Consider the following 113,644-nt stretch of genomic DNA (forward strand, 5'->3'; position numbering starts at 1 on the left):
AGATGTGTATAAGAGACAGGTGATGATCGCGGCCGTTTTGTTTGGAGCGGGCTTTATTTGAACGGTTCGAGCAGGTCGCCTTCGGCAGCCAGTAGCGCTGCTCCTTTCTTAGTCACGATCTCATTCAGGGAGGCCATGCCTGCACTCCTCGGGCGAAACCGCAAAACCAAAGCCCGGCAAAAAAGCGTCAGGCTGCAAACGAATCAGTCATGTTTGCGCTTGTGTTTGCTGCCACTGGCCATGTCATTGGCAATGGCGCCACCTGCTGCGCCGCCCAGGCCTGCGCCAACGGTTGAGCCGGTAGTACCGCCCAGTTTGCCGCCGATCAGCGAGCCGCCTGCTGATCCGAGGCCGCCACCGAGTGCTGCGGAGGTCTTGTGACCTTTGGGTGCAGAGATCGCGCCTCCTGCTGCGCCGCCGACACCGGCACCCAGTGCTGCACCGGTGCTGCCGCCCATTTTCTGGCCGACGACGTTACCCAGTGCGCCGCCGATGCCCCCGCCAAGTGCGGCGTTGAGATCGCCCCCGGCCATGGCGCTTTGGGCGGCCAGAAGTCCTAGGGCGAGGGTAAGGGCAGAAAGTGTTGTACGCATGTTACTAACCTCAAAAAAAGACGATGCAAAGGTGGGGGACGGCAGACTCCTGGAGCCTGTCCGGTGGATCAGTCTCGGCGAGACAGGGTTTTGTTTTTTTCCTGCAGAATCCGTGATGCCTCGTTGTAGTCGGCCTGGAACACAGGGCCTTCCATCCATACAACGGCAGCGTCTTCGTCTTCGTCGTAGAACATCGCCCGGTACGCGATGAGCAGGCTCATCAAGAAGTCGGTGGCGTCCTCTTCTTCCTCTTCGGCAATGACCAGTTCCAGCACCGGGTATTGAAGAAAGACCACGCACATTGCCAGTTGGCTAATCGCTTCGGCGGCTTTCATGGTCTGGAACAGGTCGTCGAAGTCGGCCGGATCGAAGCCGTTTTCAAGGATGTCCTTGAAGTCGAACGTGCTCAGGTCAATGTCGACGTCATCGAAAGGCTGGTTGATCAGGGGTGACGCGAGAACCGGGTGGACGACGCTCTGCGCGGGTTTGCTCACGCGGTTCTGCCTGGCCTTGGTCTTCGCCCGTTTGGCGCGTTTCTGCTGTTTGTCTGACGAGGCCATGGGCTTGAGTCCTTTTGCAGGCAGGGGGGGCGTTGGGGCGCCATTGAAGCGCATACCTTTCGAATAGCCAAGGGGGGCGTCGGCCGCTGTGCGAGCGAACGATAAATGGCGCCCAATAAAAAACCCCTGAATCTTTCGATGCAGGGGTTTTTCGGTATTTATGGTGCCAGAGACGGAATCGAACTTTTCTCTACAGGGCACGTTTTGTATGGTGTTGTTGAGTGGTTGTTTATAAATCTACTCACAAATCTACTCACTTTTCGAAATGTTGCCCCACTTCCGCCGCTTTTCTCTCTGCTCAGGATGACCCAAAACCGGGGCATATCCGCATCATCAAAATAATGTCGGATTTTTCGATATTTTCGCCGCCTAGACTCCAGCCCTGGTCTGATGACCGTCTCCCCAAACTCCACGCGGTGGCATTCCCGCCACCCTGTATTTAGGTTCGGGCCTGACCTCCCGTTTCGGTATGGCAGGTGTGCGTGGGGTAGATAGCAAACGGCCATCAATCCAGTACAATCATTTTTGTTCTGCGCAACGCAGCTCATGCCAATGAAGGCAGCTATGTTTCCCAAGGAGTTACTTTGAAAGCCATCCATAAGACCATCTGCGTTGCCGCCGCAATAGGCGCCACGCTGATCTCTGGCTGCGCCAGCATCGTTAGTGAAAGCAAGCCGAAGGTTGGAATCTACAGCATGCCTACTGGTGCCAAATACGACGTATTGAACAGCAGCGGCCAAGTTGTAGCGTCAGGAGTTACGCCGGGCGGCGCGATCCTTAAATCGAGCCGCGGTTACTTCAAGAGCGAGAGCTATAGCGTAGCTTTCCACAAGGAAGGGCATGCGGACACGGTGACGCCATTGAAGTCGTCAGTGAATGGCTGGTATTGGGGGAATATCGCGTTCGGCGGCCTGATCGGCATGCTGATCGTTGATCCGCTGACCGGCGCGATGTACACGCTACCCGATGATGTCACTGGGAATCTTCCAAGTCTGGCGAAAGCACAAGCTCCAGCACCTGTACAGACGAAGCCAATCGAGCAGCTATCTCAGCAGTAGGTTGCGACGAAGGGTGCGGCGCAAGGGCGGTCTTGATCTGCCTATCAGTGGGGCTGCCTACCGGGGAGCAATCGCAGTGATTCAGCTTCCCGGTTTCAAACAGGAGAACTACCCGGATTTTGGGTAGTTTGTCCGCGACACAATCCGCGCATAACGAAAACGTGTCGCGCACTAGATGCCGGAAAGCTTGCCGCTATCTACAGCCGCATTTCCCTGATGATCCTTCGCGGCTCCGTACCCTGCGAGAGCGCACGCCGGGCATCCCTGGTTAGTTGGTCGAGTGCCTGGCTCTCGAACTCTTCGGCCATGGCTGCGGCCTTCCTCACGATCAGCAATGCCAACTCGGGTGGAAACACCACCTTGTCGGTGGGCAGGTAGTCGCAGTCGATAACGGACAAGGGGTGTCCCTCGGTGGGTGCGGTCATACTCAACAGGCGTTGAGCGGGCGTTCGATTATCTTATAACTGCCGAGATCCCGGTAGTTTGATGGCTCAGATTTGAGCCATCAGGGTAACGACCGCCACCGTGCTGGATTCAATACTCTGTTTAGAAAACAACACGCTGTAGCGTTTTCACCACGCACGTAAAAAAACGTCATTAGGCTGGCTTTGATATGGTGCCGGATTAGAGCTTCGATGCGCCGTCGATAGCCTTAGCTGCTTTTTTGTTAGCGGCTGATGCGGCAACATCATTGTTCGATACAGACGCCCCGAACGTGTTGATATCGTCAGAGTAGCGCGTGAGCGAAATTGTGACCTTCTGACCCTTCCAGATTAGAACGTCATTACCAAAGGACGCCCCTGCCTTTGTCTTTACCGGCTGGACAGTGCTTGTGGATGGCCGGCCATATTTTGAGATGAACATCTCTTTTGCCTTTTCGAAATCATTCGTGCTTCCAGAGAGGTATAGGTACTCGATCCTCCCATCCATAAGCATTGCGTTAAGACTGTAAAAGTAGGTGAGCCCAAGCTGCGGAAGTCCTTTAATTCCATAGAAATTGGTAATGTATGATTTTTCTCGGCACAAGTTTTTCGGGTCTTGCCCTGGTGACAGCTGAGGGCACTCAGGAAGATCGTAAATAATATCCCCGCCAAGCTTGATCCCCATAAAGCTATCCGGCTCTTGTGCCCACACCTCAGGCTTATCTGGCTTCTTAGCGCCAAATGCGGTTGTGGCAATACAGCTAGCCATTACGAACGCCATAAACTTCGATGACATAACACCCTCCATAGTTGAACCTCGACTCTATCATGTCGGGATGCCACCACCCGGTGGACGATTTCTAATCCAGAAGGGTCAGATCTCAAATCGAACCCTTGCCCAAATCTCAAATCCAGCCGAGTCAGATTTCAAATCCGCCTGGCGCACCGTGTCGATCCCTACACAGCGTGTAGATTTCAACACGCCGCCAACCATAACAATTGATAACAGCCGAAGGCGGCAGCTACCCATCAAAACTTAACATTCTGTTGGTGCGAAAACCTGACAAAACCTGTCATTGGAACGGCTGGCGCAGGTCATTCATGGGATGTTTCCGCAACGGGGTCATTCGACCTCGCTGGAGCGTGTTTCGACCTCATTCATGGGGTTATTTCACAACACGTCGTTCGACCTCGATTTGGCGTGTTTTTGCTTCATTCATGGGGTTCGGTTTTCGCAGAACTGGTTTCATTCATGGGGTTGGTTTTCACAACGCTCATTCAACGTCGTATTCGCGTCATTCCGCCTCATTCATGGGGTTTGTTTCGCAAGTCGGAGTTCGACCAGTGAAAAGCACTGCGATACCGTGGAAACCTCAGTGGAAACCAGCGCTTTATGGACTGCGCAAAGTGTCGGCTTTCGGTGGCAACCATCTCTGGCAACCTCACGTTTGGCAACCGCCCGAACTGGTAACCATTGGTGGTAACCAGCGTGGTAACCGGCTGCTTGGTAACCTTGGAAAGTGGCATCAATGATCCTGTGATCTGAAACAGCGCGTTTTGCTGTTACATCCTCTGTTACAGCCTGCCTTGTTACATTTCTCAACAGGCGCCGCCCGCTTTCCGTGTTAACCGCCCAGGTTCGCGCCAGCCTCGCGTAAGAGGGTGCGAACCAAAGGTGCGAACCTCGCTGCGAACTTGCTGCCGGTACGCCCTCGGCAATGCGTACCGTAGGTGCGCACCAGTCTGCGTACCAATGCCGAACAATTCTGTCTCAGGGACAGTTTTGCGCACTCCAGGATGCGTGAAATGTGTGCGTGAAACACTGCGTGAAAACATGCCAATCGGCACTTGACGCGGCTCATTCATGGGGTCGTGTTTCCCCAAACGGGGTTTGATGGTTTTGTGACCAAATAAAGGTGGTCACTGATGGTGGTCACTCGGCTGGTCACTGGCCCTGGTATCCGGCTCGCAATGCCTTCAAACCGTGGATACCAGAGTGGATACCGCCCGATCTGGTCAGCACCAACGACCTAACAAAACTTAACCTTTTTTCAGCGCGAAACCTGTCATTGGCTGAAGCTCAAAACCTTATAAAACCTGATGTTGAAATGCTACGGGAATAGCAGTTTAGGGCGAGCGATGGTGCTTCGGTCAGCTTGCCAGCCTGTTGACAAATGTTGACATTGAATCCGACCTTAAGCGCCCAGCCTGTTAGTAAATGTTAGTGGCCAGGCCGAGGTGTGGCCCGCCAAGCTGTTAACAATTGTTAAGGTTTTTTGGCATCGGTAACCACTTCCGACTGGTTACTTTTGGTGGTTACCGGAGTGGTTACCCGAGAACGAAAAACCGCCCGAAGACGGCTGCCCTGTGAGGTTGAGTTTCCGGCTTGGCTACTGCTTATCCTCGGCAACGATGCCAACCGACACGCAAGCAGACCCCACGGTCATCTCGCCGTAGCAGAGCGGAACCGGGTTGCCTTGGGTGGTGGTGTTCTTGATGCCGGAGAAGTTATAGCTGGGTGTGTTGTTGGCTGATTCGGAAGAACTAAGGCCCTTCTGCGTGCCCGCCATCATCTGGGCTACGCCGCCAAGCGCCAGCGAGACACCAATGGCTCCGGCCACGCCCCAAGCTGCGGTGCCAGCAGCAGTACCGAACAGGGTGCCAGAGCCTGCCGCGCCAGCCGCAAGCCCGCCAGTGAAGTAGGAGGCAGCTACAACGAGGGCAATGCCGACGATGGTTTGCAGTCCTCCGCTGTTCTTGCTGCCCTCTACGACTGGCGTGATGCGCATGACGCAATCCCCTGGCGGGTCGCGCAGCTCGCTTTCGCCGATGTTGCGATCCCCGCACCAGAGAGCAAACACGATGCCCTTATCTCTGGCTTCGTTCATGTAACGGGTGAACCCTGGCTGTAGAACCCCGAGCGCTCTCATTGCTTCGGCCCAATTGGCTACCGCCAACTTGTGATCCCTGCCAAAGCGCTTACCTAGCGCTCCGTCCAGGCGGATTTCTCGAATTCGCTCACTCATACCTGATCCTCAGCATAAATCCCCGCACTGATGATCGCGCCTCCCACCCTCCGCTTGCCGTAGCACAGCGGAACCGGGTTCCCGGATGCCGTGGTGTTCTTCGCGCTACCGAATGCGTAGCCCGGTGTGTTCTCGGGCGCAGCGCTGGTTTTTAGGCCGCCAGCTTGAGGGCTGAGCATTTGGATCACGCCGCCAATCGCCATGGCCCAACCAGTAGCAGCCATCGCACTTGTAAGCGGTGTGGCCGTGCCGCCTGATGCGGCGGTGATGAATGCAGCCGCGACGATCAGCACCGCTCCTACGACGGTTTGCATGATGCCTGCGCGCTTGCTGCCGCATATCACCGGAACGATGCGGATCTCCCTGGCGCCCCCAAGCTTTAGCTCATCCTCACCGACGTTTTTCCCGTTCCGGAAGATGGCGAACACCAGGCCCATCGCCTTAGCGTTTGCGAGGTACTTCATGAAACCCGGATGGTTTACATCGATTGCCTTCGCAACCTCATGCACGCTGCCGGTTGAAAGTTCGTAAATGTGTTCCCGACCGAACAGCTTCGCGGCTGAGCCGCCGAGTAGGATTCTGGTCATTGGTCTGTATTCGATTGCTGATGCGCTCATGTTGGCTCCTATCTGTTGGCAGTGTTGTGGGTTGGAACTTCGACGCCGATCTGCATAGCCAGCATCATTCGGGATGCCATGGCATCGTCACGGATTGCCTTTTCGCGGCCAAAATCCGGGTTCCAGGCCCAGCAGTGAGTGGCCTGATAGGCTCGAGCCCCACGGAACGTTCCGCGTAGTAGGTCGGCTGAGATTCTGGCCTCATCCTCTGTGAAGTAGGGGCCGTCGATAACCACTTTCTGGCCCTCCTGAACATACTGAACATCCCAGACTAAGTAGCCGCCAACCATGCGAATGTCGCTGGCAAAGTCAGCGGCCTTGCACGCCTCGGCAAATCTCTCTTTGTGGGTGGGCGGTTGCTGGGCGGTATTGCTGTGTTGGTTTGTCATGCGTACCTCTGATGCGCCGCTGGCGCTGGTAATGGGCTGATACCCGGTATTGCTCTGGTGGTGTGCGACACGTTTTGCGTTTGAAGAAAACGTGTCGCGACACGGGAATGGTTTATTTGCCGACGATGCGCAGGTCGGGCGGTAACTTCGGCCCGAACAGCTCACCAGGCGCGAACGGATCTGGCAGCAGGTCTTCCGGGCATTCCTTGATGAAATGGATCATTGCGGCATGGCAGGCGCGATACAGCGGGCCACCGGCACCCCATTCGCCGCCGTACCCGGTGGCGCTGTCCTCCAGTTGGGATAGGTAGGCCACTCCGCGAAGACTGGTGTCACCGTCCTTGTGAGCTTGCTGGCGATGAACCGGGTTGACGCTCATCAGGTCGCACATACGGTCGAAGCCCAGCGCATCGGCCAACCCTTCGCGGTCGAACATCAGTGATTGTCCAAACCCAGCCAGTACAAAGCGCGCCCCACTGCGCTCATCCTCTCGGTGTGCCTGCGCTCGCTGCTCCAGGTCTGCAATGGCTTGCCGGGTGAATGGCATAAACGCTTTTAATTTGCCCGCTTCACGGCGCATGGCACGGCGTTCGCTGTGGATTGAGTCGAGCTGATGAGCAATGGCACGACAAATTCGCCGGTGGGTGATGAGTTTCGTGGTGGCACTGGTGATTGGCTTCAATCCGATCTTGCACAGGGCAAGGATGAGGTTCGGCGTCATTGGTGCGACTCCATAGGTGTGCGGTCATAAGTGGCGCGCAGGTCAGCGCCAGCAGCGCAGTGGCGGCCGGTGGGCGCGCAGCAGGAACGACACGCCATAAGGTGGTTGATGTATTGGTCGCGGGTATGGCGCCACTCAGGCGTTGCCATGGCGGCATTGGTGTACATGGCGGCCGGTAATTGGACGGGGCGCTCAACACGACTGATCAGCACCGGGCGCGGACGATCCGGGGCGCGACTCGCCATGGTCTGTTTATCGGCGCCAGCGATGGTCGGCGGTATGTGATCGAGCAGGCTGGAAAGGAGGCTCATGGCGTCACCTGCCCCGAATTGCGCCATTGCCCATATGTGTGACTAGAAAAAAAACGGGGGAACGGGGGAACAGGGGGAACGTCCAGTATTTCCGGGGCCTCCAGAGGAGGTTTCTGTTCCCCATGTTTTTTTGTGGGGAACAGTGATAACCAAATGTTCAGAAAAGCTGACGCTCTTATATTGAAAAACATGTTTGTGTTCCCCCTGTTCCCCATACATCTAATAAGGGGGAACGGCTACAGGCCACGTTTTTAAAGGCCGTTCCCCCGTTCCCCCTGTTCCCCACAAAAATAGGTTCCTGTGAACTCGGGCATTGGTTCTTGGTGGTAATAGGGGTCATACGCTGCCACCTTCGCCGTCCATGACCTCGGGATCGATCACGTACAGTCGGGGCGAACCGCCACCGGGAATGCGGTATTTCTTGGTCTTGCGGCTATCCCGGTCGGTGTCGCGTTTAGCCAGGGCGCCGCCTACCTCAAGCGCTTTGATGACGCGGGTAAGGCCGAACCCATGAGCCGCCTCAATCAGCGCCGACTTGTTGAACAGGTACAGGCGCTTCTGGCCCACGGTCTCCCAGTACCCGGCGCGGTTGAACACCTTGGCGTCGACGGTTTGGTCATCTACGTTCGAGAATCGGCTGCTGCCGTGCTTGTCGATGAAGTCCAGGATTCCGGCGAGGATCTGCCGGTCTTCGGCGTTGCCGCCGCCTACACGGCTCAACCATTCGCCATACAACAACTGGCAGTCAGCAAGGGCGCTACCAGGCGTCCAGGGCAACAGTCCGTAGGCGATAGCCATTTCCCCAGCCAGTGCAATGACGGCAAAGCGATCCGCTACCCGTCCGGCTTGGGCGTTGTCCTCAACGAAACTGGCGCGTATACCGGCGAAGTCTTTCAGCAGGCCGGGCCGGTCATCGCTGGCGAGCAGTTTTTCCACGAATGCCGATCCAATGTGCCCGTGGTGTGCGGCGACAGCGACGGTCAGCAGGCGGTGAAAGTCGGCGCCCGCCAAGCCATGCAATTCATCGAAGGCGCGGTGGGTGCGCGTACCGGCGTTCACGTCCACCATGCGCAGCTCAGCACCAGCGTGGGCCGCATTGCCGCCGATGGCCGCGTGTTCGGACAGGGAGCGTTCGCCACTGGAGAGCGTCAGCAGGCGCCAACTCAGCTTGGCCCGACCTTCACGCTCACGGGTCATGGTGCCCTTGCCTTGACCGTTGGCCAGGGAATAGGCCATTTCCTGTACGCGCTTGGGGTCGGCTCGTTTGATTTCGTCCAGGGGCAACAGGGTGTCATTGCGGCCCGAGGCTTCAATCTCCAGCCCGCCCTTGGTCATGTCCCACGACGCGGCAAAGATTCCGGGATCACCCCACACGGATGAACCGATCAGTTGCGCCAGTGACTTGCCGCTGGAGCTGTCGCCCACCAGGTGAACACCGCCACCCAATACGCCCACCAGACTCAGCAGCGGGCCAGCCAGCGCGCAGCCAATCGCCAGCGTCAGTACCGGATTGCCTTCGCACTTGGCCGCGACCTCGGTTTTCCACCGTTCCAGATCGCCACGGACGCTGAATAGGTTCTGTCCCTTGCCGCTGGCCTGATAACGCACCTTGTCACTGCCGATGGTGCGGCCCGGCAACACGAACGCGCCCGACTCATGCCAGCCGGGGCGGCAAGTGGTGGCAAACACTTGGTCTGGGCGCTGGTCTAGCAGGTACTCCATAAACGAGCCACGTTTCTTGAGCGCGATTATCACGCCCATGCCGAACAGTTGGCGCCTGGCGTCCTCACCGCTGCCGCCGAACACCTCCATGGGGATGATCCATTCCTTGATGCCGTTCTCCGTCACCAGGCGCAGGAAACGGCCCTCGCTGCCGTCGTCGCTATTGGTCGTCCGGGCCGCCACGGTCACGGGGCTGGCGATCCATTCGTCAGTGATAGGGCGGTCGCCGGTATCGCTCTCGGCGTCGTCCTCATCTTGGCCCGCCACTCGCTTGAAGCCGTGCCGGTACACGCCGGGGCGCAGCCTGCGGCCCTTCTCGTTCGTCACCCAGTATTCGTACACGGCCCAGCAAGGGCGTTCAGGCTTAACCATGGGGGCTTCAGGGCGCAGGTTGATGACGTTGTTTTCAGGCGATGCCATGGGCTTTGCTCCATACGGCCAAATCATTGAAGTCGGTCAGCGTGTCGGGCGCGTCGGCGGGCCATTCGGGGAAGGTCACCAGACAGCCAGCAAGAGCGGCGGCGGCATTGGCGGCGGTGCGTCCGGGGTTACCGTCGGTACGCCTGTCGTCGTCACCAGCGATGATGATTTCGACGCTGTGGTATTCGGCTCTAAGCGCCAGCGCTACCGGCTTGAGATTCCCGGAATTCATGCCGCAGGCGACGGTGTAGCCGCTTTCGTGAAGCGTTGCCCCCGTGGCCCAGCCCTCGCAAATACAAAGTGGCTTGCCTGGCGCGATCCGGCCCATCGGTGAATAACAGCCCCTCACCCGACCACCGAACAAGAAGCGCTTCCCGCCGTCTAGGGCGATTCGTTGCAGGTTGACCAGCACGCCACCTGAGTACAGCGGCACCAGTAATTCGTCACCACGCTGGCGCAGGCCATAAGGCCGAACGCCTTTGGCAATCAGGTATGGGTGATCGGGATCGGCGCGGCGCGCATCACGCCACCAGCGTTGGCCAAGGGTTGCCGTCTCTAGCTGGCGCTGGCGCTGCTCGGCTTCACGTTGCTGGCGCGCTTGGTCGATGCGTTGGCGTACCTGCTCGGCTTCGCGGGCGTCGACCGGCTCACGGCTACACCAGGTGGAGGCGCCACCAGTCTTCCAGCTGCCGAACGCGGCCGAGGCAATGCCGTCCAGATACAGGACATACCAGCCATTGAGCGTTCCGGGCTTGTCGTCTGGCACGCGGAACCGGTGGATGTTGCCGTCCGGCTCGGGGAGGAAGTCGAGCGACCCAAATACCGACTGGAGCGCGTCACGGAATAGGATCGTCACGTCACTCATGATTCACCCCTTGGCGATCAGCGCCAGCAAAGGCCCGGACTACCTGCCCGTTATTCACGGCGTGCCAGTAAGTCAGGTCGTCCAGCGAATCAATGAGGCAGGCCGTCACTACGGCGTCGGCACTGCGCATCACGACACGCCCACACTCTGCGTCGGCCTGGCTCAAGAACGGCCCCAGCAAAGCCTTGGGCGCTTTCGGATGCGTGACGTAAAACAGTTCGGCGACTTTCTTCGGGCAAGCCGGTAGCGCGCCCGCTGTGTTGCAGGTTTGGTTGTTCATGGTTGGTTAAGCCTCTACGGTGTCAGGGCTATCGAACTGCAATGTGGCCCACAGCGCATCAATGACCGCCTTTGCGCTTTCCAGGGAATGGAGAACCATCCAGGCCTGATTTCCTTCAAGCGGTGTACCCATGCCGGCCAGCTCTATGCTGCCTGTGATGGTAGACAGGAGGTTGGACGCTTTGGTTAGCGCGGTCTCAGCATCGATGCCGGGGGTAACGCTGAAAATGCTTTGATCGCCAATCTCTGAGAATCTTTCCTCGGTAGTAATCAGCGGCTTAATCACAGATCACCCCCGTTCGACTCAATCATGCCTTCGAGCAGTTCGGCCCAGGCCATAGCGGTGTGCTGAGCGACGGTCGCCAGAACCTTCGATACAAGCGGTTGTGTGGTTGGTGCGGCAATCACTGAGAGAGCCAGTGCGAGCATGACAAGGATTTCTTGCACGCCGCGCAGATCGTCGTCCGGGGTATGGATAGGGGCGGTCATGCGGTAACCCCCACATCCATTCCGGGGCGCTCACTTTCGTCGACGTACGAGGCTCCCAGATAGCGGTGCTCCCAGCAGAAGTTACGAGAGAACGTGCGGACCTGCTCGATGTGCCTGGCGATGTCACAAGCCAGTTTGTTGTCATAGCCACCCATAGCGGGGATCACGAACGTCAGCAGGATTTTCTCCAGCTTTATGCATTCCTCCCGGGCGAAGTTCATGTAGTGCATATCCCGAACGCTCAGAACGGCATCGGACAAAATCTCGCCTTCGAGGAAGGTGCAAGCGATCTGGGTGCGGGTCTGCAGATTCATTGCACACCGCCGACTGTTTCCAGCGAACGTGCTTGTTCCATGTGGGCGTTGTAGCGTTTGAGGCGAACGGACAGGGATGAGTCGGCACGGAGAGCGCTCAAGGCCATACGGCGGTGAGCAAAGGCGCGGATTTTGGATGGAGTGAGGGCGTGCATAGGTGGAGCTCCCGTATCAAATTGAGAGCTGCCACGTTTGCGACCAAGCAAGAGGGTGGCAGCCGTGTGCGGATTGGTCGACCGGAGATACAGGAACCCGGCAGGGCCTAAGCCCTTCCACACACAGCCACCATAAAACGAAATTGGGGACGAAAAAATAGCGCCAGCAATCGTAATGGAGGCGCCTATGCGCCCGTATCTGTTCGGGCGACCAAGCCCGGTCGCTGATTTTGCAGCGACGGGCGCACCATACCGCCGATGTGCGAACTTGGCAACACTCGGGAATGATTGAGTGGGCGTCATGCGGCTTTGCTCCCGATCAGTTTCATCTGCAGATCACCGACGTAGCCCAGCAGGTGTTTCTTCCGGGTCGCAAAGTCCTTGCCCTGGCCGATCAACAGCACGTCGCGATTTTCCACCAGCATGATCAGCTCAAGTTCAGCTTGGGTCAGTTGGTCACGGTTGCGGCCCTTGAAGGCGCCCGTGATGACCTCGTTGATAAGCCTGGCCTCGTTCATGTAGTGGTGCGGCTTCGTGGTTTTGCCGATGGCCTCGTAGGTCAGTGACAGAGCGTCACACAAGCTCCTGTAGCCGACGGCGGCCTGACGACGGGCCATCGACCGCGAGTTGAGTTCACCGCGTATCAGGGCGTCTACCTGCTCGTCACACCAAATCTCAAAGTCGACTGACAGCCACCGGGCAAACTTCACTGCCAGCTTTGGATGGAGCCAGGTACCGCCACCACGATCGGCGCGGGCACGGCTGGTTTTTACATATGTGATTTCCCCATATGTACGCTGCAAACCGTCCAGGTAGCGGATTGCGTCGGGCAGCCTGAGCCATTGCGCAGGCTCTTTGTCGAACCGTGCCGCCGCCTCCGTCGCATTGATCCAGCCGTCAGCATTGAAGCGCACGGCCTGGCCTTCGTAGTCGAATGGGATGATGCGGGCGGTCATACGGCACCTCCCGGCAGCAGGTCGCTAGCACTCGTCACGTCATGCGTGATGCAGATAAAGCGCGGGTCAGGGGCACAAGTGAATGAGGCTGCAACAGCTACGCCTTTGCCGACTCCGTAGTACTCGATATACCGCGCAAGCTGCCTGGCACTGGCTTTCGTAAAGGCGTCACGCTTCACCTCCACCGGAAGAATTTCACCTGAGAGCTTCACCCACCCATCTGGGATATGAAGCGGGTCTGATTTTTTGATGAGGCGGACGGCGCCCGGCAAGTAGGCGTCGAGATTGGTGAAGAATTTACGATGAATATCAAACTCAGTGAACTTTGGCGCCAGAAGGCTAGATGCTGCTTGATCGAAAACCGCAAGCCGAAGAAACAGAAGCGAGTCATGCGTTTCGCCGGGGGAAAGATCATTGGCGAGCATCCCCATTGCCTCATCCGGGGCGGTAAGGGCTAGTTCGGCAATCCTCCCAAGCAATAGCGCCTGCTCGGCCAGCAAGCGGCTATCTATGCGGGGCTCACCCTTGTATTGGATCAGGGTAATGTCAGATTTACCGATATTACTTTCGCCCATCGGCTTGATGATTTTGGTCGTCATGCCGCCACCTTCTGGCGTTTCGCCGCACGCTCAAACATCAGCGCCAGCACCTTGTCTGCTTGGGCGTATGAGCTTTCCAACAGGCGGTAACGGGTACAGTCGCAAGGGGTGCCCCAGTTGTTAGGCGACTTTTCGAGGATGTGTTCAAACGTCAGGCCGTAGCTGTTTTCGAGCACGGGAATGGTCGAGTTCAGGCAGGTGTCGCCAACCCACTTCGGTGCCTCGAAACGGTTGAGCGTTCCAACGTGGCGGACGTATACCAGTGCGCGTGCAATCTTGGTGGGGGCTGTTTCCAGCAGTACGGCGGGGCTGGCGCTGGTGATAGTATTGCCGTGCGACAGGCTGTGTTTCTCTTCGGGGATCATGGCCTTTTTCATTTAGGCCACCGCTCGGCTTTCGGCGATGCGGTCATTCATCCAGCCGTAAATTTCAGCCTCGACCCATACGACTGACTTCGGCCCCAGCATGACTTGCTTCGGGAAGTTGTCTGCGGCAATGCGGCGGTAAATCTCAGTACAGGAAATGCCGGTGATGCTTTCCACGGCCTGGCGCTTGATGAAGCGGATCGCTGGCTTGTCGCCGGGGACAAGTACGGCCTGATGGGATTGCTTGCGGATGGGGTGGGTAGTGGCTGTCATCGTCTAGTCGCTCCAGGGCGGTTTGGGTAATCGACGATGAGGATGGTGATGCGTATCCCTCTATTTGAGAGGTAACGGCTTATCAGAAAAGGGGTAACGGCTTAGCTATTCTGTCTGCGGATATGATCCTGCAGGTCTTGAAAATAAAGGCGTTGAAAGGGGTTACCCCTTTTCTTCACGGTCTAGCTACTGCTCCCCCTTTTTTTCTATCTTCAGAGTTCAGCGCGGTAGCAAAACGACTTAGCTTTTTTCCGGTTACATCTTCACCTTGGGCTTTGAACCAGTCACGGCAAAGCACGTCCATACCTTTGCTCGTCGCCTTCACGGGCTCCCTTTCGTTGTCCTTTGTTAGGCAGATCCAGCACTGGAACATTTCCCGAATCTCTGGTGGGGACAGCGGGTTGTCAGGGTTTAGAAATTCAATCGCGAGCATGTGCGGCTCTAACAGTTCCTCGATACGGATTAGCTCATCTTCAGCTTTCAGCCTTGCGCGCCGCTCGCTGCTTGTATCTCTCCGCGATTGCTCGGCCTCGTCCATGAATTGTTGCGACTGCGCTTTATCAATGGCTGACTGGGCGAGAAGTTCCATTACCCGCTGCTCAAGGGTTCTACTTTTTTCGCGCTCGGCGAATATATCCCTAGCTGCGGTTTTCTCTCCCTCTTGGCGCTGAGTGGTTTGGCGCATTTTAAGGTAGCCTTCTTCGCTGCCTGATGGCGTTTCCGCTGGCGCGAAGTGGCTGCGTGAAGGATGTCCGCCCACGATCAGGGCTGAGCTTTGAGTGTCGTTAGCTGGCATTGCATAACCGGCTACCATCAAGGCGCGGCTGGTGGCCTCGATTGTTATTGTTCCAATCCACTGCCGCCAAATGACTACAGCGGCAGTCTGGACAGGCCCGGCGCTGGTGCTAATTGTCTCGGCGGGCTGACCTAGGCTTGCGCTCTCGAAGTAGTCAGCAAGGGCTCCGTAGGTTATGGATCTGTCGCCAGTTGTTGAGGCGCTAAGTGTGACCGATGCGTGAAGGCTATGTATCAGGTGGTCTACCGGCATCAGTGTGCGCAGAACATCGGCAACTTCCCCGGCCAGCATACGGGGGTTGATTGGCTGCTCATCGTCCCATTCTGGAACTATCCTGCTTAGCTGAATACGCCCGAAGCGTTGTTGCATATCTGCCCCCAGGCGCACTTATACATTTGACTGGATAAAACCACAGGGTCAATGCTACCAACAAAGCCCCACGACAACCAACCAATGGTCAGCACTTGCGGATATCTTGCGCTTAGGTGCTAAGCCTTTCGCTTGATGCTCACCACGTTGGCGCCAACGCACACGGCGTCGATTGAGTCAGCCCAGGCTTGCATCATTTCACTGCGCTGCGCCACGTAGGCTGCGTGGTTGTAGGTGCCGCGAATCTCGTCAGTGTCGCCGTGGGCGAGCTGGCGCTCGATCCAATCCTTATTATACCCGCGCCCGTTCAACTCGGTGCTTAGCAGGTGGCGGAACCCGTGCCCGGTCTGCCGACCCTCGTACCCCATCTGGCGCAGAGCCTTGTTTACAGTGTTCTCGCTCATCGGCCTTTCAGGATTGGCGCCAGCAAATACCAGTGAGTAATGCCCGGTCACCTCATGGAGCTGGCGCAAGATAGTGACGGCCTGGCGGGGGAGTGGCACAACATGGGGGCGACGGGCTTTCATGCGGGCGGCAGGAATCGTCCAGAGCGCGGCATCTAAATCGAACTCCGACCACGGCGCTTGGCGAAGCTCACCAGGGCGAACGGCGGTCAGCACCAGAAGTTTGATGGCATGGCGAGTCAGGATATGAATTTTGGCGGCGTCAGACTTACCAAGCAGCTCGGGCAATTCGGCAAAGCTGACGTGCGGATGGTGGCGGGCGGCTTTGGCCTGCGCCGCTACTACGCTCAGGTCGGTGGCCGGGTTGGCGTCTACGACGCCCTTGGCCAGCCCGTACCGAAATATCTGATGCAGCCATTGGCGGATTTTGCCAGCGGCATTCAGAGTGCCCCTTGCTTCGACCTTGCGCACCAGTTCCACCAGATCGGGGCGTGTGATCGCTTTTACCGGGCGGTCGCCGATGCCGGGTATCAAATCGTTTTCAAGGTACAGCTTGGCCTTGTAGGTGGTGCTCTCTGCCCAGCGAGGGGAGTTATAGGCAAACCACTCTCGCGCCAGCGCCTCGAACGTAACGCCGTCGACAGCCTGTGCTTGTTTGGCGGCTTTCTTGTATTGACCAGGGTCGACGCCATCAACGATCAACTGGCGCGCGTCGTCGCGTAACTGACGAGCCTTTGCCAGCGTGATTGCGGGGTATGAGCCAAGCGCCAGCATCTTTGCGAGGCCGTTGAAGCGATAGCGGTATCGCCACAGCTTGGAGCCGGTCTGCGTGACTTCCAGGCAAAGCCCGTTGGCATCACTGAGACGATACAGCTTCTCTTTTGGTTTGGCAGTGCGGATGGTGGTGTCTGAGAGTGACAAAGCAGCCTCCTGCGGGCCGCACCGGGCGGGCGTTTCGCCGCGGGGTGTGAGTAGATTTCTAGACCGAACTGAATCTACTCACGAATCTACTCACAATCGTCTGGGCTTACAAGGGAGCCCTTGGGAACGCTAGACAACAAAAAGCCCGCACTAGGCGGGCTTTTCGTATGTTTTCAGGTGTTGTTGGAACCACCTGAAAACGAAAGGTGGTGCCCAGAGACGGAATCGAACCGCCGACACGGGGATTTTCAATCCCCTGCTCTACCGACTGAGCTATCTGGGCAACGGGGCGCATTAGACTTGTTTTTCAGGGGGTCGTCAAGCGTGTTGTTAAAAAAATTTCAGTTATTACCGTCGCTTACGACCCTTACCTGCTGGAAACGCTTATTTCTCTGGGGGAACGTAGCCTTCGGCCTGGGCGTATTCTTCGCCGGACAGGTACTTGTCCATCTCGCCCTGGATGAATTTGCGGTCGTCGATGTTCATCATGTTCAGGCGACGTTCGTTGATCAGTAGCGTCTGGTGTTTCTGCCAGTCGCCCCAGGCTTTTAGTGAGACGTGGTTGAAGATATCTTCGCCTTTGGCACCTGGGTACGGAGGGCGCTCAAGGCCTGGCAGTTCTTCTTTGTACTTGCGGCACATTACGGTGCGGGTCATGACAACTCTCCTGCGTTCAATACGTCGGCTGCGCGTTTCAACAGCTTCTTCACCGGGGCAGCAAGGCCCAGGCGCGGTGGGGTGGCGAGGTTATACCAGAGCCAGTCGGCCTCGGCCACGTGGTGGCTGGACTCTTCGACCTGTATCAGCCACGGCTCGATGCTCAGTTGGAAGTGGCTGAAGGTGTGGATCAGGCCTGGCAGTTCGTGGTGGTTGCCCAGTTCCAGGGCATGTTGATTCGCCAGATGCTCCAGATCGCTGAAGTGATCCAGCTCCGGCAGGCTCCACAAGCCGCCCCAGAGCCCCGTGGACGGGCGCCGGTAAAGCAGAATGGCGCCGTCGCGGTTGGCGAGCATCGGCATCAGCGTGCGCTTCTGTGGGATGGTTTTACGCGGCTTGGGGATCGGGTAGCGAGTCTCCAGCCCGAGCAGGTGCGCTTCACAGCCTTTTTCCAGGGGGCAGAGCAGGCAGCTCGGTTTGCTCCGGGTGCACAGGGTCGCGCCCAGGTCCATCATCGCCTGGGTGTAGTGATTGACCCGTGACTGCGGGGTAAAACACTCAGCCGTGGCCCATAGCTGTTTGGCGACCTTCGGCTCGCCGGGGTAGCCCTCCTGGGCGGTGTAGCGCGCCAGAACGCGTTTGACGTTGCCGTCGAGGATCGGCGCACGCAGGCCCATGCTCAGGCTGGCGATTGCACCGGCGGTAGAAAGACCGATCCCCGGCAGTTCTGTGAGCTGTTCGACATTGCGGGGAAACTCGCTGCCGTGGTCTGCCACGACGATTTTTGCAGTCTTCTGCAAGTTGCGTGCGCGGGTGTAGTAGCCCAGCCCGGTCCACAGGTGAAGTACTTCGTCCTCCGGCGCGTCGGCCAGGGCCTGGACCGTCGGCAGCGCATCCATGAACCGGTCAAAGTAATTGAGCACGGTACTGACTTGGGTCTGCTGCAACATGATCTCCGAAACCCACACCCGGTACGGCGTGATGCCCTGTTGCCAAGGCAAGTCATGCCGACCGTGACGCTCATACCATTCCAGTACGGCCGCTGAAAACTGCTCGGGTTTCATCGATTGAACAGACCTTTGAGGGCGTCTTTGAGTTGTGGGCTGACTTTATCGCCGAGCTTGTCTTCGATTTTCTGCTGGAGCTTGTCGCCGGCCAGTTTCGCCGCGACTTGGCCCAGTTTTTCGTTGTCCAGGCGGCAGGCTTTGGCGCCCAGTTCCAAAGGACCACGGCAGCGCACGGGCCATTCGATGCCGGCGTAGCGTTCGTTGACCTGACACGCTGGGTCGGGCATGTCGCTCTTGTCGCCTTCGATGATGATGGCGATGCGGTAATCCATGCCCAGAACGCGCAGGTCTACGTCACCATCGCCTTTGACCGTGAGCCCCGGAATGCCCACTTTGAGGTCCGGGTTACTGGCGACACCGTTATGAAAGACCAGATTGCCGTTGAGCTGCTGGAACGGGGTGTCCTTGCCGCGCGGTTCGCTGTCGAGGGTTTTGCGGTTGAGCTTGGCAATGCCCTGGCAAAGCTGTTGTTCCAGGTTGGCGTTGACCAGCACGCCGTCGTTGAGCATGAAGCTGGCAGTGCCGTTGAGTCCGTCGATCAGGACTTTTTCGCTGTTGCCTTTGCTGGTCAGGTCGCTGCTCAAGGTCAGCAGGCCTTTGACCGGCGGCGTTTGGTCCTTGCTCTGGATGAAGCGTTCGACCGGCACTTTGGCGATGTGGGTTTGCACGCGCATCAGCGGAATGTCCGGGCGCACGTCAAGGTTGCCTTTGACTTCGAAATTGCCGTTGTAGAGATCGCCACGCAGGCTTTCGAGGGTGATCTGCCCGGCCTGGGCCTGGGTTTTGAGTACGGCATTCTGGATCGGCAGCTTGTTGAGGGTCAGCGTGCCGAAGTTGAGATCAGCCTGGACATCGAGTGTGCGCATGCGCTCCAGCGGCAGTAGCTGGGTGTTGCTCCATGCGCCTTGCGTCGGCGCGTTCGGCAGCGGGGTTGTGCCGCCACTCGCTGCAAAGGCCTGGCTTTGGGTGCTCTCAACTTCGGATTTACGTGCTGCGCCAGCGCTTTTGGCGGCTTCGGACTTGCCCGGGCGATAGCGATCAGCGTCGAAGGTGTCACCCTTGAGCTGGACGCGTAGCGCCTGTTTGGCGAAGTCGTCGACGGCAAGGCGTCCGGTGAAGGTGCTGTCGTCGACCTTCAGGTTGAGGTCTTCGAAGGCCACGCTGGTCGGGTTACCGGTGAGGCGGCTGACCATTTCGAACTTGTTCAGGCTGCCTGCGGCCATCTCGGGTACCGGTTGACCGATACCTTCGAGGAAATCGTGCAGGTTGAACTGCGCGATGGACAGGCCGCCACTGAGCTGTGGTGTCTTGTCCAGGTCGCGAAGGTGCAGTTCGCCCAAGGCGCGCAGTTGGTTGGCTGAGAGCTTCAAGCCGTTCCACTCCGCGACGTTGGCTGCCAGGTCCACCAGCAGTTGCCCTTGTGCAGCAAAGGTCAGGGTTTTCCCGTCCAGCGGTTCGCCCGATGCTTCGCCGGACAGGCGCATGTCTTCGAATTGGTAGCGTTTGAGCACACGATCGAAGCGCAGTTGCCCGGCCAGTTCGGTCTTGGCGCGGATCACCGGCTGGTTAGTGCTGAAGAAGGCGGTGAGTTTGACCGGGATGTTGGTCCCTTCATGCACTGCGCCGGTACTCAGTTGAATGCTTTCGGCACTGAATTGCCGACCATTCTTGGCATCGTTGAAGTCGATGCGCGCGTTGTTGACGGTCAGGCTGTCGATGTCCAGTTTGATCGGTTGCGAGGTTTTTTCCGGCGTTGTTGCCGTGCCTTGTGCAGTCTGACCGGCTGCGCCTGGTTCAACCGGGGGCGGCGTTGCGGGCTGTGCCGGACGCCCAATGTCCTCCCAGTTGCCATGGCCATTTTCGTCGCGGTTCAGCGTCAGGTTGAGGCCTTCGACGCGGACATCGCTCATCTGCACTTCGCGGCGCAATAGCGGCAGGACGCGCACGGAGAGCCCGAGCATCTGCAGGTCGGCAAAGGGTTTGGTGGGGGCGGTCAGGGTCGCCACGCTGGCGTCATGCAACTCCAACCCAAGCCAGGGGAACAGGCTCCAGCCGATGTCGCCGTTGAGTGTCAGCTCTAGGTGGGCCTTGTCGCGTGCCAGCTGGCGAATCTCGTCTTTATAGTCGTTGGGATCAAACAGATGGCTCAGAGCAAAGCCCAGAGCCACGATGATCAGCAACAGCCCGAGAATAACCAGACCCAGGATTTTGCCGAACGCTTTCATGGGCGAGTCCTTGTAATTGAATCATTCAAAATTTAGCCCGCGAGTATAGCCTCCACAAACAGTAACCGGGCTGCCGATGCCTCCGGGTGTGACTTACCCTTGGTTCAGGGCCTGTTGCGTGTCCAGTTGCAAGTCGAGTTTAGCCGCCAGCGCCTGAGCCTCCAGGTGTCCGACAGGCGCCTGCAGGCGCAGTTCACAGCCATCCTCATGAGCCATTCTTTGCGCCTCGACCAGCAAGCGTTCGGCCACACCCCTGCGCCGGGTGAGCTTGCGTACGCACAGCTGCGACAGGTGCCAGACATTGCCTTGGCGTTGTACGCGAGCGGCACCCAGCAGGCGGTCATTGAACCGTGCAGCCAGCAAGCTGCCGTTGCTCAGGCCGGCGGCGATCAACGCCTGACTATCGCCAAACGGTGCAAGCAGCCACTCCGGTGCATCGCGGTAAATCTTCTGCAGATCTTCCTGATCCTGATAGGAGGCTGAATGTACGGACTCAATGACGATGGGCATTACGTTTCCTCGATCAAGCGTGAGTGGTGTAGAGCGTAGTGGCATTAGGGCCAGACAGCGCGAATAAAGGTGATGGCATATAGCCTTCGATGGTGGCTGCGATGGTAACCTCTGGCCCATCGTCAGTCCTCCTGCGTCTTTTTGTCACGTATGGGGGATCTCTGCCGATAAGACAAGCGTTGCCTGCGTGCATGGAAGGTTGTGGGTGAAACACGTAATTGCCTTGCGAGCTACATCCAATCCGGGGAAATAATAATGAACACACACGCTACGCTGAGCGGCATTGTCGCGCAGCCCGCGTTCTTGTCCAAAGAACGCATTATCGCCAAGCCCGGTTTCAACCGTTGGCTGGTACCCCCAGCAGCATTGGCCATCCATCTGTGCATTGGCATGGCGTATGGTTTTTCGGTGTTCTGGTTGCCGCTGTCCAAAGCCATTGGCATGACCGCGCCGGTTGCTTGCGCGCCGAACATGAGCTTCCTGGCCCAGGTGTTTGCATCGGATTGCGACTGGCCGATTTCGATGCTGAGCTGGATTTTTACCCTGTTTTTCATCTTCCTGGGCTGTTCCGCAGCCATTTGGGGCGGCTGGCTGGAGCATTCCGGTCCGCGTAAGGCGGGCGTCGTTTCGGCGTTGTGCTGGTGCGGCGGGCTGGTGATTTCCGCGCTGGGTATTTATACCCACCAGATCTGGCTGATGTGGCTGGGCTCCGGTGTGATCGGCGGTATCGGCCTGGGGTTGGGCTATATCTCGCCAGTCTCGACGCTGATCAAGTGGTTCCCGGACAAGCGCGGCATGGCGACCGGCATGGCAATCATGGGTTTCGGTGGCGGGGCAATGGTTGGCGCACCGTTGGCTGCAGCCTTGATGGGCCATTTTGCTTCGCCCGCTGGTGCGGGTGTGTGGCAGAGCTTTCTGGTGATGGCGGCGATCTATTTTGTCTTCATGATCGGCGGTGCCCTGGGTTACCGCGTTCCACCGACCGGCTGGAAGCCTGAGGGTTGGACTGCTCCGGCAAAGAAAGCCAGCAACGCGATGATTACTCACCGCCATGTGCACGTTAGCGTGGCGTGGAAAACTCCGCAGTTCGCTCTGGTGTGGCTGGTGCTGTGCCTGAACGTGTCGGCGGGCATCGGCATCCTCGGCATGGCCTCGCCACTGCTGCAGGAAGTGTTCGCCGGTAAATTGCTCGGCAACGGTTTGGCGTATGGCCAACTGGACGCCGTTCAACTGGGGCAGATCGCTGCCATCGCTGCGGGCTTTACCGGTTTGCTGAGCCTGTTCAACATCGGTGGACGTTTCTTCTGGGCGACTTTTTCCGATTACATCGGCCGTAAAGCCACGTACTTCGTGTTCTTTTTTCTGGGCTTTTTGCTCTACGCGTCAGTGCCTTCGTTGAGTCACTTGGGCAGCATTGCACTGTTTGTGGCAGCGTTCTGCGTGGTTCTGTCGATGTACGGTGGTGGCTTTGCGACTGTTCCGGCTTATCTGGCGGATCTGTTTGGCACGCAAATGGTCGGCGCGATTCATGGTCGTCTGCTGACCGCCTGGGCTGCAGCGGGCGTATTGGGTCCGGTGTTGGTCACCTACTTGCGTGAGTATCAGTTGAGCATCGGCGTTGCACGCGCTGACGCCTACGACATCACCCTGTACATCCTCGCAGGTCTGCTGGTGCTGGGCTTTATCTGCAACCTGCTGATTCGTCCGGTGGCCGATAAGCATTTCATGACTGACGAAGCGTTGGCTGTGGAGCAATCTTACGGTCACGATGCCGGTGCGGATCACACCACCGTGCTGGAGTGGAAAGCTTCGCCTGCCAGCATGCCTCTGGTCGTCGCGGCTTGGTTGGCAGTAGGCATTCCGCTGGCGTGGGGCGTGTGGGTTACCCTGCAAAAAACGGCCGTGTTGTTTCACTGACAGCCGACTGTAAACGCGCGTTTGTGTGGCACGGGTGTTGATTTAAGTGCCACATGAACGTCTGGGGGATGATGCAGGCGTTGGTTTCAGAGTAACCATAATTACGCGCTGCGCTTCCCCGACTTCTCGGCGCGATAAACCTCGGCGAAAATATCGGTGATCGGGCGCTGTGGATGACGTGTGTGCAGCGCGCGGACCTGAGCGCTCATCCGCAGCAACTCGGGGCTGGGCTTGGCCCATTGTTCTTTGGGCAGCGGTTCCGACCAGTCGCGCATCGCCTCTGGCAGCGCTTGACGAGCCATGCGTTTGACCCGGCCAACCTCCCACTCAGTCAGGTAAAACGGCAGAGTCCAGAAGGTCATGACGTGGAACAGGTACCAGAAAAAGCCATAGACCCAACCGCGCTGCTTGTCGCGGATCTCTTGGTGCAGGCGAGCGCGGGCGTTGCGGAAGGTGTGCAGGCCTTCGTGCGGCGGGTCATCGGGACCTTGTAGATCGAGCGGGTCGGTGATCTCTTTCAGGGTGTGGACTTCGTACTCCATGTAGGCGCGGATGGCTTCCCAGTTGCTGATGGCGATGGGCAGTGCGGGGCAGACGAACTCCAAGGTAAAACGCTCGCCGCTGGCCTCATGGTAAAAACCCACGCCCATGCCGTATTGACGTTGGACGCCGTATTGATTGGCGCCCTGGGCTTGAATCACCCAGGCGGTGACCGATTCCCAAGGCACGATCACGGGTTCGCTTTCGTCGTTGGGGACGAAACAGACTTCACGGCGTTGACGGTTGAAACGGGTTGGGATGATTTCCTCGTATTTGTTGTGCATGTAGAACCAGATGAGGAGGTACATGGCGAGTGTCAAAAGGCTAACGCCTACAGTCAGTCCCCAGCTAACTCGGTGCGTTCCAACGACCACGTCCCAAGCCTCGGACAAGCCGGCGCCGACCAACATAGCAATCAACCCAAGAATCAGCGGCAACACAAAACTGGCCGCGACAAAACAATTAAAAGGGCCTCCCAAGGTGACCTGCCATGAAAACACCTGCGGAGAGCCCAATCCGAAGTCCAAATAAACATCATTGAGTTCCCCAACAGCAGGGCAGTTCGGCGGCAACTGCGTAGGAAGCGGCAAAGGAGCCAAGTAAGTAGTGCGACCGCTGGGAAACGGCTCCACATCACCCGCCTGTTTGGGTTGCTGAAGCTGCGGTTCTTGCAGGGTAATTTCAGGGGCCTTACTCATCAGCGCCCTCCAGTGTCAGCGGGTCGGTACGACTGCCCATCATGCGCTGCGCTTCCCCGATTTCTCGGCGCGATAGACCTCGGCAAAAATATCGGTGATCAGGCGTTGCGGATTGCGTTTATGCACCGCCCGGACTTGCGCGCTCATGCGCAGTAACTCGGGGCTGGGCTTGGCCCATTGTTCTTTGGGCAGCGGTTCCGACCAGTCGCGCATGACCTCTGGTAGCGCTTGGCGGGCCATGCGTTTGACTCGGCCAACCTCCCACTCAGTCAGGTAAAACGGCAGAGTCCAGAAGGTCATGACGTGGAACAGGTACCAGAAAAAGCCATAGACCCAACCGCGCTGCTTGTCGCGGATCTCTTGGTGCAGGCGAGCGCGGGCGTTGCGGAAGGTGTGCAGGCCTTCGTGCGGCGGGTCATCGGGGCCTTGCAGGTCTAGGGGGTCGGTGATCTCTTTCAGGGTGTGGACTTCGTACTCCATGTACGCGCGGATGGCTTCCCAGTTGCTGATGGCGATGGGCAGTGCGGGGCAGACGAACTCCAAGGTAAAACGCTCGCCGCTGGCCTCATGGTAAAAACCCACGCCCATGCCGTATTGACGTTGGACACCGTATTGATTGGCGCCCTGGGCTTGAATCACCCAGGCGGTGACCGATTCCCAAGGCACGATCACGGGTTCGCTTTCGTCGTTGGGGACGAAACAGACTTCACGGCGTTGACGGTTGAAGCGCGTGGGGATGACTTCTTCGTATTTGTTGTGCATGTAGAACCAGATGAGGAGAGCCATGGCGAGAGTAAAAAGGGTGACCCCCACAGTCATTCCCCAGCCAGCTCGGTGCGTACCAGCGATCACCTCCCAAACCTCTGGCAACTCCGCGCCCATCAACATAACCATCAACCCCAAAATCAGCGGCAACAAAAAACCGGTCATGACAAAGCCGTTGAATGGAAGGCCTAAGGTGACCTGCCATGAAAACACCTGCGGCGAACCCAATCCAAAGTCCAAATAAACGTCGTTAAGCTCCCCCACATAGGGACATTGCGGCGGCAGCTGTGTAGGTAAAGGCAATGGGGCCAAGTAGGTGATGCGACCGCTGGGAAACGGCTCCACATCACCCGCCTGCTTGGGTTGCTGAAGCTGCGGTTCGGGCAGGGTAACTTCAGGCGCCTTACTCATCAGCGCCCTCCAGTGTCAGCGGATCGACCGTGAACAACTTCGCCGTATCGTATCGGGGCTCAAAGGGCGCCACCGGGAAAACACCTCCGCCATTAGGGTCCAGCCGCAAATGGTAGAGATGCGTCTGGGCCTCACCCTCGCTGTCGTAGGTTTGCACGGCGACAGCCAGGACCAGTGCGGCCTTGGCCACGGTCGAGGGTCTCTCCCATTCATCCGGGTAATCCAGCCTAAGTATCAATGGCGCGGACTGCACCACCCGCAAACTGGCAATCACCCGCTCACTGACGATGGCCCATTGGTCGCTGTCGAAGCCTCGGTCCCATTGAGCGGTGATGATCCGATACGCGGCGATGCTCAGGCGGTGAGAGGGCGTATCCGACAGAGGTGTTCGCAAGTTGGCGAGACTGAGGCCGGGCAGTGTTAGATGGATCGCGCCGCGCGGCGCTTGGCGCAGCATGTCTTGCCAGCGGTCGCTGTGGAGTTTAGGGCCGACCTGTACCTGTGGCGCCTGCAATAGCCACTTCAGGTTTCGTTGATATTCAACGAGGCTCAGGAATTGACGCTTGTCGCCATCCAGGCTCCAGGGAGTGCTTTCCAGCCATTGATCATGAGGCGAGGTGTTGTGGCGGTTGTAGAGCCAGGTGCCACCCAGTTCAATGACAGTGAAGAACGCGCCCGCCAGATTGACGCGAAAGAACACGGTCGACATCCGTACTCCGGCGGCGGCCCAAGCGGCGATGCGCGCGGCTCGATTGGGCGCGAATATAACTTTGTAAGCAGAGTACAACACGCTGCTGAAATCATAGGTATGACTGATCAGTTGCCCCCCAGCACCCACCATGGCCAACGTCGCGCTGTTTTGAAGTGTACGGTTGCCGCTACGCACAGCCTGCTGCCAATTGCTATGGTGTGCGTTAAGGCTAGCGCCGGTTGCGAAAATTCCAGCGAATGAACCTAGCCCCCCAAGCCCTAAGTGCATCTTGCCCAACTGCACGTGTACATTATTCAAAGCATGCCGCTGAAAAACGCTCGCAAGCGCGGCAGCCCTCGCCGTCAAGGCCGTGTCAAAAATCCCACGAACCGCCGTAAACCCAGAAGCCGCCGTGGCAGTACCGGCAACAACGAATGAACGAAACGCCTCATCGTTCCACGTCTGCGCCTTGGCCTCCCTCCCCACCACCACCAAATTCACCATCTGCGCCACAAACAGCAGCACCCCCACCCCATCGCCCAGCACATTCAGCTTCGGCGCAGTCTGTATCCCCTGGCGCACGTTCCCCATCAAATGTCCCAACTCCTGCTGTTGCGCAGGCGGGAACAGCAAGGTCACGCCCGCCTTGCCCTGCGCGGCGCCGTAGAGTCTGACGGATTCATGGGGCAGCTCGGGGATGGGGCTGATGGCTTTGGCCAGGCGCGCCTCTATCGTGTCCAGTGTCCCGCGAATTTGGTAGATTTCGGCCTGCAATTTTTTCGCTTCGGGCTCTTTGTGGTCCCAGCGACGGATGATCTGGTTGCGCTCATGGGTCACCCGCTTGAGCGCTCGACGCTGCTCAAGCACTTCTTTGAGGTCGTTCTGCAAGGCGGTTTGTTCGGCCGGGGTGGCGAAGGTGAAGGTCGCGCCTTCGCGTTTTGCGGCTTCGAGAATTCGCCCCGGCAGGGCTTTGGGCAGGTTGCGGAACAGTTGGTCCAGGTCTGGCATCTGTTCGCGTTGAATGCCCTGGATGAATGCGCTTTGTATCCGTTCCATTCCGCGACTCAGGGCTGGCGCCAAGGTATCGCGCGCGCCTTCTGCGACCACGCGAACGTTGTCGGGCAATTGATCGAGGGCCGGGAGTCTGCCCTGAGTGATCCGTTGCCACTCGCTGATCCAGTGCGGCAGATTGTTGAGCAACGCATAACCGACGTTGACCAGCGTGGCGTACTGGGTGGTCAGTTGGCTTTGTTCGCTCAACGGCAAGGTATGCAGGAGCGGCAGGCTGAACTGCGGATTTTTCTCCAGCCACTCGAGCATCGCTTGGCTGGACGTGTCGCTGCGGCAGATGTCTTTCAGGCAGGCGTATTCGGCGCTGAACGCCGCCAGTTGCTGCGCGGCCTGTTGTGCATCGAAATACCAGGCGGCACGATGGAAGCGGCCGGCAGCGACCAACGCCACCCGGTCTTCGCTGATGAGGTCGAGCAAGGGATTCCAGCGCGCCAGATTTGCCCTGTGCTCAGCCAGCACGTGATCCATGGCGGCACGGTCGATCAGTTCATTGACGCCGCGCTGCCCGATTTTTGCACCCGCGAGCACGTCCTTGATGCGTTGGTTCTGCTCTTTGCCCAACTGGACCAGCGCCTTGAGGTGGCGCTCGACAAAGTCGTCCGGCGCTGGCCGCATGAACTGGCGAGTGTGATAGCGCCAGTCAACATCCTGAAGGATCACGACCTTTATCGACCCCAAGGCGAGGCTGCCGAAAAAGCCTTGCTCCTTGCGAAACTGATCAAGCGCTTCCTGACGCTCCTCCAGCAAGGCCTCGGGGGGATCGGTTTTTTGACTGGAAACGGCCTGACCGCTGTTATTCAAATGATCGAGTAATGCGCGCCCGGCATGGTTGCGCTGTGGTGACGGCAGGTCATCCAGGTCCTGAAGCATGGCCTTGATCGCCGGATCATCGCTGGCATTGGCCAGTCCCGTCAGGTTGCTTTCATTGAGCAGGGTCAGGGATTCGATGTAACAGGCCAGCAAGTAATCGCGCTCGTTGGCGTTCTCCTGCGCGCCACCCTCGGCCCACCCCTCGATCCAGCCGACCACCGCGTCTTGATAGTTGGCCAGATCGGTCAATACGCCGATGTCGTCGTGCACCACCAGACACAGCGTGTCGTGTTGGTAAAGCGGCAGCACGCGCGTTAGCAGTTCGCCGACATGCGCCTCGCGAAAGCGTTTGGGGGTCTCCCACAGATAAGGCATGCGCTCCTTCGCTGGCAGGTCGGCGTCGGGCAGCAGCGCATCATCTTCGGCCAATTCAGCCAGCCAGCGCTCAGTCTGTTGCAATGTGAGCAGGTCCTTGCCACCGGTTTCGCAATTGACGTTGGCAAGCGCGACAGCTTGCATGAAGTGCGCGCGCTCGTCGGCGCTATTCAGCATCCGGTTGCATTGGTCGGCGGTCCATTGCACGTCGGCAAAACTGACATGCAGGGTGCTGCTCCTGGCAAATACCAAGGCCGGTTCCGCACTTTGCGGTTCACGCTGGTCGTTGCTGACCTCGGCACCTTGCCAGAGCAACGCGCTGATGACGCCTTCGAGAACGCGGTATTCGTGCAGCTCACGGGTCGCGCTGTCGATGATGTACAGCCAGCCGTCACGCAACAGGCGCACGCCCAGCGGCCGGCTTTTCAGCGCATAAGGCAGCGCCAATTCGGTCGACGGATCAGCGCGCTCGACCAGACCGTACCGTAACGGAAGTAACTGCACCTTGGGCTGGCGCAGGGGGCACATGCCGTAGCCGAGGACATCGCCTTTGGATTCGGCGGCGGCAGCGAGGTTGGGGTCTTTGCGGCGATTTTGGGTCATGGGCGGTCCTTGTCTGCCGAGTGGGCCGAGGCCGAGGCCCAGGCGCTTGCCAGTTGGGCGGCTGCGGCGATGCGAGCACTGGGTGTCTGAGCCGACGGGGTGCTCAGCAGCCGCGCAATCTGTGGGTGTTGCTCCAGAGGCGACGAACCCAGCCACGCGAAAATGTTGGCGTAATACGTCAAGTCGGACTGGCTAGTAAAACCCTGCGCGTAGGCGGTGCGGACCTGTCGGTCGAGCGCAGGCCAGCGCTCCGGCAATGGCCTGACGCGGTCGTCGGGAAAATACGCCAGCAGGTGCGCATCGAGTTTCAGTGTGGCTCGACGCAGGTCGACGGCATCCAGCGCAGCATTCTGTTCGGTGCTCAACTCATAACGCTTTGGCAGGTCGGCAGGCGTTGTCAACGCACGTGTGTGCCGATGCCAACCGCCCGTGACACTGTCAGGGATGACCCAGGTATGAATCGGCCCGAACAATCGCTCGTCGCGGGTTTGCGTACTGATCAAAGCGTGCGCCACCGCTGGATCAGCCAGACGTAACATCACCTCGGGCCCCTCACTGACGTGTACCGTCAGCAGTTTGCGCAGATGTTTCGTTAGTTGATTAAGCGGTTCGCGGGTGAACAGCAACGAGCCCCACTCTTGCGCGGCATGTTCGAGGTAGAACTGAAACGCCGGATCGTCGGGCGGCCCGATGGCCACCAACAAGGGGGAAATATCGCGGAGGGCGTTGAAACGCGTTTCCTTGTACAGCGGGATTTTTAGGATGCCGGGCGCACACGCCGTGAGCCTGAGGGGTAAGTCGGGTACCGCTGCGCCATCGAGCAGCAGCACGGCCTGCCCCTGATCCCAAGGCAGGTCCTGAGGAAGTGCAGTGAGCGTATTCATGCTTTCACGGCCTCCTCACAGAGCACGCAGCGTGATCGATGCTCAACGACCAGGTTATGTTTCTGATCGCCCGGTAGAACATCGCGCACCCACACAGGCACCTCGCCGGGTGCCAGCGGCATGGCCGGCGTCCCCGGTACCGGTGCGCCGCCGACCTGGATCGGTGTACTGCTGAAAATCCCTGCCGGATTGATGACGATGTGCTGACCATTAACCGACAACGTCAGGCTGAGGCCACCGTTAATGACGATGTCGCTGCCAGTGATGTGCACTTCTTGGCCGGCAGATATCAACAGGTCGCCACCGACGCGGGTGTGACTGCTGCCAGCGACGTCGAGGTGATCGTCGGCCAACAACTGCACTTTGCGGGCGCCGGTGACGGTGACGTTTTCCTCGGCCTTGAGCACGGTGGTGCTGTTGCCTTGGATGGTTTCCAGACGTTCGTTGCCGATTTCGATGCGGCTGTCGTTCTGGATCAACTGCTCCATGTCGCGCTGGGCGCGGAGGTAGATCAGCTCTGCCCCGCTCCTGTCTTCCAGGCTCAGCTCATTGAAACCAGACGTTTTTCCGGTGCTTTTACTGCGCAACACGGTTTTGGTTTTGTTGTCCGGCAGGTTGTAAGGCACTTGATGGGTGTTGTTGCTCAGGCATCCGACCACAATCGGCTTGCAGGCGTGCCCTTCTTCAAAGGCGACCAACACTTCCATGCCCACGCGCGGGATGGTGACCGCGCCGTATCCGGCGCCGGCCCAGCTGGAGGCCACCCGCACCCAGCAGCTGGTGCTTTCGTTTTCTTCACTGCGGTCCCAGTGAAAACGGACTTTTACCCGCCCGTATTGATCGCAGTGGATTTCTTCTTCGGCAGGGCCGGTCACCACGGCGGTTTGCATGCCTTGAATCTTCGGAACTGGATGCTTGAGGGCCGGCCGAAACTGCACGGTCTCGCGGATAGCGATGAACTCATTGCGATAACCCTGAGTGATTCGACCGGACTCCACCGGCTCGTCACTGACCGCGTACTCCTCTAATACAGCAGGCTGGCGACCGTCATGAAACACCCAAGTCGGTAGCCAGGCCATGTTCCAACCCGGCTCCGGGTGTTCTTCTACCTTTAACGGCGTGCCACTGCGCAGCAAAGGCTGGTCGCTCTGACCTTGAGCGAGTTCAGCATCGCCGCGAAGCCGCTCCAGCGCCCGGCGCGTTCGCACCCGCCCTTGGTGCGCGGTATCAAACTCTCCGGGGTAGATGTACGTCTCAAGGTTCGGAAATACCTTGGAGTCCCGGTCCGCTTCCAGCGAGAGGTGTGCGTTTTTGAAGTCGTAATCGCGGTGGGTGACGCGGCTGGCGCGGGTGCTCAGGCCTACGCCGAACGCCTGGATCACCGGATGCTCTGCCGCCATGCCGTTGATCGGCCGAAACGGCATCACCACGGTGGGATTGCCCGCGTGATAGAACTCGGTTTCCTGATCGGCGAAGATCAGTTGGTGCCCATCGGGGGTGTGCTTGAAGTAATAGAAGTAGCCTTCGGCCTCGCACAAACGGCTGACGAAATGCAGGTCAGATTCATCGTACTGAACGCAATATTCGTGCGGGACCGGTTTTTCCGGGCCGATGTTGAACAGCACGTGCAAACCGTTCAGCAAACCATGTCCCTTGAGCACGTCGCGGAGGATGGCTTCAGTGGTCAGGTTCTGGAAAATCCGCCGATTACTGGCGTGCTGCAAATAGCGCAGAAACGGCACCATTACCAGTTGGTAGTGGCTCAGCCGGGTGCCCACTTTGCCTTTCCGGATGGAGTAGATATGGCCGTGCAGGCCCCGATCGCCAAAAGCCAGATAGGCTTCTTTGTGCAGCAGGCTTTCCAGCTCGCGCGGCGGTCGGTCGGTGACCACATCGACGGTGATGTCGAAGCACTCGCTGATGGCCTCTTCGCCGGAAAAGGCTAGAACGAGCAGCTCGTGGTCCTGGTTTCCTTTGATGCTGAGCATGAACGTTGGGGTGTTGGACATCGGCCGGTTTCCATATCTGAAGGACTCGGCAAGTGTCCAGCAGCAAATCATAGATATATAGATTCCATGGCTGACAGGGTGGGTAGGACGATTCCCATTGTTCAGTGGGGATTTGCTTAAGCACCCTTCGACAGCGCCTGTACGTACTCATTTCTCTGGGCTGAACACGCTCCAATCGGGTGCATCCGACCGGTTGCACCCGTGATATTCCTTTCCCTGCTTCTGTTTGCTTCATGCCAGCCGGTTCTGGGCCTATAATGCTCGCCTTTTTCGCCCAATGATTTTGCGGAGTTGGTGATGGCCGAACGTAAGGCGTCCGTCGAGCGCGACACTCTGGAAACCCAGATCAAAGCCTCGATCAACCTGGATGGCACCGGAAAGGCCCGATTCGATATCGGTGTTCCCTTCCTTGAGCACATGCTCGACCAGATCGCCCGACACGGGCTGATCGACCTGGATATCGAATGCAAAGGCGACCTCGCTATTGACGACCACCACACGGTGGAAGACGTTGGTATCACCTTGGGTCAGGCCTTTAGCAAGGCGATTGGCGACAAAAAAGGCATTCGTCGTTACGGCCACGCTTACGTGCCGCTCGATGAAGCACTGTCGCGCGTGGTCATCGACTTCTCCGGCCGCCCTGGCTTGCAGATGCATGTGCCGTATACCCGCGCCACCGTGGGTGGCTTCGATGTGGACTTGTTCCAGGAATTCTTCCAGGGCTTCGTCAATCACGCCAACGTCACTCTGCACATCGACAATCTGCGTGGGCACAACACCCACCACCAGATCGAGACCGTGTTCAAAGCCTTTGGTCGTGCCCTGCGCATGGCGATAGAGCTTGATGACCGTATGGCCGGGCAAATGCCTTCGACCAAGGGCGTGCTCTGATGCAGACGGTCGCGGTTATCGATTACGGCATGGGTAACCTGCACTCGGTTGCCAAGGCACTGGAACACGTCGGCGCCGGCCGGGTACTGATTACCAGCGATGCCACGGTGATTCGCGAAGCCGACCGGGTGGTATTCCCCGGCGTCGGCGCGATCCGCGATTGCATGGCGGAAATTCGTCGCTTGGGCTTCGATGAGCTGGTGCGTGAAGTCAGTCAGGATCGGCCATTCCTCGGCATCTGCGTCGGCATGCAAGCCTTGCTTGATCGCAGCGAAGAGAACGGCGGCGTTGATTGCATCGGTCTGTTTCCAGGTCAGGTGCGTTTCTTCGGCAAGGATCTGCATGAAGACGGCGAGCACCTGAAAGTGCCGCATATGGGCTGGAACGAAGTGTCTCAGTCGGTGAATCATCCGCTGTGGCATGACATCCCGGACCTGGCGCGTTTCTATTTCGTGCACAGCTACTACATCGATGCCGCCAACCAGCGGCAAGTCGTTGGGCGCGGGCACTACGGCGTCGACTTCGCTGCCGCGCTGGCGGACGGTTCGCGCTTTGCCGTGCAGTTCCATCCAGAGAAGAGCCATACCCATGGCCTGCAACTGTTGCAGAACTTCGCCGCATGGGATGGTCGCTGGTAATGAGCAAGAAGACCAAGCCGCCGATCTTGACCCTCACGCCCGAACAGGAGCGTGAGGCGAATCACAAGATCAAGCGCTTCATGGAGGAGCGCTTCGAGCTGGATCTTGGTTCGTTCGAGGCCGGTGAAATCCTCGAACTGTTTACCCGCGAAATTGCTCCGCATTATTACAACAGGGCGATTTTCGATGTGCAGACGCACCTCAAAGAGAGGTTCGAGAGCATCGAAAGCGACGTGTGGGCGCTCGAGAAAAACTGATTTCCGAGCGATGCTGAACTACTGAATTTGAAGGTTTTCCAGATGCTGATTATCCCCGCTATCGATCTTAAAGACGGTGCCTGTGTGCGTCTGCGCCAAGGCCGCATGGAGGACTCCACGGTGTTCTCCGATGACCCGGTGAGCATGGCTGCCAAGTGGGTGGAAGGTGGCTGCCGCCGTTTGCATCTGGTCGATCTGAACGGTGCGTTCGAAGGCCAGCCAGTCAATGGCGAGGTGGTCACTGCGATCGCCAAGCGCTACCCGCGTTTGCCGATCCAGATTGGCGGCGGTATTCGCTCGCTGGAAACCATCGAGCATTACATCAAGGCTGGCGTCAGCTACGTGATCATCGGCACCAAGGCAGTCAAAGAGCCTGAGTTCGTCGCTGAAGCCTGCCGCGCATTCCCCGGCAAAGTCATCGTCGGTCTGGATGCCAAAGACGGCTTCGTCGCCACCGACGGCTGGGCTGAAATCAGCACCATTCAGGTGATCGATCTGGCCAAGCGCTTTGAAGCGGACGGCGTGGCTGCCATTGTTTATACCGACATCGCCAAAGACGGCATGATGCAGGGCTGCAACGTAACCTTCACGGCGGCGCTGGCTGCGGCGACGCGGATTCCGGTGATCGCTTCGGGCGGTATCCATAATCTGGGCGATATCAAGACTCTGCTCAACGCCAGAGCCCCGGGCATTATCGGTGCGATCACCGGGCGGGCGATCTACGAAGGCACACTCGACGTGGCAGAGGCGCAAGCCTTCTGCGACAGCTACCAAGGCTAAGGAGCAACTCATGGCGCTGGCGAAACGCATCATCCCTTGCCTAGATGTCGACAACGGTCGAGTGGTCAAAGGCGTCAAGTTCGAAAACATCCGCGACGCCGGTGACCCGGTGGAAATTGCCCGTCTTTACGATGAGCAGGGCGCGGACGAAATCACTTTTCTCGATATCACCGCCAGTGTCGACGGGCGTGATACCACGCTACACACCGTCGAACGCATGGCCAGTCAGGTGTTCATCCCGCTAACCGTCGGCGGCGGCGTGCGCACCGTGCAGGACATTCGTAACCTGCTGAATGCCGGTGCGGACAAGGTCTCGATCAACACCGCTGCGGTGTTCAACCCGGATTTCGTCGGTGAAGCGGCGGCGCACTTCGGTTCGCAATGCATTGTGGTTGCCATCGACGCCAAAAAAGTCTCTTTGCCGGGCGAAACGCCGCGCTGGGAAATCTTCACTCACGGCGGGCGCAAGCCGACGGGCCTGGATGCCGTGCTGTGGGCGAAGAAGATGGAAGACCTTGGTGCCGGCGAGATCCTGCTGACCAGCATGGATCAGGACGGTATGAAAAACGGTTTCGACCTGGGTGTGACGCGGGCGATCAGCGACGCGCTGGGTATTCCAGTGATCGCGTCTGGCGGTGTCGGCAATCTGGAGCACTTGGCAGCTGGTGTATTGGACGGGCACGCCAGCGCGGTGTTGGCGGCGAGCATCTTTCACTTCGGTGAATACACTATTCCAGAAGCCAAGGCCTATATGGCCAAGCGCGGCATTGTGGTCCGCTAAGCCCGCCGGCTGATGTCCACTGGACATCAGTCGCGACGCACTGCACTCTGGGCATTGCCATGGATAGGGGTGATGCACGTGTTGAAACGTCTTCTCGTTGCACTCGCAAGTGCGGGTGTTCTGCTGACAGGTCTTGCCCACGGTGAGGCCGCCCCGGCTCAAGGCGCTTCTGGTGGAGATCCCCCCGCCTATTCAGTGGTCTTGCTGACCGAAAATTTTCCGCCTTACAACATGGCGGTCGATGGCAAGAACTTCGCTCCCGAAGACAGGATAAAGGGCATTGCCGCAGAGATCCTGCGCGAAACCTTCAAGCGCGCGGGGGTTGGCTACAGCATGACCCTGCGCTTCCCGTGGGACCGTATCTACAAGCTTGCGATGGTAAAACCCGGTTACGGCGTGTTCGTCACCGCGCGCCTGCCCGAGCGTGAAAAGCTCTTCAAGTGGGTTGGCCCCATCGGCCCGGACGACTGGATCATGCTCGCTCGCGCCGACAGCTCGATTGAGCTGACGACACTGCAGCAAGCGAAGCGGTACCGGATCGGCGCCTACAAGGGCGACGCGATTGCCGAGCAGCTAACCGCTGAGGGCATGAATCCGATCATGGTGTTGCGCGATCAGGACAACGCGAAGAAGCTGGTCGACGGGCAGATCGACCTGTGGGCCACGGGCGATCCTGCGGGTCGTTATCTGGCTCGGGAGGAAGGCGTTATCGGTCTCAAAACCGTGCTGCGCTTCAACAGCGCCGAGTTGTTCCTGGCGCTGAACAAAGACGTCCCCGATGAAATCGTCGCCAAGCTGCAGAAAGCGCTGGATCAAATGCGCGCCGAAGGACGGATTGACGAGATTCTTGGGCGTTACTTGTAACGGCCGCTATCGTGAGGGACTTGGTGCGGTCTCAGCGATAGATCCCATTCTTGCCGTGCGCGGCCATCGCCTGATTGCCACGTACGCTGATCATCCGCCGTAGATCGATCCATTGGATGCCTTGCGCCTTCAGGCGTGGCAGCTCGCGTTCCAGGACGTCGAGAGTCATCGGGTAGGGGTGACCAATCATCACCACGGAACCTTGTTTGTGCGCCAGCTTGATCGCAGCCTCGAACTGAGCGGTGATGGCTGCTGCCGTGCGTTCATCATCGAGAAAAATATCCCGCGAAAGACTGGCCAGACCGATGCGTTGTGCCTCGGCGGCGGCCACGGTGCTGGCGCTGGTGCGGCTGTCGAGCAGAAACAGATGACGGCGTTGCAGTTCAGCCACCAGCCACGTCATGGCCTCTGGCTCGGCGGTCATGCGGCTGCCCATATGGTTGTTGATCCCCACCGCGTAAGGCACGGCAAGGAGCGCCGCGTTCAGGCGCTTTTCCAGCTCGGCAAGCGGGAGTTCGGGATGCCAGGCAAAGGGCCCGGTCGCCGGGTCCATGGGCATATGCAAGATGACCGTTTTGCCCGCGCGATGGGCCTCGCGAGCAAAATCGGCAGCGTGGGGTGTGTCTGGCATCACGGCCAGCGTGACCGGGCCTGGAAGCGTCAGGGCTCGATAGTCGCGGGCCGGGTTTTGCCCGAGGTCATCGATGATCAGGCTGAGGTAGGCAACACGCGGTGGGCCGGTTGTCTTTTCAGGCTCAACCGGCGTTGCATGGGCAACGCCGATCAGGCTGCATGAAAGCGTCAGTAGCAGCCATAAGCGCATGACACTAGTTGCCGCGAGTGACACTCAGGCCCTTAAGCAGGCTCAGTGCCTGGTTCAGCTGGAAGTCATCGTCTTGTGGACGCGCTTTCTTCCCGGCCGATGCCTTGGTGGTCGGTTTGTCCGCGCCGCCATTGCCGTTACCCAAGTGCCCCGCCAGATCGGCTTCCTTGTAGTTCTCGGAATCCACTTCGCTGGTCAATTTGCCACGACGCACTTCGATGTCCGGCAAAATACCCTGAGCCTGAATTGAACGACCATTGGGCGTGTAATACAGCGCGGTGGTGATTTTAATCGCGCGGTCATTGGCCAGCGGCAGAACGGTTTGCACCGAACCTTTACCGAAGCTTTCGGTACCCATCAGTACGGCGCGTTTCTGATCCTGCAAAGCACCCGCAACAATTTCAGCGGCTGAAGCACTGCCCCCGTTGATCAACACCACCAGCGGTACGCCTTCACTGGCGTCGGCCGGGTCGGCGTAAAAGCGCAGTTCGGAGTTGGCGATACGACCCTTGGTGTAAACGATAAGGCCCTTGGTCAAGAACTGGTCGGCCGTTTCAACGGCGGCTTGCAGCACGCCGCCGGGGTTGTTACGCAAGTCAAGGATCAGCCCGCTCATTTTCTTGCCGTTGTCTTTGCGCAGCTTGACCAGCGCCTTGCCGACTTCTTCACCGGTCTTGACTTGGAACTGAGTGATGCGGAGATAGCCATAACCATTTTCCAGCATCTGCGACTTGACGCTCTTGACCTGGATGGTTGCCCGCGCGAGCGTCACGTCGAATGGGGTGCCGCCTTCGCGAATCAGGGTCAGGGTGATTTTTTCACCGATCTTGCCGCGCATCTTGTCGACGGCTTCTTGCATGGTCTGACCACGGGTCGGCGCGCCATTGATCTTGACGATCAGGTCGCCAGCCTCGATGCCAGCCTTGGAGGCGGGCGTGTCGTCGATAGGCGAGACCACTTTGATAAAGCCGTCTTCGATGCCGACTTCGATACCCAACCCGCCGAATTCGCCGCTGGTGCTTTCCTGCAGTTCAAGGAAGTCTTCCGGGCCGAGATAAGCAGAGTGCGGATCAAGGTTGCTGAGCATGCCTTTGATGGCGTTCTCCAGCAGCGTCTTATCGTCTACTGGTTCGACATAGGCGGCTTTGACCCGATCCATGACCTCAGCGAAGGTGCGCAGCTCTTCGAGCGGCAACGGTGCCTTGGCGCCTGCCGAAGTGGCGGCGGCTGCGGGCTTGACGGCCTCGGCGGCTTGCGCCAGAGGAGCACCGATAACGATGGCAATAGCCAGGGCCAGCGAGGTGAGGCGGGACAAATGCAGCATGTCTAACGAACTCCTAAACCTAAAGTAGTGCTTACCCTTGAGCATGGCACCATTGCGCTGGATCACTTGGGCGACCCTGCTGACGAATAGCGAAATACAACGCCGGAGTGTCCTGACCCCCACTGCTGCCCACAGTGGAAATCGCTTCGCCGGCTTTAACAATGTCGCCAGCGTCTTTGAGCAGACTCTGGTTGTGGCCGTACAAACTCAAAAAGCCGTTGCCGTGATCGAGAATGACCAGAAGCCCTGCACCGCGCAACCAGTCGGCGAACACCACACGGCCACCATGCACAGCATGCACCTGGCTGCCCGCAGCGGCGCTGATCATTACGCCATCCCACTTGGTACGAGCGTCATCGCCGCGGGTTTCGCCGAAGCGCGCCAACAGTCGACCATCGACAGGCCATGGAAGTTTGCCGCGTGCCTCGGCAAAAGGTCCGCCATAGGAAACGCCAGCACTGGAAACCAGCACGCCCGGAGCTTTGACCGGGCGTTTTACTGGGGCCTCGTCATCGTCCTCAGCGCTTTTTTTGCTGCTGCTGTTTTTCGCCAGGGCGCGGGCCTGCTCTTCACGTTTGCGCTGTTTTTCTGCTTCCTGCTGGGCGATCAAGGCTTTCTGTCGGGCTTCTTCAGCCTCGCGCGCTTGTCGGGCCAGGGTTTCTTCAATCGTTTTCAGGACATTGGCCAGATCGGCCTGTTCTTGTTGGCGAGTCTGCAGTTTCTGATCGCGGGCTTTCACGTCCTGATTGAGTTTGGCCAGCGCCTGTTGGCGTTCCTGGCGAACTTTGTCCAGTTCTTCGCGCTGACTATCGAGCGTGCTTCTTTGCACCAGTAACTGTGCCTGTTGCAGATCAATGTCTTTTTCGACGCCGGCCAGCTGGCTCAGGGTTTCATTGAAACCGTGCAGTTGAGCCAGGCGCGCCTGGCTCAAGTAATCGTAGTAGGTCAGGGTGCGCGCGAATTTTTCCGGGTTCTGCTGATTGAGCAGCAGTTTGAGGTATTCCTCGCGGCCACTTTGATAAGCAGCCCGGGCCTGGATCGCGATCAATCGTTGTTGTTCAACGCGTGCGCTTTGGAGTTTTTTTTTCTCTTGGTCGAGCCGTTGCAGCTCGCTTTCAGTCTTTTTTTGTTCTTTTTGCAGGGCCTCCACCTGCTTTTCCAGCTTGCCCATCTCGGTTTCTGTACCGCGCAGATCTTTCTGCACGCCGGATTTTTCCTGCTGCAATTCACCGAGGCGCTTTTTCAGCTCGGTAACATCCTTGCGTGCAGCATCCAGCTGTTGTTGGGTTTGCGCGCGCTCATCGGCAAACGCCGGATTGAGCAAACACGTGAGAGCAAGGACGATCAGGGCGCGAAGCATGGGGCGGGCGACACCAAGGAAAGAGGATGAACAAAGCCTAGTATGCCCGCCGCGAGCCGCAAAAAAAACGCCTCAAGACGACTGCTTTGAGGCGTTTCGGACAATTAACCGGCGCGATGGTTTTTAAATGTGCCGGTTTAGAGCCTTTTTGTGCTGTTTATCGGGGAACAAGGATCGAATGACCGGTCATCTCTTCCGGTTTTTCCAGGCTCATCAACTGCAACAGAGTCGGCGCGACATCGGCCAGAACCCCGCCGTCACGCACTTTAAAGTCGCGTTTGCCCACATAAATGAACGGCACGGGTTCGGTGGTATGAGCGGTGTGCGCTTGACCTGTGGATTCGTCCGACATTTGTTCGACGTTGCCGTGATCAGCGGTAATCAATGCTTCACCCCCGACCTTCTCCAGCGCGGTCACGATCCGGCCAACGCACACGTCTAGGCATTCCACGGCCTTGATCGCTGCGGCCATGATCCCGCTATGGCCGACCATGTCGCCGTTGGCGTAGTTGACCACGATCACGTCGAAGCGCTGGTTTTCGATAGCCTCGACGATCCTGTCGGTGACTTCCGGTGCGCTCATTTCTGGCTGCAAGTCATACGTGGCAACCTGTGGCGACGGGATCAGGATGCGCTCTTCGCCAGGAAACGGTTCTTCGCGGCCGCCCGAGAAGAAGAAGGTGACGTGGGCGTATTTCTCGGTTTCGGCAATACGTAGCTGGGTTTTGCCGTTTTTTGCCAGGTATTCGCCCAGCACGTTATTCAGGCTGCCGGGTGCAAAGGCTGAGGGCGCCGGAATATTCGCTGCGTATTGGGTCAGCATGACGAAGTCAGCCAGTTTCGGTTGGCGGGCCCGCTCGAAGTCCTTGAAGTCATCTTCGACGAAGACCCGGGTCAGTTCACGGGCGCGGTCGGAGCGGAAGTTCATGAAAATCACGGCGTCGCCGTCTTCGACCCTGACCTGCTCGCCAATGCGGGTGGCTTTGACGAACTCATCGTTTTCGCCACGCTCGTATGCGGCTTCAAGCCCAGCCTGGCTGTTCGCGGCCTGGAATTCGGATTGGCCGTCGACGATCAGGTTGTAGGCGGAGGCTACGCGGTCCCAGCGATTGTCGCGGTCCATGGCGAAGTAGCGGCCAATGATCGTAGCGATGCGGCCTTTGCCCAGGCGGGTGAAGGTTGAATCCAGTAGCTCCAGCGATGACTTGGCGCTGCGCGGTGGCGTGTCGCGACCGTCGAGGAAGGCGTGCAGGTAGATTTTTTCAGCGCCGCGCTGGGCCGCCAATTCGGCCATGGCAACCAGATGGTCCTGATGGCTGTGTACGCCGCCGTCGGACAGCAGGCCCAGGATGTGCACGGCTTTGCCCGCGCTGACGGCTTTGTCCACCGCGCCACAAAGGGTCGGGTTCTCGAAAAACTCGCCGTCGCGGATCGCTTTGGTCACGCGAGTGAAGTCCTGATACACCACTCGGCCAGCGCCGAGGTTCATGTGCCCGACTTCAGAGTTGCCCATCTGGCCGTCCGGCAGGCCGACATCCATCCCGGAGCCTGAAATCAAGCCATGGGGCTGGGTGGCGTACAAGTGGTCCATAACCGGCATCTTCGCCGCATAGATGGCGTTGCCCTCGTGACTCTCGCTGTGACCGAAGCCGTCCAGGATGATCAGGACCAAAGGTTTTGGTGTGGCAGTCATAAGAACCCACTCGTGGCTAGTGAAGTAACTTGAAAAAGATCGGCATTTTAAGGACAAGTTCAAACGGCGTCACTGCTTTACGGGCTTTGGCCGACCTTGGGTGCTGTGTATACTGGCCGACATTTTAACGCCCTGGAACCTACTGATGGTTGCTCACCTGATTGAATTTGCCACTAACCACTATTTGCTCGCTGGCGCTTTCGTCGTTCTGTTGGCTCTGCTGATTGCATACGAGCTGAGCAAAGGCGGCCGCAGCCTCAGTACCCGTGAGCTGACGTCGCTGGTCAACAGCGATCAGGGCGTGGTTATCGATGTGCGTAACGCCAAGGATTTCGCGGCAGGCCATATCGTCGGCGCACTGAACTTCCCGCAGGACAAGGTGATCGCTCGTATCGCCGAGCTGGAAAAACACAAGGCCAAGACCCTGATCATTGTTGATGCCATGGGCCAGCACGCTGGCGCCACTGCGCGTGAATTGCTCAAGTCCGGCTTCACCGCAGCCAAGCTGTCGGGTGGCATTTCCTCCTGGCGCGCCGATAATCTTCCTTTGGTGAAATAAAATGGCTGACGTCATCGTCTATTCAAGCGACTGGTGCCCTTACTGTATGCGCGCCAAGCAGTTGCTGCAGAGCAAAGGGGTGGCCTTCGAAGAAATCAAAGTCGATGGCCAGCCTCAAGTTCGTGCCGACATGACCAAGAAAGCCGGGCGCACGTCAGTCCCGCAAATCTGGATTGGCGCCTTGCATGTGGGCGGTTGCGATGACCTGTTTGCCCTGGAGCGCGCCGGTAAGCTGGATGCGCTGCTTCAGGCTTGAATCCGAAACCCTACAAGACCTTAAAAGTAAGAAGGATCTAAGATGACTGACCAACCGACCAACGGCGGTGTAGCAACCGAAGATGAAGCACCGCAGTTTTCCCTGCAGCGCATCTATGTTCGTGACTTGTCGTTCGAAGCCCCAAAAAGCCCGGCGATTTTTCGCAAGGAATGGACTCCAAGCGTCAGCCTGGATCTGAACACCCGTCAAAACGCTCTGGAAGGCGACTTCCATGAAGTGGTCCTGACGCTGTCGGTCACCGTTAATAACGGCGACGAAGTAGCCTTCATCGTTGAAGTGCAGCAGGCCGGGATCTTCCTGATCAAGGGTCTGGACGCAGCCGCCATGAGCCACACGCTCGGCGCGTTCTGCCCGAACATCCTGTTCCCGTATGCTCGCGAAACGATCGACAGCCTTGTCGTGCGTGGTTCGTTCCCTGCGCTGATGCTGGCGCCGGTCAACTTCGACGCGTTGTATGCGCAAGAGCTGGCCCGTATGCAAGAGTCGGGTGAAGGCCAGACTGTGCAATAAGCGACACGCTGGGATTGAAAAAAGCGCCTCTCGGGGCGCTTTTTTATGGCGCGTACTTAGGCGAAATCCAGCTGACGCCAGGCTTCATACACGGCTACGGCTACGGTGTTGGACAGGTTCAGGCTGCGGCAGCCTTCACGCATAGGCAGGCGCAGGCGGTGATCGCTCGGCAGGGCGTCGAGTATGTCCGCTGGCAGGCCACGGCTTTCCGGGCCGAAAAGAAAGGCGTCGCCTTTTTCGAAGGCCGCCTGGTGGAAAGGCCGTGAGCCTTTTGTGGTAAAAGCAAACAGCCGTGGGTGCCCGAGGCTTTCCAGGCAGCTGGGCAGGTCGGGATGGCGATGCAGAGTGGCGTACTCGTGATAATCGAGTCCGGCCCGGCGCAGGCGCTTGTCGTCGAGTTCGAAGCCCAACGGCTCGATCAAATGCAGGGTGCAGCCACTATTGGCGCACAGCCTGATGATGTTGCCGGTATTCGGCGGAATTTCTGGTTGAAAAAGGATGACGTGAAACATGCACGGCTCCGAACTGAAAGACGGGCTGCATTCTACTCCTGAAGAGGACCCGCGACCGAAGCTCTGGCCGCGAGTTCTTGGTTCTATGGCAATTGTCGGGGTCATGGTGGGTCTGATGATCGGCCGTTTGACCGCTCCCGACCCGCTGGAGCTGCAACAAATCGAGGCGCTGCCCAACGGGCTGGCAGTGTGGTTCAACCACGAGCCGCAAGTGCATGGCGAGGAGATTGAAGGCGCGGTGGCATTGCTGTTCAACGTGCACGGGGTGGCGCAGCGCGGAGCGTTCAAGCTAAACGGGAAGGATGTTCGCTGGAGGGTACAACGCAGTGACAAGGGGTTGTTGCTTAACCTGATGGCGGCCCGTCCATTGCACGGCGACTGGCGCGGTGCAAAGGTGGACGGGCGCTGGAGACTGGAGATTAGCCTCCGGGAGGAATAAAAGAGGGGAATCCCCGGCCTGCCTGTACCAAGGTCCCCAAAACTGGTGTTAATTAACCTATTGCAGGTGGCGTGCCAGTTTGAGTGGAAATGCTTATTTTCGTTGCTCAGGCCTTTAAAAGCGGGCTTTTCGCGATTTTCGAATGAAGGTACGAAACGTTTCGGTCGGTTTCTTGATCCGTATTCCTGCACATAATGTGCGCACCCAGGCACGCCAGGTTCCCAAAGTGATGCATTTCTCGCCCTTCGCGAATGACATCACGCAGTATTCCTGCCTTAAACGGTTTATCCCCTATGGGGTGATGATCCCGTGAGCTAGTCAGTGGGTCTGGCCGTGCCATGGCACCAGTTTACGTTGCAGGGCGCGTAGACCCATTTCCATGGCGAAAGCGATCAGCGCGATCACCAGAATGCCCAGCACCACGACGTCGGTGACCAAAAACTGCGCCGCCGACTGGACCATAAAGCCCAGGCCACTGGTGGCGGCGATCAGTTCAGCAGCAACCAGCGTTGACCAGCCCACTCCCAGACCGATGCGCACGCCAGTCAAGATGTCCGGCAGGGCGCTGGGCAGGATCACATGACGAATCAGCTGCCAGCGCGTTGCACCCAGCGATTGCGCGGCGCGGATTTTTGCCGGGTCTACGGTGCGCACACCGGTAGCGGTGGAGATCGCAATCGGCGCAAAAATCGCAAGGTAGATCAGCAGCACTTTGGACAGCTCGCCAATGCCGCACCAAATCACGATCAATGGCAGGTACGCCAGCGGTGGAATGGGCCGGTAGAACTCGATAAGCGGATCGAAGATGCCCCGGGCGATCCGGTTATGACCGATCGCGATGCCGATTGGAATGGCCGTCAGCACAGCGAAACCCAGACCCAGGCCGATACGTTGCAGGCTGGCGCCTAGATGCTGCCAGAGCGTGGAATCCATATAGCCCTTGGTTGCCAGCAGCCAGCCTTTTTCCAGCACCGCCGCCGGTGGCGGTAGGAACAGGGGTTCAATCCATTCGGCCGCCGTGACTGCCCACCAGATGGCCAGCAGGGTCACCAGAGTCAGAACGCTGATCCATCGGGTGCTCAGGCTGCGGCGCAGGGGTACGAGGGTGGACGGGCTATTGCTGGCCTTCACGGTGACCGGTAATTCGTAGCTGCTCATGCGCGCTGCTCCCATGTCGGGATACTGCGTTGAGAAAAGACCCTGGACAGGACGTGCTCGCGGGTCTCGATAAATCGCGGGTCGGATTTGAGTGCGCGCGCCGATTCGCCCGCCGCGTAACGCTGACCGAAGTCCAGTTGCAGACGCTCGACGATCTGCCCCGGATGGGGGGCCAGCAGGATCAAATCGGTGGCGAGAAATACCGCTTCTTCAATGTCATGCGTGATCAGGAACACCGGTTTGGCGGTGCGTTGCCAGACGTGCAGGAGCAACTCCTGCATCTGCTCGCGGGTAAACGCATCAAGGGCGCCGAAGGGTTCATCCATCAGCAATACTCGCGGGTCGGCGGCCAAGGCACGGGCCAGGCCGACGCGTTGTTTTTGCCCGCCGGACAGCTGCCAGACACGCCGCTGCTCGAACCCGGCGAGATCCACCAGCGCCAGCATTTCCCGCGCTTTGGATTCACGTTGGGTGCGTGGTACTCCCGCCAGTTGCAGACCGAAGGCAACGTTGGCCAGAACATCCTGCCAAGGCAGCAGGGCATCGTCCTGAAACACCACGCCGCGCTCGGCACTTGGGCCTCTGACGGCAACGCCATCAAGGGTAATGCGCCCGGCGCTGGGCTCGACGAAACCAGCGATCAAATTCAACAGCGAAGTCTTGCCACTGCCGGACGGACCGAGTGCGACCAGCAACTGCTGCGGGCCCAGGCTCAGGGAAATATCCGCCAGTACCGGCTCGACTGCGCCGGGGTACTGTGCGCTGATGCGCTCCAGCTGTAATAAGGCCATGACAAGAACCCCTGACTGATTATTGAGTGATGAACTTGGCGCTTACGTAGGGGGAATAATCGGCCAGTACTGCATCGACCTTGCCTTGCTCCTTGAGGAACGCAGCCGTCTTGGTCACCGCGTCGATGGTCGGTGCGCCCAGCGCGACAACCTGATCGGCGGCCAGCGGGTACGCATTGCCTTGCAGCAGCACGGGAATGTCAGCAGGTTTTGCACCTGACAATTTCACCAGCTTGTCGACATTGCCGCTGTTGGCGAGCCAGGCGGTCGGGTCTTTGCGGTAGTCGGCGTAGGCGTCGAGGGTGACCTTGGCGAATGCGCTGACGATTTCCGGGTGCTTGGCGGCGAAGTCTTTGCGCACGATCCACGCATCGAACGTCGGGGCGCCGAGCTTGGCCAGGTCGCCAGAAGTGATCAGCACTTTGCCGGTTTCTTTGGCAACACCCAGCGCCGGGTCCCAAACGTAGGTGGCGTCAATGTCGCCGCGCTTCCAGGCGGCCGCTATCGCAGGTGGAGCAAGGTTGAGGATCTGCACTTTGGACGGGTCGATATTCCAGTGTTTCAACGCCGCCAGCAGGCTGTAGTGGCCGGTGGAAACGAACGGTACAGCGACTTTTTTGCCGATCAGGTCCTGGGGCGAATTGATGCCCGAACCGTTGCGCACGACCAGCGCTTCCGAGGCGCCAATCTGGGTAGCGATCAAAAAGGTTTCGATCGGTAATTTACGTGTAGCCGCAGCGGTCAGCGGACTTGAGCCGAGGTAACCGATCTGTACGTCGCCCGAGGCGATGGCGGTGATGACGTCGGCACCGTTGTCGAATTTGCGCCAGTCGACCTTGGCGTGGGTGGCCTTTTCATAAGCCCCGTCGGCCTGCGCAACTTTGGCCGGGTCGACGGTGGTTTGGTACGCGACGGTAAAATCTGCGGCGTGCGCGAGAAGAGTTGTGGTGACCAGGGATAGGGCCGCCAACACGCGTAAGGGGGTGTGTAGTTTCATTTGAAAGCTCCAGATCAGGCGGTCGAGGTTCGGCTGAAATAGAGACTAAATGATCTAAGAAACATTAAGTAAATAACTTATTGGTATTAGCTTATGAGGGGAATTTCTCTGGGAGCGATGGCTGAGTGGCCAATTGTCATCGTCCAGTCATAAAAGTGTGACTATATGTGTGGCCGGTATCGACGACGGGTAGGGAAGCAAAAACGCCTTATCCTTTAGTATTACTGGGCGATTACGTGACCGGTCGGTCTGAACGTCGGCAATTTGGTGGGAGAAAATAGACTCCCTGCTGAAAAACGCGCCGAAATATTTTTGGGAATTAAGTCATGAGGTCGATACACTCCGGCTCGACGAACAGAAACAGTTTGTCACTTATAACTCGATGATCTAAAAAATATTAAGTAATACCTTTTAGGTTGAGGAATTTTTGATTACCGTGCAGCGACCCGCACGCGCGGTCTAATCAATTAGTCTCGAAGCGACCAGTAACCATTGACTCAACAGGTCGGGTCTGGCGCTAATCGCGCATCTGCGGGCTTGAGCTTTTGCCTCAAGACCCGTGGAAATACAAAAATTAGATACACGAGGAGCGAAACAATGAACAAGTCCACCTTGGCTTTGGCCATCGCAGTAGGGGTTTTGGCCCAACAAGCCGGTGCTGCTGGTTTCATCGAAGACAGCAAGCTGAACCTGAGTTCCCGTACGTTTTTCTTCGACAATGACAACCATTCCGGCAAAGCAGATCAGCGCGAAACGGCTGAGGTTCTGAAACTCGATTACCTTTCCGGTTTCACCCAAGGCGTCATTGGCGTCGGTGTTGACGCACAGCTGATTTACGGGCTGCACCTTGATGGTGGCCGTGGTAACCATCCAGATCCAAACACATTCTGGCCAAGCGATCACGACAACTCTGCCGTACATGACCTTGCTCGTGGCGACGCGAACGTCAAGTTCCGTTACTCCAAAACAGAATTGCACGTGGGTGGCGCCTTGGCCCCACAACTGCCGATTCTGACGGCTAACGACAGCCGCACCATGCCGGCGAACTACGACGGTGGCATCATCACCTCCAAAGACCTCGACAACGTAACATTTGTCGGTGGTCAACTGGAGCACTCCACCGGCCGTGCAACCACCAACAGCACTGGCCTGTCGGTTAACGGCGCCACGATGGACAGCAACCAGTTCCGTTTCGCCGGTGCTGACTGGAAGGTTACTAAAGACCTGACCTTGCAGTACTACTACGCGAATCTGGAAGACTTCTACAAACAGCACTTCCTCGGCTTGGTACACGTTCTGCCAATCGGCGACAATCAGTCGTTCAAAACCGATGTGCGCTATTTCAACAGCAGTTCCGATGGCAAGAGCAGCGCCGGTGATGCTGGGTACGCGTTCAACAACAACGGTGGTTACGCCAAGAAACCAGGAGAGGTTGATAACACCACCTGGAGTGCGATGTTCACCTACCAACTGGGTGGCAACTCGTTCTTGCTGGGTCACCAGCGTGTCAGCAACGACGGCGGTTTCGTCTACCTGAACCAGGGTAATGTCACTACAAATGGTAAGGCATCTGGTGCAAACGAAGGCAACGGCGGCCCGAGCTTCTACCTGTTCACTGACTCCATGATCAATGGTTTCGTTCGTGCCGGTGAGAACACCACGTTCGGTAAGTACACCTATGACTTCGCAGGGCTTGGCGTTCCGGGCCTGAAAGCCTCGATCGCTTACTTGAGTGGCGATAACATCAAAGACAAGACTCTCGCGGGTGTAGATCACTCCGAGTGGGAACGTGACATGCGTGTGGATTACGTGATCCAGACCGGTTACCTCAAAGGCTTCGGCACCACCCTGAGCAACGGCGCTTACCGTGGCGACGGTACTGGTATTGATTCCCAAAACCAGACTCGTCTGATCTTCAACTACACCTACTCTTTCCTGTAAGTGTATTGAGTACAAGAAGCCCCGCTTGCGGGGCTTTTTGTTGTCTGGGTTTTCATGGTCCAGACGGTGCAACACTATTTGCTATCAGCTGAATTCAATTGGCCAGGACTTTCGGCCAATCGTTCGCGTTGATAAAACCGAGCAAATGGGGTTGCTGTTGATCATCAACCGTGATGAACAGCGACGATCCGTAGTCGGGCGTCGGTGAGTCACGAAACTTCATGGTTTTCGCCAGCGCGTTCATGCATTCGCTGTGGGTCACCAGAACAAGATTGCGGTTCTTCGCTTTGTGTTGAAGCGAGTCGCTGAGCATGGTTTGCCGACAATTGGACAGCCACTCCTGACCCGCGCCCGTGTAGTTGAACATGAAGGCTGCGGTTTGTGCCGTTCGGGTCATAGGGCTGCTGTAAATGTCGGCCTTCCCCAGACCGAGCGTTTGAAAGTGTTGCCCTACGGCTTCGGCGACACTTTTGCCCGGCAGGGTGATGCCGTCTGCGGGGCCCAGGCAAGGCGCAGAGGAGTGATCGCAGCGCTCGACGTGGCGCACGAGGACGATCATGTCACCTTGAGCCCAGCGTGATTTGAAGTCGGTGATCGTGACGTTGTTGCCTTTTGCAAGGTCAGGAACCGCAGCGGGTTTCAACAGGAAAAATGTCACGCTTGCCAAAGCGGCTACACAGACTAACGCGGCCAGTTTTGTTTTGTTTTTTGCGAAGTTACTTGGATGGAACAAACGTCGGGTTCCGCTCAGCAAAGTCTGTACTCCATGTTTAAACCGCTCCCACGGCAATTCTCAGCGTTGTAACGCGTCATCAGATAAACAACAAAATACGTTCCAACGGGTGAAGGTTCTGAACCCGACGCCCAATAGCACCAGTAGGAGGTTAGTGTGCAGGTCCATACGTCAATGAACGGTGAAATAGGCGTGAAAATTTAACTGTTCCGGGCGTCCTGGGTGAGAGCCTTGCTGAGTTGAAGGGGGCAGAGGAAGGCAGTGAGGTTCTTTAGATTCAAAATGAATAAACAAATTAAAATTCATTCTTTTTTATTTCTTTTGGATCGGTGCAAAGTAGGGCGCTTCATAGTCAACCAGGAGCCGCACCATGAGCCTACGACTCGGCGATATCGCCCCCGACTTCGAGCAGGAATCAAGTGAGGGGAAAATCCATTTCCATGAGTGGCTTGGGAGCAGCTGGGGTGTATTGTTTTCCCACCCGGCCGACTTCACGCCGGTGTGCACCACTGAGCTGGGTTTTACGGCCAAGCTCAAGGATGAATTTGCCAAACGCGGGGTTAAAGCGATTGCGCTGTCGGTGGATTCGGTCGATTCCCACATCAAGTGGATTGACGACATCAATACCACCCAGAACACGATCGTTAATTTCCCTATCCTGGCCGACGCCGACCACAAGGTGTCGGACCTGTACGACCTGATCCACCCCAATGCCAGCGACACCCTGACGGTGCGTTCGCTGTTCGTGATCGATCCGAACAAAAAAATTCGCCTGACCATCACCTACCCAGCCAGCACCGGGCGTAATTTCCATGAAATCCTGCGGGTCATCGACTCGCTGCAACTGACCGATAACTACAAAGTCGCAACGCCGGCCAATTGGCAGGACGGGGATGACGTGGTCATCGTGCCGTCGATCAAGGACGAAGACGAAATCAAGAAACGCTTCCCCAAAGGCTATAAGGCCGTCACGCCTTACTTGCGTCTGACGCCGCAACCTAACCGATAAGCCTCGCTGTCTGGTGAGGTTGTTTTTTGTTGAAAAGAGGGCCGTTGAATCGGCCCTTTTTTTCATCTGCGATTTGGAGGCCTGCTAATTTCATGCGCTTAAATTGCATATGCAATTTAAGAATAAACAAATGAAAAAATAAGATTTATAGATATAAAAAACACCTGTTAATGTCTGTTCACTTAGCGAAATCGCTAACCCCACCTTACTCACCCGCCAACGGGCAAGCAGGTGCAACTTCATAGCTACAGCAAAGGAGAGCGCCATGCGCACTGTCATTTTGCGTCGAAGCTTGGTCGCTCTGTTTGCTGCGGCTGTCACCTTCGGCGCTATTACTCAAGCTCAGGCAGAAACCCTGCGCATCGGTTATCAGAAGTACGGCACGTTGGTTTTGTTGAGGGCCAAAGGCACGCTGGAGAAGCGCCTCGCCGAGCAAAACGTGCAAGTGCAATGGACCGAGTTTCCGGGTGGTCCGCAGTTGCTGGAAGGGCTGAACGTGGGTTCCATCGATTTTGGCGTGACCGGCGAAACACCGCCCGTGTTCGCTCAAGCGGCCGGTGCCGACCTGCTGTATGTCGCGTATGAGCCGCCGGCCCCGACCAGTGAAGCGATTCTGGTCCCCAAAGATTCACCGATCACGTCGATAAAGGACCTCAAAGGCAAAAAAGTCGTACTGAATAAAGGCTCCAACGTGCATTACCTGCTGGTGCGTGCGCTTGAAGATGCTGGTCTGAAGTACAGCGATATCCAGACCGTATTCTTGCCGCCGGCCGATGCGCGTGCCGCTTTCGAGCGCGGCAGTGTGGATGCCTGGGTTATCTGGGACCCCTACCAAGCGGCCGCCGAGCAACAACTGCAAGCGCGCACTCTTCGTGACGGCACCGGCATCGTCGACAACCATCAGTTTTATCTGGCAACCAAGCCGTACGCTGAAAAACATCCGCAAGTGATTCAGGCATTGGTCGAGGAAGTTCGCGCCGTCGGCGAGTGGTCCAAGGCCAACCCCGATGAAGTGACCCAACAGGTCGCGCCATTGCTCGGCCTGACGCCGGACATCACCCGCACCGCCGTCAAACGCCAAGGTTACGGGGCACTGTTCATCAGCCCAGACGTGGTCGCGGCGCAGCAGAAAATCGCTGACACCTTTTACCAGCTCAAGTTGATTCCCAAGCCGCTGAGCATCAAAGACGTGATCTGGACGCCCCCGGCCAAAGTAGCCACGGCTCAGTAATCAACAGGCCCCTAGAGGAGACAACTCCATGAGCCTCAGTGCTTCGCAAAAAATCATTCACAGGCTGGCGCCTTGGGCACTTCCAGTCTTGTTGTTGGCGGTCTGGCAACTCTCGGTCAGCGCGGGCTGGCTTTCGACTCGCATCCTGCCGGCGCCGAGCGCCGTCATCGAAGCGGGCATAAGCCTGGTGCGCAGCGGCGAAATCTGGAAGCACCTGGCAATCAGTGGCTGGCGTGCCGGGATCGGATTCGCCATTGGCGGTGGTCTCGGCCTGGCGCTGGGCTTTATCACAGGCCTGTCGAAATGGGGTGAACGCCTGCTCGACAGCTCGGTGCAGATGATTCGCAACGTGCCGCATCTGGCGCTTATTCCGTTGGTGATCCTGTGGTTTGGCATTGACGAGTCTGCGAAGATTTTTCTGGTGGCGTTGGGCACCGTGTTTCCGATTTACCTGAACACCTATCACGGGATTCGCAACGTTGATCCGGCGCTGGTGGAAATGGCACGCAGCTATGGCCTGTCCGGTTTCGCATTGTTCCGGCAGGTGATTTTACCGGGCGCATTGCCCTCGATTCTGGTGGGGGTGCGCTTCGCTCTGGGCTTTATGTGGTTGACCCTGATCGTGGCTGAAACCATTTCCGCCAGTTCAGGAATCGGTTACCTGGCAATGAATGCCCGGGAGTTTCTGCAGACCGATGTGGTGGTCCTGGCGATTCTTCTTTACGCGGTGCTCGGCAAGCTGGCGGACCTTGCGGCGCGCGGTCTGGAGCGTGTCTGGCTGCGCTGGCATCCGGCGTATCAAACGGTAAAAGGCGGTGCGGTATGAGCAGTCTTAAGCAGCAACAGCCGCCCCACCTGCTGCGCGGTATTCCGCTGGCGGTACGCAAGCTGCGCAAAACCTTCGGTCAGCGCGAGGTGCTTCGCGATATCGATCTGCATATCCCGGCGGGGCAATTCGTCGCGGTGGTTGGTCGTAGCGGTTGTGGCAAAAGCACCCTGCTTCGCTTGTTGGCCGGTCTTGATAAACCGACTGGCGGTGAACTGCTGGCGGGGTCAGCACCGCTCAGTGATGCGCTGGAAGATACCCGTTTGATGTTTCAGGAAGCGCGGTTGCTGCCCTGGAAAAAAGTTATCGATAACGTGGGTCTTGGCTTACAGGGCAACTGGCGCCCACGCGCTTTGGACGCATTGGATGCTGTGGGCCTGGCGGAGCGCGCCGATGAATGGCCGGCAGCCTTGTCCGGCGGGCAAAAGCAGCGCGTGGCCCTGGCTCGGGCATTGATTCACCAACCGCGACTGCTGCTGCTCGATGAGCCCCTAGGTGCGCTGGATGCACTGACCCGTATCGAGATGCAGCAACTGATCGAACGCCTTTGGCAACAGCATGGCTTCACCGTGTTGCTGGTCACCCATGATGTCAGCGAAGCCGTGGCGATTGCTGATCGGGTGATCCTGATTGAAGAGGGCCAGGTCGGCCTCGACGTGATGATAGACCTGCCTCGTCCAAGGGTACGTGGCTCTCATCGCCTGGCTGCGCTTGAAACCCAAGTACTGAACCGGGTGCTGCAGATACCCGGCTCGCCGCCTGAACCGGAGCCCGTATCACCGTTGCCCACGCAGTTGCGTTGGGCCCAATAACCGAACCGTACCGATACCGTTTGAACCCCCAACTCTTACAGGAAATACATCATGACTATTAAAGCTATCAACGTTCGTAACCAGTTCAAAGGCACCATCAAAGAAATCCTCGAAGGCCCGGTGTTGTCGGAAATCGACGTACAAACAGCGTCAGGTGTCGTCACTTCCGTGATCACTACCCGCTCGGTCAAAGAGTTGGAGCTGGTGGTTGGCAGCGAAGTGATCGCCTTCGTCAAATCCACTGAGGTATCGATCGCCAAGCTGTGATCGATGCGTTGCAGACAACCCCGGACGGCCAAAGCCCTTCGGGGTTTTTTATGTGAAAAACGCAATCCATGTAAGCGCCCTTGCCCCGTCTTATCGCGGGCAAGCGCGCTCCTACAGGGGGGCGATGTGTTTCTTGGGCAGATACGGCGGTAAATACAATCCAAGGTACGCATCGAACACCCGCATGCCTTCTTCGGCCAGGCGCGGGGTGATCTGGTCGTGGAGCTGCACCGAACGGGCGTAAACCCGGTCGCCGAGTTCCATCGCCAACGCAAACACGTCGACATCGTCCGGCAGGGCAGGGAGCTGGAAGTGCCGGGCGAACAGCGCGTGCATCAGATTGCCGAGCTCGATATCGTGCTGCCGGTCGGCCTGGGTGACTTCGGTCAGGCCGTGTTGTGCGAGGATCAGTTGGCGGGCGGCGGCATCGGCGCTGTAGATACTCAACATCCGTTGCTCGACCAGTCGTGACAGGTCGCGCCAGCTCGTCAGCTGTTCGTGTTCTATGGGCGCTTGCAGGCAGGCGCGAAAGGCAGCGTGGACGTCTGCGGTCAAGGCTTCGAGCAGGGCCGGGACGCCGGCAAAGAAGTGATAAACCGAAGACGGTGGTATTTGCGCACGTTCGGCAACGCTGTAGATCGACAGACTGGCCACCCCTTCGGCGGCAAGCAGCGTGCGGGCGGCATCGAGAATCGAGTCGATCCGGGCCTGGCTGCGTGCGCGGGGTTTACGGGGCGCGGCGAGTCGCGTCATGGGTGATTTCCTGTTTTGGGCAGTGGGCATTGTACGGGTTGCAGTGCAGCGGCCACAAAAAAACGCCGCCAACCTTGCGGCCGACGGCGTTCTTTTTATCGCACAGCGTTAGACGGTGTGCAGGTACCAGTTGTATTCGAGGTCGGAGATGGAGTGTTCGAACTCTTCCAGCTCACTTTCCTTACAGGCGACGAAGATATCGATGTATTTCGGGTCGATATAGCGCGCCATGATTTCACTGTCGTCCAGCTCGCGCAGGGCATCACGCAAGTTGTTGGGCAGGCTTTGTTCGTTCTGCTCGTAGGAGTTGCCTTCTACGGGGGCGCCTGGCTCGATCTTGTTGGTCAAGCCGTGGTGCACGCCCGCCAGCACAGAGGCCAGCAGCAAGTACGGGTTGGCATCGGCACCGGCTACGCGGTGTTCGATACGCACGGCATCGGGAGCGTCGGTCGGAACGCGCAACGCGACCGTCCGGTTGTCCAGGCCCCAGCACGGCGAGTTCGGCACGTAGAACTGTGCGCCGAAACGACGATAGGAGTTAACGTTCGGGCACAAGAACGCCATTGATGCCGGTAGGGTCTCGAGCACACCGCCGATCGCGTGACGTAATGCGGCGTTCTGCTCGGGATCCTCACTGGTGAAGATGTTTTTACCATCGCGATCAAGGATCGAGATGTGGACGTGAAGACCGTTACCCGCCTGACCCGGATAGGGTTTGGCCATAAAGGTCGAATCCATTTCGTGGTCGTAAGCGATGTTCTTGATCAGGCGCTTGAGCAGTACCGCGTAGTCGCATGCCTTGATCGGGTCGGCAACGTGGTGCAGGTTCACTTCGAACTGCGCCGGGGCACTTTCCTTGACGATGGCGTCAGCCGGGATGCCTTGTTCCTTGGCACCTTCCAGAACGTCCTGGAGGCAGTCGACGTATTCGTCCAGGTCATCGATCAGGTAAACCTGAGTCGAGTGAGGGCGTTTGCCGGAAATCGGCGAGCGCGGAGGTTGTGGGCGACCGTTCACGTTCTCCTGATCGATCAGGTAGAACTCAAGTTCGAATGCGGCGCAGATAGTCAGGCCCATTTCGTCGAACTTGCTGACGACCTGACGCAGTACTTCGCGGGGGTCGGCAAAGAAGGGTTCGCCTTCGATTTCGTGCATGGTCATCAGCAGTTGCGCGGTTGGGCGCTTTTGCCACGGCTCATTGCACAGGGTGCCCGGGATCGGATAACAGATTCGGTCAGCATCACCGATATCCAGACCCAGACCGGTGCTTTCCACCGTTGAGCCATTGATATCCAAGGCAAATAAAGAGGCAGGCAAGTTAATGCCTTTCTCGTAAACCTTATGGAGGCTGGTGCGTTCTATGCGCTTACCACGCACCACACCATTCATATCTGCAATCAGAAGGTCAACGTACAGAACCTCAGGATGTTCCTTAAGGAACGCGTTCGCTTCGTTAAGCTGAACGGCACGCGGGGGTACCGACATGATGCAACACCTTTGTTGTTAAAAATATCAATCATCGAGCTTCGTGGGATTCAGTCAATCCGAAAGCCATCATGAAGTCAATAGAGCTCTTTTTTGCACTCAAAAAGCGCTCAGAGGCCGTTTTTGCCGCAAATTAGGGCAAGTATTGCGTTTTGACAGCCTTGGAATCTGCGGGCTTGAGCGGGCTGTGTTCTATTTTTTACGGGGGTGTTGTGAAAAAAAATGAACAAGGCTAAGCTCGATTGCAACCCATAACAGCAATAATACTCGGGGGTTCCATGTCTCGCCTGCCGTTAATCGGCGTGACCGCCTGCACCAAGCAGATCGGTCTGCACAGTTATCACATCAGTGGCGACAAGTACGTCCGCGCAGTCGCAATCGCTGCCAAGGGCTTGCCGCTGATATTGCCGTCACTGGCTGAATTATTTAACACGGCCCAGATACTCGCCAGCGTCGATGGACTCCTGTTCACCGGCTCGCCCTCCAATGTCGACCCCTCCTATTACGACGGTCCAGCCAGCGCGCCGGGCACCGCTCATGATCCTGATCGTGACCGCACTACTCTACCCCTGATTCGTGCTGCTGTGGCGGCGGGCGTACCGGTGTTGGGAATTTGCCGGGGGTTTCAGGAGATGAACGTGGCCTTCGGTGGCAGCCTGCATCAGCGTGTTCATGAAGTTGGAACATTCATGGACCACCGTGAACAGGATAACGAGCCGCTCGAAGTCCAGTACGGGCCAAGCCATATCCTGCATATCCAGCCGGGCGGCGTGCTCGCGGGCCTTGGCCTGCCAAGCGACATTCAAGTCAATTCGATTCATGGTCAGGGCGTTGAGCGTCTGGCGCCGGGCTTGCGCGTCGAGGCTCTGGCGCCTGACGGGTTGATCGAGGCGGTCTCGGTCGCGGCAGGCTCGGGTTTTGCTTTAGGTGTGCAATGGCACCCCGAGTGGCAAGTGACCTCGAATCCGCATTATCTTGCGATTTTCCAGGCATTTGGCGATGCCTGTAGAAAGCGGGCAATACAACGCGACGCAGCCGCGTCAGAAAGTGCCTGACCCCTTCGGGGCCAAGGTGTCTACCTCCTGAGGTATTTATGAGTACCAATCTCGACCAGCTCACCGATTGGTTGAAAGAGCACAAGATCACTGAGGTCGAATGCATGATTGCCGACCTCACTGGGATTACTCGCGGGAAGATCTCACCGACCAATAAGTTCATCGCCGAAAAAGGCATGCGCTTGCCCGAGAGTGTGTTGCTGCAAACGGTCACCGGCGATTATGTCGAAGATGACATCTATTACGAACTGCTGGACCCGGCGGACATCGACATGATCTGCCGCCCGGACCAGAACGCGGTGTTCCTGGTGCCATGGGCCATCGAACCGACGGCTCAGGTGATTCACGACACCTACGACAAGCAAGGCAACCCGATCGAGCTGTCGCCGCGCAACGTATTGAAGAAAGTCCTGAAACTCTATACCGACAAGGGCTGGCAGCCGATTGTGGCCCCGGAAATGGAGTTTTACCTGACCAAGCGTTGCGAAGACCCGGACTTCCCGTTGCAGCCGCCGATTGGTCGCTCCGGTCGCCCGGAAACCGGTCGTCAATCGTTCTCTATAGAAGCTGCCAACGAATTCGACCCGTTGTTCGAGGATGTTTACGACTGGTGCGAACTGCAGAATCTGGACCTGGACACACTGATCCACGAAGACGGCACGGCGCAGATGGAAATCAACTTCCGTCACGGTGATGCGTTGTCGCTGGCCGACCAGATTCTGGTGTTCAAGCGGACCATGCGTGAAGCCGCGCTGAAGCACGACGTGGCGGCAACCTTCATGGCCAAGCCGATGACCGGCGAACCAGGCAGCGCCATGCACTTGCACCAGAGCGTGATCGATATCGCCACCGGCAAAAACATCTTCTCCAACGAAGACGGTTCGATGAGTGAGTTGTTCCTGTGCCACATCGGTGGCCTGCAAAAATTCATCCCCGAGCTGTTGCCGTTGTTCGCGCCGAACGTCAATTCGTTCCGCCGCTTCCTGCCTGATACTTCGGCACCGGTGAACGTGGAGTGGGGTGAAGAGAACCGGACCGTGGGCCTTCGGGTGCCAGATGCGGGTCCGCAAAACCGTCGGGTGGAAAACCGCCTGCCGGGTGCCGACGCCAACCCGTATCTGGCCATCGCGGCGAGCCTGCTGTGCGGCTACATCGGGATGGTCGAAGCAATCAATCCGAGTGCGCCGGTCGTGGGGCGTGGTTATGAACGACGCAATCTGCGTCTGCCGTTGACCATCGAAGACGCGCTGGAGCGAATGGAAAACAGCAAGACAATCGAAAAATACCTCGGTAAGAAATTCATTGTCGGTTACGTCGCGGTCAAGCGTGCCGAGCATGAGAATTTCAAGCGCGTGATCAGCTCTTGGGAACGTGAGTTCCTGCTGTTCGCGGTCTGATTATGATGGGCGCGGCTATGGTCGGCCGCGCCACTTTGAATACGGAGAGAGCGGCATGAGTAATAACAATCCACAAACGCGCGTCTGGCAGGCCTTGAGCAATGATCACCATCTGGCGCCGTTCAGCGACTTCAAACAATTGAAAGAAAAAGGCCCGCGCATCATCACTCGCGCCAAGGGCGTTTATCTGTGGGACAGCGAAGGCAACAAGATTCTCGACGGCATGGCCGGTCTCTGGTGCGTGGCCATCGGTTACGGCCGTGACGAACTGGCCGATGCCGCCAGCAAGCAAATGCGCGAGCTGCCGTATTACAACCTGTTCTTCCAGACCGCTCACCCGCCGGTCCTGGAGTTGGCCAAAGTCATTTCCGATATTGCGCCGGAAGGCATGAACCATGTGTTCTTCACTGGTTCGGGCTCTGAAGGCAACGACACCGTGCTGCGCATGGTGCGTCACTACTGGTCGATCAAAGGCCAGCCGAACAAGAAAATAATCATCAGCCGAATCAACGGCTATCACGGTTCGACCGTTGCTGGCGCCAGCTTGGGTGGCATGGTTGGCATGCATGAACAGGGCGACTTGCCGATCCCCGGCATCGTCCACATCGCACAGCCGTATTGGTTCGGCGAAGGCGGCGACATGAGCCCGGATGAATTCGGGGTCTGGGCGGCCGAGCAACTGGAGAAGAAAATTCTCGAGTTGGGCGTCGACAACGTGGGCGCCTTTATTGCCGAGCCGATCCAGGGCGCGGGCGGTGTGATCGTTCCACCCGACACCTACTGGCCGAAGATCAAAGAGATCCTCGCCAAGTACGACATCCTGTTTATCGCTGATGAAGTGATCTGCGGGTTTGGTCGCACCGGCGAATGGTTCGGCAGCGATTTCTACGGCCTGAAACCGGACATGATGACCATCGCCAAAGGCCTGACCTCGGGTTACATCCCGATGGGTGGTTTGATCGTGCGCGATGAAGTGGTCGACGTGCTTAACGAAGGCGGCGATTTCAACCACGGATTCACTTACTCCGGTCACCCGGTTGCCGCTGCGGTGGCCCTGGAAAACATCCGTATTTTGCGCGATGAAAAAATTATCGAGCACGTCCGGGAAGAAACGGCACCCTATTTGCAAAAGCGTTTACGTGAGCTGAATGATCACCCATTGGTAGGTGAAGTTCGGGGCGTAGGGCTGCTGGGTGCAATCGAGCTGGTGAAAGATAAATCCACTCGTGAGCGTTATACCGGCAAGGGCGTCGGGATGATTTGCCGACAGTTCTGCTTCGATAACGGCCTGATCATGCGCGCCGTGGGCGACACCATGATCATTGCGCCGCCGCTGGTGATCAGTTTTGCTGAGATTGATGAGCTGGTGACCAAGGCTCGTACGTGCCTGGACCTGACCTTACGTGCCATACAAGGCTAAGTGCTGGGATCGGGTGGAAAAGTGCTTGATTGAGGTGAGTGAAACCGTAGCAAGTTCAACGATTTTCACTCACTTTAAACAGGGCTGGTTTTTGATGTATGCAGTGGACAGGTATTAAGGCGGGCCATGTGGTCTTGAAAGCCCGCCCGGAATCTTGCCAGACTCATGGCGGATTCAGTTGCCGCTACCCAACGGTTAGTGTTCAAACAACGGAGCTGTACGCATGAAGATATTTGGCAAGACCCTCCTCGCCTTGTCCCTTATGGGCGTAGTGGCCGCTGCTGCTCAGGCCGATGACAAAGTTCTGCACGTCTATAACTGGTCCGACTACATCGCACCGGATACCGTCGCGAAATTTGAAAAAGAGTCGGGCATCAAGGTCGTTTACGACGTCTTTGACAGTAACGAAACCCTCGAAGCCAAGTTGTTGGCCGGCAAGTCCGGTTACGACATTGTGGTGCCGTCCAACAACTTCCTGGCCAAGCAAATCAAAGCCGGCGTTTATCAGGAACTGGACCGCTCCAAGCTGCCTAACTGGAAAAACCTGAACGAGAATCTGCTCAAAACCGTGGGCGCAGCCAGCGACCCAGGTAACAAGCATGCCTTCCCGTACATGTGGGGTTCGATCGGCATTGGTTACAACGCCGAAAAAGTTAAAGCAGCCTTGGGCGCTGATGCGCCGGTCAATTCCTGGGACTTGCTGTTCAAGCCAGAGAACGCAGCCAAGCTGAAGGGCTGTGGCGTCAGCTTCCTCGACTCGCCAACCGAGATGATTCCGGTGGCCCTGCATTACTTAGGTTATCCAACCGACACCAAGGACAAAAAGCAGCTGAAAGAAGCTGAAGACTTGTTCCTGAAAATCCGCCCATCGATCACCTATTTCCACTCTTCCAAGTACATCGGTGACTTGGCCAACGGCAACATCTGTGTGGCGGTCGGTTACTCGGGTGACGTTTACCAGGCCAAAGCCCGTGCTGAAGAAGCCGGTGGCAAGGTCAAGGTCAGCTACAGCATTCCTAAGGAAGGGGCCGGTAGCTTCTACGACATGGTTGCGATTCCCAAGGATGCCGAGAACGTCGAAGGTGCTTACAAATTCATGACCTTCCTGCAGAAACCGGAAATCATGGCTGAAATCACCAACAGCGTGCACTTCCCTAACGGCAACGCCGCAGCAACACCGTTGGTCAACGAAGATATCCGTACCGACCCAGGCGTTTATCCGTCGACCGAAGTGCAGGCAAAACTGTACGCCATCAGCGATTTGGATGCCGCAACACAGCGACTTCTGACGCGCAGCTGGACCAAGATCAAATCGGGCAAGTAATGCTCGTGTAAGACCAGCGTGGATCACTTGCAGGGGCTGATGTGTTGGCGAAGAACGCAACGCGGTGTGATGGATACGCCGCCTTCGCCAATACATGGGTTCTTGCAGGGGATCGCACCCATGCTATTGAAGTGTTTTTGGCTGGATGGGTTTATCGAAGGTCAGTTACGCGCCGATTTTGTTGTTCGGCAGGTACCGTGCTGTCTGACACGGGCAAAAGGCCCGCAATAGAAGAGGACCACCCCATTGTCTATTTCTTATTTTCACAACGCATTGTTGGTCGGTGCGAGCTTGACCTTGGCGGTCAGTGTTCAAGCCGCTTCCACGGTGCATATTTATAACTGGTCTGATTATATCGGCGAGACCACCTTGGTGGACTTTGAAGCGGCCACCCACATCAAACCGTTGTATGACGTATTCGATTCCAACGAAACGCTTGAAGGCAAGCTGCTCGCCGGGCATACCGGTTATGACGTGGTCGTTCCGTCCAACCACTTCCTGGGCAAGCAGATCAAAGCCGGGGCGTTCCAGAAACTCGACAAGGCCCAGTTGCCCAATTGGCAGAACCTCGACCCGGCGCTGCTCAAGCGTCTGCAGAAGAATGATCCGGGCAATCAGTACGCCGTGCCGTATCTATGGGGCACCAATGGTATTGGTTACAACGTCGATAAAATCAAGGCGGTACTGGGTGTCGACAAGATCGACTCCTGGGCAATGTTGTTCGAGCCCGAGAACATCAAAAAGCTTTCTAAATGCGGCGTAGCGTTTCTCGACTCTGGCGATGAAATGATTCCCGCCATGCTCAATTACATGGGCCTGAAACCCAACAGTGAAGACCCGGAAGATTACAAAAAAGCGGAAGCGAAGTTACTGGCCATCCGGCCCTACGTGACGTACTTCAACTCGTCCAAATACATCACCGACCTGGCCAACGGCGACATCTGCGTGGCCGCCGGATTTTCCGGTGATGTGTTCCAGGCAAGAGCCCGCGCGGCAGAAGCCGGCAAGGGCGTGAAGGTGGCTTACGTCATCCCCAAGGAAGGCGGCAACCTGTGGTTTGACATGCTGGCGATCCCCCGTGATGCGAGCAACGTCAAAGAGGCCCATGCCTTCATTAACTATCTGCTCAAGCCGGAGGTGATTGCTCAGGTCAGCGACACCGTCGGCTATGCCAACCCGAACTTAAAGGCTGACGCGTTGATGGATCAGAAAGTACGCACCGATGCCGCGGTTTATCCACCGCAAGAGGTCCTGGACAAGCTTTACGTCAATGCTGAGTTGCCCCCGAAGGTGCAACGTTTAATGACCCGCAGCTGGACTAAGGTCAAGTCGGGTAAATAAGAAAAATCCAGGCCCGGCTGTACTGGTCGGGCTGCAAATTTTGTTGGGAGTTTCACCAAATGGCAGTTGCCTCCGGCGCCTATAAGAAAGCCCTCGAAGGTGGTCAGCAACCTAAACAGGTTCTGGTCAAAATCGACCGGGTCACGAAGAAGTTCGACGAGACGATTGCCGTGGACGACGTGTCCCTGCAAATCAATAAAGGCGAGATTTTTGCCTTGCTCGGCGGCTCTGGTTCAGGAAAGTCCACGCTTCTGCGCATGCTCGCAGGCTTTGAGCGGCCGACCGAGGGGCGTATCTACCTTGATGGCGTGGACATCACCGATATGCCGCCCTACGAGCGGCCGATCAACATGATGTTCCAGTCCTACGCGCTGTTCCCGCATATGACCGTCGCGCAGAACATCGCCTTCGGTTTAAAGCAGGACAAGATTTCCGCTCAGGAGATCGATGCCCGCGTGGCTGAGATGCTCAAGCTGGTGCAGATGAGCCAGTACGCCAAGCGCAAGCCGCATCAGTTGTCCGGCGGTCAGCGCCAGCGTGTGGCCCTGGCGCGCTCGCTGGCGAAAAAGCCGAAGCTGTTGCTGCTCGACGAACCCATGGGTGCGCTGGACAAAAAACTGCGCTCGCAAATGCAGCTGGAATTGGTCGAGATCATCGAGCGCGTTGGCGTGACCTGCATCATGGTGACCCACGATCAGGAAGAGGCCATGACCATGGCCCAGCGCATCGCAATTATGCACCTGGGCTGGATCGCACAGATTGGCAGCCCGATTGATATTTATGAAACCCCGACCAGCCGGCTGGTCTGCGAATTCATCGGCAACGTCAACCTGTTCGAAGGCGAAGTCGTCGATGACGCCGAAGGTCACGCGCTGATCGCAAGCCCGGAACTGGAACGCAATATCTTCGTCGGCCACGGTATTAGTACGTCGGTTGAAGACAAGCACATTACCTATGCGATTCGTCCGGAAAAGCTTTTGGTTACCACGATGATGCCAAGCTGCGAGTACAACTGGTCGCGCGGCAAAGTACACGACATCGCTTACCTGGGGGGCCACTCGGTGTTTTATGTCGAGTTGCCGTGCGGCAAGATGGTCCAGTCGTTCGTTGCCAACGCTGAACGCCGTGGTGCACGTCCGACCTGGGACGATGAAGTCTACGTATGGTGGGAAGACGACAGCGGCGTGGTATTACGCTCATGAAAATGCGAAAAATAACACGCACGCTCAGCCGAATAATTCCCGGTGGCCGGCAGTTGGTCATCGGGGTCCCTTTCCTCTGGATGTTCCTGTTCTTCATGCTGCCGTTCATCATCGTGCTGAAAATCAGCTTCGCTGAGGCAGACGTTGCGATTCCGCCGTACACCGAAATTTTCAACGTTATCGAACAGAAACTGCAGCTGATTCTCAACCTCGGCAATTACGCGATGCTCGGCGATGATGAGCTGTACATCGCTGCTTACCTGGGCTCGCTGAAGATGGCGTTTTTCAGCACGCTGCTGTGCTTGCTGATCGGCTATCCCATGGCCTACGGCATCGCCACGGCGCGCAAAGAAAGCCAGACGGTCTTGCTGCTATTGATCATGATGCCAACCTGGACCGCGATCCTGATTCGCGTTTACGCGTGGATGGGCATCCTTAGCAACAACGGCCTGCTCAACAGCTTCCTGATGTGGCTGGGGGTCATCAACGAGCCCTTGCAGATACTCAATACCAACCTGGCGGTCTATATCGGCGTGGTGTATTCCTACCTGCCGTTCATGATCCTGCCGCTGTACGCCAACTTGGTGAAACATGATCAAAGCCTGCTTGAAGCCGCTTCGGACCTGGGTTCGAGCACCTTCAACAGCTTCTGGAAAATCACCGTGCCGTTGTCCAAAAACGGCATTATCGCCGGCTGCATGCTGGTCTTCATTCCGGTAGTGGGCGAGTTCGTGATCCCGGAACTGCTGGGCGGTCCCGAGACGTTGATGATTGGTAAAGTGCTGTGGCAAGAGTTCTTCAATAACCGTGACTGGCCGGTAGCGTCTGCTCTGGCGGTGGTGATGCTGGCGATCCTGATCGTGCCGATCATCCTCTTCAACCGTAGCCAGGCCAAAGAACTGGAGGCTAAAGCATGAAGCGCTTCAGATTCTCGAACATGATGCTGATATTGGGCCTGGTATTTATCTACGCCCCCATGGTCATCCTGGTTATCTACTCGTTCAACGCCTCCAAGCTGGTGACGGTCTGGGGTGGCTGGTCGATCAAGTGGTACGTTGGCCTGCTGGATAACACCCAACTGATGGGTTCTGTCATGCGTTCGCTGGAGATCGCGTGCTATACGTCGATCGCCGCCGTGGCGCTGGGGACCATGGCTGCGTTTGTGTTGACGCGTATCGCTCACTTCAAAGGCCGGACGCTGTTCGGTGGGTTGGCGACGGCCCCTCTGGTGATGCCTGAAGTGATCACCGGTCTGTCGCTGTTGCTGCTGTTCGTGGCCATGGCGCAGATGATCGGCTGGCCGCAGGAACGCGGCATCGTCACCATCTGGATCGCTCACACAACGTTCTGTGCGGCGTACGTGTCGGTGGTGGTTTCGGCTCGCTTGCGTGAGTTGGACCTGTCCATTGAAGAAGCGGCCATGGACCTGGGGGCGCGGCCGTGGAAGGTGTTTTTCCAGATCACCATCCCGATGATTGCGCCGTCACTGGCTGCGGGCGCGATGATGTCTTTCGCCCTGTCGCTGGACGATCTGGTCCTCGCCAGTTTCGTGTCGGGCCCTGGCTCGACGACCTTACCGATGGAAGTGTTCTCCGCCGTGCGCCTGGGCGTTAAACCGGAAATCAACGCCATCGCCAGCTTGATCCTGTTGGCCGTTTCGATAGCGACCTTCATGGTCTGGTTCTTCAGCCGTCGGGCTGAAGATCAGCGCAAGCGCGCTATCCAGCTCGCCATCGACGAAGCTGCTGCCGAGACCTGGTCACAACCCGATCCACGTCGGGCGCAGGTATCTGAAGTCGCGTGATTGATTGTGCCGGACGTCGTTATAAACGGCGTCTGGCACTTGGCTTTTGCCGAGAGACCGGCAGCGCCAGCGAACTCTATCTGGCTGGCACCAGCTTCAACGTCCCCCGCATATTTGCCGCTACATCCCCTTCATCGAAATGCTCCTGCACATAGCCGCCTTCGATGTAGGTCTTGGCTTGATCCGAATAATGCTCATCGAACAACACGCCACTTTGCCCAACCGGGTTGATGCCCAGGCTGTGGGCCGGGTCTGCAAAGTCGATCAAGCGTCGGGTCGAGGGGCCATAGGTCACTGGCCACGGCGCTGAACTGATACGGGCAGACTGGTTGTTCGGCACTTCATGGGTGCCCGGCGCGGGAAACGGGCCGACGTTGAACAGCCCGTCCAACGGTTTCTGCATACCCAGCGGGTGACCATGGGTCAAGGTATGCGCCTTGCCCCAGCGCCATTCATCAGGGTTAGCGCCATACAGGGATTTGAGGTGCAAGACGCTGGCGTGCCACGCGGCTTTGACCACGTCTGCCCGGTTCTTTTCGGCGGGTGAATTGCGGTTGTTCCACCACGGTGAGTCGGCATCGGCCACCAATCGCGGCAGCGCCGCGTCGATCACACGGCTCGAGAGCAAGGTGTCGAAAAAGCCATCGCCCAGTTCATCGTGCATCGCTTCCCGGATCAGGTCCGAGACGAACTGATTGAACAGCGTCGCCCCGACTGAATCCAGTGAGTAGTCGCCTTTCCAGTTGGCCAGGCGCTCGACCATTGCCCGTTCTTCGGGGTCGTCCACGGCGCTGCGCAAGACCGGAATCAGTGGCTTCAACACCCGTGGCGCGTAGTCGGTCTGGGTGCCCAGTTGCAGTTTTTTGCTGCTTTCCAGATCCCACTTCACGGCCGGGTCGCTCAGTTGCCTGTTCAGTTGTTGACCGCGGTCTGCGAGGTTGTAGTAACCGGGAATTTCCATGCCTGTCGGCGACACGGGCTGGAAGTTGGCCGAGACGATGTAGCCGCGTGCCGGGTTCTCTTCCTGCGGGTTGGCGCTGAAGGGGTAGAAGCCTGCCTTGTCTGCCTGCGCGGTGCTGCCGTCGAGGATGAAAGTGGGGTTCACGCCCTCGGGCCTGATGGGCAGTTGTGCCGCGGCCCACCAGCCGATGTCGCCTTTGGCGTTGGCCCAGACCACATTCAGCCCTGGCGATTGAATTTTTTCGGCCGCCGCGCGCATTTTGCTCAGGGTGTCGGCGCGATTAGCTTCGTAGAAGCCTTGCAGAATCGGGTTCTCGGACGCCAGAAACGACCACCACATCGCGACCGGTGCGGTGCCGGCTGTCGCACCCAACGCATCGTTGATGATCGGGCCGTGAGGCGATTGGCGCAGGTGCAGGGTGACGGCAGGCGCGTCCTTGACCAGGATTTGCTGCTCGCTTTGGATCATGTCGACCCAGGCCCCGTGATACCAGACCTGATTGGGGTTGTCCGGGTTGGTCTTCTCGGCGATCAGGTCCAGATCGTCGTTCTGGAACATGGTCAGGCTCCAGCCGAAGTCGCGGTTGTGCCCCAGCGACGCGAATGGGTTGAGCGCCTGGTGATGGCCATACAGCTCGAATCCCGGCGCCGACAATTGCGCTTCGTACCACACCGACGGCACGGCAAACCGAATATGCGGGTCGCCGGCCAGCAGCGGCTTACCGCTTTGGGTGCGGCTGCCGGAGATCGCCCAGGCGTTACTGCCTTCGAATTGCGGCAAGCCGGCCTCTTCCAGCGCGCGCAGGCTCAGGCGAGACAGGTCGTTCAAACCTTTCCAGTCGGCACTGGCGAGCGCGGGTGCCTGGCCCAGCGCGCCTTGTGGCTGCCAGGCGAGGTCAAAGACTTTCAGGTAGTCGGCCCCCAACTGGTCGCGCACATAGGTCAGCAAGGGTTCGGTGCGAAAGGCTGCGGCAAAGCTGTACGCCATGTAGCCGCCGACGCTCAGGGTGTCTTCGGCGGTAAACGGACGCTTCTTGATGCCCAGCAGGTCGAACTCGATGGGTTTGGCGTGGGTGTCCTGATATTGGTTAATACCGTCCAGATACGCTTCCAGGGCCTTCCAGGCAGGCGTTTGTTTGTCCTGTTGGGCGACGTAGGTGTCGGCATGCTCACGAATGCGCAGGCTGCGGAACAGTTTGTCGGTGTCCAGCAGCTTGGGGCCCAGCACCTCGGCCAGTTCGCCACGCGCCAGCCGCCGCAGCATCTCCATCTGAAACAGCCGGTCCTGCGCGTGGACATAACCCAGGGTGCGATACAGATCCGCCTCGTTTTCGGCGCGGATGTGCGGCACGCCGCGCTCGTCGTAACGTACGGTGACTGGCGCCTGCAGGTGGGCCAGGGTCATTTCGCCCTGACGCACGGGCTGCTTGCTGTGGATATACCAGGCGCCACCGCCCGTGATGAGGGTGATAACGAGGGTGACGGCGGTCAGGCTGCGCTTCATCTGCGTTCTCGTGAATGATTCAGGCCGGGGTTTGCAGGCTACAGAGTTGCTTTAGGCCTGTGTAGCGGCGTCGGGGGCTTGATCAGTGTCCGGAATGTCGGATCACAGCCCGACCCGCCAAGGGCAATAGCAACCGACAGCCATGGTGTGCGTGGCATTGACTGCGCGACCGGCGCTCAGGGCCTTGAGAATCGGCTCGATAAAGCTGTTGCCGGAATTGCAGGTGGCGCCTTCGCTGTAGGGACCGAAGTAGGCCAGGCGACCTTCACGGTCCCAGATCGCGACAGCGGGGCTGGCGGTGATGCGTTCCGCACCGGGCAGGCTGGCCAGCGGTTTGATCGCGTCCAGGGTGCTGGGTAATTGGCCGTGGGTTCCCGGTTTCTGCACCGAGTAGAAGTCCACGCCCTGTGCGCCGCCGTAGTGCTCGACCAGTTCGCTCAAGTGCTGCTGATTGCCGACGTTGCACGGGCAGGCCGGGTCCCAGAAATGCACCAGGCGAATTCGCCCCGGTCCCGCCAGTTCGGCAGGCAGACTCAGTACGTCACCGGCGAACAGCGCCGTCTGGTCGCTGAACGGGCGGATGTAGCGGCCCTGGAACCAATCGTATGCCGCCCACAGCCCGGCCGCGCACATGAGGGCAAGCAGGCACGCGAGGAGGGTAGGGCGATGACGTGAGTTCATGCGGGACAGTTCGGTTTAGGGAGGCGTAGCTTGCCATGCCTGACGAGACAGATGAATATCGCAGCCAAATCATTGTCATGTTCGGATGAAAATGACCTCCGTTTTTGCCTGGATACCCCATGACTGCCACGTTTGCCCCTGATTCTTTACGATCCAGCCTGCAACCTTTGCTCGCCGCGCAGCCGATGTCCAGCCAAGGGCTGGCGTATCAGCGCTTCTATGGCCTGACGTTTGTCGGACGCGCGACTCCGGTGCGCAGTTGGCTGGGACGCTTTGACATCGGTGGTTACCAAGTAGTCAGCCAGGTCTGGCTGCCCGAACAGCCTGTCGCGACCTTATTTTTGATCCACGGTTTCTACGACCATATGGGTTTGTATCGGCATGTCATCGAGTGGGCGCTGGATCAGCATTTTGCGGTGATTGCCTGCGATCTGCCGGGGCATGGCTTGTCCAGCGGCGCTCGCGCGAGCATCCATGACTTCGCCGAGTACCAGGAGGTGCTGCACGCGTTGTTTGCCGAAGCGATGAGGCTAAAGTTGCCGCAACCCTGGCATCTGTGCGGGCAAAGTACGGGCGGGGCGATAGTGATCGACCATCTGCTCAACCACGGCATCGACAGCCCTGCGCAAGGGCAGGCGATCTTGCTGGCGCCGTTGATCCGACCACGGGCCTGGGGTTGGTCGAAACTCAGTTATTACCTGCTCAACCCCTTCGTCAAAGGTATTGCCCGGCGTTTCAGCGAAAACTCCAACGACCCTGCGTTCCTGCCGTTTCTATTGGCGGATCCCCTGCAACCGCAACGCCTGCCGACCGCCTGGGTAGGCGCCTTGGCCAAGTGGATCAAACGTATCGAGGCCGCGCCACGCAGTACCCGCAGCCCGTTGATCGTTCAGGGTGACGCGGACATGACCGTCGACTGGGGTCACAACCTCGAGGTGCTCAAGGATAAATTCGCCCAGCCACAGATATTGATGCTGAGCGGGGCACGGCATCACCTGGCTAATGAACTGCCTGCGTTGCGTCAGCGTTATTTTGCATTTTTGAGTGAGCGAATGGGTCAGGCGCGTTTTTCGCCCAACGCTTAACTCCCCGGCTGCCCTGCGGGTGCCAGGCTCGATGTACTTTGCCCAACCGCCAGCCCGGCGCGAATCGCTGCCAGCGCGGCTTTGTAATACGCTTTGCCTGCGGGGGATTCGGCGAAGGTGGTGAACTCTTCCAGTTCCGGGTCTGAAAGGTCGCGGTAGACGTAGAGCAGGGTGTTGTTCATGTCGTTGCCGATCTGCGCCATCAAGCGTTCGCGCTGACCATCCAGCATGCCTTGGGCCTGGCCACCGCCCAGCAGGCCGGGGATCATCTGGCTCAGGCTGTCGGCCGCAACGCCGGCGATGGCAAGGCTGACCTCGGCTCCCGCCTCACGGGCGGGCAGGTCCTGGGCCAGATGGCCGATCAGTAATTGACGGGTTGCGCTGGCTTCAATGTGTGGCAGGCCTTGAGCGTTTTTCGCCAGTTGATCGGGGCGGGTCGCGGTCAGTTCGGCGGTGACGATCTTGCGGCCCAGGGGCGACTGGAAAAACTGCAGCGCTGGCGCCGGGTCTTTCAGGGCTTGTCGCAAGTGTTGCTCGGCGCGCTGATCCATGGCCTGCGGAGCGAAGCGCTGATTGCTGTTGTTGACCAATGCGTCATAGACCGCTGGCGGCAAGCTGTTGCGATAGCGTTGTTGAGCCGCGCTCAAGGCAGCATTGAAATGCGCGCGTTGTTCTGGCCAACCGGCGACCGTGTACAACTGGTCGTGGCCGTCTGCCCACGCGGGCATCGTGCAGAACATCAACAGCAAAACAAACAAACGGCGCATAAGGACTCCTGTCAGCAGGCCGCTATTCTCAGTGCGGTGGCGGGGACTTGTCGAGTTAACACTTCGTTCGCTCGGCGGTGCTGTCGGTTTTCAAGACGTATGGATACTATGCGCGACATGCAAATACCCTCTGATCACCCGCTACTGCTACGAATCGTCGATGATCTGGCCGCTCACGGTTGGTCACAGCAGAATATTTTCTTGCCGGAAACGCTGACCCTCGAGTTGGCCGCCGAGTGCCGCGAGCGTGCGGCTGAGGGCGAACTGTCGCCAGCGGCGGTGGGACGCGGCTCGACTCAGGAAGTGCGAGAGGGGGTTCGCGGTGACCATATCCAGTGGCTGGAAGCCAGTGAGTCCGCAGCCTGTGACCGTTATCTGGGCTTGATGGAGAGCCTGCGCCAGGCGCTCAATCGCGGATTATTTCTCGGACTGGAAGACTATGAGAGCCATTTTTCGCTCTACCCACCGGGCGCGTTCTACCTCAAGCATGTCGACCGCTTCCGCGACGATGACCGGCGCACGGTCTCTGCGGTGCTTTACCTGAATCAAGGCTGGTTGCCCGAGCACGGTGGCCAGTTGCGCATGTTTCTAAAAGAGGGCGTCGACCATGACGTGCAGCCCAAGGGCGGCTGTCTGGTGGTGTTCCTCTCTGGCGAAATTCCCCATGAGGTGCTGCCGTCGACCCGCGAACGCCTTTCCCTGACGGGCTGGTTTCGGCGACGCGGGGATGATCCGTTCTGACCCGGTTACGGTTTGGACGGCTTGCTCGCATCAATACCGAACCATTTTTCAGACAGCGCGCTCAACCGGCCATCGGCTTTGATTCGCTGCAATGCCCCGTCCAGCACGCCCTGGAATGCTGGATTACCCTTCTGAAACGGGATTGCCAGGACCAAGGGCGGTCCGACGTCATTGCCGGGCTTGACGGGCAGATGGCTGTCACGAATCGCAGAAGGTACTAGCAGGCGATCACTGATCGCGGCGTCGATCTGGTCGTTGGCCAGCGCCTTCAACGGCTGCTGTGCATCCGGGTAGCTGCGCAGGTCGATGCCTTCACGGGTACGCGCCTCTTCGGCGAACTGGCTGCTCTGGGCGACGCCCAGCGAGAGACCTTTAAGGGCGTCCAGAGTGCTCAACGGGCGCTTTTCCTCACTGCGCACAATCAGTTGCGCGTTGGAATAGCTATAGGGCTCGCTGAAATCGACGCGCGCCTTGAGTTCCGGGGTGACCGCAATGTGATTCAGGGCGATGTCGTATTTGTCGCCTTCGACACCTGGCAGCAGGTCGGCCGCGTCGGTAGTGACAAACGAAGCGCGTACGTCCAGCTCATCGGCCAACAGCTGGCCGAGTTCGACTTCGAAGCCCGTCAGTTTGCCGTCCTGCATGAAGCTGAAAGGCGCAAAGTTTGCCTCCATGGCTATGCGTAATTCGCCACGATCATTCACTTCGTCGATCAAGTCGGCATGAGCCAAGGGGCTCAAAAAGACAGATAGAAATAACAGGCTTGGCACAAAATGCATGAACGCTCCTAAGGTAAAAGAAATCACAACCGCTATGCTTTATGGTGTTTAGCTTAGTCGGCCGCAGCTTTGGACACTTAAATGAACCGAAGTTGTTGTTGTAGGTCCGATTTTGTGTAAAAAATTACCTGGAGAAACCATGAAGACCTTATTTTCAAGAACGACTATCGCCGGGTTGTTATTGGGAGGCTCTTTGTTAGGCGCTTCTTTAGTAGCTAACGCTGCCGATGTTCCGCGTACCGCCTCACCTGCGGGGGCCGAGGTGTACATTATTTCACCCAAAGATGGAGCCACTGTCGGCAAGACCTTCAAGGTCCAGTTCGGCCTTAAAGGCATGGGCGTTGCGCCTGCGGGTGTCGATATTCCAGACACCGGCCACCATCACCTGCTGATTGATGTGAAAGATCAGCCCGCGATGGATGCACCCCTGCCAGTGACCGACAACATCAAGCACTTCGGCAAAGGTCAGACCGAAACCGAACTGACCTTGACGCCAGGCAAGCACACCCTGCAATTGCTGGTGGGCGACAAGAGCCACATCCCGCTGAACCCGCCGGTCGAGTCGAAGAAAATCACGGTAAACGTCAAGTAACCTGAACTCGACGCGATAAAAAAGGAGACCCGAAGGTCTCCTTTTTGACATCTGAAAAACCTAGAACAGCACGCGGCTACGGATAGTGCCGTTGATGGTCTGCAGCTTTTCTTGCGCCAGATCGGAGTATTCGGCGTCGACATCGATCACCACGTAACCAACTCTCTCGTTGGTTTGCAGGAACTGACCGGAGATGTTGATACCGTTTTCGGCGAAGACCTTGTTGATCTCGCTCATCACGCCCGGGATGTTCTGGTGGATGTGCAGCAGACGGTGCTTGCCAGGGTGAGCCGGCAACGCCACTTCCGGGAAGTTGACCGAGGACACCGACGTACCATTGTCGCTGTACTTGACCAGCTTCTCAGCCACTTCCAGACCAATGTTGGCCTGAGCTTCGGCTGTCGAACCACCGATGTGCGGGGTCAGGATCACGTTGTCCAGGCCACGCAGTGGGCTTTCGAACTCTTCGTTGTTCGAGCGAGGCTCGACCGGGAAGACGTCGATGGCCGCGCCGATCAAGTGTTTATCCTTGATGGCGTCTGCCAGGGCATCCAGTTCGACCACGGTGCCGCGAGCGGCGTTGATCAGGATGCTGCCCTTTTTCATCGAGCGGATTTCTTTTTCGCCGATCATCCACTGGGTCGCAGCGGTTTCCGGAACGTGCAGGGTGACGATGTCTGCCAGACCCAACAGTTCGTTCAGGCTGGAGACCTGCGTCGAGTTGCCCAGCGGCAGTTTGGTCAGGGTGTCGTAGAAAAACACCTGCATGCCCAGGCCTTCAGCCAGCACCGAAAGCTGAGTGCCGATCGAGCCGTAGCCGACGATGCCCAGTTTCTTGCCGCGAATTTCGAAGGAGTTGGCCGCGCTTTTGATCCAGCCACCACGGTGGCAGGAAGCGTTTTTCTCTGGGATGCCGCGCAGCAACAGGATCGCTTCAGCCAGTACCAGCTCCGCCACCGAACGGGTGTTGGAGTAGGGGGCGTTGAAAACAGCGATGCCGCGTTCGCGGGCAGCATTGAGATCGACCTGATTGGTACCGATGCAGAAACAGCCGACCGCGACCAGTTTCTTGGCGCAATCGAATACTTCTTCAGTCAGTTGGGTGCGGGAACGGATGCCAATGAAGTGTGCATCGGCGATCTTTTCCTTCAGCTCGGCTTCCGGCAGAGAGCCGGTGAGGTACTCAATAGTTGTGTACCCGGCCGCCTTGAGGACGTCCACGGCGGATTGGTGGACGCCTTCGAGAAGAAGGAACTTGATCTTGCTCTTATCGAGAGAAGTCTTGCTCATCTGCGTAAACCTGTGTCCCGGAGAAAATGGCAGGGGTCGCAGATCGGCCATAGGCACGATTAGCGGGGGGCGTATGCTAGCATATGCACCCCGCGAAACACCCATTCCTGGACGTGAAGCGTTCTCAGGATGACCATGAATTGTTCGAGAGTTCCTTCGATGACCCATCCTGCTTTGATAGATGAGCTGAAGACCCTGGTTGAGCCTGGCAAGGTGCTGACCGATGCCGACTCCCTCAACGTTTACGGCAAGGATTGGACCAAGCATTTTGCGCCCGCGCCATTGGCCATTGTGTTTCCCAAAAGCACCGAACAGGTACAGGCCATTGTCCGTTGGGCCAATGAGCGTCGGGTTGCGCTGGTACCGTCCGGGGGACGGACCGGGCTCTCCGCTGCGGCCGTTGCTGCCAATGGCGAAGTGGTCGTTGCGTTCGACTACATGAACCAGGTGTTGGAATTCAATACCACGGACCGCACCGTGGCCTGTCAGCCGGGTGTTATCACCGCACAGCTGCAGACCTTGGCTGAAGAGAACGGCCTGTATTACCCGGTCGACTTCGCTTCCGCCGGCTCCAGCCAGATTGGCGGCAATATCGGCACCAATGCCGGCGGGATCAAGGTCATTCGCTACGGTATGACCCGCAATTGGGTGGCGGGCCTCAAAGTCGTTACCGGCAAAGGCGACCTGCTCGAACTCAATAAAGATTTGATCAAAAACGCCACCGGCTATGACTTGCGTCAGCTGTTCATCGGCGCCGAGGGTACGCTTGGCTTCGTTGTCGAAGCCACCATGCGCCTTGATCGTGCGCCGAAAAACCTGACCGCCATGGTCCTGGGTACCAGTGATTTCGACGCGATCATGCCGGTACTGCATGCGTTCCAGAACAAGCTCGACCTGACCGCTTTCGAATTTTTCTCCGACAAAGCGCTGGCCAAGGTGCTGGCGCGCGGCGATGTTCCGGCACCTTTCGAGTCCGATTGCCCGTTCTACGCGTTGCTGGAATTCGAGGCGATCTCCGAAGACGTGGCCAACGATGCACTGGCAACCTTCGAGCATTGCGTTGAACAGGGCTGGGTACTTGACGGCGTAATGAGCCAGAGCGACCAGCAGTTGCAGAACCTGTGGAAGTTGCGCGAGTACATTTCCGAGACCATCTCACACTGGACTCCGTACAAAAACGACATCTCGGTGACGGTGTCGAAAGTGCCAGCGTTCCTCAAGGAAATCGACGCTATCGTCGGCGAACACTATCCTGATTTCGAAATCGTCTGGTTCGGCCACATTGGCGACGGCAACCTGCACTTGAACATCCTCAAGCCGGACAACCTGAGCAAGGATGAGTTTTTCGCCAAGTGCGCGACAGTCAACAAGTGGGTGTTCGAGACCGTGCAGAAGTACAACGGCTCGATCTCTGCCGAGCATGGCGTGGGCATGACCAAGCGTGACTACCTGACGTACAGTCGTTCGCCGGTAGAGATCGAGTACATGAAAGCGGTTAAAGCGGTGTTCGACCCGAACGGGATCATGAACCCTGGCAAAATTTTCGCTGTTTGATCCGTTGGCCTGAACGGGCCGTATCGTATAGAGAGACCCAGGAGTCGCCCATGAGCTATCAGCACCAGTATGTAGACGGTACGCGGATCCACTTCCCGGTGGGTAAAGTCGTCTGTATCGGCCGTAACTATGCCGAACACGCCAAGGAATTGGATAACCCGGTGCCGACCGAACCGCTGTTGTTTATCAAGCCCGGCAGTTGCGTGGTGGCTTTGGACGGTGGTTTCACTATTCCGGCCGACCGTGGCTCGGTGCACTACGAAGCCGAAATCGTGGTGTTGATCGGCAAACCGTTGACGCGTAACCCGTCGCGTGAAGAAGTGCTGGATGCGATCACCGGTTTTGCGCCTGGCCTCGACCTGACCTTGCGTGACGTTCAGTCCAGGCTCAAGGAAAAGGGCCTGCCTTGGGAGATCGCCAAGTCGTTTGACGGTGCTGCGGTATTGGCGCCCTTCGTCTCGGCTGACGCCTATGAAGACCTGACCGATATCGGCATTCGCCTGACCATCAACGGTGAAGTGCGCCAGGACGGCAACAGCAGCGCGATGCTCAACCCTATCGTGCCGATGATTCAGTACATGGCGTCGAACTTCTCCTTGCAGGCCGGTGACGTGATCATGACCGGAACCCCTGCGGGTGTCGGTCCGCTCAATGTGGGCGATGAAATCGTGCTGGAGCTGACCGGCAAGAGCCGTTTCGAAAGCAGCGTGCGCTAAACCATTCGCAGCGGGACGCGTCCCGCTGCAAATGTAGTCTCAGCGTTTAAGTGTCTTCACGCCTTCAGCCGTACCCAAGAACAGCAAATCAGCCGGACGCGCAGCGAACAACCCGTTGGTGACCACACCGACGATGGCGTTGATTTGGGTTTCCAGCTCCACCGGGTTGGTGATGTTCAGGTTGAACACGTCGAGGATGATATTGCCGTTGTCGGTCACCACGCCTTCGCGATACACCGGATCGCCGCCCAGTTTCACTAGCTGACGGGCCACATGGCTGCGGGCCATAGGGATCACTTCGACGGGCAGCGGGAAAGCACCCAGCACGGACACCAGCTTGCTGCCATCGGCGATGCAGATGAAGGTCTGGGCCACGGCCGCAACGATTTTTTCCCGGGTCAACGCAGCGCCGCCGCCTTTGATCAGGTGCAGGTGCTCATCGGCTTCGTCAGCACCGTCGATGTAAAACTCCAGGTCACTGACGGTATTCAGTTCATACACCGGAATGCCGTGGCCCTTGAGGCGCGCTGCAGTGGCTTCGGAACTGGCGACAGCACCGTCGAACGCACCCTTGTGTTTGGCCAGCGCATCAATGAAACAGTTGGCCGTGGAGCCGGTACCCACACCCACAACGCTCTTGTCGTTGAGTTTTGGAAGGATGAAGTCGACAGCGGCTTGGGCCACGGCCTGTTTGAGTTGATCCTGGGTCATGCGTGCTCCACGGTGCCAAAGGTGTGCAAAAGGACGCGCATTATAGCGGCATGGCAGGCGTAAAACCCTGTCATTCGTGTGGGCGTGTATCTGAGTGCTGGGTTAAACTTCGCGACCTCGTCCCCATTCGCCAGTGATGCTTTCCCGATGCTTGAACAGTACGTCAAGAAAATCCTCACCTCGCGCGTCTATGACGTGGCCGTTGAAACCCCATTGCAGCAGGCTCGCCAGCTGTCCGAGCGCCTTGGCAATCAGGTATTGCTCAAGCGCGAAGACTTGCAGCCGGTGTTCTCGTTCAAGATTCGCGGCGCGTACAACAAGCTGACGCAACTGAGCGAAGCCGAACGGGCCAAGGGCGTGGTCACCGCGTCGGCCGGCAATCACGCGCAGGGGTTGGCGTTGGCGGCCAAGGTATTGGGGGTCAAAGCCACCATCGTCATGCCCAAAACCACCCCCGAGATCAAGGTCGAAGGCGTGCGTTCGCGCGGCGGCAAGGTGGTATTGCACGGCGACTCGTTCCCCGAGGCGCTGGCGTTCTCCCTGAAACTGGTCGAAGAAAAAGGCTACGTCTACGTCCACCCGTATGACGACCCGGACACCATTGCCGGGCAAGGCACCGTGGCGATGGAGATCCTGCGTCAGCATCCGGGTCGTCTGGACGCGATTTTTGTCCCGGTGGGCGGTGGCGGTTTGATCGCGGGCATCGCGGCATATGTGAAATACCTGCGCCCGGAGATCAAGGTGATCGGCGTCGAGCCTGACGATTCCAACTGCCTGCAAGCGGCCATGGCCGCAGGCGAGCGCGTGGTGCTGAGTCAGGTCGGTCTGTTTGCCGATGGTGTGGCGGTGGCGCAGATTGGCAAGCACACCTTTGATATCTGCAAGGATTACGTCGACGAAGTGATCACCGTCAGCACCGACGAAATCTGCGCGGCGATCAAGGACATCTACGACGACACCCGCTCGATCACTGAGCCTGCCGGTGCATTGGGCGTGGCCGGGATCAAGAAGTACGTCGAGCGTTACGGCGTCAGTGGTCAGACCCTGGTGGCCATCGACTCCGGGGCCAACGTCAACTTCGACCGTCTGCGCCACGTTGCCGAACGCGCCGAGCTGGGCGAAGGCCGCGAAGCGATCATCGCGGTGACCATTCCCGAGAAGCCGGGCAGCTTCAAAGCCTTCTGCAAAGCCATCGGTAAACGCCAGATCACCGAATTCAACTACCGCTATCACACCGATCGCGAAGCGCACATCTTCGTCGGCGTGCAGACCCACCCGGAAAACGACCCGCGCGCCGCGCTGCTCAGCAGCCTGACCGAACAGGGCTTCCCGGTGCTGGACCTGACCCACAACGAACTGGCGAAGCTGCATATTCGGCACATGGTCGGTGGCCATGCGCCAAGGGTCAGCGATGAAGTGGTGTTCCGCTTCGAATTCCCCGAGCGTCCCGGCGCACTGTTCAACTTCCTGAACAAGCTCGGCGGCCAGTGGAATATCTCGATGTTCCACTACCGCAACCACGGCGCTGCAGATGGCCGCGTTATGGCGGGGCTGGTGGTGCCGGAAGAGGAGCGTCACCTGATCCCTGCGGCACTGGCCGAGATCGGTTATCCATACTGGGATGAAACGGATAACCCGGCGTACAAGCTCTTCCTGGGATAAAACGCTGGGATGAGGGGCGCGCTGCTACGCTGACGACAATGATCTGACAGGGATTTAAAGAATATGGAAACTTTCACCGCCCTAAAAATCGTGCACAGCGTGGCAACGGTGCTGTTTGTACTCAGTGCCCTGGGACTTGCGGGCTGGGTCATTCGCGGCCGTTTTGCGGGCGACGCACTGGTCCAGAACCGTACGTTGCAACTGCCTTGGGTGCTCGTTTGGGCCTTGATGGGCCTATGCCTGCTGACCTTGCCCGTCAGCGGCTGGTGGCTGGTGCATTACGGCGGCTGGCCGCTCAGTCAGACTTGGCTGTTGACCGCAGAAGTGCTGTATCTGTTCGGCAGCCTGAGCTGGTTGTGGCTGCTGGTGAGACTGAACCGCCTGCGCGTACCGGGCGCAACAGGTAACCCGAAACTCACCGTGGCGCTCGCCGTGTTCAGCGGTCTGTGTTTTATCGCGATTGCCGGGTTGATGGGCGCCAAGCCGGTCTGACCGATGACCCGTTAAGGTCCTTCGGACCTTATTCGCAGGCCTGACCGCGAAGGGTCGCAATGAGGGTCACTTACGCAGCGTAATCACCGGCCAGCCGCGACGTTTGGCTTCGGCGCGCAGTTGTGAGTCGGGGTCGACCGCTACCGGGTTGGCGACTTGCTCCAGCAGTGGCAGATCGTTCATCGAGTCGCTGTAGAAATAGCTGTCGTCCAGGTTCAAGCCGGTTTCCTCAAGCCAGAGGTTCAGGCGCGTCACTTTGCCTTCACGAAAGCAGGGTATATGGATGGTGCGGCCGCTGTAGCGCCCGTCGATGATTTCGCATTCGGTGGCAAGCAGGGTATCCACACCGAGGCGCGTCACTATCGGTGCCGTAACAAATCGGTTGGTGGCGGTGATGATCACCAGTTTGTCGCCTGCTTCACGGTGTTTGGCCAGCAACGCTTCGGCTTTGGGCAGAATGATCGGCTCAATGCAGTCGCGCATGAACTCGCGGTGCCATTGATCCAGCTGAGCCATCTCGGTACGGCCGAGGATTTCCAGGCTGAAGTTCAGGTAATCGTTCAGGTTCAGGGTGCCCGCCAGGTAATCCTGGTAAAACGCGTCGTTGCGCGCCTTGTAGGCGATGGCGTCAAGAATGCCGCGTTCGCATAGGTAATCGCCCCAAGCGTGGTCGCTGTCGCCACCCAGAAGTGTGTTATCAAGGTCGAATAAAGCCAGGCGCATGGAGTTACTCACTGAAATAGCTGAAAAAAGGCCACCAGAATACGGCGTTTTCACAAGAGTGCACATAAGCTGCGCAGCCTCGTTGCTGCTTTCATAATCTTTGTGGAACAATGCGGCAACATGCGTTTACGAGGTTGTTGCCGTGATCGACCCCGATGGTTTTCGCCCTAATGTCGGGATTATTCTGACAAATGATGCTGGTCAGGTCTTATGGGCTCGGCGAATCAACCAAGATGCCTGGCAGTTTCCTCAAGGTGGAATCAACCCTCAGGAGACGCCGGAAGACGCTTTGTACCGCGAATTGAATGAAGAAGTCGGGCTGGAACGGCATGATGTGCAAATTCTCGCCTGCACCCGGGGCTGGTTGCGTTATCGTTTGCCGCAACGTTTGGTCCGTACCCACAGTCAACCGCTGTGCATCGGCCAGAAACAGAAGTGGTTTCTCCTGCGCCTGATCTCCAACGAGCAGCGGGTGCGGATGGATTTGACCGGTAAACCGGAATTTGATGGCTGGCGTTGGGTCAGTTATTGGTATCCGTTGGGCCAGGTGGTGACATTCAAGCGCGAGGTGTATCGACGCGCCCTTAAAGAGCTTGCCCCGCGCCTGCTAGCGCGCGACTGACGACGGAGTTCGACCCCGAGCCATGCTCAATACGCTGCGCAAGATCGTCCAGGAAGTTAACTCCGCCAAGGATCTCAAGGCGGCGTTGGGGATTATTGTGTTACGCGTCAAAGAGGCCATGGGCAGCCAAGTCTGCTCGGTCTATTTGCTCGACCCTGAATCCAACCGCTTCGTGTTGATGGCCACCGAGGGCCTGAACAAGCGCTCTATCGGCAAGGTCAGCATGGCGCCCAACGAAGGCCTGGTTGGCCTCGTGGGCACCCGCGAAGAACCGCTGAACCTCGAAAACGCTGCTGATCACCCGCGTTATCGCTACTTTGCCGAGACGGGCGAAGAGCGCTACGCGTCCTTCCTGGGTGCGCCGATCATCCACCACCGTCGTGTGGTCGGCGTATTGGTCATCCAGCAAAAGGAGCGGCGTCAGTTCGACGAGGGCGAAGAAGCCTTCCTCGTGACCATGAGCGCCCAGTTGGCGGGTGTTATCGCCCACGCTGAGGCCACCGGCTCGATCCGTGGGCTGGGCCGTCAGGGCAAAGGCATTCAGGAAGCCCGATTCGTCGGTGTGCCGGGTTCGCCGGGCGCAGCAGTGGGTACGGCTTTCGTCATGTTGCCGCCGGCTGATCTTGAAGTCGTGCCGGACAAAACCGTCAGCGACATCAAAGCCGAACTGGCCTTGTTCCAGAATGCCCTGGAAGGCGTGCGCGGCGACATGCGCTCGCTGTCGGCCAAGCTTGCCACCCAGTTGCGCCCCGAAGAGCGCGCACTGTTCGACGTTTACCTGATGATGCTCGACGACGCTTCGCTGGGCAGCGAAGTGACCGACGTGATCAAGACCGGGCAGTGGGCACAAGGCGCGTTGCGCCAAGTGGTCAGCGAGCACGTCAAACGTTTCGAATTGATGGACGACGCTTACCTGCGTGAGCGGGCGTCCGACGTCAAAGACCTGGGCCGCCGCCTGTTGGCCTATCTCCAGGAGGCGCGCCAGCAGACGCTGGTCTACCCCGATAACACTATTCTGGTCAGCGAAGAGCTGTCACCGGCCATGCTCGGCGAAGTGCCGGAAGGCAAGCTGGTCGGCTTGATCTCGGTACTCGGTTCCGGCAACTCCCACGTCGCGATTCTGGCTCGGGCCATGGGTATCCCCACGGTCATGGGCGTGGTTGATCTGCCGTACTCCAAGGTCGATGGCATTCAGTTGATCGTCGACGGCTACCACGGCGAAGTCTTCACCAACCCCAGCGAGATCATGCGCAAGCAGTACGCCGAGGTGGTTGAAGAAGAACGGCAACTGTCCCAGGGCCTCGATGCCCTGCGTGAGCTGCCGTGTGTGACCCTGGACGGGCATCGCATGCCATTGTGGGTCAACACCGGCCTGCTGGCCGATGTCGCCCGTGCTCAGCAGCGTGGCGCCGAAGGGGTGGGCCTGTACCGCACCGAAGTGCCGTTCATGATCAATCAGCGCTTCCCGAGCGAAAAAGAACAGCTGGCGATTTATCGCGAACAACTGGCGGCCTTTCATCCGCTGCCAGTCACCATGCGCAGCCTGGACATTGGTGGCGACAAATCGCTCTCGTACTTCCCGATCAAGGAAGACAACCCGTTCCTCGGCTGGCGCGGGATTCGCGTTACCCTCGATCACCCGGAAATCTTCCTGGTGCAGACCCGGGCGATGCTCAAGGCCAGCGAAGGCTTGAACAACCTGAAGATCCTGCTGCCCATGATTTCGGGCACCCATGAGCTGGAAGAGGCGCTGCACCTGATCCACCGCGCCTGGGGTGAAGTGCGCGACGAAGGCACCGACGTGCCGATGCCGCCGATTGGCGTGATGATCGAAATCCCGGCAGCGGTTTACCAGACGCGCGAACTGGCGCGTCAGGTGGACTTCCTGTCAGTGGGCTCCAACGACTTGACTCAATATTTGTTGGCGGTCGACCGCAACAACCCGCGTGTAGCCGACCTGTATGACTACCTGCACCCGGCCGTGCTGCAAGCCCTGCAAAATGTAGTGCGCGATGCCCACGCCGAAGGCAAGCCGGTCAGCATCTGCGGTGAAATGGCTGGCGACCCGGCGGCGGCCGTGCTGTTGATGGCGATGGGCTTCGACAGCCTGTCGATGAACGCCACCAACCTGCCGAAAGTGAAGTGGATGTTGCGTCAGATCAACCTGAGCAAAGCCAAGGAACTGCTGGCGCAGTTGATGACCATCGACAACCCGCAAGTGATCCACAGCTCCCTGCAACTGGCCCTGAAAAACCTGGGCCTGTCGCGGATGATCAACCCGGCATCGGTGAAAGGGCATTGACCTTTAGCGCCTGACACTCAGCCATCGCGGGCAAGCACAGGGTGTCCCCACGCTCTTACAAGGTGCTGCGGCTTACTGTAGATACCGTCCGCCAGTTTAGGGTCAAACCCAAACCTGCCGGAAGCCCGTGCCGGGCTTATTCGCAGACAAGTCAGCTCCTACCTATCAAAAGCATTGTGCCCACACGGTCTCAGCTTCTGGCCGCTATGCCGTAGGAGCAGACTTGTCTGCGAAAGGCCGGGGTCTTCGGTCGGACCCCGGCCCGATTCGCAGCCTTCGGCAGCGCCTGCAAGGGAGTGACGCCAACGCCCTAAACCCGCAACTCAACCTCACCCAAGTGCCCGCCATAGGGCCCGAAACTGTGTTCGACGAAGTGGCGGCTGCCGTCGGCGTTGACGATCAGCGCGCTGCTGGCGCGGGTGCCGTAGCTGGGGCTGGCGATGAATACGCTCGACAGTAAGCTCTCGGTGGCCAGGCCCACGCCGGTATCGGGCAATTCAGCGAACGGCGCTGTCGCCGGATCTCGCAGCAAGGTCAGAAGCCCCGACGGCTGCGGGTCATCCAGCTGCGCGACCAGGGCTGCCTTGGCCTTCAGCAGTTTCGGCCACGGCGTATCCAGGCTTGCGTTCGACACGCCATAGACGCCTTCTTCCAGGCGTTGCGGGTGCGGATTCACGGCGCTCAGGTAATACAGCGCTTCGGCATTCCCGAGCAACAGATTGAAGCCCGCGTACTCATCGGAGCGGCCCACCACTTCGGCCAGATAGTCCTCCATCGATTGCTCGCCACACAGAAATTGCGCCACCAGCTCGCCTCGAGAGCGACGCCCCAGCGGCTGATTCGGGTTGCGGATATTGGTCAAGGCGGCAAAGCGCCCATCAGCGCCGATACCCAGCCAGGTTCCACCCGCCTCAAGGTCACGTCCGGCATATACGTCGGGTGCCTCTGGCCACTGGGCCAGCGGCACGGTCGGGCGCGCATAAAACTCATCGCGATTGGCGGCGACGACCAATGGCTGGCGATGAGCAGGGCGCCAGGCGAAGACAATCAGGCACATGCGGGACTCCTTTTTTCTTCACTCTACCTTACGGATCAAGCGTACATCACATCGCTCACCGCTAGAGCTGAGTGCCGTGCTTCCGTTACCATGCCTGACTGATTTGAGGGACACCCATGGAATTCCTGCTCTATTTGCTATTGGGCGCCGGCGCCGGCGTGCTGGCGGGGCTGTTTGGTGTGGGTGGCGGGATCATCATCGTTCCGGTGTTGGTCTACAGTTTCACCCTGCAAGGCTTCGATCCGTCGATATTGACCCACCTGGCAGTTGGCACATCGCTGGCAACCATCATTTTTACCTCGATCAACGCGGTGCGCGAGCATCACCGTCTCGGCGCGGTGCGCTGGGCAATTTTTATCTGGATGACCGTGGGTATCCTCGTGGGGGCCGGGTTTGGCGCGCTGACGGCAAAAGCCATCGCCGGCCCGCACCTGCAAAAGATCATTGGCGTGTTCGCCGTGTTGGTGGCCTTGCAGTTATTTGCCGAGTTCAAGCCCAAGGCCGGTCGCGGCGTGCCGGGCAAGGTGGGTCTGACACTCGCGGGCACTGTTCTCGGCTGGGCCTCGGCCATCTTTGGCATCGGTGGCGGCTCGCTGACCGTGCCGTTTCTGGTCTGGCGCAGCGTGCCGATGCGGCAGGCAGTCGCAACCTCGTCGGCCTGTGGCTTCCCGATTGCGGTGGCCAGCGCCTTGAGCTTCATGATCCTGGGCTGGCATGACCCGCGGTTGCCTGCGCACAGCCTGGGGTTCATCTACTTGCCGGCGCTGCTGGGTATCGCCTTGACCAGTATGATTTTTGCGCGCTTCGGCGCCCGACTGGCGCATACACTGTCGCCACGCTTGTTGAAACGAATGTTCGCCGCGCTGCTGCTGTGCGTGGGTATAAGCTTTCTGGTTCAGTAGCTCTAGTGACTAGAGCGTTTTATTTGAGGAGTCGCAATGCTGCCTTACCCGCAGATTGATCCGGTTGCATTGGCCATTGGCCCGCTGAAAATCCATTGGTACGGCTTGATGTACCTGGTTGGTATTGGCGGTGCATGGTTACTCGCTTCACGCCGTCTGAACCGTTTCGACCCGACCTGGACCAAGGAAAAGCTCTCCGATCTGATCTTTTGGCTCGCCATGGGCGTGATTGTCGGCGGCCGACTGGGTTACGTGCTGTTCTACGATTTGAGCGCGTATATCGCCAATCCACTGTTGATTTTCGAAGTCTGGAAAGGCGGTATGGCATTCCACGGCGGGTTTATCGGCGTGATGCTGGCGGCCTGGTGGTTCGGCAAACGCAACGGCAAGTCGTTCTTCGAGTTGATGGATTTTGTCGCGCCGATGGTGCCGATTGGTTTGGGGGCCGGGCGCATTGGCAACTTCATCAACGCCGAGTTATGGGGCAAACCGACCGATGTGCCGTGGGCGATGGTCTTCCCGCCGTTCAGCGATCCGGCGCAGTTGGCGCGTCATCCGTCGCAGCTGTATCAGTTCGCTCTGGAAGGCGTGGCGCTGTTCCTGATTCTCTGGCTGTTCTCGCGTAAACCGCGCCCAACGATGGCCGTTTCGGGGATGTTCGCCCTGTTTTACGGGATTTTCCGTTTTGTCGTCGAGTTCGTTCGCGTGCCGGATGTGCAACTGGGCTATCTGGCCTGGGGCTGGGTCACCATGGGGCAGATCCTTAGCCTGCCGATGATCATCGGTGGTCTGTTGTTGATCTGGCTGGCTTATCACCGCGCTCCCTCGGCCAAAAACGCTGCGGTTTAACACTAAACGCCGGGGATACTGCCCGGCGAGTTCACCGATACAGGTAATTTATGAAGCAATATCTGGATTTAGTCGCCCATGTGATCAAGAACGGGACCTTGCAGGCCAACCGTACCGGAGTGAAGACCATCAGCTTCCCCGGCGCGATGTTGCGTTATGACCTGAAGGAAGGTTTCCCGGCGATCACCACCCGGCGCATGGCCTTCAAATCGGCTGTCGGCGAAATGGTCGGCTTCCTGCGCGGGGTGAATAACGCCGCCGAATTCCGTGCGCTGGGCTGTAAAGTCTGGGACCAGAACGCCAACGAAAACGCGCAGTGGCTGGACAATCCGTTCCGCAAGGGCGAAGACGATCTGGGCGAAATCTACGGTGTGCAGTGGCGTAAATGGCCAGCCTACAAAAGGATTGAGAGCAGCAATCCTGCGGCCATCGAACGGGCAATCAGTCAGGGTTATCAGCAGATCGCTCAGTCCGAAGAAGACGGCCAGGCCTACGTCGTGTTGTACAAGGCCATCGACCAGATTCGCCAGTGCGTCGACACCATCATCAAAGACCCTGGCAGCCGCCGGATTTTGTTCCACGGCTGGAACTGCGCTCAGCTCGATGAAATGGCGCTGCCGCCGTGCCACCTGCTCTACCAGTTCCACCCGAACCAGGAGACTCGCGAGATCTCCCTGACGCTGTACATACGCTCCAACGATCTCGGACTGGGCACGCCGTTCAACCTGACCGAAGGCGCGGCGTTGCTGTCGTTGATTGGTCGCTTGACCGGTTACACGCCGCGCTGGTTCACCTATTTCATCGGTGATGCCCACGTCTATGAAAACCATCTGGACATGCTCAACGAACAGCTCAAGCGCGAGCCATTCCCGGCACCGCAATTGGTGATCTCCGAGCGTGTGCCCGCGTTCGCCCAGACCGGTGTGTATCAGCCTGAGTGGCTGGAGCTGATCGAACCAGGCGATTTTACGCTGGAAGGGTACGAGCACCATCCGGCGATGACGGCACCGATGGCGGTGTGATGCGTTGTGGCTGATCGCTCTCACAGGACTTTCGAGATCTTTGTGGGCGCGAATGCATTGGCAAATGTCTCGACGCGGTGTGTCTTGATGCAACGCGATCAATGCCCGTGGCTTCTTCCCACATGAGAGTGTTCACTCTCTGCCGCCACAACCCCTCCGCTGGCTTCCAGCTGCTGCAAGATCCCGCAATGCTCCAGGGTGCCATCGATGCAGCGCTGACGCAGCTCCAGTAGCTGTGCCTGCAACGCTTGCAGGCTCGCCACCCGGGCGTTGACATGCTGGATGTGCTCGTCGATCAGCGCATTGACGTTCTCGCACTGGTCTTGCGGGCTGTCGCGCAGGCTTAGCAGGCTGCGAATTTCTTCGAGGGTCATGTCCAGGCTGCGACAGTTGCGGATGAACGTCAGCCGTTCGACATGCGCCTGGGTGTAGAGCCGATAGTTGCCATCGCTGCGTGCGGGCGGCGGCAGCAGGCCTTCGCGTTCGTAATAGCGGATGGTTTCTACCTGGCAATCCGTCAGTTTTGCCAGCTCGCCAATCTTCATGGGGATTAATCTCGTTTACGCGCTTGACCCTATAGTGGCTACAGGGTGTTCACTTGGCAACAAGCACCTTCAAGGACTCGATGATGAGCCGCTCTGAACATCCGCATTCCGAACACGACCATTCTGAACATCACCACGCCAAGCCCCATGCGGCGGCTGATCATGCGCACACCTGCTGTTCGTCAGCCGCCACACCTGCGGTCGTCCAGTTCAACGAATCCGCTTCGTCCTCGGCGCAGTTCAGCAGCTTTCGTATCGAGCAAATGGATTGTCCGACCGAGCAGACGCTGATCCAGAACAAGCTGGGCAAGCTGGCGGGGGTGCACAAGCTCGAGTTCAATTTGATCAATCGCCTGCTGGGCGTCTGGCACGAGTTGCCGTCTACCGATCCAATCTGCGAAGCGATCAGCTCGCTGGGCATGCACGCCGAGCCCGTTGAGAAGGGTGCCAGTGCCGATGCGACTGCTCCTGCGCCGGTGAAAAAACCGTGGTGGCCGCTGGCGTTGTCGGGCGTGGCCGCGTTGGCGTCTGAAGTGATCCATTTTGCCCAGTTGGCACCCAGCTGGGTGGTAGCGCTGGTGGCGTTGGTCGCGATTGTGAGTGGGGGCCTGAGCACGTACAAAAGGGGCTGGATTGCCCTGAAAAACTTCAACCTGAACATTAATGCGTTGATGAGCATCGCCGTGACCGGTGCGTTGTTGATTGGTCAATGGCCGGAAGCGGCCATGGTGATGTTCCTGTTTACCGTGGCTGAGTTGATCGAAGCCAAGTCTCTGGATCGGGCGCGTAACGCTATCGGTGGCTTAATGCAGCTGACCCCCGAGTCGGCCACCGTGCAGCAGGCCGACGGTACATGGCTCAAGCAAGAGGTGAAAACCGTCGAGTTGGGTGCGCTGTTGCGCGTGCGGCCGGGCGAGCGAATCGGGCTGGACGGTGAAGTGGTCTCGGGCAACTCGACCATCGACCAGGCACCGATCACCGGAGAAAGCCTGCCGGTAGAAAAAGCCGCTGGGGACAAAGTCTTCGCGGGCACCATCAATCAGGCGGGCTCGCTGGAATATCGGGTGACTGCAGCGGCGAATGACTCAACGCTGGCGCGGATCATTCATGCAGTCGAAGCGGCTCAAAGTGCGCGTGCGCCGACTCAACGGTTTGTCGACAGCTTCTCTAGAATCTACACCCCGGCGGTCTTCCTGCTGGCCTTGGCTGTGGCGCTGATCCCTCCGCTATTGATGGGCGCTGTCTGGTTCGACTGGATCTACCGTGCGCTGGTGCTGCTGGTGGTAGCTTGCCCCTGTGCGCTGGTGATTTCCACCCCGGTGACCATCGTCAGCGGGCTGGCGGCAGCCGCGCGCAAGGGCATTCTGGTCAAGGGCGGGGTGTACCTGGAAAACGGGCACAGGCTCGACTATCTGGCGCTGGATAAAACCGGGACCATTACCCACGGCAAGCCCGTGCAGACTGATTACCTGGCGTTAGGCCCCGATGCCCCGGGGATCAGCGACATCACGCGGAGCATCGCTGCCAGTCTGGCCAGCCGCTCCGATCACCCTGTGTCGCAGGCCATTGCCAAAGCCTCGGCTGAGCAGTCATTGACCCTGCATGAGGTCCAGGCGTTCGAAGCCCTGGCCGGTCGTGGTGTGCGCGGTGAGGTGGGTGGTCAGCTTTATCACTTGGGCAATCACCGGTTGGTAGAAGAACTTGGCCTGTGTTCGCCGGAGTTGGAGCTAAAGCTCGACGCATTGGAGCTCCAGGGGAAATCCGTGGTGCTGCTGTGTGATTCCCTCGGCCCGATAGCACTGTTCGCGGTTGCCGATACGGTCAAGGAAAGCAGCCGTGAGGCGATTCGCGAATTGCACGCGCTGGGCATCAAAACCATGATGCTGACCGGCGACAATCCGCATACCGCGAAGGCGATTGCTGATGTGGTCGGTATCGATCAGGCGCAGGGCAACCTGTTGCCAGCAGACAAACTGCAGGCCATCGAAGCGCTTTATGCGCGGGGTCATCGCGTGGGCATGGTCGGAGACGGCATCAACGATGCGCCAGCCCTGGCTCGCGCCGAGATTGGTTTCGCGATGGCGGCGGCGGGGACTGACACTGCAATCGAAACCGCCGATGTCGCCTTGATGGACGATGATCTGCGCAAGATTCCGGCCTTTATTCGCCTGTCACGTCAGACGTCGGCGATTCTCAAGCAGAATATTGTTCTCGCTTTGGTGATCAAGGCGGTGTTCCTGATCGTCACCTTCGCCGGCATGGCAACCATGTGGATGGCCGTGTTTGCCGACATGGGCGTCAGCCTGCTGGTGGTGTTCAACGGGTTGCGGTTGCTCAGGAAATAGCGGTCGTCTGACATGATGCTTTCGCGATGTCAGCCTGGATAGCGCTTCTGTCCCCAGTCGATCAGCGTTTGCAGCAGGTTTTGCAGCACCTCTTGTGTGGGCTCGGCCAGGTCTGGGCGGTACTTGAAGGGTTCGAACTCTTCCATGTAGGTGTTTTGCACCAGTTCCAGCTGCACGGCATGGATGTTGTTGGCAGGGTCACCGTAATGGCGGGTGATGTGGCCGCCCTTGAAGCGTCCGTTGAGGACATGGGTGTAATCGGTGGCTGATGCGCAGGTCGCTTCCAGCTCGCGGGCCAGTGTTGTGTCGCAGCTGGCGCCGTTGAACGTACCGAGGTTGAAGTCCGGCAGGCGGCCTTCGAACAGGTGCGCAATCTCGCCCCGAATGGAATGCGCATCGAACAGCAGCGCATAGCCGAATTCGTCACGCAGCCGCGCCAGTTCGTGCTGCAACCTTTGGTGATACGGGGTCCAAATCAGCGCCAGGTAGCGGGCGCGCTCTTCAGCGCTGGGTGCCAGGCCTTCGCGGAACAGCGGCGAGCCGTCAAACAGCGTCGCCGGGAACAGCCCTGTGGTCGCGCCGGCATACAACGGCTTGTCATCGGCCGGGCGATTGAGGTCGATGACGAAACGCGAATACTCGGCCGCCAGGGTGCTGGCGCCGAGTTCGCTGGCGAAATCATACAGCTGCGGGATGTGCCAGTCGGTGTCTGGCAGGCTTTGCGCTGCGTCCACCAGGCCCGCTTCGACCGCCGGGGTCAGGCGCAATCCAGCATGGGGCATGCTGACCAGCAAGGGCAGCCGGCCACGTTTGAAATCCAGAACCTTATTCACACCTACCTCCTGAGTATCACACCAGTGATTCGGCGCCGTGACGCACGATCCGCTTGTCCAGATCGCCGCCCAGCCAGTAAGCCAGGTCCGCTGGCCGTTCAATCTTCCACGCCACGAAGTCGGCGATTTTGCCCACTTCCAGCGAACCATGGGTATCGCCCAGCCCCAGCGCTTTGGCGGCGTTGAGGGTGACGCCCGCCAGGGCCTCTTCCGGGGTCATGCGGAACAGCGTACACGCCATGTTCAGCATCAAGCGCAACGACAGGGCCGGCGAAGTGCCGGGGTTCAGGTCGGTGGCTATCGCGATGTTGACCCCGTATTTACGCAGCGCGTCCATGGGTGGCAATCGGGTTTCCCGAAGAAAGTAGAAGGCTCCCGGCAGCAGCACTGCGACGGTGCCAGACGCGGCCATGGCGATGGCATCGTCTTCGGTCATGAACTCCAGATGATCCGCCGACAACGCGTGATAGCGCGCCGCGAGGCTGGAGCCGCCCAGGGATGACAGCTGCTCGGCGTGCAGTTTCACCGGCAGGCCCAATTGAGCCGCAGTGATAAACACCTGCTCAACCTGCGCGGGCGAGAACGCCAGGTATTCGCAGAACGCATCCACCGCGTCCACCAGACCTTCCGCCGCCAGTGCCGGGAGCATCTCGTGGCAGATATGGTCGATGTAGTCGTCGGCGCGGTTGGCGTATTCCGGCGGCAAGGCGTGGGCGGCCAGGCACGTACTGCGTACCGTGACCGGGAGCACTGCACCCAGCCGACGGATCACCCGCAGAATTTTGCGCTCACTGGCCAGGTCCAGGCCGTAGCCGGATTTGATTTCCACCGTGGTCACACCGTCGCGGAGCAAGCGCTTGAGACGCTGCTCTGCACTGGCGAAGAGTTGATCTTCGCTGGCGGCGCGGGTGGCGCGTACGGTACTGGCGATGCCGCCACCGGCCGCCGCGATCTCTGCGTAGCTCACGCCTTGCAAGCGCTGCTCGAATTCGCCGCTGCGGTTACCGCCAAAAACCGTGTGCGTATGACAGTCGATCAGGCCTGGCGTGACCCAGGCACCGCCCAGGTCGACGACGTTGGTATGGTCGTACGCGGGTTGTTCAGCCTGCGGGCCGATCCACTCGATGTGCTCGCCTGACGTCACGATCGCGGCATCCTCGATGATCGAGTACTTACCTTGCGCCATGGTCGCAACGTGACAGTGTTGCCAGAGCGTTTTCATCTGCGGCCTCCGAGGTCAGTGAGGTGAGAAAAGAGAAGGTTCAGACACTAATCGCGCCGTTGGTGTGCCCGGTTTGACCCAGATCCGGTAGGCAATCACCAGCAGCACGATCCATATCGCACCGACGAGCAGTGCCGCCCGGCTGTCCGGGAAATAACCCAGCACGCCAAATATGAACAGCATGAACACGATCGCCGCCGCCGGGGCATAGGGCCAGAACGGCACCGGGAATTTCAGTTGCGCGACCTCTTTGCTGTCCATTGAACGACGCATGGCGACCTGCGTAAACAGGATCATCAGCCAGACCCAGACCGTGGCGAACGTCGCGATGGACGCTATCACGAGGAACACGTTTTCCGGGATCACATAGTTGAGAACCACGCCGCCAAGCAGGGATGCACCCATGACCAGCACGCTCATCCATGGCACACCCTGGCGCGACAGTCGGGCAAAGCTTTTCGGCGCCTGGCCTTGCTCGGCGAGGCCATACATCATGCGTCCGGCACCGAAAATGTCGCTGTTGATCGCCGATACCGCAGCTGAAATCACCACGATATTGAGAATGGTCGCGGCCGAGGAAATGCCCAGTTTGTCGAAAATCTGCACGAATGGACTGCCTTGGGTGCCGATCTGTGGCCAAGGGTAGATCGACATCAGCACGAACAACGTCAGCACGTAGAACAACAGAATGCGCAATGGCACGGCATTGATCGCACGGGGGATCACGTGCTGTGGGTCTTTGGCTTCACCGGCCGTGATGCCGATGATTTCGATGCCGCCGAAGGCGAACATCACCACCGCCAACGAAGCGATCAGGCCGCCGATCCCGTTGGGCATGAAGCCGCCATGGGCCCAGAGATTACTGATGCCTGCGACCGTTTCAGGAGTAGAAGCGCCGGACGAGCTGATGCCAAACAGCATGATGCCCAGGCCGCCGAGGATCATTGCGACGATGGCGCTGACCTTGAGCAGGGACAGCCAGAACTCTGTTTCACCGAAGACTTTGACGCTGCACAGATTGAGCGCGCCGATCAGGAATACGATGCTCAGCACCCAGATCCAGCGCGGCACATCGGGAAACCAGAACCCCATATAAATACCGAATGCGGTCACGTCGGCGAGGCAGACGATGATCATTTCAAAGGCGTAGGTCCAGCCCAGGACAAAGCCTGCCATGGGCCCGAGATACGTGCTGGCGTATTGGCCGAACGAGCCAGACACAGGGTTATGCACGGCCATTTCGCCAAGGGCACGCATGACCATGAACACCGCTGCGCCACCGATCAGATAGGCCAGCAACACGGCCGGCCCCGCCATCTGGATCGCCGACGCGGAACCGTAGAACAAGCCGGTGCCAATGGCTGAGCCAAGGGCCATGAATCGAATGTGCCGAGCGGAGAGTCCACGCTTCAGGCCGGTTGGGTGTGGCTTCATATCGCATCCCTTATTTTTGTTGTATGGCGAGAAGTGCTGCGAATCCTGGCCTCCGGGTTCGCAGCACTTCTCCCATAACGAACCGGTCCAGGTTCGGCAGTGATTTACAGGCTTGGCAACAGATTGGCGGGCACCAGCGTGTTCAAGCAGTTGGATGCCAGCAATTGGCAGGCGGCTTCGATGTCCGGTGCGAAGAAGCGGTCCTTATCGTAGAACGGCACTTTGCTGCGCAGAGCGGCGCGGGCTTGTTCGAGTTTTGGCGAGGTTTTCAAGCCATCGCGGAAATCCAGACCCTGACAGGCCGCCAGCCATTCTACGGCGAGAATGCCCCGAACGTTCTCAGCCATTTCCCACAGACGCTTGCCGGCAGCAGGAGCCATGGACACATGGTCTTCCTGGTTGGCAGAGGTCGGGATGCTGTCGACGCTGTGCGGGTGGGCCAACGCCTTGTTCTCGCTGGCCAACGCGGCTGCAGTCACTTGCGCGATCATGAAACCGGAGTTCACGCCGCCATTGGCCACCAGGAACGGTGGCAATTGCGACATGTGCTTGTCCATCATCAACGAGATGCGACGCTCGCTGAGGGCACCGATTTCCGCCAGGGCGAGGGCCAGGTTATCCGCCGCCATGGCGACCGGTTCAGCGTGGAAGTTACCGCCCGAGATCACTTCGCCTTCAGCGGCGAACACCAGCGGGTTGTCGGAAACGGCATTGGATTCGACGGCCAGCACTTCAGCGGCCTGACGCAGCTGGGTCAGGCATGCGCCCATGACTTGTGGCTGGCAGCGCAGCGAGTACGGGTCTTGAACCTTGTCGCAGTCGATGTGGGAGTTAGATATCTGGCTGCTTTCACCCAACAGGTCGCGGTAGCAGGCAGCGGCGTCGATTTGTCCGCGTTGACCGCGAGCGGTATGAATCCGGGCATCGAACGGTGCGCGCGAACCCAGCACGGCTTCGACCGTCAGCGAGCCACAGGACAGCGCGGCGGCGAACAGGTCTTCGCCTTCGAACAGGCCGCGCAGGGCAAACGCAGTGGAGACCTGAGTGCCGTTGAGCAGCGCCAGGCCTTCCTTGGCCGCCAGGGTCAGGGGTTTCAGACCAGCAATGGCCAGGGCGTCAGTCGCTTGCAGCCATTCGCCTTTGTGACGGGCTTTGCCTTCGCCGAGCAATACCAGGGACATGTGCGCCAATGGCGCGAGGTCACCGGACGCGCCGACCGAGCCTTTGAGCGGAATGTGAGGGTAAACCTCGGCATTGATCAGCGCGATCAAGGCGTCGATCACCTGACGGCGAATACCCGAAAAACCACGGCTCAGGCTGTTGACCTTGAGCACCATGATCAGGCGCACCAGTTCATCGCTGATCGGCTGACCGATCCCGGCTGCGTGGGACAGCACCAGCGAGCGCTGGAGGTTTTCCAAGTCTTCGCTGGCAATGCGCGTCGATGCCAAAAGACCGAACCCCGTGTTGATACCGTAGGCGGTACGGTTCTCGGCGAGAATCTGCTCGACGCAGGCCACGCTGTTTTCAATTTGTTGCGAGGCACTTTCATGCAGGCGAAGGGTTACCGGGTGGTGGTAAATCGCTCGCAATTGCGCCAGGGACAGTTGGCCGGGGGTCAGGTTTAACTCAGTCACATTCATACTCCCTTGTGGGTGTTGATTAATGCCGGCTGCTTGAAGCCAACGCTTGTCGGCTGGGCCTTGTGGGCGTGTGCATCGGCTATCTTGGAAAGGCGGTGTTCACAATAAGTTCGCGAACATCGGCTGTAGGTATTCATTGTTCTTGAGGATCGCCGCGCTTCAGTTTTCACGGTCTCTCCCACTAACGAGTGCATTGGCGACCGTCAGCTCAGTGCGGCCTGGGATCGCAAATCCGATGGCATTCCTTCGGTCGTGTCGTTGTCTACCGGCAAAATCAGGCGATCTGGAATTGCGCTGTGCCATTTTTTGGCGATCAGGTAGTACGCGACGGCAGGCACCACCAGACCAATGATCCAGGATATATCGGTGTCGCCCAGGGGCTCGACCAAGGGGCCGGTGTAGAAGTGGGTGGAAATGAACGGCATTTGAATCAATACGCCCAAGACATAGACGCTGATACCGATCCAGTTCCAGCGACCATAGCGGCCATCCGGGTTCGACAGCGCCGGGATGTCGTAGCGCTCTTTGGTAACGCAGTAGAAGTCCACCAGGTTGATCGCGCTCCATGGCGTGAAAAACGCCAGCAGGAACAGGATAAACGCCGAAAAGTCCTTGAGGAACGAGTCCTTGCCCAGCAAGGCCAGCAACGTTGCTACGCCGACCATGGCGAAGATGTACGTCAGTCGCAGACCACTGGAGATATGCCGGTTGCCACGAAAGCCACTGACGATGGTTGCGATCGACATGAAGCTGCCGTAGGCGTTGAGGGTCGTGATGGTGACTTTGCCGAATGCCACGCTAAAATACAGCAGGGCTGCGACAACGCCAGTGCCGCCGAGGCTGACGATGAACGACACCTCGTGGTGGGCGAATTGCTTACCCGCCAATGCGGCTGCGAACACACCGAACACCATCGATGCTTGTGCACCAATGATCGAACCCAGGCCGACTGCCCAGAACGTTTTGACTGCCGATATGCTGCGCGGCAAGTACCTTGAGTAGTCCGCCACGTACGGGCCGAACGCGATCTGCCAGGAGGCCGACAGCGAAATCGCCAACAGAAAGCTGCTCAATGAGAAGTGCTTGTTGCCCAGCAGCGCGCCAACATCATTGCCTTCCAGCAAGGCGCCAAACAGGTAGATGAACGCGATCACCCCAATCACGCTCGCCACGCGGCCAATCGCGTGAATGGCCCGGTAACCGAAGATGGTCGCTACCACGATCAACCCCGCGAAGATAACGATGCCTTGCCAGTCCTGCACATGAAGCAACTGCGCCAGCGCCTGTCCCGCCAGTAACGAACCACTGGCCGAGAAACCGATGTACATCAGGCACACCAACACCAGCGGGATCACCGCGCCATATACGCCGAACTGCACGCGGCTGGAGATCATTTGTGGCAAGCCCAGTTTCGGACCTTGCGCCGCGTGCAACGCCATAACCCCGCCGCCCAGCAGTTGCCCGACCAGCAAGCCAATCAACGACCAGAACACATCACCGCCCAGCACCACGGCCAATGCCCCGGTGACAATCGCAGTGATTTGCAGGTTGGCACCCAACCACAGCGTAAATTGACTGAACAGACGACCATGTCTTTCCCCGTCGGGGATGTAATCGATCGAACGCCTTTCGATCATTGATTTGTTTGCAACACGATCATTTGGAACAGCCATGCGACCACCTTCTATGGGGGAATGCGAAGAACTCTGTAGGAGCCGGCTTGCCTGCGAATGGGGCGGCTCGGTGTATCAGGCCAGACGCCTTCGCAGCTGGACGCTTAGTTGCACGCCTGCCCCCACAGGTTTATGCGATCAGCGGTTAACCATTGGCAGGTTCAGGCCCTGTTCTTTGGCACAGTCGATAGCGATCTGATAGCCCGCATCCGCGTGGCGCATGACGCCGGTGGCCGGGTCGTTGTGCAGTACGCGGGCGATGCGTTCGGCTGCTTCATCGGTGCCGTCGCAAACAATCACCATGCCCGAATGCTGAGAGAAGCCCATGCCGACGCCGCCGCCGTGGTGCAAGGACACCCAGGTCGCGCCGCTGGCGGTGTTGAGCAAGGCATTGAGCAATGGCCAGTCAGACACGGCATCGGAGCCATCCTGCATGGATTCGGTTTCACGGTTCGGGCTGGCGACCGAGCCGGAGTCCAGGTGGTCACGGCCAATAACGATCGGTGCCGATAGCTCGCCGCTGCGGACCATTTCGTTGAACGCCAGACCAAGCTTGGCGCGCTGGCCCAGCCCGACCCAGCAGATACGTGCCGGCAGACCCTGGAAGGCGATGCGCTCACGGGCCATTTCCAGCCAGTTGTGCAGGTGGGCATCGTCCGGGATCAGTTCCTTGACCTTGGCGTCAGTCTTGTAGATGTCTTGCGGATCGCCCGACAGCGCAGCCCAACGGAACGGACCGATGCCACGGCAGAACAGCGGACGGATATAGGCCGGTACGAAACCTGGGAAGTCGAATGCGTTTTCTACGCCTTCTTCTTGAGCCATCTGACGGATGTTGTTGCCGTAATCGAAGGTCGGCACGCCCATTTTCTGGAAGTCCAGCATGGCGTTGACGTGAACGGCCATGGATTGCTTGGCAGCCTTCACGACGGCCGCTGGCTCGGTCTTGGCGCGAGCGCGGTATTCGTCCCAGGTCCAGCCTATTGGAAGGTAGCCGTTGAGTGGATCGTGGGCGCTGGTCTGGTCAGTGACCATGTCGGGACGCACACCGCGACGGACCATTTCCGGGAGGATTTCAGCGGCGTTACCGCACAGGGCGATGGAGATCGCCTTGCCTTCGGCGGTGTATTTGGCGATGCGTGCCAGTGCGTCGTCGAGGTCAGTAGCCTGCTCGTCGACGTAGCGGGTTTTGAGGCGAAAATCGATGCTGATCTGCTGGCATTCGATGTTCAGCGAGCAGGCACCAGCCAGCGTCGCTGCCAGTGGTTGAGCGCCACCCATGCCGCCCAGCCCTGCAGTCAGTACCCAGCGACCTGTCAGGTTGTCGTTGTAGTGCTGGCGACCGGCTTCGACGAAGGTTTCATAGGTGCCTTGAACGATGCCTTGGCTGCCGATGTAGATCCAGCTGCCGGCGGTCATCTGGCCGTACATGGCCAGGCCCTTGGCATCCAGTTCATTGAAGTGTTCCCAGCTGGCCCAGTGCGGCACCAGATTGGAGTTGGCGATCAGGACGCGCGGGGCGTTGCTGTGGGTCTTGAATACGCCGACCGGTTTGCCGGATTGAATCAGCAGGGTTTCGTCGTCATTCAGGTTGGTCAGGCTTTCGACGATCTTGTCGTAGCACTCCCAGTTGCGCGCGGCGCGACCGATGCCACCGTAAACCACCAGTTCTTTCGGGTTTTCGGCGACTTCGGGGTCGAGGTTGTTCATCAACATCCGCAGCGGGGCTTCGGTCATCCAGCTTTTAGCCGTCAGTTTGGTGCCACGAGCAGCGCGGACTTCGACTTCACGGTGCTTGGTCCAGGTTTCCGGGGTCCAGTGTTGGGTATTCTCAGTCACGAAAAAACTCCTCAGCGATCAATCCAAACCAGCCCAGGCAGTGGGCAAGCCGGCCTGTGTCGAGCATCTCGAAACAGACGAAACAGGTTTAGCAGGTAAATGGGGCAAGGTATGTGCATGGGGGCCGGGGTGGGTACTGGCGCTATCTTGTGCACATATCTTTACTTGTACATACAAGCATATGCAATCGAAAGACCAACTCGCTTTGCGGGTCGGGAGTAAATCGTTAAAACCGCTGCAAGCCCCGAAATAGAAGGGCTGGGCGAGTGCGGAAAAAGATGAGATTTTTTTGGTCAGAACTTTTTGCCGTTGTTACGAGGCGGTTTTGCGCGGTATTGGGGCGTTAGGTAACAATTTGCGAGAGGAGGGTGCGCGAGGAGAAACGGTGTGGAGAGGGGGGCTACAGGCCAGTCGCAGTCAGTTCAATCAAGCAGCATGAGCCGCGGGTCGAGACTTCCAACAATTCAGAGTTGCCGCCCAGTTGCAGGCAGTCATGCTTGCCCAGCACTTCGGTGGTTTTACCCACGCTGACGCTCAAGCCCTCAGCCACGCTGAAGACCAGTACGGTGCCTGCCGAGGTGAAAAACCGCTGGTTGCTGTCGATCCATTGCAGGCGAGCGGTGTAACGATCCGGCGCATAGATCAGGTTGAAATCACGAATGGCGCCACCGAGCAGCGTGCAGGCCACCTGGCTTTCGCCGCTGAAAGCGAAGGGGTCCAATGGCCGCAGGGGTCGAGTCGTTTGACCGTCCACGTGCAGAGTCATGCCCGCGCCTTGGAGCACGGTAATGATTCGCTGATAGCCGGCGAAGGTGGAGAAACCGCCCGACTCGGCGATGTCGGCAATCGACAGGCGCCAGCCGAAGCCGTCGAGGCCAACACCCGCATCGCGAGTGATTTCCTCCGTACTGCCCCCGCCATTCTTCCACGGCATGCGCGGGTAGCTGGCTGCGCGCAAAACAGTGAGCGGACTCATTTGCTGAAACGTCCTTCCAGTCGATGCCTGGAGCCTGGGTGGATAAGGCGCGCGGCTGTCACTGGCTGGCGCCCGGACCAGGTCCGGCGGCGAATCAGCAGGCAGGGCTCGCCAGGTTCTATTTGCAGCAGTTTGCATTCCAGCGGTTCGGCCAGAATCGCTTCGACCACGTGCTCGCCCTCGGTCAGCGGTGCGACTTGCGACAGGTAGGCGTAGGGCGTTTGCAGGGTGAAGTCCTGCTTGAGGTAGTCGGGCGCGACCAGAGCGTTGACGAAGCGGTCTTCGATTTGCACGGGAATATCGTTTTCGAAGTGCACGATCAGCGAATGAAACACCCGCTGACCTTCACGCATGTCCAGTGCCAGGGCGCGCTCGGAGCCTGCGGCCTCTTCATTGAGGATGATGACCTTGCAGGTGTGGCGATGGCCTCGCGAGGCAATCTCATCGGCAATGTTGTGTACTTCGAACAGCGCCGACTGGCTCTTGGGCTCGGCGACGAAAGTGCCCACGCCCTGCATGCGCACCAATAACCCTTCGGCGGTCAGTTCGCGCAAGGCCCGGTTGATGGTCATGCGGCTGAAACCCAGCTGGGTCACCAGTTCGCTTTCTGATGGCACGCGATGATGTGGCGCCCAGGTTCCGTTCTGGATCTGCTGGGCGATCATATGCTTGACGCGGGCGTACAGAGGCGCCGGACTGTCGCCCATTTGGGCAGCCAGCGAAGAGACGGCAGGCGGAGTCGGCACAGTGAAATCCTTGTTCGATAGGTGATGATTCGGGAAGTGGGTCCATGGCGCAGATGCGCTCAAGCTAACCATTGATCCGACCGACGACAAGCTTGCTGGAGTTTACCGAGCAGGCAAACGTCTGTATATGTATATACAAATAAACACGATGGAGTGTAGAGCCATGTCCGCCTTCTTTGCCGAGCGCGCATTATTGCCCAGTGGTTGGGCCAACAATGTGCGTTTCGACGTCAGCGCCGATGGCCTGCTCACCGGTGTCCAGGTCGATACCGATGCGCAGGGTGCCGAGTTTATCAAGGGGCCGTTGTTGCCGGGTATGCCTAATCTGCATTCGCATGCCTTTCAGCGCGCCATGGCTGGTTTGGCCGAAGTGGCAGGTAACCCGAACGACAGTTTCTGGACCTGGCGCGACCTGATGTACCGTCTGGTCGGGAAGATCAGCCCGGAACAGCTCGGCATCATTGCTCGCCAGCTGTACATCGAAATGCTCAAGGGCGGTTTTACCTCGGTCGCTGAATTCCATTACGTGCACCAGGACACGTCCGGCAAACCCTACGCTGACCCCGCCGAGTTGGCCCTGCAAATCAGCCAGGCTGCCAGCTTCGCGGGCATTGGCCTGACCCTGCTGCCGGTGCTGTACAGCCATTCCGGTTTCGGTGGCCAGGCGCCTGACGAGGGGCAGCGTCGCTTTATCCACAGCACCGACAGTTATCTGGATCTACAGGCGCGCTTGGGCCCGATTCTGGCTCTGCAGCCCGCGCAGGCATTGGGTCTGTGCTTCCACTCGTTGCGCGCCGTCACCCCGCAACAGATCAGTGAGGTGGTGGCCGCCAGCGACAAGCAGTGTCCGGTGCACATTCATATCGCCGAGCAGCAGAAAGAAGTCGAAGACTGCCTGCGCTGGAGCGGGCTTCGTCCGCTGCAATGGCTGTACGAAAATGTCGCTGTGGACTCACGCTGGTGCCTGGTACATGCCACCCATGCCAATCCGGATGAAGTCGCATTGATGGCTGAAAGTCGCGCAGTGGCTGGTTTGTGCCTGACCACTGAAGCGAATCTTGGCGACGGAATCTTCCCTGCGGTGGACTTCATCGCGCAGGGTGGACGCTGGGGGATCGGTTCGGACAGCCATGTGTCACTGAGCGTGGTCGAAGAATTGCGTTGGCTGGAATATGGCCAGCGTCTGCGTGATCAGCGACGTAATCGGTTGCATCGCAGCGATCAGCCAATGGTTGGGCGAACCTTGTACGATGCGGCGCTTAGTGGCGGGGCGCAGGCCTTGGGGCAGGCGATTGGCTCGCTCCAGGTGGGACAACGCGCGGACTGGCTGGTGTTGGATGGCAACGATCCCTATCTGGCGACGGCCAGTGGAGACGCGATTCTCAATCGTTGGTTGTTCGCTGGGGGCGATCGGCAGATCCGCGATGTGATGGTCAATGGTCGCTGGGTAGTGCGAGCTGGGCGTCATGCGGGCGAGGAAGAAAGCAGCAGGGCGTTTGCCCAGGTATTGCGGGAATTGCTGGGATAGTCAGGCGGGATTTATGCGCCTGACATGTCGCTTATCGCGGTTCACACGGTCTATTTGTCGACAGGTTTGGCGATTTTCGAATCATCCACGCGCCAGATCAGCTTACTGGTGTCGTAACCCTGCTGACGTGCTTTGGCCAGCAGCTCCTCGCGCGTTGCATCGGACACTCGCGTGTTGCGCGACAGTAGCCACAGGTATTTGCGGTTCGGGTTACCTACCACCGCAGTTTTGTAGTCATCGCTGACATACAGCACCCAGTAACCACCCTTGGCGACGCCCGGCAGCAACCGGGAAAACCAGGTATCGAACTCTACCCAGAGCTTGTCGGTTTTCTCAGGGACTTGCGGCGACGCTGTGCCGTGCACTTCTTCCCACTTGCCCTCAAGTGTCCGACAGCGGTTGGTCACGCCCACGTTGCCATCGTCTTCAAGGATGTAATGGGCTTCCGACTGCGCGCAATTGCGTTGGAAGAACATCGGCATCCGCGCCAACTCATACCAGGTCCCCTGGTAACGCTTGAGGTCAACATGATCGACCGTCTTGGGTTCGATCAGCTCGCTCGAGGAGTTGGCGCACCCTGCCAGCAATAGACCCGCCAGCATCCCTGTCCATAAACGCATAAGGCTCTCCTTTCAGGCTTACTTCAGGCCCTGGCCGGAAAACATCAGCACCTTGTCGCCTGCGTATTGCACGCTGATAAAGGTCTTCTGATCGCCCCATGTGCAGCTAGACATGCCCAGCGCGCCGGAGCAATCAGTCGGGCTGCCCAGCAGCTTTTCGACTTCGGCCTTGGGCATCCCTGAGGATATTTTCGAATAATTTTCCTGAGTGACTTTACTGCACGCAGCCAACAGCACACAAAACGACAACAACGCGAGGGTACGCAGAGACATGAGTGAAGCTCCTGAACAGTAGGGGGCGGCGCTACAGCGTGTAGGACGCTGGCGAATTGCCAATAGGTTAGAAGAGAAATATGCGATCTGGTTCCCGTGGGCGGCAGGGATTTATATCTCGCTTAAAATCGCGACCCAGGCTCTTTCAAAAACACCCGTTCTTCAGCTGTTGATGTACGTCCAAGGATTTGATTGCGGTGGGGGAAACGCGAGAAACGGGCAATGACCCTTTGATGCTTTTTGGCGTAATTAAGTTGGTCGGCGAAGACGTCATGATCCGTGGCCGATTCCTGGTGGAGCAGTTCGGTAAAGTGGGCAACGGCTTGATCCTGCATCTCCAGGTCTTCACTGTGTTCCAGCACCAGGTAGATGAATGATCGCTGAATCGGCAGCAAATGCTGGTCGCGGCCCAGTTTCAGGCCGTGTTCAACCAATGCCTGGGCGCGTTGATCGCCTGCAAACGCCTTGGGCGTATCGCGATAAATCATGCGCGGGAGTTGATCGAGGAGCAGTACCAGTGCAAGCCAGCCTTGAGGGGATTCGGCCCATTCGGACAGCCCTCCCGCCAATGCGTGTTCGACCTGTACAGCGAAACGCTCGCGCGCATCGCTGTCCTGGCTTTTCTTCTTGCCGAACCAAAGCGAGCCCTTGGCCTTTACCACGTCGGTTGGTGATTCGGCTGAACCGAACCACCATTCAAGCAGTGGATGCCAAGGCGCGTACATGGCTTAGACGTTGTGATAAGACGTAACGCGCTCGACTTCTTCCTTGGAACCCAGGAAGACCGCGACACGCTGGTGCAGGCCTTCAGGCTGGATGTCGAGGATGCGCTGATGGCCGTCGGTGGACATGCCGCCCGCCTGTTCTACGATGAACGACATCGGGTTGGCTTCGTACATCAGGCGCAGCTTGCCTGGCTTGGACGGGTCACGGCTGTCACGTGGGTACATGAACATGCCGCCACGGGTCAGGATGCGGTGCACGTCGGCAACCATGGCTGCGATCCAGCGCATGTTGTAGTTCTTTTTCAGCGGGCCGTCTTCACCAGCCAGCAATTCGTCGACATAGCGTTTGACCGGGGCTTCCCAATGACGCGCGTTGGACATGTTGATGGCAAATTCCTGGGTGGTCTCAGGGATTCGCATGTCTTCGTGGGTCAGCACGAAGCTGCCCAGCTCACGATCGAGGGTGAAGCCTTTGACGCCGTCGCCCAAGGTCAGGACCAACATGGTTTGCGGGCCATAGATCGCGTAACCGGCAGCGACCTGCTGGGTGCCCGGTTGCAGGAAAGCTTTCTCGCTCAGATTGTCGTTCTGGCTCAGGTGACCTTCCGGGCAACGCAGTACCGAGAAGATGGTGCCGACCGACACGTTGACGTCAATGTTCGACGAACCGTCCAGTGGGTCGAATACCAGCAGGTAGGCGCCTTTTGGGTACTTGCCGGGAATCTGGTAGGCATTGTCCATTTCTTCGGACGCCATGCCGGCCAGGTGACCGCCCCATTCGTTGGCTTCGAGCAGAATGTCGTTGGAGATCACGTCGAGCTTTTTCTGCACTTCGCCCTGTACGTTTTCAGTGTTCATGCTGCCGAGCACACCGCCCAGCGCGCCTTTGGAGACGGCGTGGCTGATTTCCTTGCATGCGCGTGCTACCACTTCGATAAGGAAGCGCAGATCGGCAGGAGTGTTGTTGCTGCGGGTCTGCTCAATCAAATAGCGACTTAGGGTAACGCGGGACATGGAGAGCTCCGAAGTGGGGGATAAAAACCCGCACAGTTTAGCGCGAGTGGACACGTAATACTCCAGTCAGACCGGGTTCTGGCCCATAGAGTTCACATGCCGGTTGAGAGTAGCCTCAAAACGGCAACAAGCAGGTGACCCTGCTCAAGATTTTGCCGAGGGCGTGCGCAACAGGCTCAATGCCATCCAGCCAAGAAAAACGACGCCCAGCAGCAACACTGCCCATAAACCGGTGCGCTTCCAGTCCGTGCCTTTCACTGCCGGTGTTGGCGTGCGTGCGATGACCACGGGTGAGGCCGCCGGTTGCGCAATACCCAGTGATGCGAGCACCTGCGGTTGATAATCGGGGATCAGCGTGGACAGCGGCAAGTCTGCCGCCCGCGCCGCCGTGTTACCAATGGCGAGAGTATACGGCCCTGCACCTTTGGCCAGGAACACCAGTTGCGTGGCGCGGACCGCGAAACGCAGTTGTGGGGCCGCAGTACCCAGACCGCCGCCACGCTCATCCACATCGAGCTTGAATTGCTGCACGGTACGGCCAGCCAGCTGTAACTCATCCTGCATCACGTCCTGACCATTCTGTGTCAGTCGATACAGCAAGCCGCCGCCCACGATTTGCCACGGGGCGTTGCTGTCGAGGCGCGCCGACAGGGTGGCCGGTGCCAGACTGTTGGCCTGGCTGATGTCGACCTTTACGCGCTCCACAGCTAGATCAATGGGCAATTGCCAGCTGTATTCGCCCGGTTTGACGGTGCTGCCCGCCAGCGGTTGTGACCAGACCAAAGGCTGCGGCAGGTGGTCGGGGCTGGCGCTGATCAATTGCGCGGAGGTCAGTGTCGGTGCGGAGTTCGGGGTGTTCCACAGTAAACGCAGGTAGCGCGCCGGTTGGCCGGGTAGAGTGACTTCGCGTTGCTCGATTACTTCATCGGCAAACGACAGTCGTGCAACCTGGCCCTCGCCCCAGGATTGCCAGTGTTGCAGATCGTTACTGGCCTCGATACTGAAGCGCTGAAAACCTTCCCGTTCGGTGTTCCAGTCAAGAATCAACTGCTCCAGCGGGGCCTTGATCTCGCTGGTGTCGAGCAGCCAACCGCGCAGTACTTCTTCGCCGGCTTCGATTTCGCCTTGTGGTTGCACTTCAACCAGCGTGCCGCTGGCGGTGCGCTCGACCCGAATCGTAGGCACTGCATCACTGGCATCGGCGGCGTCATAGAGGGCAAACCACTTAACCGGGATCGGCGTCTGGTTTTCCCGGCGCTGAACGTCGCTATGGGTCAATGAGTAGGCCAGTACCTGGCCCTCAGCGTTGAAAACGCGAACGTCACCCAGGCCGGCCTGACGCGCACCCAGTTGTATCGCCAGCGGTAGTTCAAGGCGATACCACGGGCCATTACCGCTCAAGGTCAACGGTACCTGACTAGCGAAATCAGCCGGTTTGTCCTGCGCATGGGCGGACATCGTTGCGAAGAGGGTCGCACATAACGCCGCGCCAAATACGGCGCGGGTGAAGGTTGACTGACAGCTCAAGAACGTGTTCCTCATGCGATGGTCCTGGCCGGATCGGGCGTAGATTTTTTAGAGGGCAAAGGCATCGGCGACGAAGGTCCGGGCGGCAAGGGAGAGAAATATCCCACTACCAATAGCAACACGCCAACCCCGATGAACGACACGATACGCGCCAGCCCACCGCGGTTGCTCAGTTCGACGAAGAACAGCTTGGCGACCACGACACCGATCAGTGCGGCGCCAACGATCCAGATATCACGTCGGCCGCGCAGGTGTCCGCCAACCATCAGTGCTAAGGCCATCAAGGTCCAGACAATCGACAGACCGGCTTGCACCCTCATCGAATCCAGCAATTCATCCAACTGATAGGGCACGCCACTCCAATGATGGGCCGTGCGCATGACCATCCCAGTGAACAGGGCAAATAAGCTAGCCCCTGCTACTATCTGTGCCACTCGCTGCGCGCGATCATGGGCGATACCGAGTTGAGGCAATCGGCTGCGCGCCCAGACGAACACCCCGGCCAATGCGAGCAACAGGCCCAATTCCAGCGGATTGAACAGTGGCAGATAGGCCAACGGTGCGGCAGCACCGTCGCTGACGATGTTCGCCAGCCAGAACCAGATCAACATCAGCAGTGCCAAGGGGGCAGCGGCCCAGACCCGGTATTCACGGGGATAGACCTCAATGGGCCACGGCAGTGCACGGGGCGCAGCCATCAATAGCAAATAGGCGCTCGGCAGCAACGCCCAGCCCAGCCAGCGCCATGCGTTGTAGTGTTCGGACAATGTCATCAAGCCGAAGCGCAACTCCAGCGCCAGCACGCCGATGATCAGCCAGCAACCCAAGACATGTGCCGCGCTGACCACCCAGCTCGGCAGTGTGCTCGCCAGGTGCCGCAGCGACAGCAGATGTACGACGAACACCGCGCCCCACGCCAGCCAACCCCAGTAGGCTGCCGGGTGATAGCTGGCGTTCAGCGCGAGCAGCAATAGCACGGTGCAGGCCGGAGTCAGCAGAGTACAAAGCACTGCCAGTGCCGACCAGTGCAGTCGCAGGGCGAGGACCGTCCATAGCGCGACGCTGACAGCAGCGAGGCATAGCAACGTGGGTATTTGCAATTCAACTGGTGCGAATCGTTGTGCGCCGTTGACCAGTGCCACAACCCACCAACCCACTCCCCACGCCAGCAGCAATGCGCCCAGACGCTGCAGATTCATGGTTTTCATGGGGCTTGCATTGACTGGGCTCAGGCGTTGCTGGAGCCACGCGCTGAGCATCGCGGCCAGCGCGACGACCATCGGCGTCCAGGCATCACGATGGGCCAGTAAAGTGGTGTCGGTTCGATACAGGTCGTCCTGTAGGTCGCCGAACAGCGCGAGGCCTGCCCCCACCTGCAACAGCAGGCCGAAAGCGCGTGCCAGCACTCGTTGCTGACGCAAGCCCAGCCAGAAAACGGCCGCGCCTTCCATGGCCCACGCGGCCGAGGTCCAACGTGCATCCAGCCCGAGGGGTATCGCCAATGAAGCGAATACCACGCCCAGTGCCAGGCAGGTCTCCACTAACAGTAAGGCGCGGACCGGCGCCCGGCCAGACAGTAGGCGCGCCAGGCCTATATAGAGCATTCCCATTACCAGCGCGCTGTAGGCGGGAGCGAACTCCATGTGTTGGACCAGCGCGAACTGCAGGCCGAATCCGACAATCGGTGGGCCAAACAAGATACTGCCGTCGACGTAGTCACCCTGGCGAGCTGACCAGCGCAATATCGCTTCGCGGCTATCGTCTTCGGGCGCGGTGCTCAGCTCTTGCAGTTTGCGTCGAGCGAACAGCAGACCAATCGCCAGATACATCAGGAAAAACAGGATCAGAAACGGCTCTGTGCTCCAGAACAATGCGGACGTGTATGCCTGCAGGCCCCAGACGAAACCGATGCCGAAGGTGCCGACAAAACCGATCAGGTTCAGCAGACGCCAGGCCTTGAACCAGGCGATGGCAAAAACCCCGGTATTGAGCAGTGCGAAGTAACTGAACAGGGCGACATGGCTGCCAGCGCCGGTAGACGTCAGCAGCGGTGCGGCGAATCCGCCGAGTGCCGCCGCCGCAGCCAGACCCAGTGCGTCCTGTTTTACCGCGAGGATCGCCGAGAACACCGTCACCACCACCAGCAGGCCGAACGCCATGTTCGGGTCGAGCAACGCATTCAAACGCATGGCGGCAAATACCGTCAGGTACAGCACGCCGACCCCCGCGCCCTGCAGGATTAATGCGTAATTGCGGTTGCGCCGTCGCAGCCACCAGCCCAGCGCCAGCAATGCCAAGGCGCAGGCGGCAACAGAGGCGTAGCGGGCTTCCAGTGGAATGACCGCACCTTCAGTGGCGTAGCGCAGCAAAAAGGCCAACCCGAGGAACAGCAGCAGCACCCCGACCCGCAGCACGGTATTACCGCCCAGCAGCCAGTTGCGTGCGCCAGCCAATGCGCGCTCGATCATGTTTGGGGTTGCGGGCGTGGAAACCGGGTTCGGCGTTGCTGTTGGCTGGGTCCATTCGTCGTCGACGGGCAGATCCCAAGTCAATTCGGCGGCTGCTTCAAGGGCGGGGGGCACACTGACAAGGGGTTGAGCCGCAGGCGTCGGGGCTTCAGTGTTGTGAGAAACGGATTCGAGGAGGGTAAGGCGTTGCTGAACCGCCTCGAGCTGACGGCCAAGCAGGGTCATGCAAATGGCTTGTCCAAGACCAAGCCCGGCGAGTGCGCCGATTGCAGCACCCACGAAAGACTCGTCCAGGTAACCACCCAGCACGAGACCGACCAGCAGGAGAATCCATTGCACGCGTTGACATCCCTTTATGCGGCTTGCCTGGAGTATATCGGTCCAGGCCGTCGGGGACATGATTTGTAGCGGAGGTCGGCGATGAATTCACTCGCGAAGACGGCACGCCGGGTAACCCGTGTCAGGCCATTCGCGAGTGAGCTCACCCACAGATTTATTCCTCCAGCGCTTTCCAGATGTCGTTCGAATATTCGCGAATGGTTCGGTCCGACGAGAACCAGCCCATCCGTGAAGTATTGAGCACCGCCGAGCGCCACCACTGTTTAGGGTCGTGCCACAGTGTCTGGACCTTGCCTTGAGCCTCCCAATAGGACTCGAAGTCGGCGCACACCAAAAAGCGGTCGTAAGCGATCAATTGATCGATCAGGCCGACATAGCGGTTTGGATCATCCGGTGAGAATACCCCGCCCCGGATCGCTTCCAGCACATCATTGAGCCGCGGTGAACTGGCGATATCGCCAGTGGCGCTGTAATCGCCAATGCGTTTGCGTGCTTCGACCTGTTGTGAGGTCAGGCCGAAGATGAACATGTGCTCAAGTCCGATTCGCTCGCTCATTTCCACGTTGGCACCATCAAGGGTGCCGATGGTCAGTGCGCCATTGAGGCCGAATTTCATGTTGCTGGTGCCCGAGGCCTCCAGGCCTGCTGTGGAGATCTGCTCCGAGAGGTCGGCGGCCGGGATAATACTTTCTGCCAGGCTGACGTTGTAGTTGGGTATGAACACCACTTTGAGCAAGCCGCGCACGGTGGGGTCGTTGTTTACGGTGCGAGCGATGTCATTGGTCAGTTTGATGATCAACTTGGCCGTGTGATAACTGGCGGCTGCCTTGCCGGCAAAAATTTTCACCCGCGGCACCCAGTTAATCTCCGGTTCGGCCCGCATTGCCTGATACAGCGCGATGGTGTGGAACAGGTTCAACAATTGGCGTTTGTATTCGTGGATTCGTTTGACCTGAACGTCGAACATCGCCGTTGGGTCGACCACGATTCCCAGCCGCTCATAAATGAGGGTCGCCAGGGCTTGCTTGCTCTTCAGGCGCTGAGCGGCAAATTGTTGGCGGAACGCTTCCTTCTCGGCGAACGGCTCTAACTCGATCAGGCGTGATTCAGCATTATCCAGAACGTCTGCACCCAAGGCCTCGACCAGCATGCGGGTCAATGGCGGGTTGGCCTGATGCAGCCAGCGCCTAAAGGTGATGCCGTTGGTTTTGTTGTTGATCCGCTCGGGATATAGCTTGTGCAATTCGGCGAACACGGTCTTGCGCATCAATTGGGTGTGCAGCGCCGACACGCCATTCACACTGTGCGAACCCAAAAACGCCAGGTTACCCATGCGCACGCGGCGGCCGTTGTCCTCTTCGATCAGCGAGACAGCGCGCAGCACTTCAAAGTCGTGAATGCCTTTGGCCCGCAATTCGTCGATGTGCAGGGCGTTGATCAGGTAAATGATCTGCATGTGCCGCGGCAGCATCCGCTCCATCAGGCCAACCGACCAGGTCTCCAGCGCCTCGGGAAGCAAGGTGTGGTTGGTGTAGGCCAGGGTGTCGACGGTGATCTTCCAGGCTGAATCCCATGGGATGCCGTGGGTATCGATCAACAAACGCATCAACTCGGCAACGGCGATCGAAGGGTGCGTGTCGTTCATCTGGATCGCGGCGTGATCGGCCAGCGAGTGCAGGGATTCGTGCATGTTCAGGTGGCGTCGCAGCAAATCCTGCAGCGACGCGGAAACGAAGAAGTACTCCTGACGCAGGCGCAGTTCCTGACCGGCTTCGGTGCTGTCGTTGGGGTACAGCACACGGGAAATACTTTCTGCGCGAACGACTTCGGCTACCGCACCAAAGTGATCGCCGGCATTGAAGCGTTCAAGGTGCAGGTCCTCGACCGCCCGTGCCCGCCACAAGCGCAGAGTATTGACGCTCGATCCGCGCCAGCCGACCACCGGGGTGTCGTAAGCAACGGCGCGCACAACTTCTGCCGGACGCCAGACTTGCCGTTGTTCGCCCGCTTCATTGACCAGCGTCTCGACGCTGCCGCCGAAGCCGATCGGGTAAATCACCTCGGCACGCTCGAACTCCCAAGGGTTACCGAAGTCCAGCCAGTTCTCGGTTTGCTCTTGTTGCCAGCCATCGACCACGGCTTGACGGAACAAGCCATGCTCGTAACGAATACCGTAACCATGGGACGCGACACCGAGGGTCGACATGCTCTCCATGAAGCAGGCAGCCAGACGACCGAGACCGCCGTTGCCCAGCGCGGCATCCGGTTCGAGCAAGCGAATGCGCTCGATGTCCACGCCCAGCTCAGTCATGGCTTCACGAGCGATGTCCAGCAGGCCAAGGTTGCTCAGGCTGTCGTAGAGCAGTCGGCCGATCAGGAACTCGAGAGACAGGTAATAAACCCGCTTCTGGCCTTTACGGTAAATCTGTCGGGTGTGGTCCATCCAATGCTCGACCATATGGTCGCGGGCGGCCAGGGCGATGGCTTCGAACCAGTCATGGTCAAACGCGTGATCTGGATCTTTACCCACCGCATAAGTGAGTTTTTCGAGTACAGCGGCACGGAAAGCGGCCACCTCGGCGTCACGAACAAGCGGTTCCTCTGACATCAATACGACCTCTAACGAGCAGACGAATAGGAAGCTGGATGATTAACTCTAGATGGTTCGACACGGGTCCGTCTTTCTGGTTCGCGGGTAATTGCAATTGATGAAAACCCTGCATTGATCGTTCCATCGCGAGCAACCCTTCTCTCTCTCTGGGGGCATGATCATTCTTCGATTCGGGTTTATGATGCTCCACGGCAAAATAAATAGAAGCCCCTGACCGCCCCTTTGGAGCACCTATGCAGACTTTGTACCCACAGATCAAACCTTACGCCCGGCACGATCTGGCCGTGGAAAAGCCTCATGTGCTGTACGTCGATGAAAGCGGTTCGCCCGAAGGTTTGCCAGTGGTTTTCATCCACGGCGGGCCGGGTGCGGGTTGCGATGCCCAGAGCCGTCGGTTTTTTGACCCGAATATGTACCGCATTATTACCTTCGATCAGCGCGGTTGTGGGCGCTCCACCCCCCACGCCAGCCTGGAAAACAATACCACTTGGCATTTGGTCGAAGACCTGGAACGTATTCGTCTGCACCTGGGGATCGAAAAATGGGTGCTGTTCGGCGGCTCCTGGGGTTCGACCCTGGCATTGGCTTACGCTCAGACCCATCCGGAACGCGTCCATGCCTTGATCCTGCGGGGCATCTTTTTGTGCCGGCCACAGGAAATCAACTGGTTCTACCAGGCGGGTGCCAGCCGCTTGTTTCCCGATTATTGGCAGGACTACCTGGCGCCGATTCCGCTGGATGAGCGCCATGACTTGCTGGGCGCCTTCCACAAACGCCTGACGGGCAGCGATCAGATCGCCCAGATGCACGCCGCCAAAGCCTGGTCCACCTGGGAAGGGCGCACGGCGACGCTACGGCCGAATCCGATGGTGGTGGATCGCTTCTCGGAACCGCAGCGCGCGTTGTCTATCGCCCGCATCGAATGCCATTACTTCACCAACAACGCGTTCCTCGAAGAGAATCAGTTGATTCGCGATATGCCCAGGATTGCTCATTTGCCGGGCATCATCGTGCATGGCCGCTACGATGTGATCTGCCCACTGGACAACGCCTGGGAGCTGCATCAAGCCTGGCCCAACAGTGAACTGCAGGTGATCCGCGATGCAGGTCATGCGGCATCCGAGCCGGGCATTACCGATGCGTTGGTGCGCGCAGCCAGCCAGATTGCCCGTCGGTTGCTCGATCTGCCGCCCGAAGAAGCGTGAAAGGCCTGGTATGAAAGGTCTGCTCCAGCGCGTGAGTGGCGCGCACGTCGAAGTGGCGGGTGAGATCGTAGGTGCCATTGATCAGGGCTTGTTGGTATTGATCGGCGTCGAGCCGCAAGATACGCGCGCCAGCGCCGATAAGTTGCTGAGCAAACTGCTGAACTATCGGGTGTTCAGCGACGCCGAAGGCAAAATGAACCTGTCGCTCAGGGATGTCGGTGGCGGTTTGCTGTTAGTGTCGCAGTTCACCTTGGCTGCTGACACCAAAAGCGGCCTGCGGCCGAGCTTTTCAAAAGCCGCACCGCCCGCGCTTGGCGCCGAGTTATTCAGCTATTTGTTAGAGCAGGCGAGAGGCGTGCACGATAAGGTTGCAGCAGGCCAATTTGGTGCGGACATGCAGGTTCATCTGGTCAATGATGGCCCTGTGACATTTTTACTTGAGAGCTAAACAGGCGATTGCCCTGGGCCGCCCTGATTTATCAGGTGAAAAAGCAATAAATACTTCATCGGACCTGATGCGTTGTAACGCGGCCTGCTAGATAATCGCGCGCTACGGGGATCAGCGTTCGTTGACCCGATTGATATAGCCAGAGGCTGGTCCGTCGCCGTTTAGGGAATCATTAGGTCCTTTCGGAGTCGGAACAATGCTCGCCAACCCGGCACTTGATAGCTGGCCGTTGGTTTTATGATCTGTTTTTCGGCGAGGGTTGCTCGTGATTGTTAGTCCCTGTATTGCTCCAATGAAACCCGGTAAACGGTTACGTAGTGCCCTGTTGGCAGGTTCTGCACTGATCTGTCTGTTCAGCGCAGGCCAGCTTTGGGCGTTCAGCCTGGACGATGTTGCGGCCAAGGCCAAAGACATGGCCGGGCAGAAGTACGAAGCTCCGAAGAGCAATCTGCCGAACGAATTTCGCGACATGAAGTTCGCGGATTATCAAAAAATCCGTTTTCTTCAAGAAAAGGGCGTGTGGGCTGGGGAAAAGACACCCTTCAAGCTGTCCTTTTATCACCAGGGCATGCACTTCGACACGCCGGTCAAAATCAATGAAGTCACGGCGACCGATGTACAGGAATTCAAGTACGACCCTGGCCGGTTCGATTTTGGCGACATGAAGTTCGACCCGAAAGCCACCGAAAAACTCGGTTACGCAGGCTTTCGCGTGCTTTACCCGATCAATAAAGATGATAAGAACGACGAGATCATGACGATGCTGGGCGCGAGCTACTTCCGCGTGATTGGCAAAGGTCAGGTCTACGGCTTGTCTGCGCGCGGTATGGCTATCGACACCGCAATGCCATCGGGTGAGGAGTTCCCGCGTTTCACCGAGTTCTGGATCGAGCGTCCACAACCGGACGACAACCATCTGGTGATCTTTGCACTGCTGGACTCTCCACGTGCGACAGGCGCCTATCAACTGACCTTGCGTCCGGGCACCAACACCCTCGTCGACGTCAAGTCGCGCATGTTCCTGCGCGATAAAGTTGGCAAACTGGGCGTCGCTCCACTGACCAGCATGTACCTGTTCGGCGCCAATCAGCCGTCCAAAGTACTGAACTATCGCCGCGAACTGCATGACTCCAGCGGTCTGTCGATTCAGGCCGCCAATGGCGAGTGGATCTGGCGTCCGTTGAACAACCCGAAACACCTCGCGGTCAGCAGCTTCTCGGTGGAAAACCCGCGTGGCTTCGGTCTGCTTCAGCGTGGCCGTAACTTCAGCCACTACGAAGACCTGGATGATCGTTATGACAAACGCCCAAGTGCCTGGATCGAACCGAAAGGCGACTGGGGCAAAGGCACCGTTGATCTGGTAGAAATCCCGACTGCCGACGAAACCAACGACAACATCGTTGCGTTCTGGAAGCCGGAAGTCATTCCTGAGCCAGGCCAGCCGATGGAGTTCAACTATCGCCTGCACTGGACCATGGACGAAAGCTCCATCCATTCCCCTGATCTGG

Annotated in this window: 109 protein-coding genes and 1 tRNA gene (1 of these 110 cut by a window edge); 43 read left to right on the plus strand and 67 right to left on the minus strand. The window is 58.5% G+C overall.

Annotated elements, in window-relative coordinates:
- Positions 1–203: 203 nt before the first annotated feature.
- Both QN399_RS18025 and QN399_RS18030 read right to left on the minus strand, forming a co-directional pair.
- Positions 204–593, minus strand: a complete 390-nt coding sequence (locus QN399_RS18025; protein WP_322177322.1) for a bacteriocin — start codon at positions 591–593, stop codon at positions 204–206.
- A gap of 68 nt (positions 594–661) precedes the next feature.
- Entirely contained in the window at positions 662–1,153 is a 492-nt protein-coding gene (locus tag QN399_RS18030) for a hypothetical protein (protein ID WP_322177323.1), read from the minus strand.
- A 584-nt stretch (positions 1,154–1,737) separates the two neighbouring features.
- On the opposite strand from QN399_RS18030, the gene QN399_RS18035 reads away from it, so the two are divergent.
- On the plus strand, positions 1,738–2,211 hold the full coding sequence (locus QN399_RS18035; protein WP_330201345.1) for a hypothetical protein: 474 nt from the start codon (positions 1,738–1,740) through the stop codon (positions 2,209–2,211).
- Between the two features lie 197 nt (positions 2,212–2,408).
- Here QN399_RS18035 and QN399_RS18040 read toward each other — a convergent pair whose 3' ends face one another.
- From QN399_RS18040 to QN399_RS18160, 25 genes are all read right to left on the minus strand, one after another.
- On the minus strand, positions 2,409–2,609 hold the full coding sequence (locus QN399_RS18040) for a hypothetical protein (RefSeq protein ID WP_330201346.1): 201 nt from the start codon (positions 2,607–2,609) through the stop codon (positions 2,409–2,411).
- A gap of 226 nt (positions 2,610–2,835) precedes the next feature.
- Positions 2,836–3,429, minus strand: a complete 594-nt coding sequence (locus tag QN399_RS18045) for a hypothetical protein (protein ID WP_330201347.1) — start codon at positions 3,427–3,429, stop codon at positions 2,836–2,838.
- 1,594 nt (positions 3,430–5,023) lie between these two features.
- Positions 5,024–5,659 carry a tail assembly protein gene (locus tag QN399_RS18050; RefSeq protein WP_323569395.1) on the minus strand — a complete coding sequence of 212 codons (636 nt, stop codon included), beginning with the start codon at positions 5,657–5,659 and terminating at the stop codon, positions 5,024–5,026.
- Entirely contained in the window at positions 5,656–6,276 is a 621-nt protein-coding gene (locus QN399_RS18055; RefSeq protein WP_330201348.1) for a tail assembly protein, read from the minus strand. The genes QN399_RS18050 and QN399_RS18055 overlap by 4 nt, the downstream gene beginning before the upstream one ends.
- Before the next feature lie 8 nt (positions 6,277–6,284).
- Entirely contained in the window at positions 6,285–6,665 is a 381-nt protein-coding gene (locus QN399_RS18060; RefSeq protein WP_322177333.1) for a hypothetical protein, read from the minus strand.
- Between the two features lie 112 nt (positions 6,666–6,777).
- Complete coding sequence (locus QN399_RS18065; protein WP_330201349.1) at positions 6,778–7,386, minus strand: hypothetical protein; 609 nt, start codon at positions 7,384–7,386, stop codon at positions 6,778–6,780.
- Positions 7,383–7,697, minus strand: a complete 315-nt coding sequence (locus QN399_RS18070) for a hypothetical protein (protein WP_330201350.1) — start codon at positions 7,695–7,697, stop codon at positions 7,383–7,385. The genes QN399_RS18065 and QN399_RS18070 overlap by 4 nt, the downstream gene beginning before the upstream one ends.
- Before the next feature lie 336 nt (positions 7,698–8,033).
- Entirely contained in the window at positions 8,034–9,839 is a 1,806-nt protein-coding gene (locus QN399_RS18075; RefSeq protein WP_330201351.1) for a DUF927 domain-containing protein, read from the minus strand.
- Entirely contained in the window at positions 9,826–10,704 is an 879-nt protein-coding gene (locus QN399_RS18080) for a toprim domain-containing protein (RefSeq protein ID WP_330201352.1), read from the minus strand. The genes QN399_RS18075 and QN399_RS18080 overlap by 14 nt, the downstream gene beginning before the upstream one ends.
- Positions 10,697–10,984 carry a hypothetical protein gene (locus QN399_RS18085; RefSeq protein WP_330201353.1) on the minus strand — a complete coding sequence of 96 codons (288 nt, stop codon included), beginning with the start codon at positions 10,982–10,984 and terminating at the stop codon, positions 10,697–10,699. Before QN399_RS18085 ends, QN399_RS18080 begins: the two co-directional genes overlap by 8 nt.
- Positions 10,985–10,990: 6 nt before the next feature.
- The gene (locus tag QN399_RS18090) at positions 10,991–11,269 is read right to left on the minus strand and encodes a DUF3077 domain-containing protein (protein WP_330201354.1); all 279 of its coding nucleotides are present in this window, start codon (positions 11,267–11,269) and stop codon (positions 10,991–10,993) included.
- Positions 11,266–11,472 carry a hypothetical protein gene (locus QN399_RS18095; protein ID WP_330201355.1) on the minus strand — a complete coding sequence of 69 codons (207 nt, stop codon included), beginning with the start codon at positions 11,470–11,472 and terminating at the stop codon, positions 11,266–11,268. Before QN399_RS18095 ends, QN399_RS18090 begins: the two co-directional genes overlap by 4 nt.
- Positions 11,469–11,786 carry a hypothetical protein gene (locus tag QN399_RS18100; RefSeq protein ID WP_330201356.1) on the minus strand — a complete coding sequence of 106 codons (318 nt, stop codon included), beginning with the start codon at positions 11,784–11,786 and terminating at the stop codon, positions 11,469–11,471. The genes QN399_RS18095 and QN399_RS18100 overlap by 4 nt, the downstream gene beginning before the upstream one ends.
- Positions 11,783–11,941, minus strand: a complete 159-nt coding sequence (locus QN399_RS18105) for a hypothetical protein (protein WP_330201357.1) — start codon at positions 11,939–11,941, stop codon at positions 11,783–11,785. The genes QN399_RS18100 and QN399_RS18105 overlap by 4 nt, the downstream gene beginning before the upstream one ends.
- A 299-nt stretch (positions 11,942–12,240) precedes the next feature.
- Positions 12,241–12,897 (minus strand): KilA-N domain-containing protein, encoded by a 657-nt coding sequence (locus tag QN399_RS18110; RefSeq protein ID WP_330201358.1) that lies wholly within the window; start codon positions 12,895–12,897, stop codon positions 12,241–12,243.
- A complete protein-coding gene (locus tag QN399_RS18115) occupies positions 12,894–13,496 on the minus strand; it encodes a hypothetical protein (protein ID WP_330201359.1) in 603 nt (200 codons plus the stop codon). Before QN399_RS18115 ends, QN399_RS18110 begins: the two co-directional genes overlap by 4 nt.
- Positions 13,493–13,873, minus strand: a complete 381-nt coding sequence (locus tag QN399_RS18120) for a hypothetical protein (protein ID WP_330201360.1) — start codon at positions 13,871–13,873, stop codon at positions 13,493–13,495. The genes QN399_RS18115 and QN399_RS18120 overlap by 4 nt, the downstream gene beginning before the upstream one ends.
- The gene (locus QN399_RS18125; protein WP_330201361.1) at positions 13,874–14,134 is read right to left on the minus strand and encodes an AlpA family phage regulatory protein; all 261 of its coding nucleotides are present in this window, start codon (positions 14,132–14,134) and stop codon (positions 13,874–13,876) included.
- 175 nt (positions 14,135–14,309) lie between these two features.
- The gene (locus QN399_RS18130) at positions 14,310–15,299 is read right to left on the minus strand and encodes a hypothetical protein (protein ID WP_330201362.1); all 990 of its coding nucleotides are present in this window, start codon (positions 15,297–15,299) and stop codon (positions 14,310–14,312) included.
- A 119-nt stretch (positions 15,300–15,418) separates the two neighbouring features.
- Complete coding sequence (locus QN399_RS18135; RefSeq protein WP_330201363.1) at positions 15,419–16,624, minus strand: integrase arm-type DNA-binding domain-containing protein; 1,206 nt, start codon at positions 16,622–16,624, stop codon at positions 15,419–15,421.
- A 207-nt stretch (positions 16,625–16,831) separates the two neighbouring features.
- Positions 16,832–16,907, minus strand: a tRNA-Phe gene (locus QN399_RS18140).
- 101 nt (positions 16,908–17,008) lie between these two features.
- Entirely contained in the window at positions 17,009–17,281 is a 273-nt protein-coding gene (locus tag QN399_RS18145; RefSeq protein ID WP_219063674.1) for an oxidative damage protection protein, read from the minus strand.
- Positions 17,278–18,345 carry an A/G-specific adenine glycosylase gene (mutY, locus tag QN399_RS18150; protein WP_322177349.1) on the minus strand — a complete coding sequence of 356 codons (1,068 nt, stop codon included), beginning with the start codon at positions 18,343–18,345 and terminating at the stop codon, positions 17,278–17,280. The genes QN399_RS18145 and mutY overlap by 4 nt, the downstream gene beginning before the upstream one ends.
- On the minus strand, positions 18,342–20,573 hold the full coding sequence (locus QN399_RS18155; protein WP_330201364.1) for an AsmA family protein: 2,232 nt from the start codon (positions 20,571–20,573) through the stop codon (positions 18,342–18,344). Before QN399_RS18155 ends, mutY begins: the two co-directional genes overlap by 4 nt.
- A gap of 93 nt (positions 20,574–20,666) precedes the next feature.
- The gene (locus tag QN399_RS18160) at positions 20,667–21,083 is read right to left on the minus strand and encodes an acetyl-CoA sensor PanZ family protein (protein WP_330201365.1); all 417 of its coding nucleotides are present in this window, start codon (positions 21,081–21,083) and stop codon (positions 20,667–20,669) included.
- Between the two features lie 255 nt (positions 21,084–21,338).
- On the opposite strand from QN399_RS18160, the gene QN399_RS18165 reads away from it, so the two are divergent.
- Positions 21,339–23,000, plus strand: a complete 1,662-nt coding sequence (locus QN399_RS18165; protein ID WP_330201366.1) for an OFA family MFS transporter — start codon at positions 21,339–21,341, stop codon at positions 22,998–23,000.
- A 101-nt stretch (positions 23,001–23,101) separates the two neighbouring features.
- On the opposite strand, the gene QN399_RS18170 is transcribed toward QN399_RS18165, so the two are convergent.
- From QN399_RS18170 to tssI, 5 genes are read right to left on the minus strand one after another with little or no spacing between them, the layout of a single operon-like run.
- Positions 23,102–24,238: a hypothetical protein gene (locus tag QN399_RS18170; protein ID WP_330201367.1), complete on the minus strand. Its 1,137-nt coding sequence runs from the start codon at positions 24,236–24,238 to the stop codon at positions 23,102–23,104.
- 39 nt (positions 24,239–24,277) lie between these two features.
- On the minus strand, positions 24,278–25,414 hold the full coding sequence (locus QN399_RS18175) for a hypothetical protein (RefSeq protein ID WP_330201368.1): 1,137 nt from the start codon (positions 25,412–25,414) through the stop codon (positions 24,278–24,280).
- Positions 25,407–28,964 carry a toxin VasX gene (locus QN399_RS18180; RefSeq protein WP_330201369.1) on the minus strand — a complete coding sequence of 1,186 codons (3,558 nt, stop codon included), beginning with the start codon at positions 28,962–28,964 and terminating at the stop codon, positions 25,407–25,409. The genes QN399_RS18175 and QN399_RS18180 overlap by 8 nt, the downstream gene beginning before the upstream one ends.
- Positions 28,961–29,848, minus strand: coding sequence for a DUF4123 domain-containing protein (locus tag QN399_RS18185; protein ID WP_322277861.1), 888 nt, complete (start codon positions 29,846–29,848; stop codon positions 28,961–28,963). Before QN399_RS18185 ends, QN399_RS18180 begins: the two co-directional genes overlap by 4 nt.
- Entirely contained in the window at positions 29,845–31,857 is a 2,013-nt protein-coding gene (gene tssI, locus QN399_RS18190; protein WP_330201370.1) for a type VI secretion system tip protein TssI/VgrG, read from the minus strand. The genes QN399_RS18185 and tssI overlap by 4 nt, the downstream gene beginning before the upstream one ends.
- Positions 31,858–32,154: 297 nt before the next feature.
- Between tssI and hisB the strand changes: the two genes are divergently transcribed.
- The 6 genes from hisB (at position 32,155) to QN399_RS18220 (ending at position 36,068) form a co-directional block, all read left to right on the plus strand.
- A complete protein-coding gene (gene hisB / locus QN399_RS18195) occupies positions 32,155–32,748 on the plus strand; it encodes an imidazoleglycerol-phosphate dehydratase HisB (protein WP_219063669.1) in 594 nt (197 codons plus the stop codon).
- Positions 32,748–33,386 (plus strand): imidazole glycerol phosphate synthase subunit HisH, encoded by a 639-nt coding sequence (gene hisH, locus QN399_RS18200; protein ID WP_322177360.1) that lies wholly within the window; start codon positions 32,748–32,750, stop codon positions 33,384–33,386. The genes hisB and hisH overlap by 1 nt, the downstream gene beginning before the upstream one ends.
- Positions 33,386–33,643 (plus strand): DUF2164 domain-containing protein, encoded by a 258-nt coding sequence (locus QN399_RS18205; RefSeq protein ID WP_219063667.1) that lies wholly within the window; start codon positions 33,386–33,388, stop codon positions 33,641–33,643. The genes hisH and QN399_RS18205 overlap by 1 nt, the downstream gene beginning before the upstream one ends.
- A gap of 42 nt (positions 33,644–33,685) precedes the next feature.
- Positions 33,686–34,423 carry a 1-(5-phosphoribosyl)-5-[(5-phosphoribosylamino)methylideneamino]imidazole-4-carboxamide isomerase gene (gene hisA / locus QN399_RS18210; protein ID WP_322177362.1) on the plus strand — a complete coding sequence of 246 codons (738 nt, stop codon included), beginning with the start codon at positions 33,686–33,688 and terminating at the stop codon, positions 34,421–34,423.
- 10 nt (positions 34,424–34,433) lie between these two features.
- Positions 34,434–35,204, plus strand: coding sequence for an imidazole glycerol phosphate synthase subunit HisF (hisF, locus tag QN399_RS18215; protein ID WP_322177363.1), 771 nt, complete (start codon positions 34,434–34,436; stop codon positions 35,202–35,204).
- A 78-nt stretch (positions 35,205–35,282) separates the two neighbouring features.
- The gene (locus tag QN399_RS18220; RefSeq protein WP_322182982.1) at positions 35,283–36,068 is read left to right on the plus strand and encodes an ABC transporter substrate-binding protein; all 786 of its coding nucleotides are present in this window, start codon (positions 35,283–35,285) and stop codon (positions 36,066–36,068) included.
- A 31-nt stretch (positions 36,069–36,099) separates the two neighbouring features.
- On the opposite strand, the gene QN399_RS18225 is transcribed toward QN399_RS18220, so the two are convergent.
- The 4 genes from QN399_RS18225 to gpmI form a co-directional block, all read right to left on the minus strand.
- On the minus strand, positions 36,100–36,891 hold the full coding sequence (locus QN399_RS18225) for a divergent polysaccharide deacetylase family protein (RefSeq protein WP_322177364.1): 792 nt from the start codon (positions 36,889–36,891) through the stop codon (positions 36,100–36,102).
- 4 nt (positions 36,892–36,895) lie between these two features.
- Positions 36,896–38,215 carry a S41 family peptidase gene (locus tag QN399_RS18230; RefSeq protein WP_322177365.1) on the minus strand — a complete coding sequence of 440 codons (1,320 nt, stop codon included), beginning with the start codon at positions 38,213–38,215 and terminating at the stop codon, positions 36,896–36,898.
- A gap of 31 nt (positions 38,216–38,246) precedes the next feature.
- A complete protein-coding gene (locus tag QN399_RS18235; protein WP_330201371.1) occupies positions 38,247–39,575 on the minus strand; it encodes a murein hydrolase activator EnvC in 1,329 nt (442 codons plus the stop codon).
- A 157-nt stretch (positions 39,576–39,732) separates the two neighbouring features.
- A complete protein-coding gene (gene gpmI, locus QN399_RS18240) occupies positions 39,733–41,268 on the minus strand; it encodes a 2,3-bisphosphoglycerate-independent phosphoglycerate mutase (RefSeq protein ID WP_330201372.1) in 1,536 nt (511 codons plus the stop codon).
- Between the two features lie 145 nt (positions 41,269–41,413).
- Here gpmI and QN399_RS18245 point away from each other — a divergent pair, with 145 nt between their 5' ends.
- Genes QN399_RS18245 through secB form a run of 3 tightly spaced genes read left to right on the plus strand, consistent with a single transcriptional unit; the run spans position 41,414 to position 42,614 of the window.
- On the plus strand, positions 41,414–41,827 hold the full coding sequence (locus QN399_RS18245) for a rhodanese-like domain-containing protein (RefSeq protein ID WP_322177368.1): 414 nt from the start codon (positions 41,414–41,416) through the stop codon (positions 41,825–41,827).
- Between the two features lies 1 nt (position 41,828).
- Positions 41,829–42,083, plus strand: coding sequence for a glutaredoxin 3 (gene grxC / locus QN399_RS18250; protein WP_322177369.1), 255 nt, complete (start codon positions 41,829–41,831; stop codon positions 42,081–42,083).
- Positions 42,084–42,125: 42 nt separating this feature from the next.
- Entirely contained in the window at positions 42,126–42,614 is a 489-nt protein-coding gene (secB, locus tag QN399_RS18255; protein WP_322177370.1) for a protein-export chaperone SecB, read from the plus strand.
- 56 nt (positions 42,615–42,670) lie between these two features.
- Here the strand turns inward: secB and trmL are convergent, their stop codons facing one another.
- Complete coding sequence (trmL, locus tag QN399_RS18260; RefSeq protein WP_322277867.1) at positions 42,671–43,126, minus strand: tRNA (uridine(34)/cytosine(34)/5-carboxymethylaminomethyluridine(34)-2'-O)-methyltransferase TrmL; 456 nt, start codon at positions 43,124–43,126, stop codon at positions 42,671–42,673.
- Between trmL and QN399_RS18265 the strand changes: the two genes are divergently transcribed.
- Positions 43,125–43,565, plus strand: a complete 441-nt coding sequence (locus QN399_RS18265; protein WP_322177372.1) for a hypothetical protein — start codon at positions 43,125–43,127, stop codon at positions 43,563–43,565. The genes trmL and QN399_RS18265 overlap by 2 nt on opposite strands.
- A 318-nt stretch (positions 43,566–43,883) precedes the next feature.
- On the opposite strand, the gene tauC is transcribed toward QN399_RS18265, so the two are convergent.
- The 3 genes from tauC to tauA are packed head-to-tail and all read right to left on the minus strand — an operon-like array spanning position 43,884 to position 46,511.
- Complete coding sequence (gene tauC / locus QN399_RS18270; RefSeq protein WP_322177373.1) at positions 43,884–44,723, minus strand: taurine ABC transporter permease TauC; 840 nt, start codon at positions 44,721–44,723, stop codon at positions 43,884–43,886.
- A complete protein-coding gene (gene tauB, locus QN399_RS18275) occupies positions 44,720–45,514 on the minus strand; it encodes a taurine ABC transporter ATP-binding subunit (RefSeq protein WP_322177374.1) in 795 nt (264 codons plus the stop codon). The genes tauC and tauB overlap by 4 nt, the downstream gene beginning before the upstream one ends.
- 19 nt (positions 45,515–45,533) lie before the next feature.
- The gene (gene tauA, locus QN399_RS18280; RefSeq protein WP_322177375.1) at positions 45,534–46,511 is read right to left on the minus strand and encodes a taurine ABC transporter substrate-binding protein; all 978 of its coding nucleotides are present in this window, start codon (positions 46,509–46,511) and stop codon (positions 45,534–45,536) included.
- Between the two features lie 597 nt (positions 46,512–47,108).
- On the opposite strand from tauA, the gene QN399_RS18285 reads away from it, so the two are divergent.
- Positions 47,109–48,452, plus strand: a complete 1,344-nt coding sequence (locus tag QN399_RS18285) for an OprD family outer membrane porin (RefSeq protein ID WP_322177376.1) — start codon at positions 47,109–47,111, stop codon at positions 48,450–48,452.
- A 94-nt stretch (positions 48,453–48,546) separates the two neighbouring features.
- Here QN399_RS18285 and QN399_RS18290 read toward each other — a convergent pair whose 3' ends face one another.
- A complete protein-coding gene (locus QN399_RS18290; RefSeq protein ID WP_330201373.1) occupies positions 48,547–49,206 on the minus strand; it encodes a histidine phosphatase family protein in 660 nt (219 codons plus the stop codon).
- A gap of 349 nt (positions 49,207–49,555) precedes the next feature.
- Here QN399_RS18290 and QN399_RS18295 point away from each other — a divergent pair, with 349 nt between their 5' ends.
- The 5 genes from QN399_RS18295 to QN399_RS18315 all read left to right on the plus strand — a co-directional run bounded on the left by QN399_RS18295 (position 49,556) and on the right by QN399_RS18315 (position 53,330).
- Positions 49,556–50,194, plus strand: a complete 639-nt coding sequence (locus QN399_RS18295; RefSeq protein ID WP_322177378.1) for a peroxiredoxin — start codon at positions 49,556–49,558, stop codon at positions 50,192–50,194.
- 265 nt (positions 50,195–50,459) lie between these two features.
- Complete coding sequence (locus QN399_RS18300; RefSeq protein ID WP_322177379.1) at positions 50,460–51,425, plus strand: sulfonate ABC transporter substrate-binding protein; 966 nt, start codon at positions 50,460–50,462, stop codon at positions 51,423–51,425.
- 28 nt (positions 51,426–51,453) lie between these two features.
- Positions 51,454–52,251, plus strand: a complete 798-nt coding sequence (ssuC, locus tag QN399_RS18305) for an aliphatic sulfonate ABC transporter permease SsuC (protein WP_322177380.1) — start codon at positions 51,454–51,456, stop codon at positions 52,249–52,251.
- Positions 52,248–53,063 (plus strand): aliphatic sulfonates ABC transporter ATP-binding protein, encoded by an 816-nt coding sequence (gene ssuB, locus QN399_RS18310; protein ID WP_323566094.1) that lies wholly within the window; start codon positions 52,248–52,250, stop codon positions 53,061–53,063. Before ssuC ends, ssuB begins: the two co-directional genes overlap by 4 nt.
- Before the next feature lie 51 nt (positions 53,064–53,114).
- A complete protein-coding gene (locus QN399_RS18315) occupies positions 53,115–53,330 on the plus strand; it encodes a molybdopterin-binding protein (RefSeq protein ID WP_219063645.1) in 216 nt (71 codons plus the stop codon).
- A 111-nt stretch (positions 53,331–53,441) separates the two neighbouring features.
- On the opposite strand, the gene QN399_RS18320 is transcribed toward QN399_RS18315, so the two are convergent.
- Both QN399_RS18320 and QN399_RS18325 read right to left on the minus strand, forming a co-directional pair.
- On the minus strand, positions 53,442–54,083 hold the full coding sequence (locus tag QN399_RS18320) for a TetR/AcrR family transcriptional regulator (RefSeq protein ID WP_322177382.1): 642 nt from the start codon (positions 54,081–54,083) through the stop codon (positions 53,442–53,444).
- Positions 54,084–54,191: 108 nt separating this feature from the next.
- Positions 54,192–55,568, minus strand: coding sequence for a glutamine synthetase family protein (locus tag QN399_RS18325; protein WP_322177383.1), 1,377 nt, complete (start codon positions 55,566–55,568; stop codon positions 54,192–54,194).
- A gap of 278 nt (positions 55,569–55,846) precedes the next feature.
- Here QN399_RS18325 and QN399_RS18330 point away from each other — a divergent pair, with 278 nt between their 5' ends.
- The 8 genes from QN399_RS18330 to QN399_RS18365 all read left to right on the plus strand — a co-directional run bounded on the left by QN399_RS18330 (position 55,847) and on the right by QN399_RS18365 (position 65,111).
- Positions 55,847–56,623, plus strand: a complete 777-nt coding sequence (locus tag QN399_RS18330; RefSeq protein WP_322177384.1) for a gamma-glutamyl-gamma-aminobutyrate hydrolase family protein — start codon at positions 55,847–55,849, stop codon at positions 56,621–56,623.
- Positions 56,624–56,661: 38 nt separating this feature from the next.
- Complete coding sequence (locus tag QN399_RS18335) at positions 56,662–58,020, plus strand: glutamine synthetase family protein (protein WP_322177385.1); 1,359 nt, start codon at positions 56,662–56,664, stop codon at positions 58,018–58,020.
- Between the two features lie 55 nt (positions 58,021–58,075).
- Positions 58,076–59,440, plus strand: a complete 1,365-nt coding sequence (locus tag QN399_RS18340) for an aspartate aminotransferase family protein (RefSeq protein WP_330201374.1) — start codon at positions 58,076–58,078, stop codon at positions 59,438–59,440.
- Between the two features lie 223 nt (positions 59,441–59,663).
- Positions 59,664–60,764, plus strand: a complete 1,101-nt coding sequence (locus tag QN399_RS18345) for a polyamine ABC transporter substrate-binding protein (protein WP_322177387.1) — start codon at positions 59,664–59,666, stop codon at positions 60,762–60,764.
- Between the two features lie 246 nt (positions 60,765–61,010).
- Entirely contained in the window at positions 61,011–62,105 is a 1,095-nt protein-coding gene (locus QN399_RS18350; protein ID WP_322177388.1) for a polyamine ABC transporter substrate-binding protein, read from the plus strand.
- A 59-nt stretch (positions 62,106–62,164) separates the two neighbouring features.
- Positions 62,165–63,307 carry a polyamine ABC transporter ATP-binding protein gene (gene potA / locus QN399_RS18355; protein WP_322177389.1) on the plus strand — a complete coding sequence of 381 codons (1,143 nt, stop codon included), beginning with the start codon at positions 62,165–62,167 and terminating at the stop codon, positions 63,305–63,307.
- Between the two features lie 35 nt (positions 63,308–63,342).
- Positions 63,343–64,224, plus strand: coding sequence for an ABC transporter permease subunit (locus tag QN399_RS18360; RefSeq protein ID WP_322182984.1), 882 nt, complete (start codon positions 63,343–63,345; stop codon positions 64,222–64,224).
- Complete coding sequence (locus QN399_RS18365; RefSeq protein WP_322177390.1) at positions 64,221–65,111, plus strand: ABC transporter permease subunit; 891 nt, start codon at positions 64,221–64,223, stop codon at positions 65,109–65,111. Before QN399_RS18360 ends, QN399_RS18365 begins: the two co-directional genes overlap by 4 nt.
- Positions 65,112–65,187: 76 nt before the next feature.
- Here the strand turns inward: QN399_RS18365 and QN399_RS18370 are convergent, their stop codons facing one another.
- Both QN399_RS18370 and QN399_RS18375 read right to left on the minus strand, forming a co-directional pair.
- Positions 65,188–67,575 (minus strand): penicillin acylase family protein, encoded by a 2,388-nt coding sequence (locus QN399_RS18370; RefSeq protein ID WP_330201375.1) that lies wholly within the window; start codon positions 67,573–67,575, stop codon positions 65,188–65,190.
- Between the two features lie 102 nt (positions 67,576–67,677).
- Positions 67,678–68,256 (minus strand): DUF6436 domain-containing protein, encoded by a 579-nt coding sequence (locus QN399_RS18375; protein WP_322177392.1) that lies wholly within the window; start codon positions 68,254–68,256, stop codon positions 67,678–67,680.
- Positions 68,257–68,375: 119 nt separating this feature from the next.
- Between QN399_RS18375 and QN399_RS18380 the strand changes: the two genes are divergently transcribed.
- Positions 68,376–69,341 carry an alpha/beta hydrolase gene (locus QN399_RS18380; protein ID WP_330201376.1) on the plus strand — a complete coding sequence of 322 codons (966 nt, stop codon included), beginning with the start codon at positions 68,376–68,378 and terminating at the stop codon, positions 69,339–69,341.
- Here the strand turns inward: QN399_RS18380 and QN399_RS18385 are convergent.
- Positions 69,338–70,108, minus strand: a complete 771-nt coding sequence (locus QN399_RS18385; protein ID WP_322177394.1) for a DUF2059 domain-containing protein — start codon at positions 70,106–70,108, stop codon at positions 69,338–69,340. The two genes, QN399_RS18380 and QN399_RS18385, sit on opposite strands and share 4 nt — an antisense overlap.
- Positions 70,109–70,216: 108 nt before the next feature.
- Between QN399_RS18385 and QN399_RS18390 the strand changes: the two genes are divergently transcribed.
- Complete coding sequence (locus QN399_RS18390; RefSeq protein WP_322182986.1) at positions 70,217–70,849, plus strand: 2OG-Fe(II) oxygenase; 633 nt, start codon at positions 70,217–70,219, stop codon at positions 70,847–70,849.
- A gap of 5 nt (positions 70,850–70,854) precedes the next feature.
- On the opposite strand, the gene QN399_RS18395 is transcribed toward QN399_RS18390, so the two are convergent.
- Positions 70,855–71,628: a transporter substrate-binding domain-containing protein gene (locus QN399_RS18395; protein WP_322177395.1), complete on the minus strand. Its 774-nt coding sequence runs from the start codon at positions 71,626–71,628 to the stop codon at positions 70,855–70,857.
- Positions 71,629–71,767: 139 nt separating this feature from the next.
- On the opposite strand from QN399_RS18395, the gene QN399_RS18400 reads away from it, so the two are divergent.
- On the plus strand, positions 71,768–72,220 hold the full coding sequence (locus tag QN399_RS18400; RefSeq protein ID WP_322177396.1) for a DUF4399 domain-containing protein: 453 nt from the start codon (positions 71,768–71,770) through the stop codon (positions 72,218–72,220).
- A 60-nt stretch (positions 72,221–72,280) separates the two neighbouring features.
- Here the strand turns inward: QN399_RS18400 and serA are convergent, their stop codons facing one another.
- Entirely contained in the window at positions 72,281–73,510 is a 1,230-nt protein-coding gene (gene serA, locus QN399_RS18405) for a phosphoglycerate dehydrogenase (protein ID WP_322177397.1), read from the minus strand.
- Between the two features lie 159 nt (positions 73,511–73,669).
- Here serA and QN399_RS18410 point away from each other — a divergent pair, with 159 nt between their 5' ends.
- Positions 73,670–75,064, plus strand: a complete 1,395-nt coding sequence (locus QN399_RS18410; protein WP_322177398.1) for an FAD-binding oxidoreductase — start codon at positions 73,670–73,672, stop codon at positions 75,062–75,064.
- Between the two features lie 50 nt (positions 75,065–75,114).
- On the plus strand, positions 75,115–75,780 hold the full coding sequence (locus QN399_RS18415; protein WP_322177399.1) for a fumarylacetoacetate hydrolase family protein: 666 nt from the start codon (positions 75,115–75,117) through the stop codon (positions 75,778–75,780).
- A gap of 39 nt (positions 75,781–75,819) precedes the next feature.
- On the opposite strand, the gene rpiA is transcribed toward QN399_RS18415, so the two are convergent.
- Positions 75,820–76,491 (minus strand): ribose-5-phosphate isomerase RpiA, encoded by a 672-nt coding sequence (gene rpiA, locus QN399_RS18420; RefSeq protein WP_322177400.1) that lies wholly within the window; start codon positions 76,489–76,491, stop codon positions 75,820–75,822.
- Between the two features lie 147 nt (positions 76,492–76,638).
- Between rpiA and ilvA the strand changes: the two genes are divergently transcribed.
- Positions 76,639–78,153, plus strand: coding sequence for a threonine ammonia-lyase, biosynthetic (ilvA, locus tag QN399_RS18425; protein ID WP_322277881.1), 1,515 nt, complete (start codon positions 76,639–76,641; stop codon positions 78,151–78,153).
- Between the two features lie 63 nt (positions 78,154–78,216).
- Positions 78,217–78,645, plus strand: coding sequence for a DUF2269 family protein (locus QN399_RS18430; protein ID WP_323566186.1), 429 nt, complete (start codon positions 78,217–78,219; stop codon positions 78,643–78,645).
- 66 nt (positions 78,646–78,711) lie between these two features.
- Here QN399_RS18430 and QN399_RS18435 read toward each other — a convergent pair whose 3' ends face one another.
- Positions 78,712–79,368, minus strand: a complete 657-nt coding sequence (locus QN399_RS18435; RefSeq protein WP_322177403.1) for an HAD family hydrolase — start codon at positions 79,366–79,368, stop codon at positions 78,712–78,714.
- A 142-nt stretch (positions 79,369–79,510) separates the two neighbouring features.
- Between QN399_RS18435 and QN399_RS18440 the strand changes: the two genes are divergently transcribed.
- Both QN399_RS18440 and ptsP read left to right on the plus strand, forming a co-directional pair.
- Complete coding sequence (locus QN399_RS18440; protein ID WP_219063620.1) at positions 79,511–79,990, plus strand: RNA pyrophosphohydrolase; 480 nt, start codon at positions 79,511–79,513, stop codon at positions 79,988–79,990.
- A 22-nt stretch (positions 79,991–80,012) separates the two neighbouring features.
- Positions 80,013–82,292 (plus strand): phosphoenolpyruvate--protein phosphotransferase, encoded by a 2,280-nt coding sequence (ptsP, locus tag QN399_RS18445; RefSeq protein WP_219063619.1) that lies wholly within the window; start codon positions 80,013–80,015, stop codon positions 82,290–82,292.
- Between the two features lie 310 nt (positions 82,293–82,602).
- On the opposite strand, the gene QN399_RS18450 is transcribed toward ptsP, so the two are convergent.
- On the minus strand, positions 82,603–83,349 hold the full coding sequence (locus QN399_RS18450; RefSeq protein ID WP_322177405.1) for an NRDE family protein: 747 nt from the start codon (positions 83,347–83,349) through the stop codon (positions 82,603–82,605).
- Positions 83,350–83,465: 116 nt separating this feature from the next.
- Between QN399_RS18450 and QN399_RS18455 the strand changes: the two genes are divergently transcribed.
- Genes QN399_RS18455 through QN399_RS18465 form a run of 3 tightly spaced genes read left to right on the plus strand, consistent with a single transcriptional unit; the run spans position 83,466 to position 86,122 of the window.
- Complete coding sequence (locus QN399_RS18455; protein ID WP_330201377.1) at positions 83,466–84,251, plus strand: sulfite exporter TauE/SafE family protein; 786 nt, start codon at positions 83,466–83,468, stop codon at positions 84,249–84,251.
- Between the two features lie 36 nt (positions 84,252–84,287).
- A complete protein-coding gene (lgt, locus tag QN399_RS18460) occupies positions 84,288–85,100 on the plus strand; it encodes a prolipoprotein diacylglyceryl transferase (protein ID WP_322177407.1) in 813 nt (270 codons plus the stop codon).
- 50 nt (positions 85,101–85,150) lie between these two features.
- On the plus strand, positions 85,151–86,122 hold the full coding sequence (locus QN399_RS18465) for a thymidylate synthase (protein WP_322277884.1): 972 nt from the start codon (positions 85,151–85,153) through the stop codon (positions 86,120–86,122).
- A gap of 98 nt (positions 86,123–86,220) precedes the next feature.
- Here the strand turns inward: QN399_RS18465 and cadR are convergent, their stop codons facing one another.
- On the minus strand, positions 86,221–86,667 hold the full coding sequence (gene cadR / locus QN399_RS18470; protein WP_322177409.1) for a Cd(II)/Pb(II)-responsive transcriptional regulator: 447 nt from the start codon (positions 86,665–86,667) through the stop codon (positions 86,221–86,223).
- An 83-nt stretch (positions 86,668–86,750) separates the two neighbouring features.
- Here cadR and QN399_RS18475 point away from each other — a divergent pair, with 83 nt between their 5' ends.
- Entirely contained in the window at positions 86,751–89,012 is a 2,262-nt protein-coding gene (locus QN399_RS18475; RefSeq protein ID WP_330201378.1) for a heavy metal translocating P-type ATPase, read from the plus strand.
- A 29-nt stretch (positions 89,013–89,041) separates the two neighbouring features.
- Here the strand turns inward: QN399_RS18475 and hutG are convergent, their stop codons facing one another.
- The 8 genes from hutG to hutC form a co-directional block, all read right to left on the minus strand.
- Positions 89,042–89,845 (minus strand): N-formylglutamate deformylase, encoded by an 804-nt coding sequence (hutG, locus tag QN399_RS18480; protein ID WP_330201379.1) that lies wholly within the window; start codon positions 89,843–89,845, stop codon positions 89,042–89,044.
- 16 nt (positions 89,846–89,861) lie between these two features.
- Entirely contained in the window at positions 89,862–91,067 is a 1,206-nt protein-coding gene (gene hutI, locus QN399_RS18485; RefSeq protein ID WP_322277886.1) for an imidazolonepropionase, read from the minus strand.
- Positions 91,068–91,082: 15 nt separating this feature from the next.
- On the minus strand, positions 91,083–92,501 hold the full coding sequence (locus tag QN399_RS18490) for an amino acid permease (protein WP_330201380.1): 1,419 nt from the start codon (positions 92,499–92,501) through the stop codon (positions 91,083–91,085).
- Between the two features lie 104 nt (positions 92,502–92,605).
- Entirely contained in the window at positions 92,606–94,144 is a 1,539-nt protein-coding gene (gene hutH, locus QN399_RS18495; protein ID WP_322277888.1) for a histidine ammonia-lyase, read from the minus strand.
- A 203-nt stretch (positions 94,145–94,347) separates the two neighbouring features.
- Positions 94,348–95,817, minus strand: a complete 1,470-nt coding sequence (locus QN399_RS18500; protein WP_330201381.1) for a cytosine permease — start codon at positions 95,815–95,817, stop codon at positions 94,348–94,350.
- A gap of 138 nt (positions 95,818–95,955) precedes the next feature.
- Positions 95,956–97,656 carry a urocanate hydratase gene (gene hutU, locus QN399_RS18505; protein WP_330201382.1) on the minus strand — a complete coding sequence of 567 codons (1,701 nt, stop codon included), beginning with the start codon at positions 97,654–97,656 and terminating at the stop codon, positions 95,956–95,958.
- Between the two features lie 400 nt (positions 97,657–98,056).
- Complete coding sequence (locus QN399_RS18510; protein ID WP_330201383.1) at positions 98,057–98,632, minus strand: HutD family protein; 576 nt, start codon at positions 98,630–98,632, stop codon at positions 98,057–98,059.
- The gene (gene hutC / locus QN399_RS18515) at positions 98,629–99,339 is read right to left on the minus strand and encodes a histidine utilization repressor (RefSeq protein WP_322182988.1); all 711 of its coding nucleotides are present in this window, start codon (positions 99,337–99,339) and stop codon (positions 98,629–98,631) included. The genes QN399_RS18510 and hutC overlap by 4 nt, the downstream gene beginning before the upstream one ends.
- A 202-nt stretch (positions 99,340–99,541) precedes the next feature.
- On the opposite strand from hutC, the gene QN399_RS18520 reads away from it, so the two are divergent.
- Entirely contained in the window at positions 99,542–100,906 is a 1,365-nt protein-coding gene (locus QN399_RS18520) for a formimidoylglutamate deiminase (RefSeq protein ID WP_330201384.1), read from the plus strand.
- Positions 100,907–100,956: 50 nt separating this feature from the next.
- Here QN399_RS18520 and QN399_RS18525 read toward each other — a convergent pair whose 3' ends face one another.
- From QN399_RS18525 to QN399_RS18555, 7 genes are all read right to left on the minus strand, one after another.
- A complete protein-coding gene (locus tag QN399_RS18525; protein ID WP_330201385.1) occupies positions 100,957–101,526 on the minus strand; it encodes a lipocalin family protein in 570 nt (189 codons plus the stop codon).
- A gap of 18 nt (positions 101,527–101,544) precedes the next feature.
- Entirely contained in the window at positions 101,545–101,799 is a 255-nt protein-coding gene (locus QN399_RS18530) for a hypothetical protein (protein WP_322177421.1), read from the minus strand.
- A 122-nt stretch (positions 101,800–101,921) separates the two neighbouring features.
- Entirely contained in the window at positions 101,922–102,524 is a 603-nt protein-coding gene (locus QN399_RS18535; RefSeq protein WP_330201386.1) for a DUF924 family protein, read from the minus strand.
- A gap of 3 nt (positions 102,525–102,527) precedes the next feature.
- On the minus strand, positions 102,528–103,538 hold the full coding sequence (locus QN399_RS18540) for a class 1 fructose-bisphosphatase (RefSeq protein WP_330201387.1): 1,011 nt from the start codon (positions 103,536–103,538) through the stop codon (positions 102,528–102,530).
- Positions 103,539–103,682: 144 nt separating this feature from the next.
- On the minus strand, positions 103,683–104,996 hold the full coding sequence (locus QN399_RS18545) for a DUF3999 domain-containing protein (RefSeq protein ID WP_330201395.1): 1,314 nt from the start codon (positions 104,994–104,996) through the stop codon (positions 103,683–103,685).
- Between the two features lie 80 nt (positions 104,997–105,076).
- The gene (locus QN399_RS18550) at positions 105,077–107,872 is read right to left on the minus strand and encodes a DUF2339 domain-containing protein (RefSeq protein ID WP_330201388.1); all 2,796 of its coding nucleotides are present in this window, start codon (positions 107,870–107,872) and stop codon (positions 105,077–105,079) included.
- Positions 107,873–108,026: 154 nt separating this feature from the next.
- Positions 108,027–110,480, minus strand: a complete 2,454-nt coding sequence (locus QN399_RS18555; protein ID WP_330201389.1) for a glycogen/starch/alpha-glucan phosphorylase — start codon at positions 110,478–110,480, stop codon at positions 108,027–108,029.
- 236 nt (positions 110,481–110,716) lie between these two features.
- Here QN399_RS18555 and pip point away from each other — a divergent pair, with 236 nt between their 5' ends.
- From pip to QN399_RS18570, 3 genes are all read left to right on the plus strand, one after another.
- Complete coding sequence (gene pip, locus QN399_RS18560; RefSeq protein ID WP_322177426.1) at positions 110,717–111,688, plus strand: prolyl aminopeptidase; 972 nt, start codon at positions 110,717–110,719, stop codon at positions 111,686–111,688.
- 10 nt (positions 111,689–111,698) lie between these two features.
- The gene (gene dtd, locus QN399_RS18565; protein ID WP_322277893.1) at positions 111,699–112,136 is read left to right on the plus strand and encodes a D-aminoacyl-tRNA deacylase; all 438 of its coding nucleotides are present in this window, start codon (positions 111,699–111,701) and stop codon (positions 112,134–112,136) included.
- A 265-nt stretch (positions 112,137–112,401) separates the two neighbouring features.
- Positions 112,402–113,644, plus strand: the 5' portion of a protein-coding gene (locus tag QN399_RS18570; RefSeq protein ID WP_322177428.1) for a glucan biosynthesis protein. The gene runs 650 nt beyond the window's last position; the window shows 1,243 of its 1,893 coding nt (coding positions 1–1,243); the start codon lies at positions 112,402–112,404; the stop codon falls past the right edge of the window.

It is taken from the genome of Pseudomonas sp. 10C3, assembly GCF_036346185.1.
Lineage (GTDB): Bacteria > Pseudomonadota > Gammaproteobacteria > Pseudomonadales > Pseudomonadaceae > Aquipseudomonas.

Bases quoted from the DNA above. Each gene is read 5' to 3' on its own strand.
- QN399_RS18530 (WP_322177421.1), bottom strand. From the start codon at position 101,799: ATGTCTCTGCGTACCCTCGCGTTGTTGTCGTTTTGTGTGCTGTTGGCT.
- QN399_RS18050 (WP_323569395.1), bottom strand. From the start codon at position 5,659: ATGAGTGAGCGAATTCGAGAAATCCGCCTGGACGGAGCGCTAGGTAAG.
- QN399_RS18455 (WP_330201377.1), top strand. From the start codon at position 83,466: ATGGAATTCCTGCTCTATTTGCTATTGGGCGCCGGCGCCGGCGTGCTG.
- QN399_RS18265 (WP_322177372.1), top strand. From the start codon at position 43,125: ATGCACGGCTCCGAACTGAAAGACGGGCTGCATTCTACTCCTGAAGAG.
- QN399_RS18125 (WP_330201361.1), bottom strand. From the start codon at position 14,134: ATGACAGCCACTACCCACCCCATCCGCAAGCAATCCCATCAGGCCGTA.
- secB (WP_322177370.1), top strand. From the start codon at position 42,126: ATGACTGACCAACCGACCAACGGCGGTGTAGCAACCGAAGATGAAGCA.
- QN399_RS18055 (WP_330201348.1), bottom strand. From the start codon at position 6,276: ATGAGCGCATCAGCAATCGAATACAGACCAATGACCAGAATCCTACTC.
- ilvA (WP_322277881.1), top strand. From the start codon at position 76,639: ATGCTTGAACAGTACGTCAAGAAAATCCTCACCTCGCGCGTCTATGAC.
- QN399_RS18510 (WP_330201383.1), bottom strand. From the start codon at position 98,632: ATGAGTCCGCTCACTGTTTTGCGCGCAGCCAGCTACCCGCGCATGCCG.
- QN399_RS18075 (WP_330201351.1), bottom strand. From the start codon at position 9,839: ATGGCATCGCCTGAAAACAACGTCATCAACCTGCGCCCTGAAGCCCCC.
- QN399_RS18230 (WP_322177365.1), bottom strand. From the start codon at position 38,215: ATGCTGCATTTGTCCCGCCTCACCTCGCTGGCCCTGGCTATTGCCATC.
- QN399_RS18320 (WP_322177382.1), bottom strand. From the start codon at position 54,083: ATGACGCGACTCGCCGCGCCCCGTAAACCCCGCGCACGCAGCCAGGCC.
- hisB (WP_219063669.1), top strand. From the start codon at position 32,155: ATGGCCGAACGTAAGGCGTCCGTCGAGCGCGACACTCTGGAAACCCAG.
- QN399_RS18435 (WP_322177403.1), bottom strand. From the start codon at position 79,368: ATGCGCCTGGCTTTATTCGACCTTGATAACACACTTCTGGGTGGCGAC.
- QN399_RS18545 (WP_330201395.1), bottom strand. From the start codon at position 104,996: ATGTCCGCCCATGCGCAGGACAAACCGGCTGATTTCGCTAGTCAGGTA.
- QN399_RS18145 (WP_219063674.1), bottom strand. From the start codon at position 17,281: ATGACCCGCACCGTAATGTGCCGCAAGTACAAAGAAGAACTGCCAGGC.
- ptsP (WP_219063619.1), top strand. From the start codon at position 80,013: ATGCTCAATACGCTGCGCAAGATCGTCCAGGAAGTTAACTCCGCCAAG.
- QN399_RS18285 (WP_322177376.1), top strand. From the start codon at position 47,109: ATGAACAAGTCCACCTTGGCTTTGGCCATCGCAGTAGGGGTTTTGGCC.
- serA (WP_322177397.1), bottom strand. From the start codon at position 73,510: ATGAGCAAGACTTCTCTCGATAAGAGCAAGATCAAGTTCCTTCTTCTC.
- QN399_RS18395 (WP_322177395.1), bottom strand. From the start codon at position 71,628: ATGCATTTTGTGCCAAGCCTGTTATTTCTATCTGTCTTTTTGAGCCCC.
- QN399_RS18450 (WP_322177405.1), bottom strand. From the start codon at position 83,349: ATGTGCCTGATTGTCTTCGCCTGGCGCCCTGCTCATCGCCAGCCATTG.
- QN399_RS18370 (WP_330201375.1), bottom strand. From the start codon at position 67,575: ATGAAGCGCAGCCTGACCGCCGTCACCCTCGTTATCACCCTCATCACG.
- QN399_RS18185 (WP_322277861.1), bottom strand. From the start codon at position 29,848: ATGAATACGCTCACTGCACTTCCTCAGGACCTGCCTTGGGATCAGGGG.
- ssuB (WP_323566094.1), top strand. From the start codon at position 52,248: ATGAGCAGTCTTAAGCAGCAACAGCCGCCCCACCTGCTGCGCGGTATT.
- QN399_RS18520 (WP_330201384.1), top strand. From the start codon at position 99,542: ATGTCCGCCTTCTTTGCCGAGCGCGCATTATTGCCCAGTGGTTGGGCC.
- QN399_RS18100 (WP_330201356.1), bottom strand. From the start codon at position 11,786: ATGAATCTGCAGACCCGCACCCAGATCGCTTGCACCTTCCTCGAAGGC.
- QN399_RS18295 (WP_322177378.1), top strand. From the start codon at position 49,556: ATGAGCCTACGACTCGGCGATATCGCCCCCGACTTCGAGCAGGAATCA.
- QN399_RS18500 (WP_330201381.1), bottom strand. From the start codon at position 95,817: ATGGCTGTTCCAAATGATCGTGTTGCAAACAAATCAATGATCGAAAGG.
- hutC (WP_322182988.1), bottom strand. From the start codon at position 99,339: ATGGGCGACAGTCCGGCGCCTCTGTACGCCCGCGTCAAGCATATGATC.
- QN399_RS18465 (WP_322277884.1), top strand. From the start codon at position 85,151: ATGAAGCAATATCTGGATTTAGTCGCCCATGTGATCAAGAACGGGACC.
- QN399_RS18245 (WP_322177368.1), top strand. From the start codon at position 41,414: ATGGTTGCTCACCTGATTGAATTTGCCACTAACCACTATTTGCTCGCT.
- hisA (WP_322177362.1), top strand. From the start codon at position 33,686: ATGCTGATTATCCCCGCTATCGATCTTAAAGACGGTGCCTGTGTGCGT.
- grxC (WP_322177369.1), top strand. From the start codon at position 41,829: ATGGCTGACGTCATCGTCTATTCAAGCGACTGGTGCCCTTACTGTATG.
- hisH (WP_322177360.1), top strand. From the start codon at position 32,748: ATGCAGACGGTCGCGGTTATCGATTACGGCATGGGTAACCTGCACTCG.
- hutH (WP_322277888.1), bottom strand. From the start codon at position 94,144: ATGAATGTGACTGAGTTAAACCTGACCCCCGGCCAACTGTCCCTGGCG.
- QN399_RS18315 (WP_219063645.1), top strand. From the start codon at position 53,115: ATGACTATTAAAGCTATCAACGTTCGTAACCAGTTCAAAGGCACCATC.
- potA (WP_322177389.1), top strand. From the start codon at position 62,165: ATGGCAGTTGCCTCCGGCGCCTATAAGAAAGCCCTCGAAGGTGGTCAG.
- QN399_RS18380 (WP_330201376.1), top strand. From the start codon at position 68,376: ATGACTGCCACGTTTGCCCCTGATTCTTTACGATCCAGCCTGCAACCT.
- QN399_RS18410 (WP_322177398.1), top strand. From the start codon at position 73,670: ATGACCCATCCTGCTTTGATAGATGAGCTGAAGACCCTGGTTGAGCCT.
- QN399_RS18155 (WP_330201364.1), bottom strand. From the start codon at position 20,573: ATGAAAGCGTTCGGCAAAATCCTGGGTCTGGTTATTCTCGGGCTGTTG.
- QN399_RS18130 (WP_330201362.1), bottom strand. From the start codon at position 15,299: ATGCAACAACGCTTCGGGCGTATTCAGCTAAGCAGGATAGTTCCAGAA.
- QN399_RS18415 (WP_322177399.1), top strand. From the start codon at position 75,115: ATGAGCTATCAGCACCAGTATGTAGACGGTACGCGGATCCACTTCCCG.
- QN399_RS18385 (WP_322177394.1), bottom strand. From the start codon at position 70,108: ATGCGCCGTTTGTTTGTTTTGCTGTTGATGTTCTGCACGATGCCCGCG.
- QN399_RS18340 (WP_330201374.1), top strand. From the start codon at position 58,076: ATGAGTAATAACAATCCACAAACGCGCGTCTGGCAGGCCTTGAGCAAT.
- trmL (WP_322277867.1), bottom strand. From the start codon at position 43,126: ATGTTTCACGTCATCCTTTTTCAACCAGAAATTCCGCCGAATACCGGC.
- QN399_RS18490 (WP_330201380.1), bottom strand. From the start codon at position 92,501: ATGAAGCCACACCCAACCGGCCTGAAGCGTGGACTCTCCGCTCGGCAC.
- QN399_RS18325 (WP_322177383.1), bottom strand. From the start codon at position 55,568: ATGTCGGTACCCCCGCGTGCCGTTCAGCTTAACGAAGCGAACGCGTTC.
- QN399_RS18165 (WP_330201366.1), top strand. From the start codon at position 21,339: ATGAACACACACGCTACGCTGAGCGGCATTGTCGCGCAGCCCGCGTTC.
- QN399_RS18555 (WP_330201389.1), bottom strand. From the start codon at position 110,480: ATGTCAGAGGAACCGCTTGTTCGTGACGCCGAGGTGGCCGCTTTCCGT.
- QN399_RS18335 (WP_322177385.1), top strand. From the start codon at position 56,662: ATGAGTACCAATCTCGACCAGCTCACCGATTGGTTGAAAGAGCACAAG.
- QN399_RS18235 (WP_330201371.1), bottom strand. From the start codon at position 39,575: ATGCTTCGCGCCCTGATCGTCCTTGCTCTCACGTGTTTGCTCAATCCG.
- QN399_RS18390 (WP_322182986.1), top strand. From the start codon at position 70,217: ATGCGCGACATGCAAATACCCTCTGATCACCCGCTACTGCTACGAATC.
- cadR (WP_322177409.1), bottom strand. From the start codon at position 86,667: ATGAAGATTGGCGAGCTGGCAAAACTGACGGATTGCCAGGTAGAAACC.
- tauC (WP_322177373.1), bottom strand. From the start codon at position 44,723: ATGAGCAGCTACGAATTACCGGTCACCGTGAAGGCCAGCAATAGCCCG.
- QN399_RS18475 (WP_330201378.1), top strand. From the start codon at position 86,751: ATGAGCCGCTCTGAACATCCGCATTCCGAACACGACCATTCTGAACAT.
- QN399_RS18300 (WP_322177379.1), top strand. From the start codon at position 50,460: ATGCGCACTGTCATTTTGCGTCGAAGCTTGGTCGCTCTGTTTGCTGCG.
- tssI (WP_330201370.1), bottom strand. From the start codon at position 31,857: ATGTCCAACACCCCAACGTTCATGCTCAGCATCAAAGGAAACCAGGAC.
- hutI (WP_322277886.1), bottom strand. From the start codon at position 91,067: ATGAAAACGCTCTGGCAACACTGTCACGTTGCGACCATGGCGCAAGGT.
- QN399_RS18525 (WP_330201385.1), bottom strand. From the start codon at position 101,526: ATGCGTTTATGGACAGGGATGCTGGCGGGTCTATTGCTGGCAGGGTGC.
- pip (WP_322177426.1), top strand. From the start codon at position 110,717: ATGCAGACTTTGTACCCACAGATCAAACCTTACGCCCGGCACGATCTG.
- QN399_RS18045 (WP_330201347.1), bottom strand. From the start codon at position 3,429: ATGTCATCGAAGTTTATGGCGTTCGTAATGGCTAGCTGTATTGCCACA.
- ssuC (WP_322177380.1), top strand. From the start codon at position 51,454: ATGAGCCTCAGTGCTTCGCAAAAAATCATTCACAGGCTGGCGCCTTGG.
- QN399_RS18095 (WP_330201355.1), bottom strand. From the start codon at position 11,472: ATGACCGCCCCTATCCATACCCCGGACGACGATCTGCGCGGCGTGCAA.
- QN399_RS18400 (WP_322177396.1), top strand. From the start codon at position 71,768: ATGAAGACCTTATTTTCAAGAACGACTATCGCCGGGTTGTTATTGGGA.
- gpmI (WP_330201372.1), bottom strand. From the start codon at position 41,268: ATGACTGCCACACCAAAACCTTTGGTCCTGATCATCCTGGACGGCTTC.
- mutY (WP_322177349.1), bottom strand. From the start codon at position 18,345: ATGAAACCCGAGCAGTTTTCAGCGGCCGTACTGGAATGGTATGAGCGT.
- QN399_RS18375 (WP_322177392.1), bottom strand. From the start codon at position 68,256: ATGAACTCACGTCATCGCCCTACCCTCCTCGCGTGCCTGCTTGCCCTC.
- QN399_RS18225 (WP_322177364.1), bottom strand. From the start codon at position 36,891: ATGCGCTTATGGCTGCTACTGACGCTTTCATGCAGCCTGATCGGCGTT.
- QN399_RS18025 (WP_322177322.1), bottom strand. From the start codon at position 593: ATGCGTACAACACTTTCTGCCCTTACCCTCGCCCTAGGACTTCTGGCC.
- rpiA (WP_322177400.1), bottom strand. From the start codon at position 76,491: ATGACCCAGGATCAACTCAAACAGGCCGTGGCCCAAGCCGCTGTCGAC.
- QN399_RS18170 (WP_330201367.1), bottom strand. From the start codon at position 24,238: ATGAGTAAGGCCCCTGAAATTACCCTGCAAGAACCGCAGCTTCAGCAA.
- QN399_RS18065 (WP_330201349.1), bottom strand. From the start codon at position 7,386: ATGACGCCGAACCTCATCCTTGCCCTGTGCAAGATCGGATTGAAGCCA.
- QN399_RS18205 (WP_219063667.1), top strand. From the start codon at position 33,386: ATGAGCAAGAAGACCAAGCCGCCGATCTTGACCCTCACGCCCGAACAG.
- QN399_RS18330 (WP_322177384.1), top strand. From the start codon at position 55,847: ATGTCTCGCCTGCCGTTAATCGGCGTGACCGCCTGCACCAAGCAGATC.
- QN399_RS18120 (WP_330201360.1), bottom strand. From the start codon at position 13,873: ATGAAAAAGGCCATGATCCCCGAAGAGAAACACAGCCTGTCGCACGGC.
- QN399_RS18060 (WP_322177333.1), bottom strand. From the start codon at position 6,665: ATGACAAACCAACACAGCAATACCGCCCAGCAACCGCCCACCCACAAA.
- QN399_RS18430 (WP_323566186.1), top strand. From the start codon at position 78,217: ATGGAAACTTTCACCGCCCTAAAAATCGTGCACAGCGTGGCAACGGTG.
- QN399_RS18105 (WP_330201357.1), bottom strand. From the start codon at position 11,941: ATGCACGCCCTCACTCCATCCAAAATCCGCGCCTTTGCTCACCGCCGT.
- tauB (WP_322177374.1), bottom strand. From the start codon at position 45,514: ATGGCCTTATTACAGCTGGAGCGCATCAGCGCACAGTACCCCGGCGCA.
- QN399_RS18115 (WP_330201359.1), bottom strand. From the start codon at position 13,496: ATGACGACCAAAATCATCAAGCCGATGGGCGAAAGTAATATCGGTAAA.
- QN399_RS18175 (WP_330201368.1), bottom strand. From the start codon at position 25,414: ATGAGTAAGGCGCCTGAAGTTACCCTGCCCGAACCGCAGCTTCAGCAA.
- lgt (WP_322177407.1), top strand. From the start codon at position 84,288: ATGCTGCCTTACCCGCAGATTGATCCGGTTGCATTGGCCATTGGCCCG.
- QN399_RS18070 (WP_330201350.1), bottom strand. From the start codon at position 7,697: ATGAGCCTCCTTTCCAGCCTGCTCGATCACATACCGCCGACCATCGCT.
- QN399_RS18365 (WP_322177390.1), top strand. From the start codon at position 64,221: ATGAAGCGCTTCAGATTCTCGAACATGATGCTGATATTGGGCCTGGTA.
- QN399_RS18180 (WP_330201369.1), bottom strand. From the start codon at position 28,964: ATGACCCAAAATCGCCGCAAAGACCCCAACCTCGCTGCCGCCGCCGAA.
- QN399_RS18160 (WP_330201365.1), bottom strand. From the start codon at position 21,083: ATGCCCATCGTCATTGAGTCCGTACATTCAGCCTCCTATCAGGATCAG.
- QN399_RS18110 (WP_330201358.1), bottom strand. From the start codon at position 12,897: ATGACCGCCCGCATCATCCCATTCGACTACGAAGGCCAGGCCGTGCGC.
- hisF (WP_322177363.1), top strand. From the start codon at position 34,434: ATGGCGCTGGCGAAACGCATCATCCCTTGCCTAGATGTCGACAACGGT.
- QN399_RS18085 (WP_330201353.1), bottom strand. From the start codon at position 10,984: ATGAACAACCAAACCTGCAACACAGCGGGCGCGCTACCGGCTTGCCCG.
- QN399_RS18080 (WP_330201352.1), bottom strand. From the start codon at position 10,704: ATGAGTGACGTGACGATCCTATTCCGTGACGCGCTCCAGTCGGTATTT.
- QN399_RS18345 (WP_322177387.1), top strand. From the start codon at position 59,664: ATGAAGATATTTGGCAAGACCCTCCTCGCCTTGTCCCTTATGGGCGTA.
- QN399_RS18030 (WP_322177323.1), bottom strand. From the start codon at position 1,153: ATGGCCTCGTCAGACAAACAGCAGAAACGCGCCAAACGGGCGAAGACC.
- tauA (WP_322177375.1), bottom strand. From the start codon at position 46,511: ATGAAACTACACACCCCCTTACGCGTGTTGGCGGCCCTATCCCTGGTC.
- dtd (WP_322277893.1), top strand. From the start codon at position 111,699: ATGAAAGGTCTGCTCCAGCGCGTGAGTGGCGCGCACGTCGAAGTGGCG.
- QN399_RS18540 (WP_330201387.1), bottom strand. From the start codon at position 103,538: ATGTCCCGCGTTACCCTAAGTCGCTATTTGATTGAGCAGACCCGCAGC.
- QN399_RS18535 (WP_330201386.1), bottom strand. From the start codon at position 102,524: ATGTACGCGCCTTGGCATCCACTGCTTGAATGGTGGTTCGGTTCAGCC.